At 46.5% G+C, this 85,973-nt stretch carries 40 protein-coding genes (1 of these 40 cut by a window edge); 18 read left to right on the plus strand and 22 right to left on the minus strand.

Annotated features, from left to right (window positions below):
* The 4 genes from AC23N5_RS17470 to AC23N5_RS17485 all read left to right on the plus strand — a co-directional run.
* Positions 1-1,561 carry the end of a SusC/RagA family TonB-linked outer membrane protein gene (locus AC23N5_RS17470; RefSeq protein WP_487756575.1) on the plus strand. The gene continues 1,730 nt to the left of window position 1, outside the view, so 1,561 of the gene's 3,291 nt are visible here — the last part of the coding sequence; its start codon lies beyond the left edge, outside the window; it ends in the stop codon at positions 1,559-1,561.
* 19 nt (positions 1,562-1,580) lie between these two features.
* Positions 1,581-3,191: a SusD/RagB family nutrient-binding outer membrane lipoprotein gene (locus AC23N5_RS17475; RefSeq protein WP_183980358.1), complete on the plus strand. Its 1,611-nt coding sequence runs from the start codon at positions 1,581-1,583 to the stop codon at positions 3,189-3,191.
* A 134-nt stretch (positions 3,192-3,325) separates the two neighbouring features.
* Positions 3,326-3,877, plus strand: a complete 552-nt coding sequence (locus tag AC23N5_RS17480) for a hypothetical protein (RefSeq protein ID WP_183980361.1) — start codon at positions 3,326-3,328, stop codon at positions 3,875-3,877.
* A 194-nt stretch (positions 3,878-4,071) separates the two neighbouring features.
* Positions 4,072-4,704, plus strand: coding sequence for a nitroreductase family protein (locus AC23N5_RS17485; RefSeq protein ID WP_183980363.1), 633 nt, complete (start codon positions 4,072-4,074; stop codon positions 4,702-4,704).
* A 60-nt stretch (positions 4,705-4,764) separates the two neighbouring features.
* On the opposite strand, the gene AC23N5_RS17490 is transcribed toward AC23N5_RS17485, so the two are convergent.
* The 13 genes from AC23N5_RS17490 to AC23N5_RS17550 form a co-directional block, all read right to left on the minus strand.
* Complete coding sequence (locus AC23N5_RS17490) at positions 4,765-5,595, minus strand: helix-turn-helix domain-containing protein (protein WP_487756576.1); 831 nt, start codon at positions 5,593-5,595, stop codon at positions 4,765-4,767.
* A gap of 16 nt (positions 5,596-5,611) precedes the next feature.
* Positions 5,612-6,190, minus strand: a complete 579-nt coding sequence (locus AC23N5_RS17495) for a cupin domain-containing protein (protein ID WP_487756577.1) — start codon at positions 6,188-6,190, stop codon at positions 5,612-5,614.
* Between the two features lie 75 nt (positions 6,191-6,265).
* Positions 6,266-6,883 (minus strand): phosphoribosylanthranilate isomerase, encoded by a 618-nt coding sequence (gene trpF / locus AC23N5_RS17500; protein ID WP_183980369.1) that lies wholly within the window; start codon positions 6,881-6,883, stop codon positions 6,266-6,268.
* A gap of 96 nt (positions 6,884-6,979) precedes the next feature.
* Positions 6,980-13,936 carry an SdrD B-like domain-containing protein gene (locus AC23N5_RS17505; protein ID WP_487756578.1) on the minus strand — a complete coding sequence of 2,319 codons (6,957 nt, stop codon included), beginning with the start codon at positions 13,934-13,936 and terminating at the stop codon, positions 6,980-6,982.
* A 406-nt stretch (positions 13,937-14,342) separates the two neighbouring features.
* Entirely contained in the window at positions 14,343-23,675 is a 9,333-nt protein-coding gene (locus tag AC23N5_RS17510; protein WP_487756579.1) for an SdrD B-like domain-containing protein, read from the minus strand.
* Positions 23,676-23,949: 274 nt separating this feature from the next.
* Positions 23,950-37,869, minus strand: coding sequence for an SdrD B-like domain-containing protein (locus AC23N5_RS17515; RefSeq protein WP_487756580.1), 13,920 nt, complete (start codon positions 37,867-37,869; stop codon positions 23,950-23,952).
* Positions 37,870-38,248: 379 nt separating this feature from the next.
* Positions 38,249-39,088: a transglutaminase family protein gene (locus AC23N5_RS17520; RefSeq protein WP_487756581.1), complete on the minus strand. Its 840-nt coding sequence runs from the start codon at positions 39,086-39,088 to the stop codon at positions 38,249-38,251.
* 69 nt (positions 39,089-39,157) lie between these two features.
* Positions 39,158-39,892, minus strand: a complete 735-nt coding sequence (locus AC23N5_RS17525) for a proteasome-type protease (RefSeq protein ID WP_183974103.1) — start codon at positions 39,890-39,892, stop codon at positions 39,158-39,160.
* Positions 39,893-39,901: 9 nt separating this feature from the next.
* Positions 39,902-40,885 (minus strand): alpha-E domain-containing protein, encoded by a 984-nt coding sequence (locus tag AC23N5_RS17530; RefSeq protein WP_183974101.1) that lies wholly within the window; start codon positions 40,883-40,885, stop codon positions 39,902-39,904.
* Positions 40,886-40,982: 97 nt separating this feature from the next.
* Positions 40,983-42,038, minus strand: coding sequence for an aldose epimerase family protein (locus AC23N5_RS17535; RefSeq protein ID WP_487756582.1), 1,056 nt, complete (start codon positions 42,036-42,038; stop codon positions 40,983-40,985).
* A gap of 246 nt (positions 42,039-42,284) precedes the next feature.
* Complete coding sequence (locus tag AC23N5_RS17540; RefSeq protein ID WP_487756583.1) at positions 42,285-52,298, minus strand: BspA family leucine-rich repeat surface protein; 10,014 nt, start codon at positions 52,296-52,298, stop codon at positions 42,285-42,287.
* A gap of 278 nt (positions 52,299-52,576) precedes the next feature.
* The gene (locus tag AC23N5_RS17545; RefSeq protein WP_487756584.1) at positions 52,577-56,632 is read right to left on the minus strand and encodes a hybrid sensor histidine kinase/response regulator transcription factor; all 4,056 of its coding nucleotides are present in this window, start codon (positions 56,630-56,632) and stop codon (positions 52,577-52,579) included.
* Between the two features lie 179 nt (positions 56,633-56,811).
* Entirely contained in the window at positions 56,812-62,127 is a 5,316-nt protein-coding gene (locus AC23N5_RS17550; protein ID WP_487756585.1) for a T9SS type A sorting domain-containing protein, read from the minus strand.
* A gap of 216 nt (positions 62,128-62,343) precedes the next feature.
* Between AC23N5_RS17550 and AC23N5_RS17555 the strand changes: the two genes are divergently transcribed.
* Genes AC23N5_RS17555 through AC23N5_RS17575 form a run of 5 tightly spaced genes read left to right on the plus strand, consistent with a single transcriptional unit; the run spans position 62,344 to position 67,479 of the window.
* Positions 62,344-63,060, plus strand: a complete 717-nt coding sequence (locus AC23N5_RS17555; RefSeq protein WP_487756586.1) for a LytR/AlgR family response regulator transcription factor — start codon at positions 62,344-62,346, stop codon at positions 63,058-63,060.
* Positions 63,061-63,113: 53 nt separating this feature from the next.
* Positions 63,114-63,443 (plus strand): hypothetical protein, encoded by a 330-nt coding sequence (locus tag AC23N5_RS17560; RefSeq protein WP_487756587.1) that lies wholly within the window; start codon positions 63,114-63,116, stop codon positions 63,441-63,443.
* 35 nt (positions 63,444-63,478) lie between these two features.
* Positions 63,479-63,694: a sensor histidine kinase gene (locus tag AC23N5_RS17565; protein ID WP_487756602.1), complete on the plus strand. Its 216-nt coding sequence runs from the start codon at positions 63,479-63,481 to the stop codon at positions 63,692-63,694.
* A gap of 43 nt (positions 63,695-63,737) precedes the next feature.
* Positions 63,738-65,588 carry a sensor histidine kinase gene (locus AC23N5_RS17570; RefSeq protein WP_487756588.1) on the plus strand — a complete coding sequence of 617 codons (1,851 nt, stop codon included), beginning with the start codon at positions 63,738-63,740 and terminating at the stop codon, positions 65,586-65,588.
* Between the two features lie 43 nt (positions 65,589-65,631).
* A complete protein-coding gene (locus AC23N5_RS17575; RefSeq protein WP_487756589.1) occupies positions 65,632-67,479 on the plus strand; it encodes a sensor histidine kinase in 1,848 nt (615 codons plus the stop codon).
* A gap of 12 nt (positions 67,480-67,491) precedes the next feature.
* On the opposite strand, the gene AC23N5_RS17580 is transcribed toward AC23N5_RS17575, so the two are convergent.
* The 4 genes from AC23N5_RS17580 to AC23N5_RS17595 form a co-directional block, all read right to left on the minus strand.
* On the minus strand, positions 67,492-68,742 hold the full coding sequence (locus tag AC23N5_RS17580; protein WP_221225616.1) for a DEAD/DEAH box helicase: 1,251 nt from the start codon (positions 68,740-68,742) through the stop codon (positions 67,492-67,494).
* Positions 68,743-68,834: 92 nt separating this feature from the next.
* Complete coding sequence (locus tag AC23N5_RS17585; RefSeq protein ID WP_487756590.1) at positions 68,835-69,503, minus strand: DUF4386 domain-containing protein; 669 nt, start codon at positions 69,501-69,503, stop codon at positions 68,835-68,837.
* Positions 69,504-69,669: 166 nt separating this feature from the next.
* Complete coding sequence (locus AC23N5_RS17590; protein WP_487756591.1) at positions 69,670-69,963, minus strand: hypothetical protein; 294 nt, start codon at positions 69,961-69,963, stop codon at positions 69,670-69,672.
* A gap of 1 nt (position 69,964) precedes the next feature.
* Positions 69,965-70,423: a hypothetical protein gene (locus AC23N5_RS17595; RefSeq protein ID WP_183974077.1), complete on the minus strand. Its 459-nt coding sequence runs from the start codon at positions 70,421-70,423 to the stop codon at positions 69,965-69,967.
* Positions 70,424-70,547: 124 nt separating this feature from the next.
* Here AC23N5_RS17595 and AC23N5_RS17600 point away from each other — a divergent pair, with 124 nt between their 5' ends.
* The 3 genes from AC23N5_RS17600 to AC23N5_RS17610 all read left to right on the plus strand — a co-directional run bounded on the left by AC23N5_RS17600 (position 70,548) and on the right by AC23N5_RS17610 (position 72,814).
* Entirely contained in the window at positions 70,548-71,498 is a 951-nt protein-coding gene (locus tag AC23N5_RS17600) for a helix-turn-helix transcriptional regulator (protein WP_183974075.1), read from the plus strand.
* Positions 71,499-71,573: 75 nt separating this feature from the next.
* Positions 71,574-72,002 (plus strand): VOC family protein, encoded by a 429-nt coding sequence (locus tag AC23N5_RS17605; RefSeq protein WP_487756592.1) that lies wholly within the window; start codon positions 71,574-71,576, stop codon positions 72,000-72,002.
* Positions 72,003-72,361: 359 nt separating this feature from the next.
* Positions 72,362-72,814, plus strand: a complete 453-nt coding sequence (locus AC23N5_RS17610) for a GyrI-like domain-containing protein (RefSeq protein ID WP_487756593.1) — start codon at positions 72,362-72,364, stop codon at positions 72,812-72,814.
* Positions 72,815-72,983: 169 nt separating this feature from the next.
* Here the strand turns inward: AC23N5_RS17610 and AC23N5_RS17615 are convergent, their stop codons facing one another.
* Complete coding sequence (locus tag AC23N5_RS17615) at positions 72,984-73,745, minus strand: cupin-like domain-containing protein (protein WP_487756594.1); 762 nt, start codon at positions 73,743-73,745, stop codon at positions 72,984-72,986.
* A 266-nt stretch (positions 73,746-74,011) separates the two neighbouring features.
* Between AC23N5_RS17615 and AC23N5_RS17620 the strand changes: the two genes are divergently transcribed.
* From AC23N5_RS17620 to hemL, 3 genes are all read left to right on the plus strand, one after another.
* Positions 74,012-75,760, plus strand: a complete 1,749-nt coding sequence (locus AC23N5_RS17620; protein ID WP_487756595.1) for a phospho-sugar mutase — start codon at positions 74,012-74,014, stop codon at positions 75,758-75,760.
* A 230-nt stretch (positions 75,761-75,990) separates the two neighbouring features.
* Positions 75,991-77,697: an ABC transporter substrate-binding protein gene (locus AC23N5_RS17625; RefSeq protein WP_487756596.1), complete on the plus strand. Its 1,707-nt coding sequence runs from the start codon at positions 75,991-75,993 to the stop codon at positions 77,695-77,697.
* Between the two features lie 36 nt (positions 77,698-77,733).
* Positions 77,734-79,023, plus strand: a complete 1,290-nt coding sequence (hemL, locus tag AC23N5_RS17630; protein WP_183974062.1) for a glutamate-1-semialdehyde 2,1-aminomutase — start codon at positions 77,734-77,736, stop codon at positions 79,021-79,023.
* Positions 79,024-79,076: 53 nt separating this feature from the next.
* Here the strand turns inward: hemL and AC23N5_RS17635 are convergent, their stop codons facing one another.
* From AC23N5_RS17635 to AC23N5_RS17650, 4 genes are all read right to left on the minus strand, one after another.
* Positions 79,077-79,538, minus strand: coding sequence for a hypothetical protein (locus AC23N5_RS17635; protein ID WP_487756597.1), 462 nt, complete (start codon positions 79,536-79,538; stop codon positions 79,077-79,079).
* A gap of 64 nt (positions 79,539-79,602) precedes the next feature.
* On the minus strand, positions 79,603-80,268 hold the full coding sequence (locus tag AC23N5_RS17640) for a hypothetical protein (protein ID WP_487756598.1): 666 nt from the start codon (positions 80,266-80,268) through the stop codon (positions 79,603-79,605).
* A 33-nt stretch (positions 80,269-80,301) separates the two neighbouring features.
* Positions 80,302-81,603, minus strand: a complete 1,302-nt coding sequence (locus AC23N5_RS17645) for an outer membrane protein assembly factor BamB family protein (RefSeq protein ID WP_487756599.1) — start codon at positions 81,601-81,603, stop codon at positions 80,302-80,304.
* A complete protein-coding gene (locus tag AC23N5_RS17650) occupies positions 81,600-81,896 on the minus strand; it encodes a hypothetical protein (protein WP_183974056.1) in 297 nt (98 codons plus the stop codon). The genes AC23N5_RS17645 and AC23N5_RS17650 overlap by 4 nt, the downstream gene beginning before the upstream one ends.
* A 249-nt stretch (positions 81,897-82,145) precedes the next feature.
* Here AC23N5_RS17650 and AC23N5_RS17655 point away from each other — a divergent pair, with 249 nt between their 5' ends.
* From AC23N5_RS17655 to AC23N5_RS17665, 3 genes are all read left to right on the plus strand, one after another.
* A complete protein-coding gene (locus AC23N5_RS17655) occupies positions 82,146-83,585 on the plus strand; it encodes a DASH family cryptochrome (protein WP_487756600.1) in 1,440 nt (479 codons plus the stop codon).
* A complete protein-coding gene (locus tag AC23N5_RS17660; protein WP_487756601.1) occupies positions 83,582-84,289 on the plus strand; it encodes a hypothetical protein in 708 nt (235 codons plus the stop codon). The genes AC23N5_RS17655 and AC23N5_RS17660 overlap by 4 nt, the downstream gene beginning before the upstream one ends.
* Positions 84,290-84,480: 191 nt before the next feature.
* Positions 84,481-85,845: a dipeptidase gene (locus AC23N5_RS17665; RefSeq protein WP_183974050.1), complete on the plus strand. Its 1,365-nt coding sequence runs from the start codon at positions 84,481-84,483 to the stop codon at positions 85,843-85,845.
* Positions 85,846-85,973: the final 128 nt, after the last annotated feature.

Raw genomic sequence — 85,973 nt, forward strand, 5'->3', positions numbered from 1 at the left:
CAACTACAACGAACGTAAGTTTGACCAAACGAGTGTCAATGGTCTTGGGATTGTCACGCGGGGTATTGACCTGATTACCAACGTAAGCACCGTTACGCCCAACACAGGAAACACAGGCATGAGCAAGCGTCGTTTGTACGCGACTTTTGCGGATTTAACGCTAGGGTATAAAAACTACCTGTACCTTACGCTCACAGGGCGTAATGACAAGTCATCGACCTTACCCGCCAACAACCGCAGTTATTTCTATTATTCGGGAAGTGCTTCCTTTATTTTGACCGAAGCCTTGGGTATCAAGTCGAATGTGTTGAGTAACGCCAAACTTCGGGTAAGTTATGCCAAAGTAGGCCGCGACGCCGACCCTTACCAAGTGCTTAACACCTTCCGTATCAACTTGGGAGAAAGCTCTGGTTTAGTAGGCTCAACCCGTTACAACGACTATCCGTTCAACGGCCAATCGGGGGCTTCGGTAGCAGCTTCGGCTTTCGACCCGAACTTGAAACCTGAGTTTACCAAAGAAGTAGAAGTAGGAACGAACCTTGAGTTTTTTGGTGGACGCGCTTCGTTGGATTTGACGTATTATAACCGTTTGAGTACCGACATCATCGCCCGCCGTTCGTTGCCTCAATCATCAGGATATACCTCATTCGTCACCAACTTTGGTTCTATTCGTAACTCAGGAATTGAGGCAGGACTTACCTTGGTGCCTATTCAGCTCGCCAATGGATTTAAGTGGGATATTTTCACGGCTTACACCCAAAACCGTAACATCGTCGAGACGCTGGCGGAGGGAGTTGAAGAAGTAACGTTACGTAATATTTACACCAATCAGCCCATTCCTGTGGTACGCCCTGGCGAGTGGTTTGGGGTATTGCGTGGCACGGCAGTGGCTCGGGACGAAAACGGTAATGCTCTTATTAATCCCAACACAGGTTTGACTATTCCTGATACCAAACAAAAAATCATTGGTAACCCTAACCCTAAATTTACCTTGGCCGTTAGCAACACTTTCCGTTTCAAAGGCTTTACCCTTAGCGGAGTGATTGACTATCGTCACGGCGGAGATTTGTATTCGTGGACTAACCAGTTCTTGTTAGGACGTGGGGTAACGCAAGACACCGAAAACCGTGAAATACCTAAAGTAGTAGCGGGGGTTCTTGGCGATGCCAATACGCTCAAGCCATTGTTAGACGGCGATGGCAAACCCATTCCTAACAATATTCAGGTAATGGAAAACAACCTTTGGTTCCAATCGGCGGGTGGCTCGTTGGCCGTAAACGCCCCTAACGAATTTTCGGTTTGGGACGCCACAGTCGTTCGTTTGCGCGAGATTACTTTAGGATATTCGCTACCGAAAGGTTTGTTGGCAAAAACACCTTTTGGTTCGGCTAACATCACGTTGAGCGGCCGTAACCTTTGGTTTTTTGCCCCTAACTTCCCTAAACACTCCAACTTCGACCCTGAAGTAAACACCTTCGGAAACAGCAACACGCAAGGAATCGACCTATTTGCCGCTCCTTCTGTTCGCCGTTATGGGGTCAACCTAAGTGTTACTTTCTAACAACAAAACTGAAAATACCATGAATAGAATCTTAAAAAGTGTCACCCATATTACGCTCATTGCGTCCCTATTACTACTCAATGCGTGTAACCTCGACATCAACAATGACCCTAATAACCCCTCGTCGGTCAATTCGAGTCAACTACTTACCAATGCCCAACTCGACATCGTCAACTCACTGGGGGCTGGGCCAACGGGTTTGGCCAATCCTGCGGGGGTTTTTGTGCACCAAGTAACCCAACGAAGCAACAACGACCAGTACGCCATTACGGGGCAGGACTTCCCCGTGACCCAAGCGTGGGCCAACATGTACCGTGCCGTACAAAACTTAAATGTGCTCATTGAACAAGCCAATGCAAGCCAGCAATTTGCCTATACGGGCGTTGCCCAAATCACAAAAGCAATGGCTTTCAGCTACATGGTGGACGTATGGGGTGAAATTCCTTTTACCGAAGCCAGTACTTCAGCCAAAGTTCCTTTTCCTAAATTTGATAAAGGACAAGACGTTTATCCTCAGCTTTTTGCAATGATTGACGAAGGGATTGCCAACCTTGCCAAAACGTCGGCACTCAGCCCTAAAACCGACGATTTGATTTATGGCGGAAACCTAACGCGCTGGCGGCAATTTGCCAAAACCCTGAAACTCAAACTTTATAATCAAATCCGTTTGGTACAAAATGTGAGTACGCAGGTGAATGCCTTGATTGCAGAAGGAGATTTGATGACGTCGGCAGGAAGTTTTTCACTCAACTACGGTACTTCAAGTGCCCCCGACAACCGTAACCCGATTTTCCGTGAAGATTACAACATCACCACTTCGGGCCGCGACAATTACATCAGTCCGTATTTTCACGAAATTTTACTTGGAACAAGCACCCTCAATACCGTATTGGACGGCATTCGTGATCCGCGCATTCCGTACTATTATTTCAACCAACTTTCGGCGGCTCGTCCCACGGCTCAAAACCCTGTTGAGTACCGCAATGGCAACTTTGTGTCGATTTACTTTTCGTCACAAGGCCCTAACCAAGGCTTTGACCAATCTTCGTCTAACACCATCGTTGGGTTGTATTATTGCGGTGGTCGGTACGACGATGGAAATGGCGTATCAGCAGCGGGCGTAAGTGGAGCTTCGGCCCGTGGTGATGGCCCTCAGCGTATTTTACCGTATCATTCTTACTTGTTTACGCGTGCTGAATTAGCACAAACGGGCGTCGGAACGGGCAATGCAAAACAATTATTTACGGATGCCGTCAACGCCGCTTTTGCTGAGGTCAACGCTGCGGCTGCTCGCGGAGGTGCCCCTGCCCTTTCGGCAGCCACTATCAAAGAATATGTGGATGCTGTTTTGGTCAAATTCGATGCCGCCAATGACAATGGCAAACTGGAATTGATTATGACCGAAAAATGGATTGCCAATTTTGGTTTTGGGCTAGAGTCGTACAACGACATTCGCCGTACGGGTTTTCCCAAAATTTATGACCCTAATACGGACAACATTGCCTTTACCAACCTCAACCGTGGTTACCCACAGTCGATGCCTTACCCAGTTCCTGGCGAACTCCAATTGAACCCCAATGCTCCTGCCCAACGCGTCATTGCAACCGCAAAAGTCTTTTGGCAGAAGTGATTTAGTCGATAGTCCATGGTCGATGGTCGATGGTCGATAGATTCAATTTCAAAAACCTTTACTATGGACTATCGACTGTGGACTGTGGACCTCATCATCGACTATTAACTACTAAAAACAAACAGAACATTTTTATGAAAAAGACAACATATCTTCTTTCCCTCCTTGGTTTTTTTATGCTGGCACTGGCTGGCTGTGAGACCAAAAGCCCGTTTCCTGATATTGCGCACGGGGCTAGTTTTGTGGCTTGGCCCGACCCGCTTCCTGCGGCTGTAACGGCGGCCAATATCAACATTATTAACGTGCCGCTTGCCAATGTGGCCTCGGCCAACATGGCTTTTACGACCCAAAGTGCCAACGCCGACGAGATTTCAAAAGTAGATGCCTATGTAAGTCACGTACGCGGCACGGTGGTAACGCCAGCGGCTTCTACGGCGGCACCGCACGGCGTGATGGTCAAAACCCTGACGAGCCTCAATGGCAAAGAACAACTTTCGGTGTCGGAACTTCTTTCAAAAACAGGCATAACCGCTGCTAATTTACGCGCCAACGACCGCCTTCGAGTTCGCTTTGTGGCAACGATGAAAGATGGTCGGGTATTTTCGTGGCAAAATTCGGGGCCAGGAATTAATGCCAATGCCCTGGGTACTAATTTTACGCCCCTTCTTGACGTGATTTTACAGTAAACTACCTCCCAGTCGATTTCAAACGGGCAATAGGAAACTATTGTCCGTTTTTTTTTACTTCAAAAACTACTGTTAATCAATAGATTACTTCTGCAAAAAACCCTTTAATGCGTTTTTAATGGTGCATTTGGAACAAAACCTAACCTACACTTGTATATTACGTACAGACATTAAATGTATCAACATATAAAATCATGGATTTAATTGAAAGCTTACAGTGGCGTTATGCCACCAAAAAGATGTCGGGCAAGCAAGTGCCACAAGACAAAATTGACTACATTTTGGAAGCCATCCGCTTGTCACCTTCTTCGTCAGGATTGCAGCCTTATGAAATTATTGTGGTAACGAATGAAGAATTAAAAGAGAAAATTAAGCCCATCGCGTTTGGCCAATCTCAAATTACCGACGCTTCGCATTTATTGATTTTTGCGGCGTGGGACAACTATACCGAAGAGCGTATCAATGCCGTTTTTAAGCGTTCCAACGCCGAAAGAGGTCTTCCTGACAGCGCCACCGACGACTACCGTAAGCGTTTGTTGGGCATGGTACTTGCCAACACACCCGAGCAGAACTTTGCCCACACAGCCAAACAATCTGCCATTGCGCTTGGCATTAGCCTCGTAGCTGCCGCCGACCAAGAAGTGGATGCCACTCCAATGGAAGGTTACAACGCCGCCCAATTGGATGAGTTGTTGGGATTAGCCGAAAAGGGGTTGAAAAGTACCGCCATCGTAGCGCTTGGCTACCGCGATGAAGACAACGACTGGTTGGCGAAACTCAAGAAAGTAAGAACGCCCAAAGAGCTATTATATACCCACGTAAATTAACAGCCCCCTCACAAGTAAAATGCCACCGATGACAATTTGTTCAGGGTGGCATTTTTTATTTTACTCAAATGACGTATAAATTTTCAGTGGGTATCGACTTTCTTCTTCCGACAATAGCGTAGGGGTTGCATCAGCAAACTCCTTAAAATCGCGCACCAAGTGCCTAAAGTCATGATAACCAGCTATTGTGACAACGTCAAGCCAATCTAGCTTTGGATTTTTTTCTTTTAATCGAAACGCCTTGCTAAATCGAACAATTCTAGCAAATGTTTTGGGACTTAGCCCCATTTTTTCGTAAAACTTCCGACGGAATTGCCGTCCGCTCAAACACGCCATATCAGCCAGTTGGTCTATCGAATACAGCTGCGGCGACTGTACCATTGTGTGAATGACTTTGTCAAAAGGCTGTTGAGACAATGATTGTCGAGCGTATTGGCGCACTAAAAATCCCTCGACCAAAGCCGCCATCAAATCGTAATTTGAGGTAGCCGCCAACTGTTCATTAAGCTCTCGTATTTCAGTTGGCCAAATCAACGAACTGTCTATCGAACAGTCAAACAGCTCCGTCATTGGAAGCTGTCCTAAAAGTGCGTGCAACCCACCTGGCCGAAACACCACCGCCACCGTGAGGTGATTAGGGTGTAACTCCAGATTCACCCGCGTCACTTGCGGCCCAACCATAATACTTGGCGAATTTGTTAACAAAGACGCTTCTACGCCTTTTCGACTAATGACGGGGTCACGGGCATAGAAGTACAAACACTGGTCGGGGCTGGCAGGGAAAGGCTTTGTGATTATTCCATTTGTACTCTCAATTTCTACGTGCATAACCGTGTATTCTCGCACAAAAGGGCGCAAGGCTAAGCAGGGTGAATAAACACGTAAAAACATATTTGATACGGATAGATTACAACTGAACTTGGTACTTTTTGATGATTTCGGGAAGCTTGTCCCAGAAATACACAATATCGTGTTTTTGTGCCAAAGCCGCAAAATCTTCGGGTTGAGGACGGGTTCCTTTGGCCAGCAACTGACTCAAATCTCGGAGGTAGTCTTCGTGCCCCCCTGGCATACTGATTTCAAGGCACTTAGCGGGAGTTTTACCTGCATTCCAAAACGTGTGTATTTTTCCTTTGGGTCTCAAATGGACATCCCCCGAGTGGAGCGTAACCACTTCTCCCTCAACCCATACTTGTACCGTACCCTCCAAGACATAGCATATTTCATCAAACGTGCGGTGAAGATGAGGCGGCGCCCCCAACGTACCGACTGAAATAACTGCTTCGGCAAAAGCTAATTGGCCTCCCGTTTGATTTTTCTTTAATTTAAAGTCAAAGATTGAACCCCCTATTTTCAGGCGTTCACCTTCGTCTTTCCGAACCAAAACCGCCTGGGTTGGCGTGTCGGAAGCAGCACTAAATCGTGGAAATAAACCTGCGACAAACAAAGAGCGCAGCGTAAATCGGCGAGAAAAAACAGGAGCCATTCTAGTAGTGGTTTGTTGACACAAAACTAGAATGGCTCTTGTAACAAATGGGTGTAAAAAACGGACAACCTAAGGTTATTCGTCTTCCAATGCCTCCAGCACGTCCATCAATTCTCCAAAGTCTTTAAATCCTGGACGAATTTCTTCGCTTCCTCGCAAAGCTACGCCCGTTATCGCCGTCGTTTCGGACAAGGAAGAAGCATTTTCGGGCGTAATTCCAAACCCAATTAGAATGGGGAAACGACTCGCAATTGTCCCCAAAAACTCAGGCCAATCGCCGTCCAACGCACTTTCGGAGGCAGATTCTAGCAAGAAGTAAGACGCATACTGCAAATTATTTTCCATGATTTCGACCACCGTATCCACGTCTTGGTCGGCTTCTACCCGTAAAATAATGGGTTTGATGGTCTCGGCTTTAAGCCACGGCAACACGCTTGCTTCGCTAACCTGAACGGCATCGGGTTGATAGCTTGTTATCTTTTCTACAATAACTTCGGCATCGGTCGAAGTGGTTTCAGCCACAATTTGCACCCCCGCAATCCACGAGCGTATTTCCTGAAACTTTTTAAGGTCAACAAAACTCCCCGAGGTTTCATCCACCGAAAAACCCAACATTTCCACCCCCATTCCTGCACAATAACGAGCATCGGAGAGGTTGGTTACATCACTTATTTTAACAATTGTCTTTAGCATATTTTCTTTCAAAATAACGGGCGAATATACACCAAATAAGCCAAAAGACCCCACCAAATTGCTTCGGCGGGGTCTTTTGCTAAAAATCCACTGCTTTTACTTCCTCACTTTTTTCACCGTGTAAGGAATGCACAAGTCCACAGGGCAACAATTTGTCCCCGCTTCGATGATGACTGGACAACAGCCGTTGGCTGGGCACGTCTGGTTCGTCGCCGTGAAGGTATAAACTCCCACTTCCGAGAACAACACCACATTCCCCGTTGCCACTGCCGTCGTACCTCCGTTTTTGAACCATTGGACGTTCGTCAAATTTGCAGGTACACCTACTTCTAACTTCTGACCCGCGCACAACTCAAACGGTACTGTGAAGCATTGTTGGTCGATGTCGTCTTCACCACCTTTGCCGTTGCCTGGTGTGCTGTCTTTGTCTTTCTCGTTGGTCTTGCTGATTTCCGCCGTGTTCAAATGGATACCCGCCTGCGTGGCTTTCACTTGGTAGCGTAACGTCACCGTGTCGCCATTTGCGGCGATGTTACCTATCGTCCACTTAATCACGTTGCCACTGATACTCGCACTACCACGGCTCGCCACAAAGCTACCGCTTACAAACTGTACCGTGGTCGCGATGCTGTCCGTTACTTCTACGCCCGTCGCGTTCTTAGTCCACTCGTTCCACACTTTGATGGTATAGGTCAACACATCACCAACCCGCGCTATCTTCTTGTCAATCAACTTTTTCAACGCCAAGTCAATTGTATCGATACAAGTCTGCGCATTAATCGTCGCGGGGACGCGGCTTGTGCTCACTGCCGTTGGGCAGGTCGGGTCGGTACTCCGTGCTTGCGCATAGAAAACCGTATTCGCAGATACCGTGCCGCTTGGTTTGAAACTCAGACCTGTCGCTAATACTGTTCCGCCCGTTTGTTGGCTAAACCATTCTACTGTCGCCAGTCCCACCACCGTCGCTTTCAAGGTTGGGAACGTATCACCTTTACAAGCCGTCAAACTTGGCGTCAACAACTGCGGCAAAGCTGGGTTACAGTTACAATTAACGCCAACTATTGTCGTGTCTGACTTACAAATCGCGCTCAAACTGTCGGTAATAATCACATTCTGACCCGATGGAATGCCCGATACCGTGTAAGGGTTCGTGCCACTCAACGTGCCTTTATTCACTTTCACAATACCCAATTTATTCGCCACCGTGAAGGTGAAGCTGTAGGTTTGGGCATCGTTTGAACATACAGGCGCCGCTGAACTAATCGACGATTTGATACAAGGAGCAGGGCAAGTCGGAATAATTACTTTCACCGTATCCTGACAACCATTCGCTGAGTAAATAAAGTCAAACGACTTGCCTTGAGCTGTGGCGTTGGTGATACTTACCAAACCAGCACTGTTCACCGTCGCACCCGTCGGGTTACCCGTCAAAGCCGACCACGTTCCTCCCGTTGGCGTCGCTGATAGTTGAACGCTTGATGGAACATTGCCATTTGAGCACACCAACGTCGTGTCTTTACCCGCATTTGGTTTTGGGTTAACCGTTACTACCACATTCGCCGTGTCTTTACAGCCTGCTGCGTTTTGTGCTACCAATACGTAAGTCGTTGTGCCCGTTGGTTTCACTGAAGTTGGCGTTGCTACTGCTGTGCCACCCGCTGTACCTACCGTCCACACTTGGCCTTGGTAACTATTGTAGTTTGTAATTTTTGTAGTCAAATCCACTGACTCGCCTGCACAAATTGTGGCAGAACCATCGGCAATCGTTGGTTTAGCCAATACTACTACTTGCGCCGTGTCTGTACACGTTTGACCGCCACTTGTTACCGAATAGACAAACTTATAAGTACCTGCTGCATTCAAACCGTTGATGTTGCCACTGGCATCTATTGTTGCTGCGCTTGGGTTCGCTGGGCTAACTATTGGTGCCCATGTGCCGCCTGTCGTTAATGCCGTCAACTTCGCCGTATTTGTCGGTTGGCATACCGAGGCCGCATCAGCACCCGCGTTTGGTTTCACACAACCCGCGCATGGTGCTACCGTTACAGCTACCGTGTCTTTGCAACCGGCCGTTGTCGTGTAAATGAACTGGTAAGTGCCTGTTACACTCATACCTGTCACATTGTTACCCGAAATTGTGGCTGCTGTAGGAGTTGTTCCTAATTGAGACCAACTGCCTCCCGATGGACTTGGCACTAAAGTATAGCTTGTCGCCAAAGTATTTGTCGCCGCATTTACGCAGGCTAAGGTCGTGTCTTTACCTGCGTTTGGTTTTGGATTCACCGTCACCACCACATTCGCCGTGTCTTTACAGCCTGCGGCGTTTTGGGCGACCAATACGTAAGTCGTTGTACCCGTTGGTTTGACTGAAGTTGGCGTTGCTACTACTGTGCCACCCGCTGTACCTAGCGTCCAGACTTGGCCTTGGTAACTGTTGTAGTTTGTAATTTTCGTTGTCAAATCCACTGACTCACCTGCGCAAATTGTGGCAGAACCGTCGGCAATTACTGGCTTGGCATTCACTACTAATTGTACATAAGCTGTATCGGCACACGTCAAATCACCTGTCGTGTTTACCACTACCGCGTAATATTTCGTACCAGCCGTCGTCAACGCTGCGCCACTCGGCGTGAAGGTCGCACTCGTGGCACCGCTCACGGCTGTGCCTAAGCTACTCGTCGTATCTGCCAATGGGCCATACCATTTGTATTGCACGCCCGTGCTTGGCGTTGCGGTGTAAGCTGATACCGTACCGCCTGCACATATCGTTTGTACTTTTGGCGTAGCTACTGCCACTGGTTTTGTGCAACAGCTTAATGGTTTAATGGTGAACGTAAAGTCCTTAAAACAACCATCTTCACCGTTATAAATTCTTACCAAATACGTCACATCCATTGGTGGATTGTTGATATTTCCAACGATTACTCCTCCTGTCAAGCTGCTAATCAAGGTTGCATTTGAATAAGTCGCCAAGGTGGAAGCATCCCCCGTCGTGTAAGTGACTTTATCTCCAATGGTACCTGTCCCCAACACAATACTGCCTTTTCCTCCCGCACATGTAGGTTGAGTGACGGTTACGGTATAATTTGGTTTAGTGCATTTATAGAACCCAAAATCAACGCTATAATTGGTTTTTCCATTGTCCAACGGCTCGGCATTGTTCCCAAGCGTAATAGGTTTACTAATAATTCCGCAACCTACAACCGCAGTACCGTTGTCATCGTTTTCGACGTCATCGTCAGGGTCTGGCGCAGGGTCATTTCCTGTACTGCTTGCGAAGTCTTTCAACGGCCCATTAAAGTTACCATCGGGTACTTGAACGATGTAATTACCCGCTGGCAAATTGGTAAACGTATAAATACCTGGCAATCCGCCCACGGTAGCCGTAATGGTTGTTGTTACGTATTCATCGGGGTCAGGTTTGTTGTTATTGTTTCGGTCTTCAAACAAGATAACGGTTACGCCATTAATACCTGTTTCGGTTCCGTCCACTTTTCCATTGTTATTGGCATCATTCCAAACTAAGTTACCCAAATTGTACGGCCCCGTTGGAATGATAATTCCCGCGTCCCAAGTCAAGTCCACTTCTCCCGCCGTTAGTTCCGTTACTTCGGTTACGCCTGTTGAAGTGGGGTCAGAATCCGTCTCATCGCTTGTGCCATTGACTGTTCCTGTATTGGTTGTAAATGTTTGCCCCGTTGCCAACTTAAATTTCACGAAGTACTTTCCAGGGTCAAGGTTTTCAAACAAATAATACCCAGGACGACCATAAATGTCATTGGAAGTGGTATCTCTGGCTACAGGTGCCCCGTCGGCTGCATCGGGTTGGGCGATTCCGTCACCGTTGTCTTTGTACAAACAAACGATTACACCGTTTACACCGTTAGTCGTTGATTCGTCTTGTACGTTGTTCAAATTTTGGTCAAACCAAACATAATTTCCTAAGGCTGCTTTGTCCAAATAGATACCTTGATCCCAACGCAAATCGACTTCCGCAGCATCAATAGTTGTAATGTCAACCACCGTCACGCGTTGGCCATTGCAAAGCGTCGGTACGCCATCCGAATCAAGGCTATCTCCTGGCGTTACGACGTTGGGAGTGGTCGTGCTGTACCCTGCTGGCACGAAAAATACCGCAAAATAATTGCCTGGAGCCAAGTTAGGGAACAAATACAAACCACCATTTCCTGTTGCGGTATAGCTAATAAGTGGGTCATTTTTCGGGTCAGCGATTCCGTCGCCATTATCTTGGTGCAATTCCACTCGTACCCCATCTACGCCTACCTCGCCCGTATCCTGAATACCGTTTTTGTTGGCATCAATCCACACGCGGTTTCCATATACTCCTGGTACCAATGGCTTTAATTTAATCCCTACTTTGTTGGGTTCAGCGGGCAAGAACGGGTCATTGTTGTCGTTCCGTTTTGCTTTGAAAGCAAACGAGTTCCACGCAATTTCGCCGTTGGTAGGCGCATTTACTGGCGCGCGCATGTCCCACGTAAGCTCAACTTCGTCGCCAGGGTTTAAGATTTTTGTTCCAAAATCAAATTTTAACCCCTGAACCGTGGTTGGGTCTGCGGGCAAAACTGTCGTCCAATTGGGCGGGTTACATCCTGATGGCCCACTCGCAACGTAATCCGTCCGACACGGATTCTGAACGGTCGTATAATATACCGTTACGCCCGTTGGCGTAATCAACGGCGTAACCAAGTTTGGCCGCCATTGGGTCAAACGAGCAGTCAAGTCTTTTACCCCAATATCACCAATGTAAGGTAACATATCAAGCACTTCAATGCTCGACGCAGGCACGTTTCCGTTGTTACGAACAATCAATTTATAATTGGCAATCCCGCCAGGCATGGTTTGTCCAAAATCTGGATGTTTGCTGTAAACCGTATCGCACTGGCCTTTTACCCACTTCACCGACTCCAACTGAGCTACCGAAGTAAGACCAATATAACCCGCAGTAAAACAGACAGTATCTGCTTTAGAACCGTCCCCATCTAGGTCAAATTTATCGACGGTTTCGTAACGATCCATGGTTTCATAGATATTTTCTTTGAAACATTTAGCCGCACTACTCCCCGTAAAAAAGGCAGGGTTTTTAATCCCCACAGGTTGGCTATAGGCGTCTTTGGGTGCCCAAGCTGCTTCATTTGACGAAAGATTTCCACCCGTACCAAGGGTATTAATTTTTGTTTTTATGCTAAACCATACATCGCACCCCGAAGGCATGGGGATGTTCCAAGATAAGCGTACCAAAGTTCTACCCGTACCATTATAATTGGGAATAATTTCTGTGTTGTTGGCAGGAGGAAAATTACAACTCGTTGGAACGTACTGAATCGCACCATCGTAACTCAACCCTACTGGAAGTAAATCCATTACTACCGGGTTTTGGAGGGGTTGCCCTCCCGACATATTCACGGCTTGAATCATTGACCACACCGTTGTACCTATATTCTGAGGAGTACCGTAGAAAAGGGCGTACTGGCTTGATGGCTCACTTGTCAGCCATTTATGCACCAACAGCGAGCTGTAATTATCCAAAGGAGCCACAGGAATAGTTTGACAAGCCGACGCAGGGGTAATTGTTACTCCTGGTGTCGAACTTACGGCTGCCAAACAGTTGGTCACCGATGTGGCAGTACTACCTGGCGCAAGGGTTACTCTAATTCCCCCATATTGCACCAGTGCTCCAGCAGGTAAAGAACTAATCTCCGTTTTAAAATGCGTTATGTACTCACCCGAAGGAGGCACATAAGTGTAGTCCGTCATCAAGACTTGAAAATACGTGGTTTGGACGTTTGTTTTCACCCAATACGTAATGGTTTCAGTCCCTGCCATATTCACTTTAGAAACCTGATTAACCGCCGTACCTCTCAAATCTGCGGGCAAAATATCTTCAAGCACTACGTTATTTAATGGTACATTACCCGTATTGCTTGCCGAAAACTCGAACAATACAACATCGCCAGGTCGGATTTTTGTAGAGGAAGTACCTTTTGCTATTGCCAACTTGGCCTCTGGCGCCACCAGCTTATCCGTTACTGTTAGCGTAGGAGTACAACTTTCCGTAGTCTGGGTGGCGTAGGTAGCACCTCCTTGGTAGATAATGGTACTGCCGTTGGTAGCCGTAATGGGCGAACCGCCATCGGGTGTGTAAGCCACTGTGACATTATTTGTAACGTTATCCCCCGCGCTAAAACTTCCACTTGGATACGTAACATCTATTTTAACAAGCACCCTTGGGGCGTATGCACTCCCAATTTGGAAGGTCGAAGCAGGAAAAGTACAAGTTACTTTTGGTGCTCCAGGTGTATTATCAACAACGCAAGTACCCGAAGGAACCGAAGGCGTTGGCCAACCGTCAAGCGCCGTGGCTGTGACGCCATTGATAACGGCATTGGCTGGCAGGTTATCAACCATCACCACTGAACTGACACTGGTTGCCCCAATTCCAGTTGAGCCATAATTACCTGGAAATTGGAGGTAAATATCGTAAAAAGTAGAATTATCAATTGCCAAGCCTCGTCCATTGGCTTTCGCTGGGCAAAACTTATTGCTCGAATGCAAAGTTGTGTTGACGGTTGCGGTAGCGGGGGTTCCCGAGCCCGAAACAATACTCGCCGTCATCGTACCCGTCGTACCATCTACCTTTCCAAAGTCACCTTGACCCAATAATTCGATGATACCTGTATTCCCAGCTTTCAGCGGATTTTTAAAGGTAAAGGTTGCCGTTCGTCGATCTGCCGAAAAAGTGTAGCTGTCGATATCCGTTGTTAAGCCTACTACTTGGTTGGGAAATGAAATCGACGAAGGAATGGTCGCCGTCATAGTTACGTTGGGGCAATCGCCTGTACCCGCCGCGCAACTATATTTGAGCGTGTAGGTAAACGTTTCTCCTGTCAGGATGTCCGATTTGTTGGAGGAGGCTTCAATTGAGAGGGTTTGTGCGAACGTTTGGCTGCTTAAGAACACAACACAAACAAGCATAAAAACCCAAATTTTCTCAATCCTTTGAATGAACAAAGAGGGATATTTTCTTTTCATTTGTAGGAATATTTTTTAAGATACTTACTTGCAGGTACATTACATTCATTTTTTTGCACCTATTTTGTAAAACATTGCATCCTACAACTTCAAATTTCATACCATTGGGTATTTTAAAAATTACAACCTGCTACAGAAAGTATATTCGGTCAAAAAATAGATACCATCGTAACAGTTTTTTATCAATTTTTCCCAAAAATCGACCACACAACAATTGAACCAAATGCGAATAGGAATAAGAAAACTTTAGAATCAACAAATCCAACAATAAAATTTGGTATATATCCTACTATCCCATTAAACAGCACTAATTGATTTTTAAGTAAAGAACCACCTACCTTTCACCCACAACAGAAAAAGGCCGCCCCGAAAGGCAGCCTTTTTCTGTAACAATCTACTTCAGTATTTACTTCTTCACTTTTTTCACCGTGTAAGGAATACACACCTCCACAGGACAACAATTTGCACCCGCTTCGATAATGACTGGACAACAGCCATTGGCTGGGCAAGTCTGGTTCGTCGCCGTGAAGGTATAGACTCCCACTTCTGAGAACAACACCACATTCCCCGTTGCCACTGCCGTCGTACCTCCGTTTTTGAACCACTGTACGTTCGTCAAGTTGGCAGGAACACCTACTTCTAATTTCTGACCCGCGCACAACTCAAACGGTACTGTGAAGCATTGTTGGTCGATGTCATCTTCACCACTTTTACCATTGCCTGGTGTGCTGTCCTTGTCTTTCTCGTTGGTCTTGCTGATTTCAGCCGTGTTCAAATGGATACCCGCCTGCGTCGCTTTCACTTGGTAACGTAACGTCACCGTGTCGCCTCCCGCCGCAATGTTACCAATGTTCCACTTAATCACGTTGCCACTGATACTCGCACTACCACGACTCGCCACAAAACTGCCGCTCACAAACTGTACCGTGGTCGCGATGCTGTCGGTTACTTCGACACCCGTTGCGTTCTTAGTCCATTCGTTCCATACTTTGATGGTGTACGTCAGCACATCACCCACCCGCGCTACTTTTGTATTAATCGACTTCTTCAATGCCAAGTCAATTGTATCAATACAAGTTTGCGCATTAATCGTCGCTGGAACACGGCTTGTACTCACTGCCGTTGGGCAGGTTGGGTCGGTGCTACGCGCTTGCGCATAATACGTCGTCGTACCAGTCACTGTGCCACTTGGTTTGTAATTTAAGCCAGTTGACAATACCGTTCCGCCCGTTTGTTGGCTAAACCATTCTACCGTTGCCAAACCTACCACCGTAGCTTTCAACGTTGGGAAGGTATCACCGATACAAGCCGTCAAACTTGGAGCTAACAATACTGGTACTGGTGGATTACAGTTACAGTTAGGCCCAACAATCGTCGTATCTGACTTACAAATAGCACTCAAGCTGTCCGTAATGATCACACTCGCGCCCGACGGGATACCTGTCACCGTGTAAGGATTGTTACCGCTCAATGTGCCTTTGTTCACTTTTACAACGCCCAATTTATTGGTTACACTAAACGTAATGCTGTACGTTTGTACATCTGCCGAACATACTGGAGCGCTCGTCAAAGTTACGCTTGATTCTACACATGGAGCGGGGCAAGTCGGCACAATCACTTTCACCGTATCCTGGCAACCATTCGCTGAGTAAATAAAGTCAAACGACTTGCCTTGGGCAGTAGCGTTGGTGATACTTACCAAACCTGAACTGTTCACCGTCGCACCCGTTGGGTTACCCGTCAAAGCTGACCACGTTCCTCCCGTTGGCGTTGCTGATAGTTGTACGCTTGATGGAACATTGCCATTTGAGCACACCAACGTCGTGTCTTTTCCTGCATTTGGTTTTGGATTCACTGTCACTACTACATTCGCCGTGTCTTTACAGCCCGCCGCGTTTTGAGCAACCAATACGTAGGTCGTTGTGCCCGTTGGTTTCACTGAAATTGGCGTTGCTACTGCTGTGCCGCCTGCTGTACCAACTGTCCAGACTTGGCCTTGGAAACTGTTATAATTAGTAATCTTTGTAGTTAAATCCACTGACTCGCCTGCGCATATTGTTGCACTTCCGTCGGCAATCACTGGCTTGGCAAGTACAATCACTTGCGCTGTATCTGTACATGTTTGACCGCCTGAGGTAATTGAATACACAAACTTATAAGTACCCGCTGCGTTCAAACCGCTGATGTTGCCACTCGCATCTATCGTCGCGGCGCTTGGGTTTACTGGACTGCCGATTGGCGCCCACGTGCCGCCTGTAGTTACCGCCGTCAACTTCGCCGTTTTCATTGGTTGACACACATTCGCCGCATCAGCACCTGCATTTGGTTTTACACAACCTGCGCAGGGTGCTACTGTCACGGCAACCGTATCCTTGCAGCCTGCCGTTGTCGTGTAAATAAATTGGTACGTACCTGCTACACTCATGCCTGTCACATTGTTACCAGAAATTGTGGCTGTCGCTGGCGTTGTACCTAGTTGTGACCAACTGCCGCCTGTTGGACTTGGTACTAAAGTGTAACTTGTCGCCAAGGTATTTGTCGCTGCATTCACGCAGGCTAAGGTCGTGTCTTTACCCGCATTTGGTTTTGGATTCACCGTTACTACCACGTTCGCTGTGTCTTTACAACCAGCTGCGTTTTGAGCAACCAATACGTAGGTCGTTGTACCCGTTGGCTTTACAGAACTTGGCGTTGCTACTGCTGTGCCGCCCGCTGCACCTACCGTCCAGACTTGGCCTTGGTAACTGTTGTAGTTTGTAATTTTCGTTGTCAAATCCACTGACTCGCCTGCACAAATCGTCGCAGTACCATCACCAATCACTGGCTTGGCCAACACCACTACTTGTGCCGTATCCGTACATGTTTGACCGCCACTTGTTACAGAATACACAAATTTATAAGTGCCTGCTGCATTCAAGCCACTGATGTTGCCACTCGCGTCTATCGTCGCTGCGCTTGGGTTTGCTGGACTGCCGATTGGTGCCCATGTGCCTCCTGCTGTTACTGCCGTCAACTTCGCCGTACTTGTCGGTTGGCATACATTCGCCGCATCGGCACCTGCATTTGGCTTCACACAACCTGCACATGGCGCTACTGTCACCGCTACCGTGTCCTTGCAACCTGCCGTCGTCGTGTAGATAAACTGATACGTGCCTATTACACTCATCCCTGTCACGTTGTTACCCGTAATCGTCGCCGTCGTTGGACTTGTACCCAATTGTGACCAACTGCCTCCCGCAGGACTTGGAACTAAAGTATAACTTGTCGCCAAAGTATTTGTCGCAGCATTCACACAAGCCAACGTCGTGTCTTTACCTGCACTTGGTTTTGGGTTAACCGTCACCGCCACATTCGCCGTGTCTTTACATCCAGCTGCATTTTGAGCAACCAAAACATAAGTCGTTGTGCCCGTTGGCTTCACTGAAGTGGGCGTTGTCACTGCCGTGCCACCCGCTGTACCTATCGTCCAGACTTGGCCTTGGTAACTGTTGTAGTTTGTAATCTTTGAGATCAAATCCACTGATTCTCCTGCACAAATTGTGGCAGAACCGTCAGCAATTACGGGCTTGGCATTCACCACTAAACGTACATAAGCCGTATCAGCACACGTCACATCGCCCGTCGTATTCACCACTACCGCGTAATATTTCGTTCCAGCCGTCGCCAACGCTGCGCCACTCGGCGTGAAGCTCGCACTTGTTGCGCCGCTCACGGCTGTGCCCAAGCTGCTCGTCGTGTCTGCCAATGGGCCGTACCATTTGTATTGCACGCCCGTACTTGGCGTTGCGGTAAAGGCCGTTGCTGCGCCGCCTGCACATATCGTTTGTGTTTTCGACGTAGCTGCTGCCACGGGTTTGGTACACAAAATACATTCAAACGTGTAAGTCACTTTCGCACTCGCATACGCTCGTGTACGCTGAATGTAGATTAAATTACCGCCACCGCCTGTCAACGCAAGACCAGATAGCGTACTCACTTCTAATGGTACATTCCCCGTCCCAATAAAGGGTGCCAACGCCAACGCTGTGTTGTAGGTAAAGGTCCCACTTGCCGAATCTGCTATCATCGGATTTAGGTACATATCATCATCGTCAGTCGCATCTCCCGTTGCGTTCGTTACCCAACGTGCATCCGTACGAGGGTCTTTGAAAACCGTCAAATAATCACTCACCCACGATTCCATTCGACCCAACGTCGTTGGCGTGGGCGTTGGTGATGGAATGCTATCGCCCGCCCAACTGCCCGTCGCGGGCACTAAAACTCCCCCTGGCAACGTCGTTTGAGGAATCGCCATCTCCAATGTATTCGTCGCAATATCCGTCGAGTTCAACGTAAGCGTCGCCTCCGAACTTGCTTTGGCATTGAACGACTGCGATTGCGCGGCCCTGTTCTCAAAAACAAATGCCGTTTTGCCTCCTACGGTATATTCCAATTTCACCGATTGCAAAACACGCGTTCCGCTTTGTTCGTCAAACTTTGGTATAATTATCGGCAAGGAGTTCAACTCCGTAATATCCACTTGGGTGCCATATTCATACGTCACTGTACTTGGCGTGCCTTGCACACACGTTACGGCGCACGTTCCTGGGTCGGTCACAACTACTGTCGTCGAGCAGCCCGTTACATTATCCGTAATTGTCAGAGTTACGTTGCCTTTGCCTGCGCTACCCGCTGGCGTGCGCAATGGAGTATTCAATCCGCAGTTCACCGAAGTTGCTGCGTTGCCGTTTGACAATGTTACTGCCAATGGATTCCCGCCTTGCGTGGCCGTTACCGTGAATTTATTGGTACTCATCGGAGTGGTGGATACATGAATACTGAACGTCATGTAATCATCTGTACCATCTTCGGGCGTACCGTTGGCGTGGCAAAGTGCCGTCACCGCTGGTACCGTGATTTTGCTCACATCTAACTGAACAAAGGCTGTGTCCGCACACGCCACATCGCCCGTGGTGTTCACCACTACTGCATAATATTTTGACCCCGCAGTACTTAATGCTGCGCCACTTGGCGTAAACGTCGCGCTTGTTGCACCGCTCACGGCTGTGCCCAAACTGCTCGTTGTGTCTGCCAATGGGCCATACCATTTATAGTCCACACCCGTGCTTGGACTAACTGTGAAGGCCGTCGCAGTACCGCCTACGCAGATTGTTTGTTTTTGTGGAGTGGCTGAGGCTACGGGCAAAACGCAACATGCCACAGCTGCAATCGTAATCGTCGTGTCTTTGTAGCAACATTCCCCGTTATAAAAACGGATGGTGTAAGTGGCGCCCGCATTGCTAATACCTGTCACCAAGTCTTTGGGGAAGGTACTACCAATCGCCGTTGCCGTAGCGTAAGTTGTGTCTCCACTCCATGCACCCGTTCCCGTTTTTGTTCTATATTTATCATAAGGAGCTATCGCACTGCTCAAACTGATTTTTCCATCATTTTGAGGAACGGTTACGGCACATTTCGGGGCCGTAACAGCAATTGAATTCGCCCCAATGGATGGGTTGGTGCAATAAAAACCTGCATCAAAAGTATGATTCACACTTCCTGCATTTCCAGTAGTAAGATTAATACAAAAAGCCCCGCTGATTACTTCCGCATCGCTGTCGTTTTGGTCGTTGCCGTTGCTGGCGGTAGCATCTTTGAGCGTTACGTCAAATTGACCCAAACCTTCTACCGTTAGTTTTCCACTAACCAATTGACCTTCACCAAAAACCAACTTATAAGCAGTATTTGGAAGAAGCGTGGTATCGGCACCTGTGCCTTCCCAAGTTCCCGTAATTAGGGTAGATTTTGATGAAAAATAATATTCGCCATTTGACCCTGTTTTACTCGTGGCGATTTTGGTCGCGCCTTTGTAGAGCGTCACGTTGATGTCTTTCAACGCTTTTTCACAGGGGTCTTGTACCCCATTTTTATTAGCATCATTCCACACGTAGTTACCTAGTTCGAGGTAAGTAGGAATAGAACACCCTAGTTCAATATCTCCTAAGCCCGTTGATTTCCCAAATAGCCCTTTATTACGTATGCCTTGGTACACCACGTAGCCTCCATTTTTAGCTCCCGTTTGGTTGTTTGCTTTAATAACTCCCCCTGCATCAAATGGATTTGACGACCAATCGGCTGGCACATTGTAACCTCCCACGGGATCCATCGCAGTTGTCACGATTTCGCCCGAACCTGGGCGTAAAGCAAGCGCTCCTAAGGCCGTTTCGGCATGGGCCAACTCCGTATTACCACCATTGTAAGACCAAGTAAGGTTTTCATCATAAAATTCCCCGAAACCTGGCCCTTGGTCATTGGTTGGGTTTGATCCCGTAGTTGGACCTGCTTTTGCCGCGTTTTCTAAGATATACGTACCATTGGAATAATAAGCCCGTAAAAAGTCTCCCCCCGACGTCGTAGAATACAGCGGCGAATTACCCGTCGGGGCATAGTTGACACTTCCGCCGATTAATCCTGCGCGGTCGCCAAAACCCAAAATCATTGACCCGTCAATGTCAAATTCTATATCGGTCAACATAGGCATGGGGTACGTCCAGCTATAGACATTCCCACCCATGTCTCTTAGTGTAGCAATGTAAGTACTCCAATCATCCGTCCAGGGAAACCAACCTGTCACAGCGCGCACAGAGGGATGCGTATCTGCAGGGCCTTTGGGGTAAGTCAAAGGAAAATCAAACACAGTTGCCCAAGTTGAACCCGTCAATTTATACACGTAAGCCCGTAAATCTGATTTGTTTTGAGAAGTACTTGCATCACAAACAACGCCCACGTACGCACTTCCATCCACAATTTTCAACCCAAACGGGCGCGCTACCCCAGCTACACAGCCAGGATTCGGAATTGTATAGCCAATGGCATCGGCTGCTGTTGGTTTTGTTGTACCATTTGCATTGTAAGCAGAAATATTGACCGAATAAAGTTTCTTGTCATACACATTGACAAACCAAAGCATGTTACCGTCTTCGCTCAAATCAATGTCACCAATTCCGACTTTTCCAATTTGCGAAATCACCGAAGGGTCATTAGACGCATCTGCACGATTGGCAGGAAGAAGTCGGGCGGCGTTTGAAAGCACAGGGCTTCCAGCGTCTTCGACGTCAATGTTCAAATCGTTTTTCACATTGATAAAACTACTCACTACTGGCGAAGCAGGGTTTGTCAAATCGGTTACATAAATCGCCGCAATTCCGTCAGGACCAAGCCCTGCATGTCGTTTCAAGATGGACGATTGGAATATTCGTTTGGTAAAACGGTTGTAAGCCGTTCCCCATAAAGTACCTACTTGAACGGCGTTGGCAATGTGCGACGGAGATGTGTAGCCACCGCCCGTTTGATTGGGAAGCCCTGTATTGGCATAATCAAACATAACAGTCGCATCCATCGTTCCAGCATCTCCACCTGCCAAGGGATCACCGTTGACAAAGCAAGGCACAAAAACAAGGGGGTTTGTTTGGCAATAATCGTTGGGGTCTAATACTCCTAAATCCACATTGCAGTCGGCGGCCGTTACAAATTGTACAGTTGTCCGACCATCGGCTCCATTGACCGTTCCGTTGCCATAAATAGAGGGTAAATTGCTAAACTCGACCCGAATTGGATAACTTCCTGCGGTCAGCCCCGTAAAGACGTATTTACCGTTGAAATCGGTGGTGGTCGTACTTACGAGCGCCCCATTGCAATCGAAGGCTTTCACCGTTACTCCCTCCAACCCTTGGGTTTCACCCGTTTGTTTTATCCCGTCGGCATTGTAATCAAAAAACACCGAACCTCCCGTTTGATTAGCCCCACAAACCAACGGTTCGCAAGCAGCTGGTGCACTGAAGGTAGTACTGGTAACCGAGCAGGAAGTCGTTGTTGAAAAATTGGCACTTACCGATAACCCACTTGCGCCATTGGCAGGAATTTCAAAAGCAATCACTTGGGGTGAAACAATGGTTTGAGAGCCTGTTGCCCCAAAACCATAATTGACACTGATTGACCCAGGCGTAATTGTTCTGGTAGCGGGTACACTTCCTGCGGGTCCCGTTACCGTGATGGTTTCGCCCGCTGGTGCGTTTTGCCACGCTACCTCGACGCTCACCGTGGCCTTGCTGCCATTGTTTTGGTAACAACCCGAAACCATCGGCTTGATAGTAATGGAGCAAGTGGCAGTACAGGTTACTGCCGCTACTGTGATAGTTGTATCTTTATAGCAATCATTTGAGCCATTAAAAAGCCGAAGAATATAGGTTCCACCTGTATTTGGAATTGCCGTTTTTACATCCTTATTGGCTACGTACGACGTTGCAGACGCATACACAGGGCCATCATAGGCAGCAGCTCCTAAAGTACTAATTCCGCATTTATCGGTATTTAAAGCCGATATTAGTGTTATTTTTCCGTTGTTATTTGCAGTAGCACCTGTACAAGTAGGTGAGGTTTTTACAACCTGAATAGATACAGGGCTAACGCATACAGGTAGTTTGTAAATATCAATATCACCGTATATAAGTTTTTCTCCCGCTGTGTTTCCATTATAAGCCAAAGCAACTCCAATGCTATTAGAAGGATTACCTCCTGTGATAGGCGTAAATTGAAGCCCCCAAATTGTTTGAGGTGAAGTCAAAACTTGGTCTGCTGTCGTTATAAAAAATGATTCATCTCCATTCATTTCACCAGTAGTAGAATTGACATCATGGTATGCCCAAGCAAGGCCACCACGTGAATTTGAACGAACTCTACCGTCTCCTACATCATATTTACCATGCACATTGCCCGATGTAAAGGGGGCTAATGACCAAGTTGACCCTATTTTATGGTATTCTAACACCCTTGAAGTATGTGCCTGTGACACGGGGGTTCCTGATTCAAAACTTAATTCTCCCACCAAAAGCTTATCGCCACTGGCATTAAATTCCATATCCCCAACTGGGCAGCTATAAGTCAAGGATTGAAGGTAAGTAAGTAAGCCTCCTGAAAAAACCGTTTGGTTTGCATAACTTTCGATTGTTGGGATTGTTACAACAAGGGCATCATCGCTACTACTTTTGAATGTACCATCTGCATTAAGCCCAATAGATCTAATTGTATTTGAGTTTCCATTATTAATTTGGTCATTGGCCCAAACTGAATAAAAAACCCGGTTCTCAACCGAATTATACTCAACCCCTAACAAGCGTTCTCCCAAAAGCGCCAATCCCGTTGCACCATTATCTGCCCCTAATGGATCATAAGAATCTACAGAACTGTTTGAGAGCTGGATACGGTATAATTTCCCGTCATCCATTCCAACAGCAAAAATTTGTTTATGTACTTCGTCGAGTGTAATATATCCTATTCCTTCTTGGCCACTGAGGGTAGCTACCAAACTAACAGCCCCAGTAGTACCATTTATTTTATATACACTCGCAGCTACCCCTCCGTTGCCTATAACACCATTTGTATCACCATATAGCGATGTAGTACCCGCATATACATCACCTGTTTTACGGTCTATTGCCGTTGAAAAAATTGGAAGCCCACCAAAATCAGAAATAAGCCAAGTACCATTTCCGTGTGGGCCAATTGCTGGCATAGTGACCAAACCTGCTTGGTCTGTACCCCGATTGGCTGGTGTATCCCAAAGCCCTCCAAGTTGTCGTATATTTTTTACGGCTAACGTAACCCCAGAAGCATCTGGCTTACAAGATACAATTGCATAACCAGGCTGAAGCAACTGCGTATATCCTTCATTTTTATTAACAAAAACAAGGAAAAAAAGCATAAATACACCTCGAATTAGTAGCAAAAATTTGCTTTTTACTGAAGTTACCTCTCTATTTTTCATACTTAATTACATATATTTATATACCCACATACGAATAAGACAAAAAATATGCCAAACTTCGATTAATTAAAGCACTAGCTTAATAGGCATTTTTTTACATTATCATTCAAGGTAGCATATACCTTCATTATCAGAACGTTACTTATTTATCAGCACAAAAAAAGGCTACCCAAAAGGCAGCCTTTTTTAAGTTGATTTAACTATCCTCTATTTACTTTTTCACTTTACGCACCGTAAATGGCACGCAAACCTCGGCTGGGCAACAGTTGGTGCCTGGTTCGATGATGACTGGACAACAGCCGTTGGATGGACACGTCTGGTTGGTTGCCGTGAAGGTGTAAACGCCATCTTCACTGAATAACACCACATTGCCCGTTGCTACTGCCGTTGTGCCACCGTTTCTGAACCATTGGACATTTGTTAAATTGGCAGGAACACCTACTTCTACCTTCTGACCCTCGCACAACTCAAACGGCACCGTGAAGCATTGCTGGTCGATGTCATCTTCGCCGCCTTTGCCGTTGCCTGGCGTGCTATCTCTGTCCTTCTCGTTGGTCTTGCTGATTTCGGCCGTGTTCAAGTGAACGCCTGCTTGCGTCGCTCGCACTTGGTAGCTCAACGTCACCGTGTCGCCTCCCGCCGCAATGTTACCAATATTCCACTTAATCACGTTACCACTGATGGTCGCACTGCCTTGGCTCACCACAAAACTGCCGCTTACAAACTGCGCCGTGGTCGCGATGCTGTCAGTTACTTCTACGCCAGTTGCGTTTTTGTTCCATTGGTTCCACACTTTTACCGTGTAGGTAAGCACATCACCAACATGCACGATTTTGGCACTAATTGACTTTTTCAATGCCAAATCAATGGTATCAATGCAGTTTTGTGCGTTGATGTTGGCAGGAACTCGACTCGTACTGATGGCTGTCGGACAACTTGGGTCAGTGCTGCGTGCTTGTGCGTAGAACACTGTGCTACCCGTTACCGTGCCAGCTGGTTTATAATTTAAGCCCGTTGACAGCAACGTTCCGCCTGTTTGCTGACTAAACCATTCTACAGTCGCCAAACCTACTACAGCCGCTTTCAAGGTCGGGAAGGTATCACCGATACAAGCCGTCATACTTGGTGCCAACAACACTGGTACTGGAGGGTTACAGTTACAATTAGGCCCAATAATGGTCGTATCGGCTTTACACAAAGCACTCAAACTATCCGTGATGATTAAACTAGCACCCGATGGAATACCTGTTACAGTATATGGATTATTGCCCGTCAATGTCCCTTTGTTCACCTTCACGATACCCATTTTGTTGTTTACCGTAAACTTAATGCTGTAGGTTTGCACGTCCTGCGAACACAACGGTGCCTCGGTTACAATCACGCTTGATTTCACACAAGGCACAATCAAACCTGCATCCACCGTCAAGTTATCTTTCGCAATACCTGTACCTAATGCGTCGATTGGCACCACTTGACTCCGTCCTGTCGTTGGCCCAAAATCACTGTCTTTGGTGTCATCCACACCTTCGTTTTGTTTGCTTGTGATTTTGCACGTATCGGCCAAACTCGAAAGAACAAGTTGCACAAAATAATTGCCGCTCGACAGGTTGGTAAACAAATATTTACCCGTAGCATCCGTCGTATCTTTGGCTACCAAAACAGGTGTTGGAGTTGTGACACCTTCCAAGCGGTATAGCTCTAGGATTACTCCAGCCACTCCTTTTTCCGCTGGCAAATCTTGAACACCATTGTTATTCACATCCTTCCAAACGAAATCGCCAATACTGCCTTTCGGAGAATACAAGCCTGCGTCAACCGTCATGTTGTCTTTGGCAATACCCGTTCCCAAGACATCTATCGTTACCACTTGACTCAAACCTGTCGTTGGGTTAAAGTCCGAGTCTTTGGTATCGTCGCCACCCAAGTCTTGCTTGCCGCTAATCACACAACCCGCTGGTAAACTCGTCGTCACAATCTTCACTTGGTACGTACCTGAGTTCAAATTCGAGAACAAATACAAACCCTGTGCATCCGTCGTGTCAGTTGCCAATACGGCGCTGGTTGTTGCGTTCAACAATTGAACAATCACGCCTGCTACCGCTGGTTCGCCTGACTCTTGAACACCGTTGTTGTTTTGGTCTTTCCAAACGAAATCGCCAATCGAACCTTTCGGAGAATACAAGCCTGCGTCAACCGTTGGATTGTCTTTGGCAATGCCTGTTCCCAAAGCGTCAATTGTTACCACTTGACTCAAACCTGTCGTTGGGTTAAAGTCAGAGTCTTTCGTATCGTCGCCGCCCAAATCTTGCTTGCTGCTAATTACACAACCCGCTGGTAAACTCGTCGTGACGATTTTCACTTGGTACGTACCTGAATTTAGGTTCGAGAACAAGTACAATCCTTGCGCATCCGTCGTGTCAGTTGCCAATACGGCACTCGTCGTTGAATTCAACAATTGAACGATTACGCCCGCCACCGCTGGTTCGCCCGAATCTTGAACGCCGTTGTTGTTTTGATCTTTCCATACGTAGTCGCCAATACTACCTTTTGGTGAATACAAGCCCGCGTCAACCGTCATGTTGTCTTTCGCAATGCCTGTTCCCAAAGCATCTATCGTCACCACTTGACTCAAACCAGTCGTTGGGTTAAAGTCACTGTCTTTCGTATCGTCGCCACCCAAGTCTTGTTTACTGCTAATCACACAACCCGCTGGTAAACTCGTCGTCACAATCTTCACTTGGTACGTACCTGAATTCAAGTTCGAGAACAAGTACAATCCTTGCGCATCCGTCGTATCAGTTGCCAATACGGCGCTGGTCGTTGAATTCAACAACTGAACGATTACGCCCGCCACCGCTGGTTCGCCCGAATCTTGAACGCCGTTGTTGTTTTGGTCTTTCCATACGTAGTCGCCAATACTACCTTTTGGTGAATACAAGCCCGCGTCAACCGTCATGTTGTCTTTCGCAATGCCTGTTCCCAAAGCATCTATCGTCACCACTTGACTCAAACCAGTCGTTGGGTTAAAGTCACTGTCTTTCGTATCGTCGCCGCCCAAATCTTGCTTGCTGCTGATTACACAACCCGCTGGCAAACTCGTCGTAACAATTTTCACTTGGTACGTACCTGAATTCAAGTTAGAGAACAAGTATAGACCATTGACATCCGTCGTATCAGTCGCCAATACGGCGCTGGTTGTTGAATTCAACAACTGAACTATCACGCCCGCTACCGCTGGTTCGCCTGAATCTTGGACGCCGTTGTTGTTTTGGTCTTTCCAAACGTAGTCACCAATCGAACCTTTGGGAGAATACAAGCCCGCGTCAACCGTCATGTTGTCTTTCGCAATGCCTGTTCCCAAAGCGTCAATTGTCACCACTTGACTCAAACCTGTCGTTGGGTTAAAGTCAGAATCTTTCGTATCGTCGCCGCCTAAGTCTTGCTTGCTGCTGATTACACAACCCGCTGGCAAACTCGTCGTCACAATTTTCACTTGGTACGTACCTGAATTTAGGTTCGAGAACAAGTACAAACCATTCGCATCCGTCGTGTCAGTTGCCAATACGGCGCTGGTTGTTGAATTCAACAATTGAACAATCACACCCGCCACCGCTGGTTCGCCTGAATCTTGAACACCGTTGTTGTTTTGGTCTTTCCAAACATAATCCCCAATCGAACCTTTTGGAGAATACAAGCCCGCATCTATCGTTGGGTTGTCTTTCGCAATGCCTGTTCCCAAAGCATCTATAGTCACCACTTGACTCAAACCAGTCGTTGGGTTAAAGTCAGAATCTTTCGTATCGTCACCACCCAAATCTTGCTTGCTGCTGATTACACAACCCGCTGGCAAACTCGTCGTGACGATTTTCACTTGGTACGTTCCTGAATTTAGGTTCGAGAACAAGTACAATCCTTGCACATCCGTCGTGTCTGTGGCCAATACGGCGCTGGTTGTTGAATTCAATAATTGAACAATCACGCCCGCCACCGCTGGTTCACCTGAATCTTGAACACCATTATTGTTTTGGTCTTTCCAAACGTAGTCGCCAATCGAACCTTTCGGAGAATACAAGCCCGCGTCAACCGTCATGTTGTCTTTCGCAAGACCCGTACCTAAGACATCTATCGTCACCACTTGACTCAAACCTGTCGTTGGGTTAAAGTCAGAATCTTTCGTATCGTCGCCGCCCAAATCTTGCTTGCTGCTGATTACACAACCTGCTGGCAAACTCGTTGTGACGATTTTCACTTGGTAAGTTCCTGAATTCAAGTTCGGGAACAAATACAAACCTTGCGCATCTGTCGTGTCAGTCGCCAATACGGCACTCGTCGTTGAATTCAACAATTGAACGATTACGCCCGCCACCGCTGGTTCGCCTGAATCTTGAACCCCGTTGTTGTTTTGATCCTTCCAAACGAAATCGCCAATCGAACCTTTCGGAGAATACAAGCCTGCGTCAACCGTTGGGTTGTCTTTCGCAATGCCTGTTCCCAAAGCATCTATCGTCACGACTTGGCTCAAACCTGTCGTTGGGTTAAAGTCAGAATCTTTGGTATCGTCGCCGCCTAAATCTTGCTTGCTGCTAATTACACAACCCGCTGGTAAACTCGTCGTAACAATCTTCACTTGGTATGTGCCTGAGTTCAAATTAGAGAACAAATACAAACCTTGCGCATCCGTCGTGTCAGTTGCCAATACGGCGCTGGTTGTTGAATTCAACAATTGAACAATCACGCCCGCCACCGCTGGTTCGCCTGAATCTTGAACGCCATTGTTATTTTGGTCTTTCCAAACGAAATCGCCAATCGAACCTTTCGGAGAATACAAGCCCGCGTCAACCGTCATGTTGTCTTTCGCAATGCCTGTTCCCAAAGCATCTATCGTTACCACTTGACTCAAACCTGTCGTTGGGTTAAAGTCCGAGTCTTTCGTATCGTCGCCGCCCAAGTCTTGCTTGCTGCTAATCACGCAACCCGCTGGCAAACTCGTCGTCACAATCTTCACTTGGTACGTACCTGAGTTCAAATTAGAGAACAAATACAAACCATTCACATCCGTCGTATCAGTTGCCAATACGGCGCTGGTCGTTGAATTCAACAACTGAACGATTACGCCCGCCACCGCTGGTTCGCCCGAATCTTGAACGCCGTTGTTGTTTTGGTCTTTCCATACGTAGTCGCCAATACTGCCTTTTGGCGAATACAAGCCCGCATCTATCGTTGGGTTGTCTTTGGTAATGCCTGTTCCCAAAGCATCAATCGTTACCACTTGACTCAAACCTGTCGTTGGGTTAAAGTCAGAGTCTTTCGTATCGTCACCGCCCAAGTCTTGCTTGCTGCTAATCACGCAACCCGCTGGCAAACTCGTCGTTACAATCTTCACTTGGTATGTGCCTGAGTTCAAATTAGAGAACAAATACAAACCATTCACATCCGTCGTGTCAGTCGCCAATACGGCACTCGTCGTTGAATTCAACAATTGAACGATTACGCCCGCCACCGCTGGTTCGCCCGAATCTTGAACACCGTTGTTGTTTTGGTCTTTCCAAACGTAGTCGCCAATCGAACCTTTTGGTGAATACAAGCCCGCGTCAACCGTCATGTTGTCTTTCGCAATGCCTGTTCCCAAAGCATCTATCGTTACCACTTGACTCAAACCTGTCGTTGGGTTAAAGTCAGAATCTTTCGTATCGTCGCCGCCCAAATCTTGTTTGCTGCTAATCACACAACCCGCTGGCAAGCTCGTTGTCACAATCTTCACTTGGTACGTACCTGAATTCAAATTCGAGAACAAATACAAACCCTGTGCATCCGTCGTGTCAGTCGCCAATACGGCGCTCGTCGTTGAATTCAACAATTGAACGATCACTCCCGCTACCGCTGGTTCGCCTGAGTCTTGGACGCCGTTGTTATTTTGGTCTTTCCAAACATAGTCGCCAATACTGCCTTTCGGAGAATACAAGCCCGCGTCTATCGTTGGGTTATCTTTCGCAAGACCTCCATTTACTGGATCTAACTTCACTACACTGCTCAAACCGTTTGTGCCAAAATCATTATCAGTCACATCTGGTCCAAGGTCTTTTTGAGAACTTATCACGCAGCTATCGGGCAAGGTACTCAACACCAACTGAACGATGTAATCACCTTTAGGCAAGTTTTTAAACTCATATTTACCTCCCGTTGCCGTTACGGTAGAGTCCAACTTAGCGACAGGATTACCACTGGCGTTGGCAGACCACAATATCATTTTCACGCCATTTACTCCTGGCTCACCGCTATCCTGCTGGCCATTATTGTTTAGGTCTTTCCAAACAAAATCACCAATTGAGCCCACAGTTGAGTTAAATCCAGCATCAAAGGTGTGATTTGCCCCTGCATTTGGGGTAGTTTCACAAATCACAGGATAACCTTGGAGAGCTACAGGAGCAGTGTTGGTAGCAATGGCAAAATCGCTGTCGTTTTGGTCATTGCCCCCGTCAGTTGTGCTGTTAAGTTTGGTCAACTGATAGCCAACTCCACCCACCGTTAATGAACCTGTAGTCGTGTTAAATTTGCTATCTTCTTTTCCAATTACGATGTAATATTGGGTATTAGGTTGTGGCCCTAAAACATTGGGCTTGGCGGCACCTAAGGTATCCACGACGTTGGTCGCATCAAAATAATACTCACCCAGCGCGTTGGTTGTATCTTTGGCTAAGAAATTACCCAATTTATCATAGAGACTCACCACCACATTGGCAATACCAGGCTCATTGCAAGGGTCTTGCACTCCGTCTTTGTCGGTATCAATCCACAAGCGATTCCCAATTTGTACGGGGGCAACATCACAAAGCGCTTCCAAATCTCCCAAGGCAATGGCCTTACTAAAGAAGCTTGTGCTCATCGACACAGGAGTTACTTGGTATCTTCTGGCGCTGTTACCGTTGGTATTGTTGAAATACGTCACCCCCGATGACACTACGTCAAAAGGATCTAGCACAGTTACTGCCAACTCATTACGTCCTGCGATAAATGCCATACCACCGTAGCTCGTTTCTAAGTGATCCGTCTGGTAATTATCACCCGAATAGAACTCTCCCCCACCTGGGCCTTGGTTGTTACCTACGCCTCCCGCTGAGGTATTGGTACCCACTTTACCATTGCTTTCGAGGGTAAAATTACCTGCCTTGGCATCTGCTCTCAGCACATCCCCCGCAATGGTGGAACGAATGGTAGCAGTTCCGTACGTTTTGTAATTTCTATCGCCTGATTGGTGTCCAAAACGGTCAAAAAAGCCCAATACCATGTCTCCATCTTCCAAAAATTCAATGTCTGACAACACAGGTTGAGGATATACCGTGAAAATATCCACATTAAATGCTTTGTCAATCGCTCCCGTCCATGCTTGCCATCTTACAACAGGTTCTTGGCTGTAAGTACGGCCGTGTGTGTAAGTAAGTGGCACGGTCAAGACAGGGGTAAAAATGCTAGAACCATCGTCTGTCAACTCATAGACAATGCTTTTTAGCTGTTCTTTGTCTTGGGTCAATTCGGCAGGGCAGGTAGTTCCTACATATACTTTCCCATTGTGGTATTTCAACGCAAACGGATAAGCCCTGTCTTCAAACTTCGTACCCGCTACTGACCAAATTTTAATCCCACTCAAAATCGCGTTGGCATCTCCTCCTGGCAAATCACTAATGGTAATATCCAAGCGATCATCGGCGACGACCACGTTGTTGAACATTTGTGAAACACTTGCATTGGCCGCTATCGCTAGGGTTTGAGCCGTTGCCTCTACGGTATTGGTCTGGTTTCTTGCTGCCGTATTGTTACCAAAGTACAGTTGGACATTGTATGTACCATTGGGAAGGCTAATTTTATACTGAAAGCCTGCGCCATTGCGGAACGTCGAATAAGCCGCGCCAGAACGTCCTGAACTAGTAGTAACCCCTCCTGAGAAAAATTCGTCGCCCGCGAAACCATTAATCAATGCGCCATTAACGTTGCCTCCAGCTTTGATGTATAAGGTATCGTAGCTGCTTCCGCACGCTTTGGGAATGTTAAAGGTTGTCAAAGCGCCTGCCGAGCCGTCGGTATTGATGGCAATTTTATGCAATTGACTTCCTTTTGGATTTACCACCCAAAGGGCTGAGTTATCGTCTGAAATATCAATGTCACCTACCCCTACCTTTCCAATCAATGGGAACGTGGTAGCGTCATTACTAGGTGCAGTAGGAACGCCTAATCCACGGGCAGCATCGTCACCAATGGTACCAAAATCTAAATTGTAAGGTGCTTTGGTCAAATCAGCCCAAACGCTGTTGGTAAAGGTAGCTCCGTACGGATTAGAAGTTTGCCAAATGATTCCTAAATCGCCTTGGTTGTCTCCATCTGTGTCTTTCAAACCTGCATGTCGTTTTAGGAAAGACCCCGAGAATAACTGTTTTGTCTCGTTGTTATAAGCCGTACTCCAAACCGAACCAAATTCGCCTTTGCTGGACAAATATTGGGGTTGAGGCGTCGAACCAGAAGTATTGTAGTTAAACTTCACCAAGACTTCCAATGGATTGACCCCATTGCCTGATGCTCCGTTGACAAAGCAAGTAGTAGCCATCAAAGGACTTGCCTGACAATAATCGTGCAAGCCCGTCAATCCCAAATCAACCGTGCAATTAGGTGCGATTACAAACTGTACATCCGTACGGCCATCCACCCCATTGTACGTTGGGCGTGCCCACGCAGGGAACGTAGCGCGGACAAATTCAATGCGTACGGTATCGTTGGCCGACGTGACGTTGGTCAAGGTATAACGCCCACGATAGTCGGTGACAGCGGAGTCAATTTTCACACCCGCACAGTTGAAAGCATATACTTTGATGCCCGCAAAGCCCAGTGAATCGGTTGTATTGAAAACTCCGTTGTTGTTAAAATCGTTGAAAACAGTTCCGCCAATTGTGTTGGTACAAGGAGGCGCAGGACATAATACCGTATTTACTTTGAAGGTAGTGTCTTTAAAACAAGTGTTCGCCCCCTTGAAAACCCGCACCGTAACAGTACTACCTGCCGTTTGATTGTTTAACGTAAACGAACCTGTGAAAGTCGTCGCCGATGCGTAGGCTGTAGAGGTGCCAATCGCGTATTTGTCGCCGTTAGAGGTAATTGTTATGGAAGCATTGTTTTGCACAACCCCGTTTGTACAAGTAGCATTTACCTGCGTAAAGGCCGTGAATAAAGGTTTGACACAAGCAGGTACAAAACCAGCGTCAAAGGTATGATTTGCGCCCGAGCTTGGGGTAGCTTCACAAATAACGGGGAAGCCTTGCAAAGCCAACGGAGCAAGATTATCTGCCAGCTCGAAATCGCTGTCGTTTTGGTCATTACCACTGTTTTGGGTGCTGTTCGCAATCGTCAATTCGTATTTTTGACCCGTACTCAACGTAAGAATACCGTCAGTTCGGTTGAACTGCGCACCCGTTCCGATGGTTTCTTTCCCAATCACGATATAGTATTGGGTATTAGGTTGTGGTCCTCTGAAATTAGGTTTGGCCAAACCTACCGTGTCCACCACGTTGGTTGCGTCGAAGTAATATTCTCCCAGGGCGTTGGTTGTATCTTTGGCAATGAAATTCCCTGCTTTGTCATAAAGACTCACGACCACGTTGGCAATGCCAGGCTCGTTGCAAGGGTCTTGCACCCCGTCTTTGTCAATATCAACCCAAAGGCGGTTGCCAATTTGAACGGGTTGAGGGTTACACTGGAGTTCCAAATCACCCAAGGCATAACCTTTACCAAAAGAAGCTACCCCGCCGCTGTAAATTGTATAAGCTTTGTCGGCCAAACCTGTGGTATTATTGAGCCAAATTGCCCCACCTGAGTAAATCGTATTGTTGGCATCCATAGCGGCCATAATTACTTGACCAGAGCCTGGCAAGAGTGCCAAACTACCCATGCTGCGCTCGTCGTGGTTGCTCATCCACGTATCACCAAAATAGAACTCTTTGCCTCCGCGTCCTTGTCCGTTAGGGGCATAAAGCGAAGATGCATTGTAATTCTGCTGGGCGGTTGTACCACCCACCGTCAATGGCCCTACTTTACCATCATTCTCAATTTCATAAACGCCGTTGTTATTATACGCACGCATCACGTCACCACCCGTTACGCCTTGTTCGGCCAAAACGCCGTTGGGGAAGTTGTTGGCTTCACCCGTTTGGTGTCCCCAACGATCCAAAAATCCTAAAATCATGGAACCATCCACGTCAAATTCAATGTCTGACAACACAGGTTGTGGATACAAATCGTGCAAGCCTGTCTGAACCGCCACCGTAAAATCATCTGTCCAAGGATTCCAATGCGACTGTTTGTCTAAGTCACTACCTGTTGTGGCAGTGTACGAAGTTGCAGCCCCACGATCAAAATCCAATTTAAAATTAAGTACTTGACTGAATGTACCCGTAGCAGGCGTAAACTCATAAACTACCGCTTTAAGGTCGCTGCGTTGTTGCGAAGTAGCAGCATCACAGACACCACCCACATATACTTTTCCACGGTAAGTTTTGGTTGCCCAAGGCCGCCATTCGCCACCCACACAACCAGGTGTAGGAATCACCCAGCTCGTTACGTTGCCCGCCGTTGGGTTTGTCGTAGGTACGCGGTAGAGTTTTTTGGTGGCTAAGTTAATGGTATAAAGAAACTCTTCATCTTCGGTAATGTCAATGTCGCCAAGGCTTACTTTTCCAATTTGGGCAAAAGCAGTGGCGTCGGTATTGGGTGAACCTGCGGCTGTATTTACACCACGGGTCGCGTTGTCGGCAATGCTGCCTGTGCTTTCGACCGTATTCATGTCAAAAAACAACGTACCATTGAGTCCCGTCGCATCGGGATTAATTTGATAAATAGCCCCTCCGCCGTTTGGCCCCATGGCCGAGTGGCGTTTGAGGAAGGCAGCGGCAAACAGGCGGCTGGTGGATTTTTGGTACGCAATCCCCCAAGTTGTCCCAATCTGATTGGTATTTGACAACTGTTTTTTGTTGGCATTTGCCCCTGCACTTGTTACATCGTACGAGAAGCGAATCAGCGCGTCGCCCGTCGGAGTGGTAGCTCCATTGACGTGGCAAGGAACCATCACAAACGGGTTGGTCTGGCAATAGTCGGTTGTTAACCCTAAATCCACCGTACAATTTGGGGCAATGACAAACTGCACATCCGTACGTCCATCCACACCGTTGTAAGTAGGCTTAGCCCAAGTAGGGAACGTAGCGCGGACAAACTCAATGCGAACGGTGTCGTTGGCCGCAGTGACGTTGGTCAAGGTATAACGCCCACGGTAGTCAGTGGTGGCTGAGTCGATTTTCACACCTGCGCAGTTGAAGGCATACACTTTGATGCCCGCAAAGCCCAATGAATCAGTTGTATTGAATACGCCGTTGTTGTTAAAATCGTTGAAAACCGTTCCTCCGATGGTATTGGTACAAGGAGGAGCGGGACAAAGTTTTTGGTTGACCAAAATAGTTGTATCGCGGTAGCAAGCATCGGCTCCGTTGAAAATACGGAACGTGAGCAGCGAACCAGCAGTGAGGTTATTGGCAGTAAATGAGCCTGTGAAAGTTGTGGCGGCAGCGTATAGCGTTGAAGTACCAAGAGCGTATTTATCACCCGTGGCGGTCACCGTTACCGAAGCATTATTATTGACAACAACTCCTGAACAAGTTGCCGTTACTTGGGCAATGTTTGTTACTGCTGGCAAACACGAACGATAGCCGACATCAAAGCTGTGGTCGGTAGCGCCTATATCGCCCGTAGTAAAAGCGATTTGACCATTTGTACCCGCGTCGGAGTCAATCAAATCGTTGCTACCTGCGTTGAGCGTCGTGATTGAATTAGTCCCTACCGCCGTCGGGAATTTTACTATATAATTGGTATTAGGCTGTAAGTTTATGCCATATTTAGCCGAGCTGGTATTCGTGCCCGTTGCAGAAGAGAAGTAATAGTTTCCATTGGCATCGGTAAGCACCGAGTCTATTTTGACCCCATTCGCATCGCATAAGATTACTTTTACGTTGGCCAGCCCCAACTCTCCCGCGTCTTGAAAACCATCCGCGTCGGTATCCTGCCACACGCGATTTCCGATTTCAATGGGAGCAAACGCCCCCGTCAGTTCAAGGTCGCCCAAGCCAATGGCTTTACCGAGGGCAGTATTAGTACCTCCAGGTACAGTACCATTACCATAAAGCCGATAAGCCCCCGAGGCAGCGCCGCTAGAGGTCGAAAATTTCACTACACCCCCTGTCACGTAAGCGTCAGGATCCATGATTGTCATCAAGACATTACCCGTTCCTTTTAGTACCGCCATTGCGCCCATTGACGTTTCGGCATGAATACCAAAGGCTTCTGCATTAAAAAACTCTCCTCCGCCAGGCCCTTGTGCATTACCAACCCCGCCCGAATACTGCTCCCCGTTGATGGAGTTGTAACGTCCGTTGCTCTCCAACGTGAATGCTTCGGTTTGGCAATTTAATCCCGCTACTTGTATATCTCCCCCCGAAGTACCGTACCTGATTTCGGTACTTGTCGAAAGAAAACGGTAATTGTTAGCCCCTAATTGATGTCCCGCTCGGTCTGAAAAAGTAAGCAACATATCCCCCCTATCCGAAAACTCTATGTCACTTAAAATTGGTTGTGGATAGGCCAAGTTGGCCGCACCATTCCAAATAACGTCACCTGCTCGGTGGGTCCAAGGATACCAACGATTGTCGCCAGTTGTACTGGTAGTTGTTCCTTTGGTAAAATTGAGAGGATAATCCAACAAAGGCGTGTTGTTGAACGTAAGATTTCCAGTTGGGTCGTTAACCTCAAAAACATACGCACGTACATCAGAGGCACCATTGATGGTGATACTCCCGCCATTCTCACCCGTCGAAACGGCTCCTACGTATAATTTTCCACGGAAATACTTTAATGCCCAAGGGCGTAGCAGCCCGTTGTTGACAGTTATGTTTGGCAAACTATATTCTACTACTTCCGTAAAAGTCGTGGGATTGGCTGGATTGTCAAATTTCATGCGTAAGAGTTTACGCGAGTACAAATTGACCACAAAAAGGTATTGTTCATCTTCACTAATTTCCAAATCTCCTAATCCTACTTTACCTACTTGGTCAAACGCAGCGGGGTCGTAAGTAGGCGTAGTTGGCGTACCTGTCAGGCCGCGTTGGGCATTGGTACCCATTACCCCTAGTCCTTCTGGAAGCCCTGACACGGGGTCGGTACTTCCAAGAAAACTCACCGACACCCCCGTATTGGCCACTGCGGGCGACCCTGCCGTAGCGGTAGCAAGTGCATAGCTGGTGCTACTTCCATAGGCAGGTGCGGTAGCCGCAGCACGCGTACGAAACCCATTTTTGTCTAAGTCGTACAAAGAATCGGCCACAAAAGTGGCTTCATCAATGATATAAATTCCACCAGTACCGAGTTGCCCCAATCCAACGTGCCGCTTTATCAAGGCCGAGGTAAATATTTTTTTTGCTTTACGGCTGTATGCTACCCCCCAAGTAGCCCCAATCATGTAGCCATTGAGTTTTTTGGAAGGAGGGGTAGTACTACCCGTGCTGTTGTACGGAAAGCCCACAAACCATTCACTCGCTCCCGATGCTCCCCCCGATGCAACGGGGTCGCCATGTACATAACAAGGGACATACACCATGGAGTTTGCAACGCCAAGGTTAAAGTCATTGGGATAATACAATCCAAAATTGACATTGGTACTGTTGCCTTTGGCAAATTGCACGGAGCTTCCGTACGTAGCCCCTCCCAATGCCGAGAAATCCAACGAGTCGATGGCACATTGACCCGATGTAGGAAGCACAAACTCTACCCGAACATCTCCTGTGCTACAACCCGCCACACTGTAGTTGGGGGCAGTATTGCCTGACGTGGTAGCTGTACCACAAAGCACACCAGAACCTGAACTGGTGTTGTACACATTGACAACAACCCCTGGTATCAGCGGCTCGTTGGTGTCGCGCGTGCCATTTCCGTTAAAATCTCGAAATACAGTACCTCTCACTTGGGCATATCCTTGTAAACAGGATAACGTTAAGCCCAAAGCAAAAAGGAGAGGCACCACGAAGCGACTGGGAGTAAAAGCTATTTTCATAACCAAAATTTGATTTAGGATGCGGACTGCTCGAGTTTGAGTTTTCAGCTAAACAGAAACAATTAGTGTGCCAATCCTTTAGGGATATTCAATATTTATTTTGGGACACAGAAATAGCTCAATGGTACTCAAAAGCGCCAAATATGCGAACAAAAAGCTTTAAACAAAGAAGAGACATCACCAAGCAAAATCCTGATAATCAAATTATTATCCAAACAAAAAAGAAGATTAAAAGAAAACAAACATGTCTAATAGCAAGACAAAAAAGCAGGTATAAATTCAAAGAAAATTTGGAATACAAAACTTTCAATATGGTACATAATGTCGCCGAAAACACGGGGTACGTCGTGTTTCAAAATACCACTAAAAGACATAAATTTTATCCAACTCCTACGACTACTTCGGTGGTCAATAAGGAGCGAGCACGCCCGCGAAATGTACCCGATAAAGGAGCGATGGACTGAGGCTCTCCCGAAGCTGCCAAATACACGTGATTGTTCCCAACAGCTTGCCCTTCAGTAGGGTCAAAACCACGCCATCCTGCCCCAGGCAAATACACTTCTGCCCAAGCATGTAAATCATTCTCTTGCAGAACATTACCATACAAATACCCGCTTACAAAACGTGCCGCCAAGCCGATACTTCGACAACAAGCCACAAACAGTTGGGCAAAATCCCGACAAGACCCTTTTCGGCCAATCAAGGTGTGCTCGGGCGACATAGGAGCGCCTACTTCGCGGCGTTCATAAACATAGTCTTGGGCGATGGTTCGGCAAAGCGTGGTCAAAAAAGGAATGGTCATCCACCGTACTGAAGCGGCCGTATGTCGGGCATACTGTTCGACATACGTAGTCACCCCTTCTCGTACAAGATACGGTTGTAAATATTTTTTTAGGGAAGCAGAATAATGAAACGGCAAGCGCTCGGTTTCAAACGGAAATAAAACAAATCCGAAGGGATTAAAGGCATTGGAAACCAAGGTCATTTCCACCGAAATCGACAATCGGTCGGTCATTTCTCGAAAATAGGCGATTTGTTGGTGATTTCCCTCAGCGTCAACATTTTGTACCAGCATACTGGGCGTAGGCTCTATCACCATCGAATACCCAAGTAGGCGCTGATGCGGAGAGGCTTTCGGTTGCAGATAAATGGTGTGAGCGTCGAGGCTAACGGCTTCGGAATACGAATAAGAGAGTTTATGCAAAACGTGTATATTCATAACAATGTACCCTGAGTTGGAAAGGCATATATATAAATAAAAAAAAAGGTGGAGATTTACTCCACCTTTTTATACTTTATCTCGAACTTTATCAAGTATCGGATCCATCCAATCGTTTGGCAAACGCTGGACAGAATTTTGGAGCAGCATACTCCATTGCAGCGACAAATGCGCTAAATCATCTTTTTGAAAGCGGTGTTCCGTCAGGTGGAAACTTCCTTCTTCATACACAACCACGTCAATAGGATAATCGACATCGTTGGCACTTACTCGCGTTGAATCAAAAGACAAAAACCCGACTTTCAGCGCATCCATCAACGAAGAATCATACTTTAAACTCCTGAACAACAGTGGCTTTCCGTAATTAGAATTACCAATAACAAAAAATGGCGACGTTTCTCCCACCTCTACCCAGTTGCCTTCGGGATACAGCAGGTAGAGTTTGTGTTCGTCGTCGTCTTCCAATTGCCCCCCTACAATGGCGTGCAAATTGAAACGGAGTCCAGCGGCATCCAGTGCTTCTTTGTCCTCTCGTGCCACTCGCCTTACTTGTTGGCCAAAGGCATTGACGGCCTTATACAGTTTGTTAAAACTCCCATCTTCTTCTTCCAACACTTCTCGAAAATACGTCACGGCTTTGTCACGCACCGAGCGTAGCCCCGATGTCATGATAAACAGCGAATGATTTTCGAGCTGATGGACCGAAATTTTTTTGTTGGTGCTCACTTCAGTACCCGACGTGAGGCGGGTATCGGCGATGGCTACCAGCCCAGAGGCGACTTTAATGCCAAGACAATAGGTCATTGTAAAAACTTAGGATTGAGATTGGTACTGAAACGCCTCGACAGGTTTGATGTCGAAATACGTTTCAAAAATTGCTTTACTTACCTCATTTCCGCGAATTTGGAATTGGTCGAGGTATTGGTGCAAACCTGTTTCAAAAATATCTTCAATGTCGGTATATTCGATTTCAGAGCGTAGTTTACCCATTTTTTTCTCCGCTTGGTTACTAAAACGGTTGGAGGTAGGCGTGCCCGAAATTTCGTACAACGATAACTCAGCCTGACGGATACAATGGGCCATTGCACGCGGGAAGAGTTTATCAAGAATCAAAAACTCAGCGATGTGCTTTGGCGTAAGCATCTGATTTTGTTGACGATACATATTATAGGCACTTACCGACTTCAATACTGCCGTCCAAAGCACCAGTTCGAGTGTACTTCCTGTCACGTCCGAGTCGGGCATGAGGGTAAAATACGATACATCCAAGAAACGCGACGTTTTATCGGCACGTTCCATAAAACGCCCCAAACGCCCAAAATGCCATGCTTCATTGCGCGTGATGGTCGCATCCACGATGCCGTAAAACAGCTGTGTTCCATTCCGTACTTCCGAATAGAAGTCCTGCATGTGGTTTAAATCCCACTCTTGTTTGGGTTGCACATTGCGCAACCACAAGTAAAGTTGGTTCAGGTTTTCCCACATTTCCTTCGAAATGCTTTCCCGAATCGTCCGCCCATTTTCCCGTGCGGCCGAAATACAGGTATAAATCGAGTTCGGATTCCGCTTGTCGAACGTCATGAAATTAATCACGTTTTCGCGCGTGGGCTCATCGTAATGCTGGTAAAACAAGTAGTTATCGGCAGTAGCAATCAGCAGTGGCTCCCATTGTTCGCTGACACTGGGAGGCAAGTCAAATGCCAAATTGAAATTTACTCCGATGAAACGAGCATAGTTTTCAGCTCGCTCAATATAGCGATTCATCCAGTAAATGGAATCTGCAACGCGGCTTAACATTGCCATACTATTAAGGTGGGGGTTGGTGAATGACAATCGCTAAACTACTGTAATAATCCGAAATGGCCAAATTTTTTACTGTATGTCTCTCTGTAAACTACTTTGCCGAAAATTTATATACTGTTTTGGTATAATATTCTTCGCCTGGGCGTAAAACAACGCTCGGGAATTCGGGCTGATTGGGAGAATCAGGGTAATGTTGAGTTTCAAAACAAAAACCAATACGCTTACGGTAGGTAATGTCATTTTTGCCCGTAATGTTATTGCTCAAAAAATTACCTGTGTAAAACTGAATCCCAGGCTCGGTTGTAAACACTTCCATAAAACGCCCCGATGTAGGTTCGTAGGCTGTTGCGGTTGGGCGCAAGGTCTTTGGCTCTCCATTGACTACCCAACAATGGTCATATCCCCCAGCTACTTTGATTTGGTCATCCTCGGGGTCGTTGATTCGCTCTCCTACTACGTGTGGTTGAAGAAAATCAAACGGCGTTCCTTTCACCGCCCGCAGCTCACCCGTCGGAATTAGGTTTTTGTTGACGGGCACCAAATAGTCGGCATTAATCGTCACCACGTGGTCGAGTACGTCTGTTTTTGCCCCAGTAAAGTTAAAATAGGTATGGTTTGTTAAATTGACGATGGTCGTTTTGTCGGTCGTGCTGCGGTATTCAATTTCTAAGGCATTGTCGTCGGTCAAACGGTACGTCACTTCCGTAGAAAGCGTCCCAGGAAAACCCTCTTCCCCGTCGGGACTCACGTACGACAATTTCAGGGCATTTTCTGCTTCTATCACTTCTGCCTTCCAAACCTTTTTGTCAAACCCCTTTTTTCCACCGTGAATGTTGTTGACTCCGCTATTGACGGCCAATGGATACTCTTTCCCCTCAAGCGTAAATTTAGCATCGGCGATTCGGTTTCCGTAGCGGCCTATCAATGCCCCAAAGTACGGCGATGCTTTGAGATAGCCATCCAAGTGGTCGTAGCCTAACACCACATCTTCTTTCACGCCATTTTTGTCGGGCACAAGCAAATGAGAAATAATTCCGCCATAATTAGAGATACGTACCTCTACCCCAGCTGCGCTCCGCAAGGTAAATAAGTCGGCCGTTTGGCCATCGGGCAATTGCCCAAAAGTTGTTTTTGTGATTGTGTTCATCTTTTTGTTAGCCGTCTTTTTTGTCGATTTTTGAGCGAAGCTACTCACGCGAGCCCCCACACATATCAGACATATCATTGTCAAATTAAATACAAACTGTCGCATAAAAATAGAAATTGGTGAGGTAAAACAACGTTTTCTTTTTTTTCAAAGCATGAATCTTTCCAATTCTCTCCTTTTTAACCAAAAAAAACAGGTACACTTTAGCAAAGCATCCCTGTTCATTCAATCATTTTACTCTGTTTGTTAATCTACTTTTACTACTTTCAACGTCGCTTGTTTGTCAGGCGTCGTTACTTTCAAGAAATACATTCCCGTCGGCAACTCACTCACTCCAAACTCTTCTTGGTGCGTGTTCGTCTCAGGTGTAAATTGACGGCGTAAAATTGCCCGTCCTGAAGCATCAGCCAATGTAGTCTGCACTACTTGCCCTTTGCTGTCTTGCACTTTCAAACGGAGAATGCTGGTGACGGGATTCGGAATGACGGTGGCGAAGACACCGTTATCGGTTAGCTGTTTTCCGTTATCCGACCCCTGCCCTTTGCCTTTTGCCTCTTGCCCATTTGCCATTTCTCTCGCTGCTCCTACACCCACACCATCTTTCGACTGGATTCTGAACCAATATTCTTGATACGCTAAGACATTCCCCTGAGGCTTCCGCGTCGAGGGATAAATGCTTCCCCAACCCTTCATGTCCCAATAACGAATACTCAACTTGTATAAACCTTTCGGTAAACCCGCGTCATAAACGTTACCACCTGCTCCGTTGTCTTGGTAAAATCCGTACGCGGGGTGATTTTGGGCGTATAACTCCGTCCAGCCTTCGCGGTTGGCATACATAAAGTAAGGCGCATTGTTCTCGTGCGTATTGAAGGAACGAATCACCCCCATCTCGGGCGTCGCCAACATATCAAACGTCAACGATCCATTCGTACCTAAGGCACACGCATCCGCATGAATCGTCCAATAACGAGGCGCCATTTTATTCACATTCTCAACGTAGTACAACGTCGGACTCTGCTGCGTGCTTTGATCCAACTCTGGGCCGCCATCGCGGGTAACAAACTGGCTACTCCACGCCGCGCGGTCGTTGCTCTTTATCCCCGATTTGCTCTCCCCAATGTTGATCAAACTCACCACAAATGCCTGCCAGTAAACCTCTTTACGATTACTCTCCGCACTTTGGCAACCGCCTTCAAACACGCACTTCGCCCAGTAACTCTGCTTCGTTACGCTGCTAAATGCTACCTCAAAACTTGGCGTGCTTACCCCTGTGTTCCAGCTCGTTGTACTTCCTGCTGGACAGTTCGCCGAAACCGTCACCGTCGTGCCTGTACATACCACATCTTGCGAAACCGTAACTATCGGCGCTACGTAAATAGGTGTCACCGTAAAGGTCACCACATTACTCTTCTCACTCACACAACCATACTCTGTCTGACAACGGGCGTAATACGATGTCGTTTCACTTGGAATAGTCGAAGGAAGGCTCGACAAAGCCACGTTCGTGGTGGCATTATACCATACCGTTCGCAAACTGCCGCACGATGATTGGCCGCTGAAACTTGAAGATGGGTTGCAACTGCCTGTCGATGTCAACGAAACGGTAGGCGCAGTTGGAATACGCACCAATTTTAACCGCATTACCCCCGATTCACTCTCCACACAAGATGGCGTACCATCCGATTTGCGGCAGCGTACGCGGTAGTTATGAAACTGATTGTCAACCAATCCCGCTGGAACACCCGCGCTATATTCTCCACCGTCAACCGAATAAAGGGTCAATTCTCCTGCACCACAATTGGCTGTAAACGAAATCGGACTGTTGGTCAGACTACACACTTCTTTCGTCTCCCCCGCTGCCACTGTCACCCCGTCCGCCAATAGCGACACATTTTGAGGTACGGAAGCGCGGTAATTAATCGTCAACTCAATCGGACTGGTATAAGTGCTTGAACAACTCGCATCACAGGCCGCTTGGTAGCGGTGCGGTTGGTTATTGGATAATTGGGTAACTGGGGCTGTCGCTGACCATTCGCTCCATGTACCACTTCCTACTTGAACTCGCCAAACGGGCGAACCATTCACACATGAACCCGAAACCACAAACTGCAAACTGTTTTCAGGATTCGCATCCGTGTCACAGAAAACTTGGGTGTTGCCTTCATTTAGGGTCTGTTGTAACGTATTCAGTACGATTGTAGGTTTCGTCTGCACAGTAACCACCGCACTACCTGTTTGGGTTTGTGAACAGTTGGCATCTCGTACACTTACTAACGTATAAGTATAAACTCCCTCTGTGCTTGTAGATTGGCTCACTGTAGCACTCGAACTTCCGCCCGTTGTCGTGACCGTTTGTACACTGCCACCGTTTACTTGATAGCTAAATGTGTAGGGGGCAACGCCGTTACTTCCCGTGAAGGTCAGTAGAGCAGCGAGATCTCCTTTACAAAGAACGGCCGTTCCGCTTATCGTGGCGGTGAGCAGCGAACTAACAACGGCATTCACCGTCAAACTCAACGACGATGACACACAACCTGTTAACGTATTTTTTGCCGTCACTTGATACGGATTCGGAGCCAAACCGCTGAATGTCGCCGACGTTTGATAACCATTGCCAACGCTGTACTCAATATCCTGACCCGTCGGTGCTGTCACTACAATAGTCCCCGTTGGCGTTGTACAAGTAGGTTGCTGCGTTACACTCGCCGTCGGCGTCGCTGGTGCGTTCGGCACCGCATTCACCGTCAAACTCAAAGGTAATGAAACACAACCCGTTACCGTATTTTTTGCCGTTACTTGGTATGGATTCGGAGCCAAACCACTGAATGTCGCTGACGTTTGATAGCCATTGCCAACGCTGTATTCAATATCTTGACCCAGCGGCGCTGTCACTACAATCGTACCAGTGGGCGTCGTACAAGTAGGCTGCTGCGTTACAGAGGCCGTCGGGAGGGCGGGCGCGTTCGGTACGGCATTCACCGTCAAACTCAACGGTGATGATACACATCCCGTTAACGTATTTTTTGCCGTCACCTGATACGGATTCGGAGCCAAACCGCTGAAGGTCGCCGACGTTTGATAACCATTGCCAACGCTGTATTCAATATCTTGACCCAGCGGCGCTGTCACTACAATCGTCCCCGTTGGTGTCGTACAAGTGGGCTGCTGCGTTACAGAAGCCGTCGGGATGGCTGGCGCGTTCGGCACCGCATTCACCGTCAAACTCAAAGGTAATGAAACACAACCCGTTACCGTATTTTTGGCCGTCACCTGGTATGGATTCGGAAGCAATCCGCTGAATGTCGCCGACGTTTGATAACCATTGCCAACGCTGTATTCAATATCTTGACCCAGCGGCGCTGTCACTACAATCGTACCAGTTGGTGTTGTACAAGTGGGCTGCTGCGTTACAGAAGCTGTCGGGAGGGCTGGCGCGTTCGGCACGGCATTCACCGTCAAACTCAACGGTGATGATACACATCCCGTTACCGTATTTTTTGCCGTCACCTGATACGGATTCGGAGCCAAACCACTAAATGTCGCCGACGTTTGATAGCCATTGCCAACGCTGTATTCAATATCCTGGCCCGTCGGCGCTGTCACCACAATCGTACCCGTTGGCGTTGTACAAGTGGGCTGCTGCGTTACACTCGCTGTGGGGATCGCTGGCGCGTTCGGCACCGCATTCACCGTCAAACTCAACGGTGATGACACACAACCCGTTAACGTATTTTTGGCCGTCACTTGGTATGGATTCGGAGCCAAACCACTAAATGTCGCCGACGTTTGATAACCATTGCCAACGCTGTATTCAATATCTTGACCCAGCGGCGCTGTCACTACAATCGTCCCCGTTGGTGTCGTACAAGTGGGCTGCTGCGTCACAGAAGCTGTCGGGAGGGCGGGCGCGTTCGGTACGGCATTCACCGTCAAACTCAAAGGCGATGACACACAACCCGTTAACGTATTTTTTGCCGTCACTTGATAGGGATTCGGAGCCAAACCGCTGAAAGTCGCCGACGTTTGATAGCCATTGCCAACGCTGTATTCAATATCTTGCCCCATCGGTGCAGTCACCACAATTGTCCCCGTTGGTATCGTACAAGTGGGCTGCTGCGTTACAGAAGCTGTCGGGAGGGCGGGCGCGTTCGGCACCGCATTCACCGTCAAACTCAAAGGCGATGACACACAACCCGTTAACGTATTTTTTGCCGTCACTTGATAGGGATTCGGAGCCAAACCGCTGAAAGTCGCCGACGTTTGATAGCCATTGCCAACGCTGTATTCAATATCTTGACCCAGCGGCGCTGTCACTACAATCATACCCGTTGGCGTTGTACAAGTGGGTTGCTGCGTCACACTCGCCGTCGGCGTCGCTGGGGCGTTCGGAACTGCATTCACCGTCAAACTCAATGGCGATGATACACAACCCGTTACCGTATTTTTTGCCGTTACTTGGTATGGATTGGGAGTCAAACCACTGAATGTCCCCGACGTTTGATAACCATTGCCAACGCTGTATTCTATATCCTGACCCGTCGGCGCTGTCACCACAATAGTCCCCGTTGGTGTTGTACAAGTCGGTTGTTGCGTTACACTCGCCGTCGGCGTCGCTGGTGCGTTCGGAACTGCATTCACCATCAAACTCAATGGCGATGACACACAACCTGTTACTGTATTTTTTGCCGTCACTTGGTACGGATTTGGAGCCAAACCGCTGAATGTCGCCGACGTTTGGTAGCTCCCCCCAACGCTGTACTCAATGTTGGCACCCGTTGGGGATGTCACTACAATCGTCCCCGTTGGCGTCGTACAAGTAGGCTGCTGCGTTACAGAAGCTGTCGGGATGGCTGGCGCGTTCGGCACGGCATTCACCGTCAAACTCAATGGTGATGATACACAACCCGTTAACGTATTTTTTGCCGTCACTTGGTATGGATTCGGAGCCAAACCGCTGAAGGTCGCCGACGTTTGATAACCATTGCCAACGCTGTATTCAATATCCTGACCCGTCGGCGCTGTCACCACAATCGTACCCGTTGGCGTTGTACAAGTGGGCTGCTGCGTTACACTCGCTGTGGGGATCGCTGGCGCGTTCGGCACCGCATTCACCGTCAAACTCAATGGCGATGACACACAACCTGTTACTGTATTTTTTGCCGTTACTTGGTACGGATTCGGAGCCAAACCACTAAAGGTCGCCGAAGTTTGATACCCATTGCCAACGCTGTATTCTATATCTTGACCCATTGGCGCTGTCACCACAATCGTACCCGTTGGCGTTGTACAAGTGGGCTGCTGCGTTACACTCGCTGTGGGGATCGCTGGCGCGTTCGGCACCGCATTCACCGTCAAACTCAATGGCGATGACACACAACCTGTTACTGTATTTTTTGCCGTTACTTGGTACGGATTCGGAGCCAAACCACTAAAGGTCGCCGAAGTTTGATACCCATTGCCAACGCTGTATTCTATATCTTGACCCATTGGCGCTGTCACCACAATTGTTCCCGTTGGTGTTGTACAAGTGGGTTGTTGCGTTACACTTGCCGTTGGCGTCGCTGGTGCGTTCGGAACTGCATTCACCGTCAAACTCAATGGCGATGACACACAACCCGTTACCGTATTTTTTGCCGTTACTTGATAGGGATTTGGAGCCAAACCGCTGAATGTCGCCGACGTTTGATAGCCATTACCAACGCTGTATTCAATATCCTGCCCCGTCGGCGCAGTCACTACAATTGTCCCCGTCGGTGTCGTACAAGTGGGCTGCTGTGTCACACTCGCTGTCGGCGTCGCTGGTGCGTTCGGAACTGCATTCACCGTCAAACTCAAAGGCGATGACACACAACCCGTTACCGTATTCTTTGCCGTCACTTGATAGGGATTCGGAGCCAAACCACTGAATGTCGCCGACGTTTGATACCCATTGCCAACGCTGTATTCAATATCCTGACCCATTGGCGCTGTCACTACAATTGTACCCGTTGGCGTCGTACAAGTGGGCTGCTGCGTCACACTCGCTGTCGGGAGGGCGGGCGCGTTCGGCACGGCATTCACCGTCAAACTCAACGGCGATGACACACATCCCGTTAACGTATTTTTTGCCGTTACTTGATACGGATTCGGAAGCAATCCGCTGAATGTCGCCGACGTTTGATACCCATTGCCAACGCTGTATTCAATATCTTGTCCCATCGGCGCTGTCACTACAATTGTCCCCGTTTGCGTTGTACAAGTGGGCTGCTGCGTCACAGAAGCCGTCGGGAGGGCGGGCGCGTTCGGTACGGCATTCACCGTCAAACTCAACGGCGATGACACACATCCCGTTAACGTATTTTTTGCCGTTACTTGATACGGATTCGGAAGCAATCCGCTGAATGTCGCCGACGTTTGATAACCATTTCCAACGCTGTATTCAATATCCTGACCCAGCGGCGCTGTCACTACAATTGTCCCCGTTTGCGTTGTACAAGTGGGCTGCTGCGTCACAGAAGCCGTAACGGTAATATCGCACAGACCAGATCCCTGAATGGCGAAGGTGTAGGGATTGGCACTGCTGGTATTGTTGGCAATGCTCACCGTAGCTGTTCTTAAACCCGAAGCCGAAGGATCGAAAGTAATCTGAAAAGTCGTACTGCCATTTGCCGCCACGGGCGAAGTCGGCTGAGTGGTGACGGTAAACTCTGCGGCGTTTGTGCCGCTGATGGTTACTTTGTTGGGGTTTCCAGTCAAATTTAATGTCCCCAATGCCGTATTTACGATGGTGAAAGTGCGGACGATGGTGCCCGAGTTTACATTTTGTGAACCGAAATCAGTATGGTCATCGGCAGAAGGAGCAGTATCGCCGTTTACAATAGAAACATCATTGCCTTTGAGGTTGATTTCTGCAGGAAAACACACATTCGTATAGATATCTCCTGCGATGGCCCAGCCTTTGTTATTGACCAGATTGGTTCGGGCGGCCTGCCCCGCACAGTATTGTAAGGGTGAAGCACTGCCCAAATTTTTGTTGGTATAGCCGGCGGTATTCCAGGCAATAAGTATCGCATCATAATTTTCCCTGGAAATAGCGGAATTAAGAAATAGATCAGTCATTGAGGTGGCACTCGCAATGTTCCAATTACCTACATTTAGGTTAAATGATGTGGCATTGTGAAACATTTCATCCATTGCGGTTACATTGCTCACATTCCAATTGGTGATGTTTCCGTTAAAAGCAGTTGCATTCTCGAACATTTTACTCATGTTGGTGACCCGACTCACGTTCCACGAATTCAGATCCTGATTGAAAACCGTGTTTAAACTAAACATACCCCTCATAGTGACCGTAGCGCCCGGGGTTGTGTTGATTGTCCAGTTCAAGGGTTGATTGAAGGCTGTGGCCTGCCCAAACATAATCTCAAAATCAGTTACCTTACTGACATTCCAATTGGAAAGGGGCTGATTAAAGGCTGTATTGTTGGCAAACATCGCATACATATTCGTAACATTACTTACATTCCAACCGCCAATGGGTTGATTAAATGAGTTGGCCCCGCGAAACATATGATCCATTGACGTAACGTTACCTACATTCCAATTGGTAATGTTTCCGTTAAAAACAGTTGCATTCCAAAACATGAAACTCATGTCGGTGACCCGGCTAACATTCCACGAATTCAAATCCTGATTAAAGGCCCCAGCGTTTGCAAACATATACTGCATGGTGACATTAGCGCCCAGAGTAGTATTGAGGGTCCAGGTATTTAAAGGTTGATTGAAGACCGATGCATCCTCAAACATGCTTCTAAAATCAGTGACCTGACTGACATTCCAATTGGAAAGGGGCTGATTGAAAGAGGCGGTTTCCGAAAACACACCATACATATTCGTGACACTGCTCACATCCCAACCGTTCAGATTGGCATTGAGAGAAGTGGCATTCCGAAACATTTCTTGCAGGTTGGTCACGTTACTTAAATCGGGGCTGTCATTGGCCAGCACGTTCAGATTAGAACAACCATGAAATGCTCTGTACATTGTTATCCAGCCGATATCCCCCCATTGATTCACGGACAGGATTTTGTCTTTGTCTCCTCCATCGCCAAATTGTATGGACGTAAGCCCTCCTCGAATAGCCACGGTATAGGTACCAGCCGTCCCAAAGTTGTGGGTGACGGGGCCGCTCACGCCCAATTGGTCGAAGGTGCCATCGTTGTTCCAATCTACGTCGTAGGTTCCGTTGGCAGGAATGGTGATGGAGGTGCTGTTGGAGGTGCCAGGGTTATTCGTTTTCCAAGTGGTTATAAAGGGTCTCGTGCTGCCAGGCGGGTTTTCCTGAAGCTCATACGCGCCCATATCCACCGTACCGTTGTTAAAGATGCGGGGATTACCGTCCAAATCAGTAGTTACACCATTGGGAATGAGGGCATTATTGCCCACGTTAATAACTGGGGAGCTGGATTGCAAGCGGAGGTTGCCCGTTGCTGCGTTGACAAAAATCGGATTGGTGTTGAAAAGGCTATTATCGGATGTAACGCCTGTTGGAGCACTGCTGCCATTGATGAGGCTATGGGAAAGCGTCATTGTGGCCAGGCCTTCGAGTAGGATCTCATTGGTATTTTGCCATAGAATACAATTGCGAAGCAGCATAGGGCTGGTCGGAGCAACACTTGTGGTGTGGTAAACAGCACTACCGCCGTTAGTAGCAGCATTATTATAAAAGGTGCAATTGGTGAATATTGAAGTGATCCGCCCGCTGGAAGCGCCATTGGCATAATAAGCACCGCCTTTATCCCCGGCAGTGTTGTTCATAAAAATACAGTTGGTAAAGCTGTGGTTTACTCTGCCTGAAAATGACCCATTGACATGAACTGCCGCTCCATTACTCGTAGTGCTGTTGTCTTTGAAAATACAATTGGAAAAAGTTGCTTCTCCATTTCCACTTTGTGCGTATTCATTGTAAGCCCCACTATTACTGGTTAGGTTAGGGGTGGAGGTATTGTTTGAGAAAGTACAGTTGGTAACCGTAGTAATGGTTTTTCCTCCATTTGAATTAGAAAAGATTCCAGGGGCATAGAAACTTTCGCTGTTCCCGGAGATGGTAGAATTTTCAAGCAATAAAATTGCCTTTCCACTGGAGTTTTCACTAAGGTTACCACTATTGAATACAGCAGGTCCGACATTTCCCTGGATTTTGCAGTTGCGGATGATCGCAGTACAACCGAATGGAAAACCCAATCCTTCATTATGAATCCCTCCTCCTGAAAAGTTAGGAACACGCTTCCCTGCAGTAATGGTGAACCCGTCCACCGTAACCCCTTGTGCCACATTCTGAATATGTAAAACAACATTAGAATTTGTACCCTGTACATGGGTAGCAATGACTGCTGGGTTGGCGATATCATTATTGTCGATATCCCCACTAAGAATAGTTAGGTTCGAAGAAATATTTCGCTGAGAAAGTACACTTTCTGTACCCGCGAAGCCACCATAAATGTCCACTGGGAAGTTGATATAAAAAGTTTTGGCACTAGAAATACCCGGGCTGGCATTTCCAGTTTTATCCTTAGACGGTTTGTACGTGCCTGCCGCAACCCAGATTTCTTGAATATTGCTACATCCTCGTGCATAATCAATGGCGCTTTGCAGGCTGGTATAGGCATCTGTCCAGGAAGTCCCATCATTGGCACCACTGGCATTGTGTTTGACATAAAGGCGGGTTGCTGCTCCGCAGGAACTGGTAGCAGGCTGAGTAAATACACCTACTCTTGTGAAGTCTCCTCCAGCACTAATCGGAGTACCATTGACATAGGCTTGTCCACCTGCGTAAAAACTGGTAGTATTTTGAAAAGGTGTAAAAGAGTTCATTGGGGCTGCTGTGGAAACCCGAAAGGTATATTGATTACCATTCGTGAACGCCCTGGAGCCACTGCCTCCAGCAATTTCGATAAGAAGGTAGCTTCCAATTTGGGTCAATACCATACCTGTCTGAGAATACTGTAGGGTTCCGCTAAAACCATCCCCTTGGTAAATGTTCAAATTCCAAACAGGGTTACCATCACTAACAATACCAGAAACAGAAACAATGAGTCCAGCAAATTCACCATTGCAGCCACCACTCATGGTAAAGCTTTGGGCAAAATCGGTTACTGCACCTCCGCCTGAGCTCGACGGCGTGCCTGTGTTCACACACAACGTTTGTCCGATGACTGTTGTCGTGCCACAAAAGGCAATCAATAAAAAGTACAGCAAATGAGTAATGAGGTTTTTCATAGTAAAAATTGAGTTTGAGTAACCGTTTTCAGGGCAGAAGAAAGAAAAGGAGAAGAACACCCGTTTCGTCAAACCGATGTTTTGAGCCTCCTCCTTTGGGCTTGCTTTCTACCATAAAAAACAAAGCAAATGTGCCCGATTTGGCGACTCGGGTGTTAGCTCAAAAAGAACATTTATTAGTCCATTTCGGACTTTTTGCGTTTTTCTAACCCAAAAAGCATAAAAAAAGCCCCTTTTGGGGGCTACGAAGAGAATTGCTTTGGGTTGTTGGCCAATGGCTAATCGGGATAATCAGAAGGGAGCACGCCGTACTTTTCTTGAAACACCCGAGCAAAATAGGAGAGGTTTTCAAAGCCGACTCCAAAGGCGATATCGGAGACTGTCCCCGCTTTCTGAGTGAGCAGGTCGGCCGCTCGCTGCAATCGATAATGGCGCACAAATTCGATGGCAGTTTGGTTGGTGAGGGCTTTTAGCTTACGTCGCAATTGCACCGGGGCCATGTTCATTTCTTCGGCAAACTGAACTACGTCAAATTCGCTTTTCGAAATGTGTTTATCGATGACCATTTTGGCTTTTTGGATAAAGACCTTATCCATGGAATTAACCTTCACTTCCGTCGGTTTCAACTCAATCACTTCTTGGCGAAATAGTTCCCTGAGTTTTTCTCGAATCTTAATCAAATTCCGAACCCTGGCTTTAATTTCGGACGCATTGAAGGGTTTGACCAGGTACTCGTCAGCCCCCAAGTCGAAGCCTTCAAGACGATCTTCTAACGTAGCTTTGGCCGTCAGCATTACCACAGGAATGTGGCTGGTTTTCTCGTTGGATTTTAGCTGTTTGCAAAATTCAAATCCATCCATGCGGGGCATCATCAAATCGCTGATGACGATATCAGGTACAAATTCAGTGGCTTTTTCGAGTCCTTCCTGCCCATCGCAGGCTTCAATAACTTGGTAAGCCTCTTCAAAGACCGTCCGAATGTAAGCCCTCAAATCATCGTTGTCTTCTACAATGAGCAAAAGAGGCTCCTCATTTCCTAAGGAGGATTCTTGGCTGTTTTTTATTGCTTTTTTTTCAATCGTTTCTGTTTTAGTGCCAAATCTGTTCAACACTTCTTCAGTAGATAAATCTGATGAATCGGCAAGAGGGACAAGAGGTATTGTTACCTTAAAAGTGGTGCCTACGCCCTGTTGGCTTTCCACCTGAATAGTCCCTTTCAAGAGATTGACTAATTCTTTGACCAGCGCCAAACCAATGCCTGTTCCTTCGTAGTTACGTTTTGTAGAACTGTCAATTTGGTAAAAGCGGTCGAATATTTTATTCAATTTCTCAGGATCAATGCCAATGCCGCTGTCTGAAATGGTAATTACAGCCCCCATCCCTCCGCCCCCGATGGGAGAGCTGTATTCTACAGACATCTCAATACGCCCCCCATTTTCGCTAAATTTAAACGCATTGGAGAGCAGATTAATAATGATTTTCTCCATTTTATCGGCGTCAAAATTGGCGAGGACTTTTGGCTGATTTTGATGAATCAAGAACGTGATACTTCGGTTTTCTGCCAGCGATTGAAAGGAGCTCCCCAACAACTGGATAAACCTCGCAATGTCGCCCGGTTGAAGATTGACCTGCATTTGACGGGCATCGAGTTTTCCTAAATCCAGCAGTTGATTGATTAATTCCAACAAACGCTGTGCATTGCGTTGCATCATCGGAAAGCGAGTATCTCGGGCATAATCCTTTACTATTTGTTCCATAGGCCCCAAAATCAAGGTGAGTGGCGTCCGAAATTCGTGCGAAATATTGGTAAAAAACTGCGTTTTCAATTGGTCGAGTTCAGCCAGCCGTTCGGTTTCTTTGTCTTTAAAACGTATTTCTTCCTGCAATCGAAAGCGGTTCAACTGATTTTGATACACCCGATAAATGACGTAAGAAATAACACTCAGGTACAACAAGTAAGCCCACCAAGTGCGGTAAAAAGGCGGGTTAACCCGAATCTCCAACGCAACGGGCTGGCTCCAGATTTCTCCGTTGGTACTTCCCTGCACCCGAAAAGTATAGCTCCCGCTTGGCAACTGCGTAAAATTGGCAAATCGGGTAGTACCCGTTTCTACCCAATTGCCATCAATTCCTTCCAGTTGATAGCGAAATCGATTTTTAACGGGATTGGTAAAGTCCATGATGCCAAATTCAAGACTAACCTGATTTTCGTCATGAGCCAGTTGGAGCGAAGGCAAAAATTCAATGGCTTTCTCCAAAATATTGTTGTCATCGCCTGGAACTACGGTTTTATTGTTTACTTTTAATCCGATGATTTTAATAATTGGCGGTTTTTGAATGCTTCCCATGGCCGATGGGCGAAAGCTCGTAACACCGTTTACCCCTCCAAACAATAACTCGCCCGAAGGCGATTTGAAATACGAATTGGTGTTAAACTCATCATCCTGCAACCCGTCTGATTTATTGAAATTAGTACAAATCAATGATTTTGGGTTTAGCCGTGCAATACCTCGATTGGTACTCACCCACAGGCTTTTATCTTCTCCTTCCAAGATACCATAGACGACTTTATTGGGTAATCCTTGGGCTTCGGTAAAATGTTCAAATATCCCAAGTTGCTTATTCAAACGCTCCAAACCACCTCCTTTGGTGCTTACCCACAGGTACTTGTCAGGAAGAAATGGGTCATCTATCATTCCCGAAACAAAATCTTCACTCAAACTACGGCGGTCGGTTTTGCTGTTTTTATAGAGTGAAAAGACAGGAGAGGTTTGTGGATGTTCGGCCTTAATAAGTCCTTTTTGCGTACCAATCCACAGCGTATGCTGCTTGTCCTGATACAAAGCAAATGTTTCAACAGCAGCACCGCTTTTGGGCAACAGTGAATGATAGCTAAAAACTTGAAACTGCTCAGTTGTGGGGTTAAATTTTATCAAGTTCCCTTCCGTATGGCCAATCCATATATTTTCTGCACTGTCTTGCAAGAGCTTAAAACTTCCGCTTTTCAATTCGTTGAGCGGAGGGAGGGGATATTCCTTGATTAACTGCCAATCAACTGAATATTTCTTCAAACTTCGGTTGACTTTAGTCCCTACCCGACCTAGCAACCAGAAATCGTTGTGTTTGTCCTGAAGCAGAACATCATGACCCTGCGTAAATACGTAGGTCACATTGGGAATAGGCTTGAGCCTATTTGCCAGTTTATCCAATTCATAAAAATGGTAAGATGGGCGGTAATTACCGTGTACATACACCCTTCCCTGCTGGTCCTGATAAAGCGAAGAAGGGGAGTGTTGAGGCAGAAAAGAGTGGAATTGCTTGATGCGGGGATTAAACTTGAGCAGTCCGTATCCGCCAGTAGCTACCCATACGTTACCATTTTGGTCTTTGAATAATTGGTTAATGATGTCTTTGTCGGGCGGCAGTTGGGCAAAGGCATTTTGCGGCGTGAGTTCATTTAATTGGAGAAGTTCATTGACTTTGAAAATCCATACATATTTCTGGTTGCAGATGGCAATAGTGCCGTCCTGAAAAATATTGACAACTATTCGCTGGTTTGAAGGAGTTTTAAAGGTGATTTTTTTAACAAAAGTCCCTTTAATACAGAGTAACACATCCGTTCCTAAGAACCAAAATCGTTTATCCGCATCTCGAATCACATTTGCCCATGGCGCGTCAGTTGTTACGTTTTTAATGGATAAAAATTCCGGTTCAGATTGATAAATAGTTTCTGAATATCTAAACTCGATGCTTGTTTTATCAAATACAAAATCGGGGACTGCTGTTTTTTTTGACGGAACGCCGCCCGACGGAGCGCCGCCCGAAACAGTTTGAACCCAATCGGAGAAGTCGTTTTGTGGAGGGTAAAATTGCTTGGGAATAATTTTAAAAAGCTTTCCTACCTGACTTGTAATAATCCAAATCGCGCCAGCTTTATCTTCTTTTAGATAAGAAATTTCATAATTCCCTGCATTGGTAAGCTGTTTATCAATGATATTGGCGTGATAAAACCGATGCGTTTGAGGGTCATAGAGATTCAAACCATCTTTTTGGGTACCCACCCAAATTCGCCCTTGGGTATCTTCCAGTAAGGCAGTACAGGTATTTCCCGAAATGCTAAACGGATTGTAAGGATTATGAGTAAAAACGTTGAAGTTATAACCATCGTACCGATTTAATCCATCTTTCGTGGCAAACCATAAAAAGCCCTGGCGGTCTTGAATGAGATCATAAATCATCCCCTGTGAGAGACCATCAGAAATAGTAATCCCTTGCCACCCGTTGGTTTGAGCAAGCAGCGAAAAAGGAAAAAACAGAAAAATCCAAAATCTCATTTTCGGGTTTACTTTCAAATTCAAAATAACGAAAATTTAGTGGATTCTGACTAGCTAGCTTTGTAAAATCGCTTCGTAAAATTTACTAACGACATAAAAAAACGGACGACTCCCGCCTTGGGAATCGCCCGTTTCTGTACTGCTAGTTGTCTGTATTCGACAGCTAAATCGGTCGTTTATTACTGAATTTTCAACACCTTCAGCCTCGCTTGTTTGTCTGACGTCGTTACCTTCAAGAAATACATTCCCGTTGGCAACTCACTCACTCCAAACTCCTCTTGGTGCGTGTTGGTCTCAGGTATAAATTGACGACTCAACACCTCACGACCCACAGCGTCAGTCAAGGTAGTTTGAACTACTTGCCCCTTGCTATCTTGGATTTTTAGGCGAAGCATGTTTGAAACAGGATTCGGCATGACAGTGGCGAAGACACCGTTATCGGTTAGCTGTTTTCCGTTATCCGACCCTTGCCCTTTGCCTTTTGCCTCTTGCTCTTTGCCTTTTGCCCCTTGCTCACCGCTAACCGCTGTCCGCGCTGCTCCTACCCCTACGCCATCTTTCGACTGGATTCTGAACCAGTATTCTTGATACGCTAAGACGTTGCCCTGGGGCTTCCGCGTCGAGGGATAAATACTCCCCCAACCCTTCATGTCCCAATAACGAATACTCAACTTGTATAAACCTTTCGGTAAACCCGCGTCATAAACGTTACCGCCCGCACCATTGTCGGCGTAGAAACCATAGGCTGGGTGATTTTGGGCGTACAACTCCGTCCAGCCTTCGCGGTTGGCATACATAAAGTAGGGCGCATTGTTTTCGTGCGTATTGAAGGAACGAATTACCCCCATCTCGGGCGTCGCCAACAGGTCAAACGTCAATGAACCCGTCGTCCCCAATCCACACGCATCCGCATGAATCGTCCAATAACGCGGTGCCTGCTTGTTCACATTCTCAACGTAATACAACGTCGGAGACTGCTGCGTGCTTTGATCCAACTCTGGGCCGCCATCTCGGGTAACAAACTGGCTACTCCACGCCGCGCGGTCGTTGCTCTTTATCCCCGATTTGCTCTCCCCAATGTTAATCAAACTCACCACAAATGCCTGCCAATAAACCTCTTTACGATTACTCTCCGCACTTTGGCAACCGCCTTCAAACACGCACTTCGCCCAGTAACTCTGCTTCGTTACGTTGCTAAATGCAACCTCAAAACTTGGCGTGCTTACCCCTGTGTTCCAGCTCGTTGTACTTCCCACTGGACAGTTGGCCGAAACCCTCACCGTCGTGCCTGTACATACCACATCTTGCGAAACCGTAACTATCGGAGCTACATGAACAGGTGTTACCGTAAACGTTACCACATTACTCTTCTCACTCACACAGCCATTCTCCGTCTGACAACGGGCGTAATACGAAGTCGTTTCACTTGGAATAGTCGAAGGAAGGCTCGACAAAGCAACGTTCGTTGTGGCATTATACCACACCGTACGCAAACTACCGCATGACGATTGACCACTGAAAATTGAAGATGGATTACAACTGCTTGTAGGGGATAGCGAAACGGTAGGCGCAGTTGGAATATTCACTAATTTTAACCGCATCACACCCGATTCACTCTCCACACAAGATAACGTCCCGTCCGATTTGCGGCAGCGTACGCGGTAGTTATGAAACTGATTGTCAACCAATCCCGCTGGAACACCCGCGCTATATTCTCCACCGTCAACCGAATAAAGGGTCAATTCTCCTGCACCACAATTGGCTGTAAACGAAATCGGACTGTTGGTCAGACTACACACTTCTTTCGTCTCCCCCGCTGCCACTGTCACCCCGTCCGCCAATAGCGACACATTTTGAGGTACGGAAGCGCGGTAATTAATCGTCAACTCAATCGGACTGGTATAAGTGCTTGAGCAACTCACATCACAGGCCGCTTGGTAGCGGTGCGGTTGGTTATTGGAGGATTGGGTAACTGGTGCGTTGACTGACCAATCGCTCCATGACCCGCTGCCCACTTGTACCCGCCAAACGGGCGAACCAGTCACACATGAACCCGAAACCACAAACTGTAAACTGTTAACAGGATTCGCATCGGTGTCACAGAAAACTTGGGTGTTGCCTTCATTTAGGGTCTGTTGTAACGTATTCAGAACAATTGTGGGTTTGCCCTGTATTTTCACTACTGCACTACCTGTTTGAATTTGAGAACAGTTGGCATCACGCACACTTACTAACGTATAAGTATAAACTCCCTCTGTGCTTGTACTTTGATTTACTGTCGCACTCGCACTTCCGCCAGTAGTCGCGACCGTTTGTACACTGCCACCGTTTACTTGATAGCTAAATGTGTAGGGGGCAACGCCGTTACTTCCCGTGAAGGTCACTGTCGCCGCAGAACCGCCCTTGCAAACCAACGAAGTCCCACTAACAACCGCCGTTGGTAAAGCATAAGTCGTTACCGATGCACTGCCTGTCATCGAAGTCGTGCAACTTGTGCTGGTGTTGGTCGCCACTACGGTGTATGTACCCACATCTGTCTGAGTACCAAACGATATCGCACTACCCGTGCCTGCTACCACGCTGCCTATATTCACCCCGCCTTTCTTGAGTTGATAATTTACCCCCGTTTGTGAACTCGCCAAACCTACCACCGAACCGCCACTGCCCGAACAATAAGGACCGCCGCCTGTCACGTTGTAGGCAGTAGGTGTAGTACAAGCAGGTGTAACAGTCATAGTAAGTTCATTGCTGGTGGCCGTCGGAGTGGAAGTACAGGTAGCATTTCCAGTCATTACCACTTTGATTTTGTCGCCATCAGCAAGGGTATTATCGGTGTAGGTAGCACTATTTGTGCCTACGTCGTTCCCGTTTTTCTTCCATTGATAGCTTGGTGTGGTGCCGCCATCGGTAGGTGTTGCCGTAAACGTTGCACTTGTACCTGACGTAATACTACTACCTGGATTAGCCGCAATGTTCACCGAAGGTGCAGCCAGATTTCGAAGTGGGCCGCATCCTCCGCTCAGGGTAGGTGTGCCACTACAACCTACATTGGCATCTGTTACCCAGCCCGTACAAGGCAAGTTAGCAACAGAACCTGTGCTATTGGTAGCAACCGGCCATCCTTCGGAATCGTACAATTCCCACAAACTACCTGTCCAACGAATCAGGTTACGATCTTGTAAAGCCCACTTAGGAACACCGTTTTCTTTGCCCGCAGGAATGTAAGTACCATTGTAATCACCGCAAGACAAACCCGAAATCACAATGTTGGTGGGTGTAATGGCACAAGGATCTTCAATAGAAAGAACGATTTCGTTGCTCGTTTTGGTCGCTCCACAAAGGTCATTGTTAGTCACCTCAAAAGTGATTTTATCGCCATTTTCAAAGTTGGCAGACGTGTAGGTCGAACTCCACGCTTGGGGGATATTCGTTCCGTTTTTCTTCCACTGGTAGTGAGGTTCACCGCCTTGGTTACCGATGGTAGCCGTAAAGGTGAGGCTCGTACCAGGCTGCACTGTACCCGTTGGACTGACCACAATGGAGGCTGTCGGGGTAATGATGGGCAAAATTGTTACTTCGGTGTTGGCTGTTACCACAGGACAGCCTTCAGCTTCGTCGATGGTATAGGTAATGTGGTAAGTATTTGGCACTTGGGAGTGTATTGCCCCTGTGCTTGAGTTAATGCCAATGTCGTCGGTGGCGTCTGTATATTGGTAAGAACCGCCTGTTGTTCCTGTTAGCGTAGGGATACCAACCTCATCGGTGACACTGCCGCAAAAAGGCGACCCTGCATACGTGATACTCGCCGTAGGTAGGGTAGTAATTTTAACGTTGGTAGTAATCACCTCCAAACAACCATTATTGTTAACCGTGTAAGTAACGGTGTAGCTGCCAGCGGTACTTTTGCTTGGGTCTATTTTTCCCGTTTGAGCATCAATCGTGAGACCCGTCGTAGAACTATAACTTCCGCCGCTGACTCCCGAAAGGGTAACACTTCCTTCCGTAACGGTTGAACAAAAAGGAGACCCCGCGTAGGAAATCGTAGTAGTTGGAGTAGGGCAAGGTGGGCATTCGCCGCTGGAAACGGTAATAGAAGAATGGCAGTCAGCGCCATCTGTGGTAAACGGCACCCAGCCTGTGGTGGGTGGAGCCGTATCTGTTGAACTGTTATAAAACAGTGATACATTCGTTGAATTTCGGATGTACCAACCTTCGGGGTGAGTATCGTCACCTGCCCCCCAATAATAAAGACGGTTTTGGTCATCATCCTTCAAATCAGGGCGCTCGTTCCAAGTACCTGTTTGGGTGTAGGTACCGTTGCTGTTACCACAGGTCGTCTGTACGCACATAACAACAAGATTGGCTATTGCCAGATTAGGACTTAATGTAAAACTATTGGCATCTGGAGTACATGCCCCACCACCACTATTAGTAACGGCTTTCCAGCATGTAGTAGGTACATCTTTAGTCGAGATAGGACTATATATTTTGTTACGGGAATCATTAGGGTCAACAAGTTCCCATTGGCTTCTATCGAACTTTAATTCTAAACCATCAGACCTTTTATAGACAGGCCGCGCATTAACAATACTATATAAATTATAGATTCCATTAAGATTGGTTAGACATGAGTTGTTGACAGTAACAGAGGCTGCAAAAACAGGAGAAGGGAAGATTTGCTCTCCGTAGGCTACCCTGATATTGGCTCCTACACAGCCACTATTTACTACTGTCCAGCCGCTCGTGGGGGGCGCATCCGCGGTTGAGGCTACCTTGTAAGCAATACCCATCGAACCACTAATTACCCATTGGGTGTTGGTAGCATCGTAGTAAAGCTCATTATTGTCGGAATCAACAAATTTTTTCTTGCCATTTTGTGTGCCCGTTTCAACGTAGCTACCTGCCAAATTGCCACAGTTAGTATAAACAGCATAGCGTTCTAAAATCGTAAGATTTACCGTTGTGCCGTCACTATTGTTAAAGGCCACGGTGAAGTCTCCCGTCGCAGTGGCCTGAAAATGCTGAACCTGTGAATATAAATATTGTGTTGGACCAACTTTTTGGCATGTTCTGTACCCTGGCGGACTACATTCATCTGCTCCACTTAACCAGAAAACGGGTGAGTTGGCGGCTGTACAGATTTGCGTGAAAGAGGCAGGCATAATTGGTGTACGAAACGCCGCTACATTGGGAGTAATACAGACACTATTTGGGTTTGCATTTTTTTGAACACCATAGCTGTAAATGGTTTCGTCCTTATAAAAAACATTGTTGTTTGTGCCGTCTTTATGATAAAATTTGTAGGCTGGGTATCCAAACCCCGTAAAATCATTGACAGGCACAATTACGTCAAGCAATCCCGTTGTTGGGCAGTTCTGCGCCTCAGCGGTGCTCAGGCAGCTCGAAAGCCCGGTAATAAACCAAAACGCAACCCAGAAAAACGACTTCAAATGTTTTTGGGATAAATGATTCAGTGAATGGATAATTAAATTCATGATAGGTAAATGAAATGTAGGGTGATGACTTTTCGCAGAAGATATGTAGTTTTGTAAGAGACCAAGCACACGTATGGATGTACCAAAAGTAAAGTGGCTCGGTGAGACAAAATAGTCCAGAATGGCTCAATTCTTGAATAGCACTTTTTACTACTTGAACTTGCCTTTTTGGTACATTAAAACACAAGTCCAACCATTCAAACCCTACCATTGCTCGTGAAAATCAATACCCTCATCATTGACGACAATCCCAATTGGCGCCTCACTTTAAGTAAATTTGTAGAAATGAACCCTGTTTTGAAGTTGGTGGCCGTTTGCGACTCTGCCTTTGAAGCGTATGCCAAACTCACCGAAAATGAGGTTGATTTACTCATTTGTGACATTGAAATGCCCGATATTTCGGGAATAGGCTTGGCCAAAAGCCTGCCCAACGGCCCTTTGATTATTTTTGTAACTTCTCACCAAGAATATGCCTTAGACTGCTACGAAGTTTCGCCCGTTGATTTTCTGCTCAAACCCCTGAACTTTGAGCGCTTCCTGCAAAGCATCGAAAAGGTACGTAAACGCCTCCTCAGCCAACCCGAAGACATATCGCTGAGCCCTTATTTTTTCGTAAAAGACGGGCATAATTACGAGCAAGTTCTCTACCACAATGTGCTCTATATGAAATCACAAGAGCATTTTTTGCACATTGTCACCCACAACCACACCTATACTCCGATGCTGTCGATTTCAAAAATGGAAGAGCAACTCAAAGGGGAGGTCTTTTTGAGGGTACATCGGTCCTATTTGGTGCATCGGTTGGCCATTGCGACCATTACCAAGGACGATGTTATCTTGACCAACGGCGAGAAAATTCCGATTGGGGATCAGTATCGCGCCAAAATCAGTCGCCAACACATTGGGGGCAATCTCATTAGCCGAAATGGCTAAGAAATCACCACACACAAGCTATTTTTTACTTTTATTCTCTAAATACTCTATTAATGAAGTGTATTTACCTACTCCTATTTTTAGAATTTATCCTTCCGATTTCGCTTAAAGCCCAAAGCATATCAAGTTTTGATAGCCTGCAAACCGCCTTTTCGCGAGCAACTTCCGATACTGCAAAGCTTCGTATTCTGTTTGCAGATAGACCTATGAAATACATGGGTAATTCTGATGGGCTGCGCTCGCCCGTGGGAGCACTCGAAAACAACGTCATGCTCACCAATTGGGGAGCGCTGACCCAAGATGAATTTGTTGAAACTACCCAAAATTTGGGGCAAGAAATCAGACAGGTAAGAACCATGCTCGATAGGGAGAAATCAGCATAAAAAGTGCTGAAAAAGAAAAGCAATTCCAGCTCGAAATTAAAGATACGGGAATTGGAATCTCCCAAGAACAATTGCGTAAGTTGTTTACGATTAACGAAAGCTCGTCTCAGCAAGGCACTTCCCAAGAAAAGGGCACGGGTTTGGGATTGGTATTGGTCAAAGAATTAGTAGTAGCCAATAAGGGAACGATTGAAATCAAAAGTGAGATAGGAAAGGGTTGCACATGTTCAATCACGTTTCAGCAATCCTAAAAAACAAAAAATGAATTAATTGAGAAATTATAAATAACTCACCATGTCCCGAATTTTAGTCGTACTTGGGGTAATTTTGTGTGCACTTTCATCCATCCAAGCACAACAAAAAACTACCGCAAGCAAAATAGATAGTTTAGCCAAGCATTTTTATTCTGCCAAAACGAATGCCGCAAAAATTCAGGTAATGCTCAACGCACCCACACGAATTAATGAGTATTTTGAAAAACCTGATCCTATCCTAAAGCTCTATAAAAAAGCCCTTGTGCTTGCCGAAAGCATCGGTGATAAGAAAAACACCATATCACTTTTAATAGAGATTGCTTACTTTGAGACGTATATCACGTCTGATGAGCCCAAAGCCTTCCAACTATATTCCAAAGCGTTGACATATGCCGAAGAAGAGAAAGATTATACCTCCTGTGCTAAAATAAGTTTTGAATTAGCAGCCATCAACGAGCATCAAAACCTTAGGAATGAGATGTATAAGTACTTTTCAAAGGCAATAGAATTCAATCAAAAATCGCAGGTTTTATATCTTAGGCCCTACCGTTGGGCGTATGTGATGTATTTGGAAGATAATCGGATCAATGAGGCACTTGAGGTGGGTAGGCAAGCTGTCCGCTACGTGGATGAGCGTTCAGCTCCAGCGGAGTTTAAGGCATTGGCCTACGGATATTACTACGCTGTATTAAAGCGAATGCCTAATAAACAAAAAGAAGCGGTTATTTATAAGAATAGGATTGTTGAGCTATTAAGGCAATTTAAAACTATTTCTGAAACAAATCAATCAGACGATATTGCCACTGTTTGTTATGAAGTTGAGCAATACAAATTAGCCATTTTCTTTGCCAATCAATTGTTTACAAAAACAGACATGGATAGTCAGCTTGATGCTTCTAAGATACATTGTTACGAGATGCTTTCGGCTTCCTATGAACGCTTAGGAGACTACCCAAAAAGCTTAGAATTCTATAAAGAATACTCGACTACTTATGTAAAAGTGCTTAAAAATATGCTCACTTTAGAATCAGGCAGGAAGGTCATTCGAGCTGAGGGTGAGCGCAACCTGCTGATGAAGCAAAACGAGGTAGAAAAAGAGCGATTTTATCGAAATTTGAGTTTTGCCATTGCGGCTTTCGTACTCCTTTTGGGGGGAGTTATAGTAGTTTTTTATAAACGCGAACAAAGACAAAAACAAGAATTGACCCAACTCAACGCCACCAAAGACAAACTCTTTGCCATTCTTTCGCACGACCTGCGCTCGCCCGTGGGAGCCCTCGAAAACAACGTCATGCTCACCAATTGGGGCGCGCTGACCCAAGATGAATTTGTTGAAACTACCCAAAATTTGGGGCAAGAAATCAGGCAGGTAAGAACCATGCTCGATAACGTACTGCATTGGTCTATCTCCCAGCTTGGGGGAATGAAACCTCACCCAAAAACAACGTTTGTTTTGCCCATCATTGAAGCCGAAATCAAGCTTTTACACGCCAGTGCCCAAGCTAAAGGAATAAAAATGACTAGCCTCGTTGCTCCCGAAGCTCAGTTGATGGTTGATTCAAACCATTTGGCCATCATTATCAGAAACTTGCTCCAAAATGCCATCAAATTTACCCCTACCCAGGGAGAAATCAGCATAAAAAGTGCTGAAAAAGAAAAGCAATTCCAGCTCGAAATTAAAGACACAGGAATTGGAATCTCCCAAGAACAATTGCGTAAGTTGTTTACGATTAACGAAAGCTTGTCTCAGCAAGGCACTTCCCAAGAAAAGGGCACGGGTTTAGGATTGGTATTGGTCAAAGAATTAGTAGTAGCCAATAAGGGAACGATTGAAATCAAAAGTGAGATAGGAAAGGGGAGCACATGTTCAATCACGTTTCAGCAATCCTAAAAAACAATAAATGAATTAATTGAGAAATTAAAACCAACTTTTCATGTCCCGAATTTTAGTCGTACTTGGGGTAATTTTGTGTGCACTTTCATCCATCCAAGCACAACAAAAAGCTACCGCAAGCAAAATAGATAGTTTAGCCAAGCATTTTTATTCTGCCAAAACGAATGCCGCAAAAATTCAGGTAATGCTCAACGCACCCACACGAATTGATGAATATTTTGAAAAACCTGACCCTATTTTAAATCTCTACCAAAACGCCCTTTCAATGGCAAAAGGTAGGGATGACCGAAGAAGTATCATCACTTTTTTGATAGAAATAGCCCATCTTCAAATGTATGCCGTTTTGGATGAGCCACAAGCATTCAGCCTATATTCACAAGCCTTAAAATATGCCGATGAGGAAAAAGATTTCGACTCCTGCGCCCAAATATGTAAGGGAATGGCGACCATTAGCGAACATCAAAACTTCAAGGCTGAAATGTACCAATACCTGTTAAAGTCTGTTGAATATACAGAAAAGTCGAAAACTGTTTTTTTAAATCCCTATAAATGGCTGAAGTACATGTATTTACAGGAAAACCGAATAGAGGATGCCCTGAGAATCAGCAAACGGTGTGAAAAATATGTCAGTGAGCGCTCGGCCTCAGTACAATCGAAAGCATTGGCTTACGGATATATGTATGAAGTACTGAAGAAAATACCCAGCAAAAAAGAAGACGCAGAAACGTATCGAAAGAAAACCGTAACACTCTTAAAGAATGTGAAAGAGGTGAGTACATTTAATAATTTAGAAGATATAGCTACGGTTTGTTATGAGGTGGGACAATATGAATTAGCTATTGAATTTGCAAGCCGCATTTTCAAACGATCGAGCGTTAACAAACAAGTAATGGTCAATAAAATGCTTTGTTATACGGTCATTTCAAATGCGTACGAGCGGCTCGGGCAACACCAAAAAAGTGCAGAAAACTACAAGCGATATTCAGAACTTTATGTCAAATACCTTCAAGATGTAATGAACTTAGAATCAGGCAGGAAGGTCATTCGAGCTGAGGGTGAGCGCAACCTGCTGATGAAGCAAAACGAGGTAGAAAAAGAGCGATTTTATCGAAATTTGAGTTTTGCCATTACGGCTTTCGTACTCCTTTTGGGGGGAGTTATAGTAGTTTTTTATAAACGCGAACAAAGACAAAAAAGGGAATTGACCCAACTCAACGCCACCAAAGACAAACTCTTTGCTATTCTCTCGCACGACCTGCGCTCGCCCGTGGGAGCCCTCGAAAACAACGTCATGCTCACCAATTGGGGAGCGCTGACCCAAGATGAATTTGTTGAAACTACCCAAAATTTGGGGCAAGAAATCAGGCAGGTAAGAACCATGCTCGATAACGTACTGCATTGGTCTATCTCGCAGCTTGGGGGAATGAAACCTCACCCAAAACGCTTTTCGTTAAATGAAGCCATTCAAGAACAACTAACGCTCTTACAACCCGCCGCCGATGCAAAAAACATTACCCTTCGGCTCCAAATAAAGGAATCGGTGTTTGTCAATGTCGATAAAAATCACGTTGCCATTATCTTCCGAAATCTCTTGCAAAACGCCATAAAATTCACGCGCTCGGCAGGCGCTATCGACTTAGTACAGCACGAAGACAACGCCTTTCATTACATTCAGGTCAAGGACACGGGCATTGGGATGTCGCAGCAGCAACTCACGCAGCTTTTTCAATTGGGAGAACAAAGCTCGCGCCAAGGTACTGCCGCTGAAAAAGGCACAGGGCTGGGACTTGTATTGGTGAAAGAATTGGTAGAAGCCAATGGGGGCAGCATTGATGTCACTAGCCACCCCGACGTTGGGACAAACTTTTCACTCCGTTTTCCGAAATAATTGCGTACACTCTTACCCCTGTGGTGCAGGTTTAGGGCCTTTTGGGCCTTTGGGAGGGCCTCCTCTTCGGAAAGGACGTTTGTTATTTTTAGGTTTTTTGTTGGACGACACTGCCTTGTACTCTGGGCCGTCGCCAAGGCTCGCAGGCAACGCCACCCTTGGCAATTCTTTGCCAATAAGCCGTTCAATAGCCCCGAGTTTTCTTTGGTCTTTTTCGTTGATAAACGTCACGGCCGTGCCCGTCGTGGCCGCGCGGGCTGTACGTCCGATGCGGTGAATATAGTCTTCGGGGTCGTGAGGAGCGTCAAAGTTGACGACCAAATCAATTCCTTCTACGTCAATTCCGCGTGAAAGAATATCCGTTCCAATCAGAATGGGTAATGCCCTGCTTTTAAACTCCCGCAAAATCTCTTCCCGTTCTTTTTGCTCCAAGTCGGAGTGAAACGCTTTGGCCTTTACTTTGGCCTTTCGGAGCTCTTCATTGAGTTTTTTTACGTTTTCCTTCGTGGACGCAAAAATGATGATGCTTTCGTAGCTGCCCTCCTTCAAAATATGTTTTAGCAACGGTATTTTTTGGGCGTCGTAGGCCAAGTATATCTGTTGCAAAATTCCCTCGGCAGGTTTGGCAACGGCAATGCTAATTTGTTCGGGATTCTGCAAAATCGTCTTGGCCAGCGTTCTGATTTTGGGCGGCATGGTTGCCGAAAACAAAAGTGTTTGACGCTTCGAAGGCAAATAGCTGATAATCTTGATGATGTCATCGTAGAAGCCCATGTCTAGCATACGGTCGGCTTCGTCCAAAATCAAGTGTTGCAGGTGTTTAAAGTTGATTTCGCCCATTTGTAAAAGCGCAATCAAACGCCCTGGCGTAGCGATGATGACATTGCCACCGTCAGCCAAAGCGCGGCGTTGTTGGCTCCATGCGGCGCCATCTCCCCCGCCGTAAATGGCAATGGAACTCACGCCTGTAAAATAGCCCAAGCCTTCGATTTGTTGGTCAATTTGGATGGCTAACTCGCGGGTAGGCGCTAAAACAAGGGTATTGAGGTGCCGAATTTCGTCGGGTGCAATGATAATTTTATTCAGAATTGGCAACAAGTAGGCGGCAGTCTTACCCGTTCCCGTTTGGGCACAGGCAATGAGGTCTTTATTGTCAAGAATAACGGGAATTGCTTGCGCTTGGATGGGGGTGGGTTCGTCAAAACCCATGGCATTTAGTCCATCCAAAAGCTCATATTCAAAGTCAAAATCGTCGAAAGTCAATGGTGATGTGATTAAAGGTGAAAGTACAAAAATAGGGTTTTTAATACAATAATCTACTTATGCCCTTTCTTTTACCACAATAAAGCCCTATCCTACCCCTTCCCGCCTCTCACCAAAAGCCAAATGGCCAAAGAAAGTTCGCCCAAAGCCATTGGAGCGCTTAACATCGTTTCGATTTGTTTACGATAAACCGAAAAATCAGCTATAATCTGTTGGGCAGCGTGAATGCCTACGTAACAAATTCCCGCAAAAACGACCAGAAAACCAAGCCATTTTGGGGTTTTAGGCGACGTTAAAATCAAATACCCTAACACCAACAAGTGAACTCCAAACAAAATTAGCCCCAACGACCAAGCCCGCAAGAAATCTTCTAAATGCGCCATGACCTCCGCTGCTTTTTGCATTCTGGCCGAATCTAACAAAGGAAGCAACGGAAGTAGGGCCGCACCGAGCAAGAGTGAATAAACCCAGCGAAGCACCGCCGCCAGCATCGACAGGTGTGAATGGGTGCTGTAAAAGAAGCCGTAAAGCGCCCAGCCTACTACTACATCCAAGAGTAAAATCCCGACAAAGGTGGCTACCACCCAATAGACGAGCGAAGGGCTTTGGTGAAATTGTTGAAAAGTCGCCCACGTATCTCCTTCCACATACAAGGTTTCAAACGCATAACCGTAGCCCACTCCCGCCAATAAGGCCATCAAAATCAACGAACTACCTGCCAACAGCGCCATGCTGCGCTTTCGATTTTCTGTAACTCCCATACACTTTATTTTTTGAATGTTGGGCACAAAAGTATCGACTCGCTTTGGTACAATTCATTAACCTAAGATAAGAAATGAATGGGGCGTTCGGATACTCATATCCGAACAAAAATCGACGAAATCGGGAGGTTGTGAGCAACCTCCTGCACAACGTGCGTTCGGATACTCATATCCGAACAAAAATCGACGAAATCGGGAGGTTGTGAGCAACCTCCTGCACGACGTGCGTTCGGATACTCATATCCGAACAAAAATCGACGAAATCGGGAGGTTGTGAGCAACCTCCTGCACAACGTGTGTTCGGATACTCATATCCGAACGAAATCGACGAAATCAGGAGGTTGTGAGCAACCTCCTGCACAACGTGCGTTGGATACTCATATCCGAACGAAATCGACGAAATAGGGAGGTTGTGAGCAACCTCCTGCACGGCGTGCAACCTCCTGCACAGAGAGTACATACTACGATTTCTTTACAAACTTCAAAGTTAATTTCGTCATGCGCGGCGGATCATAGAGTGTACTGCGGGTTTCCATCTCAAACGCATCTTCATACACGTTGCGTGGATAAATGTTCCAGCCTCCCGTTTTGGCTACGGTATCACGCAGGGCAATGACATTTTGTTTTTGGTATTTTTCCCACTGAAAACGCTTGTTTTCGGTGGCTCCCTTAAAATGTCCTTCAAACGTACCATCGGGCAAAAAACGTACCCAATCCATGTATTCATCAAACTGAACCCCACTAATGTGCGGAATGTGCTTACCTTCTTTAAAGACAGGCGCTTCGTCCATCAGAATTTCTTGAATTTGCCATTTAGACACCCCCGTTAGTCGGGCTTGGGCCTCGTCAACGTTTTCGGCAGGACGGTTGCAGCCTAGCACTATGAATAGAAAAATGGGTAGGAAATAGCGTAATTTCATCGCTTTTTTTCGTATTTTTAGCCTTAAATGAACTTCTCGAAAGTTTTTCACTGAACTTCTCGAAAGTTTTAAAACTTTCGAGAAGTTTTCTCTCCGTACAAGTATAGCGCATTTTTTTAAAACAATGAACCGCATCGACCGCCTTACAGCCATCTTGATTCAACTACAATCTAAGCGCGTAGTGAAAGCCCAAGAAATCGCTGACCGTTTTACCATTAGCCTTCGTACCGTGTATCGTGACATACGCGCCCTCGAAGAAGCAGGCGTTCCTATCGGTGCCGAAGCGGGCATTGGGTATTTTTTGGAAGATTACCATTTGCCCCCCGTTATGTTTTCCAACGAAGAAGCCAGTGCGTTGCTTTTCGGTGCCAAGTTGGTGAGTAAAATGGGCGATGCTTCGCTCAATGAAAGTTTTGAATCGGCACTTTATAAGATTAAATCGGTCTTGAAACGTTCGGAAAAAGAACACCTCGAAGACCTCGATAGCCGCGTAGCAGTACTAAACCGTCGCCGTCAACAGCCGTTTTCTGAACATTTGCTCAATCAAATTCAGCAGGCCATTGTTCGCCAACACGTTTTGTTGATTGATTACGTCTCCAACTATCAGCCACAAGCTACCCAACGCGAAATTGAGCCCATTGGACTGGTTTATTACAACTCGCATTGGCACCTGATTGGCTATTGCCGCCTTCGGGGCGACTACCGCGATTTTCGTACCGACCGCATTCAGCAATTGGTCAACACGGAGAAGTTTTTCCAAAAACAAAACCTGTTGACCCTTCAAGCCTACCTTGGCCGCCTTCGAGTGCAGGAAGAATTGGAAGAAACCGTCGTTTGGGTACACCGTGGTGCGGCGGTTTTTATGCAAGAACAAAAGTACAGTTGGGGATTTATTTCGGAAGAAACCCAGGGCAAATACGTCCGTATGACGTTTATGACGCAGTATTACGAAGGCATTGGTCGTTGGCTGCTGTCGTACGGTAAGCACATCAACGTCGAAGGCCCTCAAAAGCTCAAAGATACCATGCGCGACATCGTTTCGGAAATGGCCGAACATTACCTGCAACCCTACTGACATACCGTTGTCACTACGGCTATTTACCTTTGTAGAGTCAAATAAACCAACACATTATTTAACCTACAACAAGCCATGACAACAATCAATCCTTACTTCAGTTTTTTGGGAAACACCGAAGAAGTTTTCCTTTTTTACAAATCCGTTTTTGGCGGAGAGTTCGCTGGTCTTCAGCGCTTTAAGGACATCCCTGGCGGCGAAAACATGTCGGCTGATGAGCAAGAAAAAATCATGCACATTGCTTACGAAATTGCCCCAGGCTATGTGATAATGGGCACCGACTCCCTCGAAAGTGCTGGTCATACGGTCAACATTGGCAATCACATTTCTCTTTCTATCGGAACTGACAGCAAAGAAGAAGCGGAGCGCCTCTTCAACGGTTTGTCGGCAGGTGGAGAAATCGAAATGCCCCTTCAAGACACTTTCTGGAATGCCTATTTTGGTGCGTTTACCGATAAGTTTGGCGTCAAATGGATGGTGAATTACGACTATCCGCAAAAGTAACTTAGCAGCTATTACCCCACTTTTTTCAACAGCCATGAGCACCTTCCCGAAAGTTTTGAACTTTCGGGAAGGTAGTTTTGGAATGCCTATTTTGGTGCGTTTACCGATAAGTTTGGCGTCAAATGGATGGTAAATTACGACTATCCGCAAAAGTAACTTAGCAGCTATTACCCCACTTTTTTTCAACAGCCATGAATAACAAATGAGCACCTTCCCGAAAGTTTTGAACTTTCGGGAAGGTAGTTTTGGAATGCCTACTTTGGCGCTTTCACCGACAAGTTTGGCGTCAAATGGATGGTAAATTACGACTATCCGCAAAAATAACTTAGCAGCTATTACCCCACTTTTTTTCAACAGTCATGAATAATAAATATACCAAACCGTTCAGCGCCCTCGTCTTTACGACCCAAACGACACTTCCACAGTTAGGCACGCTCGTCGGACACGTTGCCCAAGATTTATACCACGAAGCAGCGGCACTAAATTTACTTCCAACGGGCCCTATCCACTGGAATTACGTAGGTTTGGACGGCAAGCCTGACACGGTTTTTACCCTCGATATTGTGCTACCCGTTCAAGGGAAAGAAGTGACTTCTGATCGCTTTGCTTTTCAAACCATCCTACCTTTCAAGTGCGTATCGCTTGTACACGAAGGCCCTTGGGAAGAGCTTCCTCAGGTATATGGGAAAGCCATGAGTTTCATCCATTCGCAAGGCTTGCAATTGAGTGGCGCCAACCGCGAACTCTATGTGATGATGGACTTTGAAAACGGCGCTAACAATGTCACCGAGGTGCAAATTGGCGTTTTGTAAATAGAATAGTATTCAGTGTTTGCACGGTTAACAGACCACGACCCTTCCCGAAAGTTTTGAACTTTCGGGAAGGTTGTTTTTAGTTTATATAAGCGCCAACGCCCGCTCCTTTGCTTTTTCTTCTTTCCAGTGTTTCCAAGTCGGCCCCAACACTTTGTTCATGCCTTTGTCAATCACAAAATGACGAGTGATGTTCCACAATCCCCGCAGGCGCGTAAACATCGTGTCGTTGGAGCGCAGCGCAATCGAAAACCCGCCGTCCACATAATGAATAAAATGCCAAAAAGTAGAGGGAATAAAAATGGTTTCGCCGTGTTCGAGGGGTCGTGTCCCAACCTTGTGCTTTTCGGAAAGCGGGATAACGTTCGTAATCGGGTTGTAACACATTGACGTGGCTTTGTACTGTAAACGGGTGCTGGTACAAATACGGGCTTTGGTCAGGGGCAAAAAGCACCACGCGTTTGCGGGTCTGAAACTGCGTCAAAAACACCGAAGAACAATCAATGTCATAGTGCAGGTTGACGACGGCATCTTGTCCTCCAAAAAACATAAACGGATACTCTTTCACAAACCCGTCGGTGATGGTCGGGATTTGCACATCCTTGACCAAGTCAGGAGCATGTTGAAAAATATTAAACAAAAACATCCGTAACTCCGTCGGCCCCGCTTGAATCAATTCCAAGTAATCGCCAAAAGGCATGTGGATTTTGGGAGCCATGTAGCCTTTTCCCGCATCGTGAAAATCGTTTCCAAAGAGCGGCACGTTTAGGTGTCCGTAGTGTTTTTTCAAATACTCAAACGTCCACTTTTGAGTAGCGGGCCACTGAGCCGCTAAATCTTTAAACACGACGGGTTTGCCTGGCAACAGGTACTGTTCTCTAAATTCTTCGGGAGTAAGCCCCGAGCGCTTTTCAATTGGCTGTAGTTTCATGGTATAACGCTGGTTCTGAAGTGGAAAATAGTAGTCTTAAAATAACGAAAAACCAAAAAAAATGACTCCCACGGTGCTAACAATTTAATATACGTTTAATGAGCCTTGAACTTTCTGCATGACAACTCACGGCGCATTCCCCCTCAATAATTTGACATAACTTTTCGATTCACTTGCAAGATTCGGATGAGTTAGTAAATTTGTCCGTCAACTATCAGATTTTATCCTTAGATTATTTCTCAAACCTCCAAAAACATAAACCTACCATGCTCGAAGCTGCTGTACAAACCAAAATAGACCAATGGCTTGGCGGAAATTACGATGCCGAAACAAAAGCAACAATCCAACAACTCCTTGACCAAGAAAACATTACCGAACTTACCGATTCGTTTTACAAAGACTTAGAATTTGGAACAGGGGGGTTGCGCGGTCTGATTGGCGTGGGTTCCAATCGGATGAACCAGTACACCATCGGGGCAGCTACGCAAGGCTTGGCCAATTACCTCAACAAAAATTTTGCAGGCGAAAAAATTAGCGTGGCAATTGCCCACGATAGCCGCATCAAATCAGATGAATTTGCGCGAGTAACTGCCAATATTTTTTCGGCCAACGGCATTGAGGTGTATCTTTTTGAAGCCCTTCGCCCCACGCCAGAACTGAGCTTTGCCATCCGTCTTTTGGGCTGCAAAAGCGGCGTTGTCGTAACGGCTTCTCACAACCCAAAAGAATACAATGGCTACAAGGCATACTGGGACGATGGCTCACAAGTGGTAGCCCCGCACGACCGCAATGTGATTGCCGAAGTAAACGCAATCCAGTCGATTGACGACATAAAGTTTGAAGGTGACAGCTCTAAAATTCACCTTATTGGCAAAGAAGTGGACGAAAAATACCTCGACCAAATTGTTTCACTTTCTATTTCTAAAGACGCAATTGCGCGCCAAAAAGACCTTAAAATTGTCTTTACGCCCATCCACGGAACGGGCGTGACGTTGGTACCACCATTGCTTCAAAAAATGGGCTTTGAAAACGTGACCGTTATCGACGAACAAGCCGAAGCCAGCGGAAACGGGCAATTCCCGACGGTGGTGTATCCTAACCCTGAGGAATCAGAAGCGATGTCGATGGCAGTGAATAAAGCCAAGGAAATCGACGCCGACCTTGTGCTAGGTACTGACCCCGACGCCGACCGCGTAGGGATTGCCGTTAAAAACCACCACGGTGAGATTCAATTACTTAATGGTAACCAAACCGCTACGTTGCTCATTTATTACCTCCTCCAAGCGTGGAAAGAAGCAGGCAAGTTGACGGGCAAAGAGTTTGTTTGTAAAACCATCGTAACCACCGACCTCATCGACAAGATGGCGGCGGGTTATGACGTTTATTGCTACAATACGCTCACAGGCTTTAAGTACATCGCCCAAGTAATCAGAGAGTTGGAAGGGCAGCAGCAGTTTATTGGTGGCGGTGAAGAAAGCTACGGCTACCTCATCGGCGACGCTGTGCGCGATAAAGACGCCATTGCTAGTTGCGGAATGATCGCTGAGTTGACGGCCTACGCTAAAGACAAAGGCTTGAGCTTGTTTGATATGCTGATGGAAGTCTATAAACAATTTGGCTTCTACTACGAAGGACTCATTTCATTGACCAAAAAAGGAAAAGCTGGGGCCGAAGAAATTCAGCAAATGATGGCCGACTTCCGCGCCAATCCTCCGCAGTCGTTGGCGGGTTCGCCCGTGGTTCGCATCGACGATTACAAATTCTTGAAACGCACCGAAAATGGCACGACCGTTGACATTCCTTCGGGAAGCATGGGGATTGAGTCGTCGAACGTGCTTCAATTCTTTACCGCCGACGGCACCAAGTTTACCTGCCGTCCGTCGGGTACGGAGCCTAAAATCAAGTTTTATGTAGGCGTAGTAGCACCACTCAACAGCAACGAAGAGTTTGATGCGGTTTACGCTTCATTGAAACAAAAAGTAGCCTCTATCGGGGAAGAATTGGGATTGAAATAAGACCAAATAATAATTTTTTTTAAAAATTTTTGGGCAGATAAAATATTTTGCCGTATATTCACGTTACGTTTAGAGTCCCAGCTAAAACCTGGGGCTTTTCATCATAGGTTAAGTGTGAGAAAAGCCATTCGCATATAGCGAGTTGGCTTTTTTGTTTTAGAGGTTCTTCCGTATTTTTACACCCAACCAAATTCTACCATATACAACGTACAAACCCTAATCAACTCGTAATGAGGAAAATAAATACCTTACTATGGTGTCTTACCCTCTGGGCAGGGGTAACGCTCTCGTTCAAAAGTTTGGCCCAAGATGCCAACTACGAACGCGACTATAAACGTGCCGTAGCACTCTATAAAACAGGTGAATACAACCTCGCCATGGCTGATTTACTGCTGTTGACGGCCCGCAAATACCAACATGGTCTGGTTCCTTTTGCGCAGTACTATTACAGCTTGGCGGCCCTCAAAAACAACCGCCCCCTCGAAAGTCAACAGATGTTGCTCCAACTGAGGGAACGCTTTCCTGAATGGAAAAAAATGGACGAAGTCTCGTACCTACTCGCCGACTTATCGTTTCGGGATAAGCAGTACAACAAAGCACTCGAATATTTAGCCGAAATTACCAACGTTTCAGTCAAAAAGGACGTGGAGCCACTCAAACGCGTGTATATCAACCCCGTTCAAGATTTGGCGTTGCTAAAAAAACTCAATCAACAACATCCTTCCGATAAGATTGTAGCCCTTCGTTTGATTGATGTTATTCAACGAACTTCCAACGACAAAGCCGATTTAGAACTCTCCGATGACCTTACGAATCGTTTTGGTATTGCTCCCACCAAGCCTGCCAACGACGTGACGCCGATGAAAAAAAACACCAACAGTCAGTCAAAGGGATATTATAACATTGCGGTCATTCTACCATTTAAAGTAAAGGAGTTTTCACCCAACCAACGCGTTCGTAGCAATCAGTTTGCGTACGACATGTACGAAGGCATGAAACTCGCCAAAGCCAAGCTCCAGCAAGAGGGAATTTTGGTGAATATGTTTACGTACGACATAGGCAGCGACCCCGAAGACATGCTCAACGTGGTCAACAATACCAATTTTGCCCAAACCGACCTCATCGTTGGCCCCGTTTACAGCGAGCCCGCCAAATTGGCCGCCGATTTTGCCCAAAGCAATGGCATTTATTACGTGCACCCCACTTCGCTCGTAACCGACTTAAGTGCTACTTTCTCCAATACACTTTTGCTACAACCTTCTTTTGAACGTCAGGCGTCTCAGAGTTTTGATTATATGCGCTCGTTGCCCGCTGCTACCTCCAAAAAAGTAGCCATCTATTACGGCAGCTCTCGCCGCGACTCCACGTTGGCCGCAGCTTACCGCGCCAAAGCCACTGCTTCGGGCTATCAGGTGTCAGATTTTCGCCGCACCCGCGAAAAACTAGACAGCACTGCGACCATTTCGAGCGTAAACAAACCAGGGCACATTGCCGTTTTTAGTAGTAATGAAAACGATGGAAACAAACTATTGACTCTGATGGACAAACGCCATATCAACGTACCGTTACTTGCCAATTCTACGGCTTTTAACGTGGGCGGCGTCGGGGCAAACACATTTAATAGCAGCCCTGTTTATATCATTGATACTGAGTTTATTGACATTGCCAAAACTCAAGTCCGTGATTTTCAGAATCTGTATTTTTCAAAACGCAACACCGTTCCTTCCATTTATGCCTTGCAGGGGTACGACCTCGTGCTGTTTTTTGGGCGAATGCTCCACAAGTACCAAAACCAATTACGCAACGGGCTAGACGTTCGTTCGTACGACGACGATTATTTATTATCGGGTTTTAATTACCAACATTCCAACGACAACCAAGTTGTACCCATTATCCAAATCGACGATGCCAGGTGGGTGCGGGTCAACGCGCAGTAACGTTTATTAACTCAATTAATTTTTGCCAAATCAGCAATGCAAATCAATCAAAGTCAAGCACTTTTCGAAAAAGCCAAACAATACATCCCTGGTGGGGTCAACTCGCCCGTACGCGCCTTTCGTGCCGTAGGCGGTTCCCCTATTTTTATTAAATCGGCCAAGGGCCCGTACCTCTACGACGAAGACGGCAACCAATACCTCGAATGTATCAACTCTTGGGGGCCCATGATTTTGGGCCACGCCCACGAGCTCATCGAAAAAGCCGTGTCGGATGCAATTCAAAACTCGTTTTCGTTTGGCGCCCCTACCCGCAAAGAAGTCGAAATGGCGGAATTGATTATCAGCATGGTACCTTCGGTCGAAAAAGTACGGATGGTCAACTCGGGCACCGAAGCCACCATGTCGGCCATTCGGGTAGCGCGGGGATATACAGGTCGCGACAAAATCATCAAGTTTGAAGGCTGCTACCACGGCCACGGCGACAGCTTTTTGATTGCCGCAGGCAGTGGTGCCGTTACGATGGGCGTTCCTGATAGCCCAGGCGTTACCAAAGGCGTCGCCAACGACACCCTCACGGCACCTTTCAACGACCTCGCCGCCCTAACCACCCTCGTCGAAGCCAACAAAGGCCAAGTAGCGGCCTTGATTTTGGAACCCGTGGTTGGGAACATGGGCTGTGTATTGCCCAACGAAGGCTACCTCCAAGCCATCCGCGATTTGTGTACCAAAGAAGGCATCGTCCTCATTTTTGACGAAGTGATGACGGGCTTCCGCTTGGCCAAAGGCGGTGCGCAAGAGCGTTTTGGCATTATGCCCGACATGACGACGATGGGTAAAATCATCGGGGGTGGAATGCCCGTAGGTGCTTACGGTGGCAAGCGTGAAATCATGGACTGCGTATCGCCCGCAGGGCCTGTGTATCAAGCAGGGACGCTTTCTGGAAACCCCATTGCGATGTCGGCAGGATTGGCCATGTTGCGCTACCTCGACAGCCACCCCGAAGTATATACCCGCCTTGAAGAAGTGGGTAGCACCATCAAAAACGGGTTTAACGCCTCACTCCAAAAGCTGGGTCTCAACTACACCATTAACCAAATCGGGTCGATGTTTACGTTGTTTATGACCGACCAGCCCGTGACCGATTTTAACTCCGCTAAAACGGCTGATTTGGCCTTGTTTGGACGGTATTTTCAAGCCATGTTGAAGCGCGGCATTTACCTTGCTCCTTCGCAGTTTGAAAGCCTGTTTTTCTCATACGCGCTTGAAGACCAGCACGTTCAGCAGTTGATTGAGACCAACGAAGAAGCATTGAAAGAAGTCATATAACTTCCCATTGAGATACCCCACGAGCGCAGAAATGACTGTGCTCGTGGGAGTTTTTAGTCTTCCAATAAATGTACCCTAACGGGGCGTAAAGTACGACTAGATGTAAAAGGTGACAATTCCATTTCGCCTTCCAGAACAACACGTCGATTTTCTTGGTCAAGTTCTACCTCGTACTGCCCTCTAAAAAAGAGGCGAAGATTTTTGTACAATGCCTCGTCGCAGCAGGGTTCATTGAAAAATACTTGGTTGGGGCTATTTATGACGTAAGCCGCCGTAGCCAATGTCTGGTTATCAAAACGATACGTAACTTCAGCGCGGTAGTTTGCTTTCCCCTTTTTAAACTCCACAAAACTCGCATTGTAGTACTTGACAGAGTCATTCTCTGCCGTATTTCTTCCTAAAAATTCAATACGCTGTATTTGCCAGCGCCCTTGCAACGCGCTCTGGGTCAAATCAGGTTCTCTTTGACAACATAGCAGCAGTGTGCATAACAAAATAGAAAGGATGGTTTTCATAAAAATATATTTGATTTTTACTTTAGCGCCTCAAAACAAAAACTCGGTTATTACTTCCATCTATTTATTCAACAATAAATCCAAAATGGTTTTGTCGATAGGAAGGCAAAAGAGGATAGATGACCCCTATCTGATTGTTTGTTGATTTTATGTTAACCTGTGCATTGAAATAGGGACTCCCAAGCATACAGACCCCTTTAGGAAGTTTCCATGCTTTAATTTCATCAAAGTTACTTAGCAATTCATATTGGCCTTTCTTTTTAGCAATGTATTGGAGTTCCAACTGCCAAACGCCATTTTTTAACTCACAATCAAAATGGTAAGCATTGTTTCGTTTTCCCTTTAGAACCCGCATTGTAAAGTATTGGTCAAAAACACGAGCAATAGTCGTGTCAGTAGCAAAAGGGTTATTTTTTTTATAAGTAGTATCGGGAATCAACCAAACCTTAATCCACAGAGCTACTTGTTCGCTAACTTTTACATTTTCTCTCGTAAGTGAATCATAGACATGTTGATTTATAGCCAAGTTCACGTACACTGTATCTCCAATATGAAGTTTCGGTTTAGTGGTCTTTACGTTGAGGTCAAAACTGCCCAGTTTATACGCTTGCGGAATACGGCTACTGCAAGGAAAAACGTTTCTCCAAAACTCATCTAATCGGCAAGAAACTAGAGACAGCATTACCCCCATGATAATAATAACCTTACAAACAATCTTCCTGATTACCATACCTTAGTATAATTATAAATTTCTATTTTCTTTTTACTTTATCGCCTCAAAACAATACGTATGGTAGCCCGTACGCGTAAAAATTCGCCCTTTTTCACTGTCTTTCCCTGGTAAGCCCGTCACAAACACCCAGAATCCTCCATCTAATTTATTGGGTGTATCTGAGGGAATATCCCATAGCAACTTGGTGGTTTTCAATTCCCGTGCACGAAGATTACCTTTCGCCAAATAATACAAAATCCCTTGATCGTAATACGAACTTGTATAGTCTAATGTCTCGTTGCCCAGTTTCCAAATTTGTTCTCCCGTATCGGCATCTACGCAGTAAAGCGTACTCATACTATCATACAAAACCATGTAGCGGTTTTCAAATATACCTTGTATTTCCGCAAAACTTGGTAGCACTTTAGTCCATACTCGCTCGCCTGTTCGCCAGTGATGGCAAACCACTTCATTACTCGTAATCGTGTACATCTTATCTCCTCGCAAACGAACCGCACCATTCCTAATGCCATCTTTACGCTCACCCCACAAAGGCTTACGGTCATAGACCCACTTTTTCACTGATAAATTATACAAAGACAGATACGCTTCTTGTTCTGGACTTTGAGGTCCTAACTCACTGTAGGTAATCAATAATAAAGTATCTTTACCTTCCACCAGCGGTCGAATATCATTTACAAAGCCCACATCAGATTTAGTAATTCCCTCTCGGATGTATTTTCGGCTATAACGCGGTGTCAATATTTGCTCTTCCTTACCCGTGCGAATGTCTCCTCGATAAATGGATTGTTCCCAAATACTTTTATCGTATAAATCTATAGGTGTGCCAAAAGTAAAATAGTGCGCCCCTAAGCCATAGCATAAGCCTATCCCTGAGTAGTCTGTTGTTTTTTTCCAAATAGTCGTACCTGTCTCCGCATTGATACAATAAGTGCGCGGGCCTGTATGGTATAATAAGAATTGATCCTGTTGATAGACCGTTGCGCCTTGGTAGTCAAGTAATGATAACTTTTCTCCAGATTTAATTAAATCTTTCCACTGCCACTGAGCAGCGCCATCTTTAACATTTAATAATGACAATTTAAACTCAAAATTAGCAGGGATGTCAGCAAATCCATCTAAGAGATTAGCATTAACAAATTTACCAAACCTGGGGCCAGAGCCTGGGTTTCTTGGGTCTGAGTTATTGATAGTTTTCCAAATTGGCTTTTTTTGAAAAACCACCCCGTTGTCATCTACCTTCTCCAGCCACTTATCTTTCTGACAGGCGGTAAGCATAGCCGTTCCCAAAAGAACGGCTATGGTATAAAAAATATGTTTACTTATATTCATCGCATCGGAATAGAAAATGCAGTAGTTGCCTGACTTTGTCCATCAAAAGCTCGATTCAATTCCTCTCGCGACCGATTACTTCGTCTCATCTCCTGATGATTATTACCCGCTAGTTCTCGTATTTCAGCATTGGATGCCCAAGCTGTGTTTTCCGCAATCTGTGAGCGGCGCGGTACGAGGCCATCGGTTTGGTCACGAGCAAACATCGTTACGTCGTGCCTTGGCTCAACATTAGACCAAGCCCTCACAAAGGCGTTGATGGCGTGGTTAGGAAAGGTATTAACTACTGACATTTATAGCTGTTTTAAGGTACTGATTTTAGACAAACACTTCATTTTCAAGCCTTTTACAGGCTTATTTTACAAGTTATATTCTCAAAAGCAGGGTAAAACAGGGCAATTGTCAGCAATGTAAAAGCTTTCTTAGTCAAACGCAACTAATAGTTTCCCTTTTGAGTAAACGGTAAAAAAATGTCGCCTTTTTTCAAAACCTACTGCCGAAAGTGTAGTTTTGAACAATAGAACAATTACACGATTTGTCTTATGCCCAAACGCATTATTTATTGGTTCCGAAACGATTTACGTTTACACGATAACGAAGGCTTTTTCAAAGCAACCCAAGACGCCGAAGAGGTGATTCCTGTCTTTGTCTTTGATACACGCCAATTTCAGCAACTCGACCACCTTGGTTTTCCTAAAACGGGGACGTTTCGCGCCAAATTCCTGCTCGAATCCGTCCAAAACTTACAAGATAACCTCCGCAAAAAAGGCGGTAACTTGGTCATTCGTACGGGAAAGCCTGAGGTTGTCCTGAGTGAATTGGCCCGTGAATACGCCGCCGAGGCCATTTATACCAGCAAGGAAGCCGCCCAAGAAGAAGCTGACATCGAAACGGCGCTTTCCAAAAAGCTCAAGGTTGATAACATTGAGTTTGAGGTTTTTTGGCAATCTACCCTGTATCACCCCCGCGACCTGCCGTTTTGGGTTTCGCGCATTCCTGACACCTTTACGGAGTTTCGCAAAGCCGTTGAAAAACTAACCAAAATACGCCCGACCTTTGCCACACCTACAGTCGTTCGCCTTCCTGAAGGAATTGAAATTGGCAAAATCCCCGAAATATACGAGCTGATTCTTTTTTCCAGCCTTCCCGTTTCGGATGCCCGTGGGGTGCTTCCTTTTCACGGAGGAGAAACGGAGGGATTACGGCGTTTGAAAAATTATTTTTGGGATACCGACCACCTCAAAGTTTATAAAGAAACCCGCAACGGCTTGCTTGGCGAAGACTATTCGTCCAAATTTTCGGCTTGGTTGGCCTATGGTTGCGTTTCGCCCCGCTACATCTACGAAGAAGTAAAACGCTACGAAGCCCAGCGCGGCGCCAACGAATCGACTTACTGGCTCGTTTTTGAGTTACTTTGGCGTGATTATTTCCGTTTTATTACCCTAAAATTTGGCTCTCGTATCTTCAAAGTTTCGGGTATTCAGCACAATATTTTGCAAAAATGGGAAAATAACCACGAGCTTTTCCAACAATGGATAAACGGAAAAACGGGCGTACCTTTTGTAGATGCCAACATGCGTGAGTTGCAATTGACAGGCTTTATGTCGAACCGTGGACGCCAAAACGTGGCTAGTTTTTTGGCCAAAGATTTACACCTAAACTGGACGTGGGGAGCGGCTTATTTTGAAAGCCAACTCATTGATTATGATGTGTGTAGCAACTGGGGAAACTGGAATTATGTGGCTGGCGTAGGCAACGACCCGCGCGAAAATCGCTACTTCAACATCCATACCCAAGCCACTCGCTACGACGAACAAGGCGAGTATGTCAAGACGTGGCTACCGCAGCTTGCCAATGTACCCGCAACCAAGATTCACCAAGTATGGAACCTTAGCCCTGCCGAACAAAAAACTTTTGGGGTGCAGCTCGGCAATGATTACCCCAAACCCATCGTTAATGGCAACAAATGGTTAAAACGATGAAAATCAAGCACTATCTACTCAGCACCGCTCTCTGTATTTCGGCAGCCGCTTACTCGCAAGATTTTATTCCTGCGTACGACCGTTTTTCGGGCAAAGAAACTTCTTATCTAACCCTCGAAGACGGCACCAAAATTGAAGGCACGCTCGAAGACCTCGACCGCCGCAAAGGCTTAATCGAAGAAGTAACGATTAAAGATACCAACGGCAAAAAATGGAAATTTACACCCGACAAAATCAAGTCGATGTACTTGATGCCCAGCGGCTTCTCTAAATTTTCGACCAACATGGACGTGGGCACCAAAGTCAAAAAATGGGACGCTACCTACATCGACAGCGAAATCATCAAAAAAGGGTACGCCTATTTTGAGAAAGCCAACGTAGCCGTCAAAAAAGAACCCGAAATGCTCTTGATGCAGCTGCTTAACCCAGGTTTTAACAGCAAAATCAAGGTATTTCACGACCCTTTTGCCGCCGAAACCATGCGCGTAGGGTTTGGTGGTATGACCATGGCGGGCGGCGACGATAAGTCGTACTACGTTCAGCTAGGTGATAATGTAGCCAAAAAACTCAAAAAGAAAGACTACGACGACGAATATAAAGTCCTTTATTCGAGCTGTCCAACACTCTTAAAAAAGGTAGGTGAAAAGGTACGCTGGACGGAATTTTCTAAAAACGTGTATGAATATACGTTTGAGTGTCAGTAGACAAGTAAAGGGTAAAATACAAAGTTGCAAATGGCAATCATTTGAGTATTTTCACGAATAAACAGCCAATTCTAAAATCAGATTTTAGAATTGGCTGTTTATTTTGTCATAAATCACTCAAGAAAATCCGTTTACCCCGCTAACTTTGGGGCAAACGGATTCCAACAAACAAGAACGTTATATTCCAAAAGATGACAAACTACATCGAAGCCAACAAAAATAGATTTTTGAGCGAGTTGCTCGACTTGCTCCGCATTCCATCGGTCAGTGCCGACCCCAAATTCAAAGACGATGTGCGCCGCTGTGCCGAAGCGGTCAAAGATGCCATTCTGAAAGCAGGGGCTGACCTTGCCGAAATTCACGAAACCCCTGGTCACCCAGTCGTTTATGGTGAAAAAATCATTGACCCCGCGCTCCCAACCGTGCTCATCTATGGCCACTACGACGTGCAGCCTGCCGACCCTTATGAACTTTGGGATTCGCCGCCGTTTGAGCCTGTTATCAAAAACGAGCGGATTTATGCCCGTGGTGCTTGCGACGACAAAGGACAGTTTTACATGCACATCAAAGCCCTCGAAACGATGGTCGCAACGGGCACGCTGACTTGCAACGTCAAAATTATGATTGAGGGAGAAGAAGAAGTGGGCTCTGACCACCTCGGAACGTTTGTGAGAGAAAACAAAGAGAAACTCAAAGCCGACGTTATCCTGATTTCTGACACCAGCATCATTGCCAACGATACCCCTTCGATTGAAGTAGGTTTGCGCGGGCTAACGTACCTCGAAGTAGAAGTAACGGGTGCCAATCGCGACCTCCACTCGGGCGTGTATGGTGGTGCCGTAGCCAACCCTATTAATGTATTGTGCGAAATGATTGCGTCGTTGAAAGACGAGAACAATCACATTACGATTCCTGGGTTTTATGACAAAGTACAAGAACTAAGCGCCGACCAGCGCACCGCGCTCAACGAAGCTCCGTTTGATTTGGACGAGTACAAGCGTGACTTGGCCATCGACGAAATTGAAGGCGAAACGGGATATACCACCATCGAGCGTACGGGCATCCGTCCTACCCTTGATGTAAATGGAATTTGGGGCGGATACATTGGCGAAGGAGCCAAAACGGTGTTGCCTTCTAAAGCCTACGCCAAAATCAGTATGCGCCTCGTACCCGACCAACATAACGACGAAATTTTGGACCTTTTCACCCAACATTTCTTGTCGATTGCTCCGCCGTCGGTCAAAGTTGTGGTAAAACCCCACCACGGTGGCCTTCCGTACGTTACCCCCGTTGACTCGGTTGAATACCGTGCTGCTGAGCTTGCCATGAAAGAAGCATGGGGTGGCAAGCAACCTGTGCCTACGCGCGGCGGCGGAAGTATTCCGATTGTGGCGTTGTTTGAACAAGAGCTTGGCTTAAAGTCTATTTTGATGGGCTTTGGGCTTGACATTGACGCCCTTCACTCGCCCAATGAAAGCTACGGTTTGTTCAATTTTTACAAAGGCATTGAAACCATCCCGTTATTTTTCAAGCATTATGCTGAATTGAAACGGTAATTGACGCCAATAATTCTCGCTGACACTACGGGTAGGGTTTCTTAAATGAAGTAGGTTAAACGCACTTAGCCTAGGAGTTTTAGAAAGAAAGTGTTAGGCAGTATTTTTGTGGATGGACTGGAAAAAGA

Source organism: Runella sp. R5_40 (assembly GCF_057652295.1).

Bases quoted from the DNA above. Each gene is read 5' to 3' on its own strand.
- AC23N5_RS17475 (WP_183980358.1), top strand. From the start codon at position 1,581: ATGAATAGAATCTTAAAAAGTGTCACCCATATTACGCTCATTGCGTCC.
- AC23N5_RS17480 (WP_183980361.1), top strand. From the start codon at position 3,326: ATGAAAAAGACAACATATCTTCTTTCCCTCCTTGGTTTTTTTATGCTG.
- AC23N5_RS17485 (WP_183980363.1), top strand. From the start codon at position 4,072: ATGGATTTAATTGAAAGCTTACAGTGGCGTTATGCCACCAAAAAGATG.
- AC23N5_RS17490 (WP_487756576.1), bottom strand. From the start codon at position 5,595: ATGTTTTTACGTGTTTATTCACCCTGCTTAGCCTTGCGCCCTTTTGTG.
- AC23N5_RS17495 (WP_487756577.1), bottom strand. From the start codon at position 6,190: ATGGCTCCTGTTTTTTCTCGCCGATTTACGCTGCGCTCTTTGTTTGTC.
- trpF (WP_183980369.1), bottom strand. From the start codon at position 6,883: ATGCTAAAGACAATTGTTAAAATAAGTGATGTAACCAACCTCTCCGAT.
- AC23N5_RS17505 (WP_487756578.1), bottom strand. From the start codon at position 13,936: ATGAAAAGAAAATATCCCTCTTTGTTCATTCAAAGGATTGAGAAAATT.
- AC23N5_RS17510 (WP_487756579.1), bottom strand. From the start codon at position 23,675: ATGCTTTTTTTCCTTGTTTTTGTTAATAAAAATGAAGGATATACGCAG.
- AC23N5_RS17515 (WP_487756580.1), bottom strand. From the start codon at position 37,869: ATGAAAATAGCTTTTACTCCCAGTCGCTTCGTGGTGCCTCTCCTTTTT.
- AC23N5_RS17520 (WP_487756581.1), bottom strand. From the start codon at position 39,088: ATGAATATACACGTTTTGCATAAACTCTCTTATTCGTATTCCGAAGCC.
- AC23N5_RS17525 (WP_183974103.1), bottom strand. From the start codon at position 39,892: ATGACCTATTGTCTTGGCATTAAAGTCGCCTCTGGGCTGGTAGCCATC.
- AC23N5_RS17530 (WP_183974101.1), bottom strand. From the start codon at position 40,885: ATGTTAAGCCGCGTTGCAGATTCCATTTACTGGATGAATCGCTATATT.
- AC23N5_RS17535 (WP_487756582.1), bottom strand. From the start codon at position 42,038: ATGAACACAATCACAAAAACAACTTTTGGGCAATTGCCCGATGGCCAA.
- AC23N5_RS17540 (WP_487756583.1), bottom strand. From the start codon at position 52,298: ATGAAAAACCTCATTACTCATTTGCTGTACTTTTTATTGATTGCCTTT.
- AC23N5_RS17545 (WP_487756584.1), bottom strand. From the start codon at position 56,632: ATGAGATTTTGGATTTTTCTGTTTTTTCCTTTTTCGCTGCTTGCTCAA.
- AC23N5_RS17550 (WP_487756585.1), bottom strand. From the start codon at position 62,127: ATGAATTTAATTATCCATTCACTGAATCATTTATCCCAAAAACATTTG.
- AC23N5_RS17560 (WP_487756587.1), top strand. From the start codon at position 63,114: ATGAAGTGTATTTACCTACTCCTATTTTTAGAATTTATCCTTCCGATT.
- AC23N5_RS17570 (WP_487756588.1), top strand. From the start codon at position 63,738: ATGTCCCGAATTTTAGTCGTACTTGGGGTAATTTTGTGTGCACTTTCA.
- AC23N5_RS17575 (WP_487756589.1), top strand. From the start codon at position 65,632: ATGTCCCGAATTTTAGTCGTACTTGGGGTAATTTTGTGTGCACTTTCA.
- AC23N5_RS17585 (WP_487756590.1), bottom strand. From the start codon at position 69,503: ATGGGAGTTACAGAAAATCGAAAGCGCAGCATGGCGCTGTTGGCAGGT.
- AC23N5_RS17590 (WP_487756591.1), bottom strand. From the start codon at position 69,963: ATGTACTCTCTGTGCAGGAGGTTGCACGCCGTGCAGGAGGTTGCTCAC.
- AC23N5_RS17595 (WP_183974077.1), bottom strand. From the start codon at position 70,423: ATGAAATTACGCTATTTCCTACCCATTTTTCTATTCATAGTGCTAGGC.
- AC23N5_RS17600 (WP_183974075.1), top strand. From the start codon at position 70,548: ATGAACCGCATCGACCGCCTTACAGCCATCTTGATTCAACTACAATCT.
- AC23N5_RS17605 (WP_487756592.1), top strand. From the start codon at position 71,574: ATGACAACAATCAATCCTTACTTCAGTTTTTTGGGAAACACCGAAGAA.
- AC23N5_RS17610 (WP_487756593.1), top strand. From the start codon at position 72,362: ATGAATAATAAATATACCAAACCGTTCAGCGCCCTCGTCTTTACGACC.
- AC23N5_RS17615 (WP_487756594.1), bottom strand. From the start codon at position 73,745: ATGAAACTACAGCCAATTGAAAAGCGCTCGGGGCTTACTCCCGAAGAA.
- AC23N5_RS17620 (WP_487756595.1), top strand. From the start codon at position 74,012: ATGCTCGAAGCTGCTGTACAAACCAAAATAGACCAATGGCTTGGCGGA.
- AC23N5_RS17625 (WP_487756596.1), top strand. From the start codon at position 75,991: ATGAGGAAAATAAATACCTTACTATGGTGTCTTACCCTCTGGGCAGGG.
- hemL (WP_183974062.1), top strand. From the start codon at position 77,734: ATGCAAATCAATCAAAGTCAAGCACTTTTCGAAAAAGCCAAACAATAC.
- AC23N5_RS17635 (WP_487756597.1), bottom strand. From the start codon at position 79,538: ATGAAAACCATCCTTTCTATTTTGTTATGCACACTGCTGCTATGTTGT.
- AC23N5_RS17640 (WP_487756598.1), bottom strand. From the start codon at position 80,268: ATGGTAATCAGGAAGATTGTTTGTAAGGTTATTATTATCATGGGGGTA.
- AC23N5_RS17645 (WP_487756599.1), bottom strand. From the start codon at position 81,603: ATGAATATAAGTAAACATATTTTTTATACCATAGCCGTTCTTTTGGGA.
- AC23N5_RS17650 (WP_183974056.1), bottom strand. From the start codon at position 81,896: ATGTCAGTAGTTAATACCTTTCCTAACCACGCCATCAACGCCTTTGTG.
- AC23N5_RS17655 (WP_487756600.1), top strand. From the start codon at position 82,146: ATGCCCAAACGCATTATTTATTGGTTCCGAAACGATTTACGTTTACAC.
- AC23N5_RS17660 (WP_487756601.1), top strand. From the start codon at position 83,582: ATGAAAATCAAGCACTATCTACTCAGCACCGCTCTCTGTATTTCGGCA.
- AC23N5_RS17665 (WP_183974050.1), top strand. From the start codon at position 84,481: ATGACAAACTACATCGAAGCCAACAAAAATAGATTTTTGAGCGAGTTG.